General features: G+C 65.8%; 115 protein-coding genes and 1 pseudogene (2 of these 116 cut by a window edge). 49 read left to right on the top strand and 67 right to left on the bottom strand.

Translation table 11 applies throughout. The features are described from left to right. Positions 1 to 875, bottom strand: partial view of an MFS transporter gene (locus J4E04_RS18470; protein WP_490149251.1) — the 5' portion only. The gene continues 415 nt to the left of window position 1, outside the view; only the first 875 of its 1290 coding nucleotides appear in the window; the start codon lies at positions 873 to 875; its stop codon lies off the left edge, out of view. A 201-nt stretch (positions 876 to 1076) separates the two neighbouring features. Here J4E04_RS18470 and J4E04_RS18465 point away from each other — a divergent pair, with 201 nt between their 5' ends. From J4E04_RS18465 to J4E04_RS18435, 7 genes are all read left to right on the top strand, one after another. Continuing rightward, entirely contained in the window at positions 1077 to 1961 is an 885-nt protein-coding gene (locus tag J4E04_RS18465; protein WP_490149250.1) for an aldo/keto reductase, read from the top strand. Between the two features lie 163 nt (positions 1962 to 2124). Further along, positions 2125 to 3546, top strand: coding sequence for an aldehyde dehydrogenase family protein (locus J4E04_RS18460; RefSeq protein ID WP_490149249.1), 1422 nt, complete (start codon positions 2125 to 2127; stop codon positions 3544 to 3546). A gap of 3 nt (positions 3547 to 3549) precedes the next feature. Further along, positions 3550 to 4599, top strand: a complete 1050-nt coding sequence (locus tag J4E04_RS18455) for an NAD(P)-dependent alcohol dehydrogenase (protein WP_490149248.1) — start codon at positions 3550 to 3552, stop codon at positions 4597 to 4599. A gap of 371 nt (positions 4600 to 4970) precedes the next feature. Further along, on the top strand, positions 4971 to 5897 hold the full coding sequence (locus tag J4E04_RS18450) for an NAD(P)-dependent oxidoreductase (protein WP_490149247.1): 927 nt from the start codon (positions 4971 to 4973) through the stop codon (positions 5895 to 5897). Between the two features lie 38 nt (positions 5898 to 5935). Further along, a complete protein-coding gene (locus tag J4E04_RS18445; protein WP_490149246.1) occupies positions 5936 to 6316 on the top strand; it encodes a carboxymuconolactone decarboxylase family protein in 381 nt (126 codons plus the stop codon). Between the two features lie 34 nt (positions 6317 to 6350). Continuing rightward, positions 6351 to 7709 (top strand): MFS transporter, encoded by a 1359-nt coding sequence (locus tag J4E04_RS18440; RefSeq protein WP_490149245.1) that lies wholly within the window; start codon positions 6351 to 6353, stop codon positions 7707 to 7709. A gap of 74 nt (positions 7710 to 7783) precedes the next feature. After that, positions 7784 to 8461, top strand: coding sequence for a 2,3-bisphosphoglycerate-dependent phosphoglycerate mutase (locus J4E04_RS18435; RefSeq protein ID WP_490149244.1), 678 nt, complete (start codon positions 7784 to 7786; stop codon positions 8459 to 8461). Positions 8462 to 8541: 80 nt separating this feature from the next. On the opposite strand, the gene J4E04_RS18430 is transcribed toward J4E04_RS18435, so the two are convergent. The 5 genes from J4E04_RS18430 to J4E04_RS18410 form a co-directional block, all read right to left on the bottom strand. After that, positions 8542 to 9303: an IclR family transcriptional regulator gene (locus J4E04_RS18430; protein WP_490149243.1), complete on the bottom strand. Its 762-nt coding sequence runs from the start codon at positions 9301 to 9303 to the stop codon at positions 8542 to 8544. 55 nt (positions 9304 to 9358) lie between these two features. Next, positions 9359 to 10123: an enoyl-CoA hydratase/isomerase family protein gene (locus J4E04_RS18425; protein ID WP_490149242.1), complete on the bottom strand. Its 765-nt coding sequence runs from the start codon at positions 10121 to 10123 to the stop codon at positions 9359 to 9361. After that, positions 10120 to 11721 (bottom strand): class I adenylate-forming enzyme family protein, encoded by a 1602-nt coding sequence (locus J4E04_RS18420; RefSeq protein ID WP_490149241.1) that lies wholly within the window; start codon positions 11719 to 11721, stop codon positions 10120 to 10122. The genes J4E04_RS18425 and J4E04_RS18420 overlap by 4 nt, the downstream gene beginning before the upstream one ends. Next, entirely contained in the window at positions 11718 to 12887 is a 1170-nt protein-coding gene (locus tag J4E04_RS18415) for an FAS1-like dehydratase domain-containing protein (RefSeq protein WP_490149240.1), read from the bottom strand. The genes J4E04_RS18420 and J4E04_RS18415 overlap by 4 nt, the downstream gene beginning before the upstream one ends. A gap of 76 nt (positions 12888 to 12963) precedes the next feature. Further along, entirely contained in the window at positions 12964 to 14460 is a 1497-nt protein-coding gene (locus J4E04_RS18410; RefSeq protein ID WP_490149239.1) for an aldehyde dehydrogenase family protein, read from the bottom strand. A gap of 236 nt (positions 14461 to 14696) precedes the next feature. Between J4E04_RS18410 and J4E04_RS18405 the strand changes: the two genes are divergently transcribed. The 3 genes from J4E04_RS18405 to J4E04_RS18395 are packed head-to-tail and all read left to right on the top strand — an operon-like array spanning position 14697 to position 18136. Then, positions 14697 to 15884, top strand: a complete 1188-nt coding sequence (locus tag J4E04_RS18405) for a CaiB/BaiF CoA transferase family protein (protein ID WP_490149238.1) — start codon at positions 14697 to 14699, stop codon at positions 15882 to 15884. Then, complete coding sequence (locus tag J4E04_RS18400; RefSeq protein ID WP_490149237.1) at positions 15884 to 16906, top strand: zinc-binding dehydrogenase; 1023 nt, start codon at positions 15884 to 15886, stop codon at positions 16904 to 16906. The genes J4E04_RS18405 and J4E04_RS18400 overlap by 1 nt, the downstream gene beginning before the upstream one ends. A gap of 57 nt (positions 16907 to 16963) precedes the next feature. Next, positions 16964 to 18136, top strand: coding sequence for an iron-containing alcohol dehydrogenase family protein (locus tag J4E04_RS18395; protein ID WP_490149236.1), 1173 nt, complete (start codon positions 16964 to 16966; stop codon positions 18134 to 18136). A gap of 8 nt (positions 18137 to 18144) precedes the next feature. Here J4E04_RS18395 and J4E04_RS18390 read toward each other — a convergent pair whose 3' ends face one another. Continuing rightward, positions 18145 to 18876: an SDR family oxidoreductase gene (locus J4E04_RS18390; RefSeq protein ID WP_490149235.1), complete on the bottom strand. Its 732-nt coding sequence runs from the start codon at positions 18874 to 18876 to the stop codon at positions 18145 to 18147. Between the two features lie 140 nt (positions 18877 to 19016). On the opposite strand from J4E04_RS18390, the gene J4E04_RS18385 reads away from it, so the two are divergent. After that, positions 19017 to 19415 carry a (R)-mandelonitrile lyase gene (locus tag J4E04_RS18385; protein ID WP_490149234.1) on the top strand — a complete coding sequence of 133 codons (399 nt, stop codon included), beginning with the start codon at positions 19017 to 19019 and terminating at the stop codon, positions 19413 to 19415. Between the two features lie 109 nt (positions 19416 to 19524). Further along, the gene (locus J4E04_RS18380) at positions 19525 to 20331 is read left to right on the top strand and encodes an acyl-CoA thioesterase domain-containing protein (protein ID WP_490149233.1); all 807 of its coding nucleotides are present in this window, start codon (positions 19525 to 19527) and stop codon (positions 20329 to 20331) included. Between the two features lie 223 nt (positions 20332 to 20554). Here J4E04_RS18380 and J4E04_RS18375 read toward each other — a convergent pair whose 3' ends face one another. Then, a complete protein-coding gene (locus J4E04_RS18375; RefSeq protein ID WP_490149232.1) occupies positions 20555 to 21442 on the bottom strand; it encodes a helix-turn-helix transcriptional regulator in 888 nt (295 codons plus the stop codon). Between the two features lie 283 nt (positions 21443 to 21725). On the opposite strand from J4E04_RS18375, the gene J4E04_RS18370 reads away from it, so the two are divergent. Together J4E04_RS18370 and J4E04_RS18365 are read left to right on the top strand one after the other, a co-directional pair. Continuing rightward, complete coding sequence (locus J4E04_RS18370) at positions 21726 to 22244, top strand: flavodoxin (RefSeq protein ID WP_490149231.1); 519 nt, start codon at positions 21726 to 21728, stop codon at positions 22242 to 22244. Between the two features lie 272 nt (positions 22245 to 22516). Further along, positions 22517 to 22681, top strand: coding sequence for a hypothetical protein (locus tag J4E04_RS18365; protein WP_490149230.1), 165 nt, complete (start codon positions 22517 to 22519; stop codon positions 22679 to 22681). A gap of 1095 nt (positions 22682 to 23776) precedes the next feature. On the opposite strand, the gene fdxA is transcribed toward J4E04_RS18365, so the two are convergent. The 3 genes from fdxA to J4E04_RS18350 are packed head-to-tail and all read right to left on the bottom strand — an operon-like array spanning position 23777 to position 25538. Further along, positions 23777 to 24091: a ferredoxin gene (fdxA, locus tag J4E04_RS18360; RefSeq protein WP_222696188.1), complete on the bottom strand. Its 315-nt coding sequence runs from the start codon at positions 24089 to 24091 to the stop codon at positions 23777 to 23779. A gap of 5 nt (positions 24092 to 24096) precedes the next feature. Next, positions 24097 to 25107, bottom strand: a complete 1011-nt coding sequence (locus tag J4E04_RS18355; protein ID WP_490149229.1) for an arsenic resistance protein — start codon at positions 25105 to 25107, stop codon at positions 24097 to 24099. After that, positions 25104 to 25538: a MerR family transcriptional regulator gene (locus J4E04_RS18350; protein WP_222682401.1), complete on the bottom strand. Its 435-nt coding sequence runs from the start codon at positions 25536 to 25538 to the stop codon at positions 25104 to 25106. Before J4E04_RS18350 ends, J4E04_RS18355 begins: the two co-directional genes overlap by 4 nt. Before the next feature lie 234 nt (positions 25539 to 25772). Here J4E04_RS18350 and J4E04_RS18345 point away from each other — a divergent pair, with 234 nt between their 5' ends. Further along, positions 25773 to 26426: a sulfite exporter TauE/SafE family protein gene (locus tag J4E04_RS18345; RefSeq protein ID WP_222682402.1), complete on the top strand. Its 654-nt coding sequence runs from the start codon at positions 25773 to 25775 to the stop codon at positions 26424 to 26426. 32 nt (positions 26427 to 26458) lie between these two features. Here the strand turns inward: J4E04_RS18345 and J4E04_RS18340 are convergent, their stop codons facing one another. After that, entirely contained in the window at positions 26459 to 27190 is a 732-nt protein-coding gene (locus tag J4E04_RS18340; protein ID WP_308115892.1) for a GAF and ANTAR domain-containing protein, read from the bottom strand. A gap of 462 nt (positions 27191 to 27652) precedes the next feature. Here J4E04_RS18340 and J4E04_RS18335 point away from each other — a divergent pair, with 462 nt between their 5' ends. From J4E04_RS18335 to J4E04_RS18325, 3 genes are all read left to right on the top strand, one after another. Further along, positions 27653 to 28333 (top strand): hypothetical protein, encoded by a 681-nt coding sequence (locus J4E04_RS18335; RefSeq protein ID WP_222696187.1) that lies wholly within the window; start codon positions 27653 to 27655, stop codon positions 28331 to 28333. Between the two features lie 69 nt (positions 28334 to 28402). Beyond that, the gene (locus J4E04_RS18330; RefSeq protein ID WP_222682404.1) at positions 28403 to 28927 is read left to right on the top strand and encodes a hypothetical protein; all 525 of its coding nucleotides are present in this window, start codon (positions 28403 to 28405) and stop codon (positions 28925 to 28927) included. Between the two features lie 937 nt (positions 28928 to 29864). Next, positions 29865 to 30536 (top strand): hypothetical protein, encoded by a 672-nt coding sequence (locus J4E04_RS18325; RefSeq protein WP_222682405.1) that lies wholly within the window; start codon positions 29865 to 29867, stop codon positions 30534 to 30536. Positions 30537 to 30868: 332 nt separating this feature from the next. Here the strand turns inward: J4E04_RS18325 and J4E04_RS18320 are convergent, their stop codons facing one another. Beyond that, complete coding sequence (locus tag J4E04_RS18320; RefSeq protein WP_222682406.1) at positions 30869 to 31648, bottom strand: alpha/beta fold hydrolase; 780 nt, start codon at positions 31646 to 31648, stop codon at positions 30869 to 30871. Between the two features lie 754 nt (positions 31649 to 32402). Further along, positions 32403 to 33371, bottom strand: coding sequence for an ABC transporter substrate-binding protein (locus J4E04_RS18315; protein WP_222696184.1), 969 nt, complete (start codon positions 33369 to 33371; stop codon positions 32403 to 32405). A gap of 304 nt (positions 33372 to 33675) precedes the next feature. On the opposite strand from J4E04_RS18315, the gene J4E04_RS18310 reads away from it, so the two are divergent. Beyond that, the gene (locus tag J4E04_RS18310; RefSeq protein WP_222696183.1) at positions 33676 to 34311 is read left to right on the top strand and encodes a uracil-DNA glycosylase; all 636 of its coding nucleotides are present in this window, start codon (positions 33676 to 33678) and stop codon (positions 34309 to 34311) included. A 31-nt stretch (positions 34312 to 34342) separates the two neighbouring features. On the opposite strand, the gene J4E04_RS18305 is transcribed toward J4E04_RS18310, so the two are convergent. From J4E04_RS18305 to J4E04_RS18290, 4 genes are all read right to left on the bottom strand, one after another. After that, positions 34343 to 34582 (bottom strand): hypothetical protein, encoded by a 240-nt coding sequence (locus J4E04_RS18305; protein WP_222682409.1) that lies wholly within the window; start codon positions 34580 to 34582, stop codon positions 34343 to 34345. Between the two features lie 166 nt (positions 34583 to 34748). Beyond that, positions 34749 to 35921 carry a TDT family transporter gene (locus tag J4E04_RS18300; RefSeq protein WP_222696182.1) on the bottom strand — a complete coding sequence of 391 codons (1173 nt, stop codon included), beginning with the start codon at positions 35919 to 35921 and terminating at the stop codon, positions 34749 to 34751. Positions 35922 to 35990: 69 nt separating this feature from the next. Then, positions 35991 to 36896 (bottom strand): LysR family transcriptional regulator, encoded by a 906-nt coding sequence (locus J4E04_RS18295; protein ID WP_308115891.1) that lies wholly within the window; start codon positions 36894 to 36896, stop codon positions 35991 to 35993. A gap of 154 nt (positions 36897 to 37050) precedes the next feature. Beyond that, positions 37051 to 37497 (bottom strand): hypothetical protein, encoded by a 447-nt coding sequence (locus tag J4E04_RS18290; protein WP_222696181.1) that lies wholly within the window; start codon positions 37495 to 37497, stop codon positions 37051 to 37053. Positions 37498 to 37584: 87 nt separating this feature from the next. Here J4E04_RS18290 and J4E04_RS18285 point away from each other — a divergent pair, with 87 nt between their 5' ends. Further along, positions 37585 to 38013: a hypothetical protein gene (locus tag J4E04_RS18285; protein WP_490149228.1), complete on the top strand. Its 429-nt coding sequence runs from the start codon at positions 37585 to 37587 to the stop codon at positions 38011 to 38013. 84 nt (positions 38014 to 38097) lie between these two features. Continuing rightward, entirely contained in the window at positions 38098 to 38733 is a 636-nt protein-coding gene (locus tag J4E04_RS18280; RefSeq protein ID WP_222696179.1) for a DUF305 domain-containing protein, read from the top strand. A 101-nt stretch (positions 38734 to 38834) separates the two neighbouring features. Here J4E04_RS18280 and J4E04_RS18275 read toward each other — a convergent pair whose 3' ends face one another. From J4E04_RS18275 to J4E04_RS18260, 4 genes are all read right to left on the bottom strand, one after another. Then, positions 38835 to 40859 (bottom strand): heavy metal translocating P-type ATPase, encoded by a 2025-nt coding sequence (locus tag J4E04_RS18275; RefSeq protein ID WP_490150573.1) that lies wholly within the window; start codon positions 40857 to 40859, stop codon positions 38835 to 38837. A 205-nt stretch (positions 40860 to 41064) separates the two neighbouring features. Next, on the bottom strand, positions 41065 to 41442 hold the full coding sequence (locus tag J4E04_RS18270) for a helicase-related protein (protein WP_308126285.1): 378 nt from the start codon (positions 41440 to 41442) through the stop codon (positions 41065 to 41067). Positions 41443 to 41704: 262 nt separating this feature from the next. Beyond that, positions 41705 to 41938, bottom strand: coding sequence for a restriction endonuclease (locus J4E04_RS18265; RefSeq protein WP_261767241.1), 234 nt, complete (start codon positions 41936 to 41938; stop codon positions 41705 to 41707). Positions 41939 to 42908: 970 nt separating this feature from the next. After that, entirely contained in the window at positions 42909 to 43280 is a 372-nt protein-coding gene (locus J4E04_RS18260; RefSeq protein WP_490149227.1) for an EAL domain-containing protein, read from the bottom strand. Between the two features lie 280 nt (positions 43281 to 43560). Between J4E04_RS18260 and J4E04_RS18255 the strand changes: the two genes are divergently transcribed. Continuing rightward, on the top strand, positions 43561 to 43770 hold the full coding sequence (locus J4E04_RS18255; protein WP_490149226.1) for a hypothetical protein: 210 nt from the start codon (positions 43561 to 43563) through the stop codon (positions 43768 to 43770). A 148-nt stretch (positions 43771 to 43918) separates the two neighbouring features. Then, positions 43919 to 44578, top strand: coding sequence for a TetR/AcrR family transcriptional regulator (locus J4E04_RS18250; protein ID WP_222696176.1), 660 nt, complete (start codon positions 43919 to 43921; stop codon positions 44576 to 44578). 35 nt (positions 44579 to 44613) lie between these two features. Here J4E04_RS18250 and J4E04_RS18245 read toward each other — a convergent pair whose 3' ends face one another. From J4E04_RS18245 to J4E04_RS18215, 7 genes are all read right to left on the bottom strand, one after another. Further along, positions 44614 to 46185 carry an FAD-dependent monooxygenase gene (locus tag J4E04_RS18245; RefSeq protein ID WP_222696175.1) on the bottom strand — a complete coding sequence of 524 codons (1572 nt, stop codon included), beginning with the start codon at positions 46183 to 46185 and terminating at the stop codon, positions 44614 to 44616. Then, the gene (locus J4E04_RS18240) at positions 46182 to 47081 is read right to left on the bottom strand and encodes an alpha/beta fold hydrolase (RefSeq protein WP_222696174.1); all 900 of its coding nucleotides are present in this window, start codon (positions 47079 to 47081) and stop codon (positions 46182 to 46184) included. Before J4E04_RS18240 ends, J4E04_RS18245 begins: the two co-directional genes overlap by 4 nt. Then, on the bottom strand, positions 47078 to 47965 hold the full coding sequence (locus J4E04_RS18235; RefSeq protein ID WP_490149225.1) for an alpha/beta fold hydrolase: 888 nt from the start codon (positions 47963 to 47965) through the stop codon (positions 47078 to 47080). The genes J4E04_RS18240 and J4E04_RS18235 overlap by 4 nt, the downstream gene beginning before the upstream one ends. Before the next feature lie 164 nt (positions 47966 to 48129). Further along, on the bottom strand, positions 48130 to 48564 hold the full coding sequence (locus tag J4E04_RS18230) for a nuclear transport factor 2 family protein (RefSeq protein WP_222696172.1): 435 nt from the start codon (positions 48562 to 48564) through the stop codon (positions 48130 to 48132). Next, on the bottom strand, positions 48561 to 49241 hold the full coding sequence (locus tag J4E04_RS18225; RefSeq protein ID WP_222696171.1) for a helix-turn-helix domain-containing protein: 681 nt from the start codon (positions 49239 to 49241) through the stop codon (positions 48561 to 48563). Before J4E04_RS18225 ends, J4E04_RS18230 begins: the two co-directional genes overlap by 4 nt. A gap of 24 nt (positions 49242 to 49265) precedes the next feature. After that, complete coding sequence (locus tag J4E04_RS18220; protein ID WP_222696170.1) at positions 49266 to 50228, bottom strand: fumarylacetoacetate hydrolase family protein; 963 nt, start codon at positions 50226 to 50228, stop codon at positions 49266 to 49268. Positions 50229 to 50273: 45 nt separating this feature from the next. Beyond that, positions 50274 to 50708: a DUF6640 family protein gene (locus J4E04_RS18215; protein ID WP_222696169.1), complete on the bottom strand. Its 435-nt coding sequence runs from the start codon at positions 50706 to 50708 to the stop codon at positions 50274 to 50276. Positions 50709 to 51013: 305 nt separating this feature from the next. On the opposite strand from J4E04_RS18215, the gene J4E04_RS18210 reads away from it, so the two are divergent. From J4E04_RS18210 to J4E04_RS18190, 5 genes are all read left to right on the top strand, one after another. After that, a complete protein-coding gene (locus J4E04_RS18210) occupies positions 51014 to 51700 on the top strand; it encodes a DUF3089 domain-containing protein (RefSeq protein WP_490149224.1) in 687 nt (228 codons plus the stop codon). 1202 nt (positions 51701 to 52902) lie between these two features. Further along, the gene (locus J4E04_RS18205) at positions 52903 to 54315 is read left to right on the top strand and encodes a cytochrome P450 (protein ID WP_490149223.1); all 1413 of its coding nucleotides are present in this window, start codon (positions 52903 to 52905) and stop codon (positions 54313 to 54315) included. Positions 54316 to 54767: 452 nt separating this feature from the next. Continuing rightward, positions 54768 to 54995, top strand: a complete 228-nt coding sequence (locus tag J4E04_RS18200) for a transposase (RefSeq protein ID WP_490149222.1) — start codon at positions 54768 to 54770, stop codon at positions 54993 to 54995. Further along, on the top strand, positions 54887 to 55597 hold the full coding sequence (locus J4E04_RS18195) for an IS3 family transposase (protein WP_490149221.1): 711 nt from the start codon (positions 54887 to 54889) through the stop codon (positions 55595 to 55597). The genes J4E04_RS18200 and J4E04_RS18195 overlap by 109 nt, the downstream gene beginning before the upstream one ends. Positions 55598 to 55609: 12 nt before the next feature. Continuing rightward, entirely contained in the window at positions 55610 to 55789 is a 180-nt protein-coding gene (locus J4E04_RS18190) for an IS3 family transposase (protein ID WP_490149220.1), read from the top strand. 580 nt (positions 55790 to 56369) lie between these two features. On the opposite strand, the gene J4E04_RS18185 is transcribed toward J4E04_RS18190, so the two are convergent. The 5 genes from J4E04_RS18185 to J4E04_RS18165 all read right to left on the bottom strand — a co-directional run bounded on the left by J4E04_RS18185 (position 56370) and on the right by J4E04_RS18165 (position 60021). Then, a complete protein-coding gene (locus J4E04_RS18185; protein WP_490149219.1) occupies positions 56370 to 57044 on the bottom strand; it encodes a GNAT family N-acetyltransferase in 675 nt (224 codons plus the stop codon). A 45-nt stretch (positions 57045 to 57089) separates the two neighbouring features. Continuing rightward, complete coding sequence (locus J4E04_RS18180) at positions 57090 to 57635, bottom strand: GNAT family N-acetyltransferase (protein ID WP_490149218.1); 546 nt, start codon at positions 57633 to 57635, stop codon at positions 57090 to 57092. Between the two features lie 162 nt (positions 57636 to 57797). After that, a complete protein-coding gene (locus tag J4E04_RS18175; protein WP_490149217.1) occupies positions 57798 to 58343 on the bottom strand; it encodes a hypothetical protein in 546 nt (181 codons plus the stop codon). Beyond that, entirely contained in the window at positions 58340 to 59101 is a 762-nt protein-coding gene (locus tag J4E04_RS18170) for an NUDIX domain-containing protein (protein WP_490149216.1), read from the bottom strand. The genes J4E04_RS18175 and J4E04_RS18170 overlap by 4 nt, the downstream gene beginning before the upstream one ends. Before the next feature lie 5 nt (positions 59102 to 59106). Then, entirely contained in the window at positions 59107 to 60021 is a 915-nt protein-coding gene (locus tag J4E04_RS18165) for an alpha/beta fold hydrolase (protein ID WP_490149215.1), read from the bottom strand. Between the two features lie 44 nt (positions 60022 to 60065). Between J4E04_RS18165 and J4E04_RS18160 the strand changes: the two genes are divergently transcribed. After that, positions 60066 to 60818, top strand: a complete 753-nt coding sequence (locus tag J4E04_RS18160; protein ID WP_490149214.1) for a DeoR/GlpR family DNA-binding transcription regulator — start codon at positions 60066 to 60068, stop codon at positions 60816 to 60818. A gap of 406 nt (positions 60819 to 61224) precedes the next feature. Here the strand turns inward: J4E04_RS18160 and J4E04_RS18155 are convergent, their stop codons facing one another. Together J4E04_RS18155 and J4E04_RS18150 are read right to left on the bottom strand one after the other, a co-directional pair. Next, positions 61225 to 61731 carry a GNAT family N-acetyltransferase gene (locus tag J4E04_RS18155; RefSeq protein ID WP_490149213.1) on the bottom strand — a complete coding sequence of 169 codons (507 nt, stop codon included), beginning with the start codon at positions 61729 to 61731 and terminating at the stop codon, positions 61225 to 61227. 1062 nt (positions 61732 to 62793) lie between these two features. Then, on the bottom strand, positions 62794 to 63039 hold the full coding sequence (locus J4E04_RS18150; RefSeq protein ID WP_490150603.1) for a hypothetical protein: 246 nt from the start codon (positions 63037 to 63039) through the stop codon (positions 62794 to 62796). On the opposite strand from J4E04_RS18150, the gene J4E04_RS18145 reads away from it, so the two are divergent. Next, a complete protein-coding gene (locus J4E04_RS18145; RefSeq protein WP_490149212.1) occupies positions 62954 to 63751 on the top strand; it encodes a DUF2510 domain-containing protein in 798 nt (265 codons plus the stop codon). The two genes, J4E04_RS18150 and J4E04_RS18145, sit on opposite strands and share 86 nt — an antisense overlap. Positions 63752 to 64534: 783 nt before the next feature. On the opposite strand, the pseudogene J4E04_RS18140 reads toward J4E04_RS18145, so the two are convergent. Continuing rightward, positions 64535 to 65107, bottom strand: a pseudogene (locus tag J4E04_RS18140) (hypothetical protein); the annotation flags it as partial. 69 nt (positions 65108 to 65176) lie between these two features. On the opposite strand from J4E04_RS18140, the gene J4E04_RS18135 reads away from it, so the two are divergent. After that, entirely contained in the window at positions 65177 to 65614 is a 438-nt protein-coding gene (locus J4E04_RS18135) for a GNAT family N-acetyltransferase (RefSeq protein ID WP_490149211.1), read from the top strand. A 327-nt stretch (positions 65615 to 65941) separates the two neighbouring features. On the opposite strand, the gene mftG is transcribed toward J4E04_RS18135, so the two are convergent. The 6 genes from mftG to mftA are packed head-to-tail and all read right to left on the bottom strand — an operon-like array spanning position 65942 to position 71070. Further along, positions 65942 to 67357: a mycofactocin dehydrogenase MftG gene (gene mftG / locus J4E04_RS18130; protein WP_222628162.1), complete on the bottom strand. Its 1416-nt coding sequence runs from the start codon at positions 67355 to 67357 to the stop codon at positions 65942 to 65944. Further along, the gene (gene mftE, locus J4E04_RS18125) at positions 67354 to 68013 is read right to left on the bottom strand and encodes a mycofactocin biosynthesis peptidyl-dipeptidase MftE (RefSeq protein WP_490149210.1); all 660 of its coding nucleotides are present in this window, start codon (positions 68011 to 68013) and stop codon (positions 67354 to 67356) included. Before mftE ends, mftG begins: the two co-directional genes overlap by 4 nt. A 59-nt stretch (positions 68014 to 68072) precedes the next feature. Beyond that, entirely contained in the window at positions 68073 to 69329 is a 1257-nt protein-coding gene (gene mftD, locus J4E04_RS18120) for a pre-mycofactocin synthase MftD (RefSeq protein ID WP_490149209.1), read from the bottom strand. Positions 69330 to 69333: 4 nt separating this feature from the next. Continuing rightward, positions 69334 to 70641 (bottom strand): mycofactocin radical SAM maturase, encoded by a 1308-nt coding sequence (gene mftC / locus J4E04_RS18115; RefSeq protein WP_490149208.1) that lies wholly within the window; start codon positions 70639 to 70641, stop codon positions 69334 to 69336. Beyond that, a complete protein-coding gene (gene mftB, locus J4E04_RS18110) occupies positions 70638 to 70952 on the bottom strand; it encodes a mycofactocin biosynthesis chaperone MftB (RefSeq protein WP_490149207.1) in 315 nt (104 codons plus the stop codon). Before mftB ends, mftC begins: the two co-directional genes overlap by 4 nt. 7 nt (positions 70953 to 70959) lie before the next feature. Then, positions 70960 to 71070 carry a mycofactocin precursor MftA gene (mftA, locus tag J4E04_RS18105; RefSeq protein WP_155957132.1) on the bottom strand — a complete coding sequence of 37 codons (111 nt, stop codon included), beginning with the start codon at positions 71068 to 71070 and terminating at the stop codon, positions 70960 to 70962. Positions 71071 to 71272: 202 nt separating this feature from the next. On the opposite strand from mftA, the gene mftM reads away from it, so the two are divergent. Continuing rightward, positions 71273 to 72121 (top strand): mycofactocin oligosaccharide methyltransferase MftM, encoded by an 849-nt coding sequence (gene mftM / locus J4E04_RS18100; protein ID WP_490149206.1) that lies wholly within the window; start codon positions 71273 to 71275, stop codon positions 72119 to 72121. On the opposite strand, the gene J4E04_RS18095 is transcribed toward mftM, so the two are convergent. From J4E04_RS18095 to J4E04_RS18060, 8 genes are all read right to left on the bottom strand, one after another. Further along, positions 72118 to 72750: a MadR family response regulator transcription factor gene (locus J4E04_RS18095; protein ID WP_027507086.1), complete on the bottom strand. Its 633-nt coding sequence runs from the start codon at positions 72748 to 72750 to the stop codon at positions 72118 to 72120. The genes mftM and J4E04_RS18095 overlap by 4 nt on opposite strands. Next, positions 72750 to 74042 carry a MadS family sensor histidine kinase gene (locus tag J4E04_RS18090; RefSeq protein ID WP_490149205.1) on the bottom strand — a complete coding sequence of 431 codons (1293 nt, stop codon included), beginning with the start codon at positions 74040 to 74042 and terminating at the stop codon, positions 72750 to 72752. Before J4E04_RS18090 ends, J4E04_RS18095 begins: the two co-directional genes overlap by 1 nt. Further along, positions 74039 to 75277 carry an iron-containing alcohol dehydrogenase gene (locus tag J4E04_RS18085; RefSeq protein ID WP_490149204.1) on the bottom strand — a complete coding sequence of 413 codons (1239 nt, stop codon included), beginning with the start codon at positions 75275 to 75277 and terminating at the stop codon, positions 74039 to 74041. Before J4E04_RS18085 ends, J4E04_RS18090 begins: the two co-directional genes overlap by 4 nt. Positions 75278 to 75333: 56 nt before the next feature. Next, entirely contained in the window at positions 75334 to 76839 is a 1506-nt protein-coding gene (gene madC, locus J4E04_RS18080; RefSeq protein ID WP_490149203.1) for a MadC family VWA domain-containing protein, read from the bottom strand. 1 nt (position 76840) lies between these two features. Continuing rightward, positions 76841 to 77908, bottom strand: coding sequence for a MadB family AAA-type ATPase (locus J4E04_RS18075; protein ID WP_490149202.1), 1068 nt, complete (start codon positions 77906 to 77908; stop codon positions 76841 to 76843). Between the two features lie 31 nt (positions 77909 to 77939). Further along, complete coding sequence (mdo, locus tag J4E04_RS18070) at positions 77940 to 79211, bottom strand: NDMA-dependent methanol dehydrogenase (RefSeq protein ID WP_027507091.1); 1272 nt, start codon at positions 79209 to 79211, stop codon at positions 77940 to 77942. Between the two features lie 1223 nt (positions 79212 to 80434). Then, complete coding sequence (locus tag J4E04_RS18065; protein WP_490149201.1) at positions 80435 to 81433, bottom strand: sugar phosphate isomerase/epimerase family protein; 999 nt, start codon at positions 81431 to 81433, stop codon at positions 80435 to 80437. 31 nt (positions 81434 to 81464) lie between these two features. Then, positions 81465 to 82640 (bottom strand): Gfo/Idh/MocA family protein, encoded by a 1176-nt coding sequence (locus J4E04_RS18060; RefSeq protein ID WP_490149200.1) that lies wholly within the window; start codon positions 82638 to 82640, stop codon positions 81465 to 81467. Positions 82641 to 82820: 180 nt separating this feature from the next. Here J4E04_RS18060 and J4E04_RS18055 point away from each other — a divergent pair, with 180 nt between their 5' ends. From J4E04_RS18055 to J4E04_RS18040, 4 genes are all read left to right on the top strand, one after another. Then, positions 82821 to 83801, top strand: coding sequence for a LacI family DNA-binding transcriptional regulator (locus J4E04_RS18055; protein WP_490150572.1), 981 nt, complete (start codon positions 82821 to 82823; stop codon positions 83799 to 83801). Positions 83802 to 83931: 130 nt separating this feature from the next. Further along, entirely contained in the window at positions 83932 to 84891 is a 960-nt protein-coding gene (locus J4E04_RS18050; RefSeq protein ID WP_490150571.1) for a substrate-binding domain-containing protein, read from the top strand. Positions 84892 to 84960: 69 nt separating this feature from the next. Beyond that, positions 84961 to 85236 (top strand): GntR family transcriptional regulator, encoded by a 276-nt coding sequence (locus J4E04_RS18045; RefSeq protein ID WP_328813465.1) that lies wholly within the window; start codon positions 84961 to 84963, stop codon positions 85234 to 85236. A gap of 61 nt (positions 85237 to 85297) precedes the next feature. Next, positions 85298 to 86164, top strand: a complete 867-nt coding sequence (locus J4E04_RS18040) for a sugar phosphate isomerase/epimerase family protein (protein ID WP_490149199.1) — start codon at positions 85298 to 85300, stop codon at positions 86162 to 86164. Positions 86165 to 86401: 237 nt separating this feature from the next. Here J4E04_RS18040 and J4E04_RS18035 read toward each other — a convergent pair whose 3' ends face one another. Beyond that, entirely contained in the window at positions 86402 to 86761 is a 360-nt protein-coding gene (locus J4E04_RS18035; RefSeq protein WP_490149198.1) for an MmcQ/YjbR family DNA-binding protein, read from the bottom strand. Between the two features lie 319 nt (positions 86762 to 87080). Between J4E04_RS18035 and J4E04_RS18030 the strand changes: the two genes are divergently transcribed. From J4E04_RS18030 to J4E04_RS18010, 5 genes are all read left to right on the top strand, one after another. Further along, on the top strand, positions 87081 to 88055 hold the full coding sequence (locus J4E04_RS18030) for an alpha/beta hydrolase (RefSeq protein WP_490149197.1): 975 nt from the start codon (positions 87081 to 87083) through the stop codon (positions 88053 to 88055). A 53-nt stretch (positions 88056 to 88108) separates the two neighbouring features. Beyond that, positions 88109 to 89014 carry an NADP-dependent oxidoreductase gene (locus tag J4E04_RS18025; protein WP_490149196.1) on the top strand — a complete coding sequence of 302 codons (906 nt, stop codon included), beginning with the start codon at positions 88109 to 88111 and terminating at the stop codon, positions 89012 to 89014. Positions 89015 to 89056: 42 nt separating this feature from the next. Then, positions 89057 to 89548, top strand: a complete 492-nt coding sequence (locus tag J4E04_RS18020; protein ID WP_490149195.1) for a MarR family winged helix-turn-helix transcriptional regulator — start codon at positions 89057 to 89059, stop codon at positions 89546 to 89548. Beyond that, positions 89545 to 90462, top strand: a complete 918-nt coding sequence (locus J4E04_RS18015) for an SDR family oxidoreductase (RefSeq protein ID WP_490149194.1) — start codon at positions 89545 to 89547, stop codon at positions 90460 to 90462. The genes J4E04_RS18020 and J4E04_RS18015 overlap by 4 nt, the downstream gene beginning before the upstream one ends. A 228-nt stretch (positions 90463 to 90690) precedes the next feature. Further along, the gene (locus tag J4E04_RS18010) at positions 90691 to 91188 is read left to right on the top strand and encodes a GNAT family N-acetyltransferase (protein ID WP_490150570.1); all 498 of its coding nucleotides are present in this window, start codon (positions 90691 to 90693) and stop codon (positions 91186 to 91188) included. Positions 91189 to 91558: 370 nt separating this feature from the next. Here the strand turns inward: J4E04_RS18010 and J4E04_RS18005 are convergent, their stop codons facing one another. The 9 genes from J4E04_RS18005 to J4E04_RS17965 all read right to left on the bottom strand — a co-directional run bounded on the left by J4E04_RS18005 (position 91559) and on the right by J4E04_RS17965 (position 102067). After that, complete coding sequence (locus J4E04_RS18005) at positions 91559 to 92641, bottom strand: hypothetical protein (protein ID WP_490149193.1); 1083 nt, start codon at positions 92639 to 92641, stop codon at positions 91559 to 91561. 186 nt (positions 92642 to 92827) lie between these two features. Next, a complete protein-coding gene (locus tag J4E04_RS18000; RefSeq protein ID WP_490149192.1) occupies positions 92828 to 93598 on the bottom strand; it encodes an EAL domain-containing protein in 771 nt (256 codons plus the stop codon). Between the two features lie 761 nt (positions 93599 to 94359). Further along, positions 94360 to 95148: an alpha/beta fold hydrolase gene (locus J4E04_RS17995; RefSeq protein WP_490149191.1), complete on the bottom strand. Its 789-nt coding sequence runs from the start codon at positions 95146 to 95148 to the stop codon at positions 94360 to 94362. A gap of 301 nt (positions 95149 to 95449) precedes the next feature. Then, a complete protein-coding gene (locus tag J4E04_RS17990; RefSeq protein ID WP_490149190.1) occupies positions 95450 to 97282 on the bottom strand; it encodes a siderophore-interacting protein in 1833 nt (610 codons plus the stop codon). A gap of 42 nt (positions 97283 to 97324) precedes the next feature. Next, positions 97325 to 98338, bottom strand: coding sequence for an ABC transporter substrate-binding protein (locus J4E04_RS17985; protein ID WP_490149189.1), 1014 nt, complete (start codon positions 98336 to 98338; stop codon positions 97325 to 97327). 32 nt (positions 98339 to 98370) lie between these two features. Beyond that, on the bottom strand, positions 98371 to 99168 hold the full coding sequence (locus J4E04_RS17980) for an iron ABC transporter ATP-binding protein (RefSeq protein ID WP_490149188.1): 798 nt from the start codon (positions 99166 to 99168) through the stop codon (positions 98371 to 98373). Continuing rightward, complete coding sequence (locus J4E04_RS17975; protein WP_490149187.1) at positions 99165 to 100142, bottom strand: iron chelate uptake ABC transporter family permease subunit; 978 nt, start codon at positions 100140 to 100142, stop codon at positions 99165 to 99167. Before J4E04_RS17975 ends, J4E04_RS17980 begins: the two co-directional genes overlap by 4 nt. Positions 100143 to 100152: 10 nt before the next feature. After that, complete coding sequence (locus J4E04_RS17970) at positions 100153 to 101118, bottom strand: ABC transporter permease (protein WP_285189226.1); 966 nt, start codon at positions 101116 to 101118, stop codon at positions 100153 to 100155. Beyond that, positions 101108 to 102067, bottom strand: a complete 960-nt coding sequence (locus tag J4E04_RS17965) for a siderophore ABC transporter substrate-binding protein (protein ID WP_490149186.1) — start codon at positions 102065 to 102067, stop codon at positions 101108 to 101110. Before J4E04_RS17965 ends, J4E04_RS17970 begins: the two co-directional genes overlap by 11 nt. 416 nt (positions 102068 to 102483) lie before the next feature. On the opposite strand from J4E04_RS17965, the gene J4E04_RS17960 reads away from it, so the two are divergent. Continuing rightward, positions 102484 to 103371 carry a sugar phosphate isomerase/epimerase family protein gene (locus tag J4E04_RS17960; RefSeq protein WP_490149185.1) on the top strand — a complete coding sequence of 296 codons (888 nt, stop codon included), beginning with the start codon at positions 102484 to 102486 and terminating at the stop codon, positions 103369 to 103371. Between the two features lie 170 nt (positions 103372 to 103541). Here J4E04_RS17960 and J4E04_RS17955 read toward each other — a convergent pair whose 3' ends face one another. From J4E04_RS17955 to J4E04_RS17930, 6 genes are all read right to left on the bottom strand, one after another. Then, entirely contained in the window at positions 103542 to 103901 is a 360-nt protein-coding gene (locus J4E04_RS17955; RefSeq protein WP_222628125.1) for a hypothetical protein, read from the bottom strand. Between the two features lie 241 nt (positions 103902 to 104142). After that, the gene (locus J4E04_RS17950; protein WP_056449311.1) at positions 104143 to 104655 is read right to left on the bottom strand and encodes a DinB family protein; all 513 of its coding nucleotides are present in this window, start codon (positions 104653 to 104655) and stop codon (positions 104143 to 104145) included. Between the two features lie 97 nt (positions 104656 to 104752). Continuing rightward, entirely contained in the window at positions 104753 to 105157 is a 405-nt protein-coding gene (locus J4E04_RS17945; RefSeq protein WP_490149184.1) for an ATP-binding protein, read from the bottom strand. Positions 105158 to 105246: 89 nt separating this feature from the next. Then, complete coding sequence (locus J4E04_RS17940; protein ID WP_222628122.1) at positions 105247 to 105630, bottom strand: STAS domain-containing protein; 384 nt, start codon at positions 105628 to 105630, stop codon at positions 105247 to 105249. Further along, on the bottom strand, positions 105627 to 106202 hold the full coding sequence (locus J4E04_RS17935) for an ANTAR domain-containing protein (protein ID WP_490149183.1): 576 nt from the start codon (positions 106200 to 106202) through the stop codon (positions 105627 to 105629). Before J4E04_RS17935 ends, J4E04_RS17940 begins: the two co-directional genes overlap by 4 nt. Continuing rightward, positions 106199 to 106483, bottom strand: a complete 285-nt coding sequence (locus J4E04_RS17930) for a hypothetical protein (protein ID WP_490149182.1) — start codon at positions 106481 to 106483, stop codon at positions 106199 to 106201. The genes J4E04_RS17935 and J4E04_RS17930 overlap by 4 nt, the downstream gene beginning before the upstream one ends. A gap of 349 nt (positions 106484 to 106832) precedes the next feature. Here J4E04_RS17930 and J4E04_RS17925 point away from each other — a divergent pair, with 349 nt between their 5' ends. From J4E04_RS17925 to J4E04_RS17895, 7 genes are all read left to right on the top strand, one after another. Continuing rightward, the gene (locus J4E04_RS17925) at positions 106833 to 107633 is read left to right on the top strand and encodes an enoyl-CoA hydratase-related protein (protein ID WP_056449321.1); all 801 of its coding nucleotides are present in this window, start codon (positions 106833 to 106835) and stop codon (positions 107631 to 107633) included. A 287-nt stretch (positions 107634 to 107920) separates the two neighbouring features. Further along, a complete protein-coding gene (locus tag J4E04_RS17920) occupies positions 107921 to 109192 on the top strand; it encodes a molybdopterin-dependent oxidoreductase (protein ID WP_490150569.1) in 1272 nt (423 codons plus the stop codon). Further along, positions 109189 to 109701, top strand: a complete 513-nt coding sequence (locus J4E04_RS17915; protein ID WP_490149181.1) for a hypothetical protein — start codon at positions 109189 to 109191, stop codon at positions 109699 to 109701. The genes J4E04_RS17920 and J4E04_RS17915 overlap by 4 nt, the downstream gene beginning before the upstream one ends. A gap of 164 nt (positions 109702 to 109865) precedes the next feature. Continuing rightward, entirely contained in the window at positions 109866 to 110558 is a 693-nt protein-coding gene (locus J4E04_RS17910; RefSeq protein WP_222628112.1) for a hypothetical protein, read from the top strand. Between the two features lie 189 nt (positions 110559 to 110747). Beyond that, positions 110748 to 111449, top strand: coding sequence for a methyltransferase domain-containing protein (locus J4E04_RS17905; RefSeq protein ID WP_490149180.1), 702 nt, complete (start codon positions 110748 to 110750; stop codon positions 111447 to 111449). Beyond that, complete coding sequence (locus tag J4E04_RS17900) at positions 111446 to 112825, top strand: hypothetical protein (protein ID WP_374197692.1); 1380 nt, start codon at positions 111446 to 111448, stop codon at positions 112823 to 112825. Before J4E04_RS17905 ends, J4E04_RS17900 begins: the two co-directional genes overlap by 4 nt. A 43-nt stretch (positions 112826 to 112868) precedes the next feature. Continuing rightward, positions 112869 to 113890: the 5' portion of an NAD-dependent epimerase/dehydratase family protein gene (locus J4E04_RS17895; protein WP_490149179.1), read on the top strand. It continues 40 nt past the right edge of the window; 1022 of the gene's 1062 nt are visible here — the first part of the coding sequence; the start codon lies at positions 112869 to 112871; the stop codon falls past the right edge of the window.

The raw sequence follows: 113890 nt of genomic DNA, 5'->3' as shown, positions 1-113890 counted from the left end.
CCTGCTCGCTGAGCCGACACAGGTTGCCAACGCCCCGTGCAGATCCCGCCGAGTGGCGACAGGATGACGACGGACGCGAACACCACAGCGATCATCAGGGCGCTGGTGGTACCGAGGTAGTCCGCGGACAGTCCGGGGGCGAAGGCTTGATAGAAGCTACTGAAGGACCACGTCGCGACCAGTGCAGCGCCGGCGGCGAGAACCGCGCGTCCTGCCCCGGCTGGAACATGCACCCTGGGGACGAGTGACCGAAGTGCACCCGGTCGAGCGGACACGGGCTCCGGACACAAGATCATCAACGCGGTACAGATCGACAGCGCCACAGCGATGATCGTGAAGCCGAGTTGACGCGGCGCCGGCCCGTACTCGATGAGCGCTCCGGAGGCCAGGGCCCCGACGGGTATCGCGAACGGCGGAGCGCTGCTGGTGATCACCGCGGGAAGCCAGGGCCGCCGCCGAGTCGGGGCGAGGTCGATCACCATGGCGCCGACGGCGCTCGAGGCGACTCCACACGCCAGACCCTGGAGAGCGCGCCCCGCGAGCAGGAGGGGAAGGGTGTGGACCTGGGTGAGAATCACGCAGCCTGCGATCGAGGAGAGCATGGCCACGATGGCCATCGGGCGTCGTCCTAGATGGTTCGAGAGCCGGCCGAGGATCAACAGGGACGCCGCGGTCACGCACAGATAGGTCACGGTCGTCAGTGCGAGGTCGCCGTCGGTGAGCCCGTCCTCGACGCGCAGCGTGTTGTACAGCGGTACCGGAGTGCCGGACGAGAGAAAGATGAGCATCAGAGACGCCGAGGCGACCGCGAATGCGGTCGACCGCGGGAGGGTGGTCCTTCCCGTACGAGTCGTCGTGCGGTCACTGCTGATCAACTGTCACTCCCTGTTGCGCTCGACGAACCCGATTCGTCTCTGCAGTCAACGCCGGCTCGGGGGTACGGGGAAGGACCTGTCGATCCAGGTACCGGCAGTGCCTCCCGGGCGTCGACTGTCTGTCTGTCCGGTCGGGGTACTGCGGGTGCCTGGATCACCAGTGACTCCCGCGGGCGTGCGGGCGTGCTTAGGCTCGAGGTCATGACCAACAACACATTCACTTTGAACAACGGAGTCGAGATACCCGTACTGGGATACGGCGTCTTCCAGACTCCTCCGGACGAGACTGCAACGGCGGTGTCCGCCGCGTTGAAGGTGGGGTACCGCCACATCGACACTGCCGCGGCGTACGCGAACGAGAAGGGCGTCGGGCAGGCGATTGCGGAGTCCGATCTGAGCCGTTCCGAGATCTTCCTCGAGACCAAGATCTGGATCAGTGACTACGGATACGACTCCACCCTGCACGCGTTCGATAAGAGCGCGGGCAAGCTCGGAGTCGATCAGATCGACTTGCTGATCCTGCACCAGGCGCTGCCGACCGCATTCGACCGCACCCTGGAGGCCTACCGCGCATTGGAGACGCTGTTGGCCGATGGCAAGGTCCGCGCCATCGGAGTCAGTAACTTCATGCCCGAGCACCTTGCTCGCTTGGCCGACGCGTCGTCTGTCGTCCCTGCCGTCAATCAGATCGAAGTTCACCCGTACTTCCGCCAGCCCGCACTGCTCGCAGACGATGCCGCGCGCGGCATCCTGTCGCAGGCGTGGTCGCCCATCGGCGGCATCACCCACTACCGCGACGGATCGCACGGTTCGACCCTCGAGGACGCGTCGATCGTTCGTATCGCCGAGGCGCACGGCAAGTCCGCCGCTCAAGTAATGCTGCGCTGGCACATCCAGGAGGGGCGTCAGGTCATTCCGAAGTCGGTGACGCCGTCGCGGATCGCCGAGAACTTCGACGTCTTCGACTTCGAGCTCACAGCCGACGAAATCGCTGCGATCGATGCGCTCGACACCGGTGTCCGTGGTGGGCCGGAGCCCGAGGACGTGACCCTCGAGAAGTTCGGACGCGACATCCCGGAGGCCTGACCCGCCCCTGCTTTTCTCAACCGTGACCGGCGGGGCACGTCGATTCTTGACGTGCGACGCCGGTCACAGCTATTCTCGGCGGTGTTCTAAATAACGCACGTCTGTACGCATATCAGAACAAGTGGCGCAGTCGGAGCACCGACCGCCGTTCAGTGATCGAGGAGTGTGTGTGGTGATCGAGCGCGATCAGATCTACATCGACGGCGCCTGGGTGCCGTCGACGGGGACCGATGTCCTCACAGTCATCAATCCCGTGACCGAGGAGCCGGTGGCAACCATTCCCGCGGGTACAGCGGAGGACGTCGACAAGGCGGTCAGGGCCGCCGCCGCGGCCTTCCCCGCCTGGTCGCAGAGCACGGTCGACGAACGCATCGCCGTGCTGCAGAAGCTTGCAAAGCTGGCCGGAGAACGCGCCGACGAGATCACGGCTGCGATCGTCAGCGAGATCGGGCAGCCCGCATCCATCGCTGCGGTATCGCAGGCGGCCGGAGCAGTTCAGGACCTCGAGAGTATCGCCGAGAATCTGCCGACCATCGTCTGGAACGAAGAGGTCGGCGACACCACGGTCACCCGGGACGCTGCCGGTGTGGTCGCCGCGATCACGCCCTGGAACGGTCCGATGCGCATGATCTGCATGAAGGCCGGCGCCGCCATCGCGGCCGGATGCACCGTGGTGCTGAAGGGCACCGAAGTTGCGCCGCTGAGCTCCTTCATCTTCGCGGAGATGGTCGCCGAGGCAGGACTCCCGAACGGCGTCTTCAACCTCGTCTCAGGTGACGGACCGGTCGTCGGTGAAGCCCTGGTGACGCATCCGCTCGTCGACATGATCTCGCTGACCGGATCGGTCCGCGCGGGAACCCGCGTGATGGAGTTGGCGTCGCGCTCGGTCAAGAAGGTCGCGCTGGAACTCGGTGGCAAGTCCGCCAACGTCATCCTCGAGGACGCCGATCTGGCGGCGGCCGTCAGCGACGGCATCGACGATGCGTTCCGTAACTCCGGTCAGGTGTGCGGCGGTCTTTCGCGCATGCTGGTCCCGCGGTCACGGCTCGCCGAAGCCGAAGAGCTCGCCGTCAAGAAGGCCGAGAGCTTCGTTCTGGGAGATCCATATGACCCGGCCACCACGCTCGGCCCGGTGGCGAACGTCAATCAGCGGGACCGTATTCGCGGATACATCGAGTCAGGACTGTCCGAAGGCGTTCGCATGCTGACCGGCGGCCCCGAGGCACCCGAGGGCCTCGATACAGGCTTCTTCGTTCGACCGACCGTCTTCTCCGGTGACAACCACTCCCGCATCGCGCGCGAGGAGATTTTCGGACCGGTCATCGTCATCGTTCCGTTCGACGACGAGGACGACGCCTTCCGCATCGCCAACGACACCGATTACGGATTGGCCGGTGCCATCTGGGCGGGTGACTACGATCGCGCGAAGAGCCTGGCGAAGAGATTGCGCGCCGGGCGTATTCGTATCAACGGTTCGGCAATCAACCCGCACGCCCCCCACGGTGGGTTCAAACTGTCGGGTATCGGGCGGGAGTTCGGCCGTTACGGCATCGAGGAGTACCTCGAGTACAAGTCGGTCGGCTGAGCGATGTTCACAGTCAACGCACGCTCGACGTCGGCTCCAGGGGCACCGTTCGAAGCGGTCGTGATCGAACGCCGAGATCCCGGGCCCCGAGACGTGGTGATCGACATCGCGTTCTCGGGGATCTGTCACACCGATGTGAGTCGGGCCCGAAGCGAATTCGGGACCACGAACTATCCGCTGGTGCCGGGACACGAGATCGCCGGAGTCGTGTCCGCGATCGGGTCCGACGTCACCACGTTCGCAGTGGGCGACCGCGTAGGTGTGGGCTGCATCGTCGACTCATGCCGCGAATGCGACTACTGCCGTGCGGGTATGGAGCCCTACTGCCGCAAAGATCACGTCCGGACGTACAACTCGATAGGACGAGACGGCAAGATCACCCTCGGCGGGTACAGCGAGAAGATCGTCGTCGACGAGGGCTATGTCGTGCGGATCCCCGACAGCATCCCGCTGGACAAGGCGGCTCCGTTGCTCTGCGCCGGTATCACCATGTATTCACCGCTGCGACACTGGAAAGCGGGACCCGACACACGGGTCGCGATCATCGGGTTCGGGGGACTGGGACACGTGGGAGTCTCGATCTCCGCAGCACTCGGGGCGCACACCACTGTCCTGGACCTCACGACAGACAAGCGCGACGACGCGATCCGCCGCGGTGCCGACGACTTCCGACTCTCGACCGACGCTTCGATCTTCACCGAGCTCGCCGGCACGTTCGATCTGATCATCTCTACCGTGCCCGCGAATCTGGATCTCGACGCGTTCTTACCCCTGCTCGCGCTGGACGGCACCTTCGTTCAGCTCGGGGTGCCGAAGAAGCCCATCAGCCTGGATGTGTTTTCCCTGTTCTACAACCGCCGTTCGCTCGCGGGCACGCTCGTCGGCGGTATCGCGGAGACGCAGGAGATGCTGGACTTCTGCGCGAAGCACTCCATCATGGCGGAAATAGAGACCGTGGGCGCCGACGAGATCGACGGTGCCTACGACCGCGTGCACGCAGGAGACGTCAGATATCGCATGGTGCTCGACGTCAGCACGTTGGCATCCCCTTAGACGCTCGCTGACGCAGCCCCTCGACGGCCACGTCATCGCACAGCCACGACGCGCCCCGCACCTTCGGTGTGGGGCGCGTCGCGTCGTTCCGCGGCGAAGACCGCCGATACCACGGGAAGCAGCTTCTCGACCATGCAGTCGCACAGCGTGTTCGGAGCCGGTGCGGGATTCGGGAGACCGGCCTTCGTTCGAGCTGACGAACCCCGGTGTTCGTCGTGACGTGTCGGACCCGACACCTTGACGGGTGATCGCAGCCACATTAGTGTCAGTGATGTTCCCGATGAGGAACAGACGTTCTTATATACGCACTCCCCGAACAGTTCGATGCATCGCATCCGAGGCTGCTTCGGTGGACGAAAGGGATGCAGCGCATGAAGGTAGGTTTCATCGGCCTCGGAGGTATGGGGTCCGGAATGGCGCACAATCTGCTGCGAGCGGGTCACGACCTGACCGTGTTCGACCTCGACGCTGCACGCGGAGCCGAGTACGTCGACGCGGGTGCCACGTGGGCCGAGTCCATCGCCGACCTCGGTCGTGCAGTCGACGTCGTGTTCACGTCTCTTCCCGGCCCGGTGCAGATGAAGGAAGTGGGTCTCGGTGAGAACGGTTTGCTGAGCAGTCTCCGTCGCGGCGCCGTCTGGTACGACCTGACCACCAACTCGCCGAGCGTCGTCCGCGAGGTCGACGTCGCCTGCCGTGAGGCCGACATCGAACTGTTCGACGCGCCCGTCAGCGGCGGGCCCAAAGGCGCGAAGTCGGGCAAGCTCGCCATATACATCGGCGGCGACAAGGCCGCGTTCGAGCAGCACGGCAGCATCCTGGACACCATCGGGGACAAAGTCCTCTACGTCGGAGAGATCGGTGCCGGCAACGTTGCCAAGCTCGTCCACAACTGCGCCAGCATCAGTATCCGAGCAGCCATCGCTGAGGTCATGACGATGGGAGTCGCAGCCGGTGTCGAGCCGGACGCACTCTGGCACGCCATGCGCCAGGGAGCAATCGGTCGTGCGCGCACATTCGACCGCATCGGTGACCGCTACCTGCAGGGCGCCTACGAGCCCGCATCGTTCGCACTGGCTCTCGCGGACAAGGATCTTCGTCTCTCCCTCGAGCTCGCCGCCGAGAACGGCGTCCCGATGCGGCTCGCCGAAGCCGCGCAGGCGGACTTCAAGGAAGCCCTCGATCGCGGATGGGGTGCCCGTGACTCGCAGTCGCCGATGGCGCTCCAGAACGAGCGCGCAGGCGTGACCATCAAGCTGTCCGCCGACGAGGTCCAGGGCGTTCTCGACCGCGGCTGAGACATTCCCCTTTCCCACTCTTTCTCCAGGAGATCACCGTGAACACCACCAGAGAAACCGGCCGTCAGATCTTGGGCGAGCTGATGGGACCCGATTACGTCGAGAAGAAGGACAACAAGCGCAACTCCTTCAACGACGTCATTCAGGACTACTCGGAAGAGGTGTGCTTCGGGCGCACCTGGTCACGCGACGGGATCAGCCGCAAGCAGCGCAGCATCCTCAACATCGCGATGCTGACGGCGCTGAACCGGCCCGCCCAGCTCGCGCACCACATCGAGGGCGCGATGACCAACGGCTGCACGGTCGACGAGCTCAAAGAGATTCTGCTCCAGACAGCCGTGTACTGCGGCCTCCCCGCGGCCGGAGAGGCTTTCCGGGTCGCCGAGGAAGTTCTCCGCGCCGGCGGGCACCTCGACTGACCCGCCACTCACCTCGCACCAAGGAGCCTTTCAGATGACAAGTACACCGGACACAGTCGCGGAGCCCCCCGTGCCTGCATCCCCGGGGACGGACACGCCGCCGCCGAAGATGAAGAAGGTCGCGGCAGCGAGCTTCGTCGGCACCGTGATCGAGTTCTACGATTTCGGTATCTACGGCACAGCCGCGGCCCTGGTGTTCCCGACCCTGTTCTTCCCCGCGCTCGGCACCGCTGCGGGTGTCGTGGCCTCGTTCGCGACGCTCGGCGTCGCCTTCGTCGCCCGCCCGTTCGGCAGCGTCCTTTTCGGCCACTTCGGTGACAGGATCGGCCGCAAGAAGACACTGATCGCGACCATGCTGCTGATGGGCATCTCGACCGTTCTCGTCGGGCTCATGCCGACCGCCGAGACCATCGGCGTCGCAGCCCCGATCATCATCGTGTTCCTGCGTATCCTGCAGGGCCTCGCCGCAGGTGGTGAGTGGGGCGGCGCGGTGCTGTTCGTGTCCGAGCACTCGCCGAAGGCGAAACGCGGTTTCTGGTCGTCCTTCCCCTCGTTCGGTGGCGGCATTGCCATCATTTTGTCCAATGCGACATTCCTGCTCACCGCACTGACGATGAGCAACGAGACCTTCGTCGACTGGGGATGGCGCGTGCCGTTCCTCGCGAGCTTCCTGCTGATCGGTGTCGGCCTCTGGATCAGGTTGTCGATCGACGAGACACCGGTGTTCGCGAAACAGGCCAAGATCGCCGGTGTTCAACGCACCCCGTTCTTCGACGCGTTCAAGAACCAGCCCGTGCAGATCCTGCTGGCGACCGGCGCCACCGCGATGACGTTGTCCCTCACCTACGTCGGTGGCCCCTACCTGGTCAGCTACGGCAGCGGAACACTCGAACTGGAACGCCCATTCGTGTTGACCATCGCCGTCCTCGGCGGCGTCGCGATATCTGTCGCAGTCCTCCTCGGTGCCGTGCTCTCGGATCGAATAGGGCGCCGGCGCATGATTCTGATTGCCGCCGTCCTTGCTGTCGTGTGGACGCTGACTCTCTTCCCGCTTCTCGACACACGCTCACATCTGGCGTTTGCTCTCGGTGTGCCGGTGACCATGTTCATCTCCGGCCTCGCGACAGGACCGCTGGGAGCTTTCCTGTCCGAGCAGTTCGCCACCCGTTACCGCTATACCGCAACGGGTTTGAGCTACAGCCTGGCCGGCATGCTCGGCGGCGCGATCCCACCACTGATCGCTACGCCCATCATCACGACCTGGGGCAGTTTTGCCTTCGGGTGCGTCATGGCCGGAATCGCAGTGGTCTCCATCATCTGCATCCTGGTGATCGGCGAAACCAAGCAGTACGACCTCGACTCGGACGAAGTGTCGGGTAGTTCCGCTCGCTGACAGTGACGTGACCGCCGCCGCGCCCCGATCGGGCGGGGCGGCGGTTCACTGCGTTCCGGAAGGAGGAGGTCGGAGTGGCGAAGACATTGGAGCTGATCCTCTTGCGGCACGGCGAGAGCACGTGGAACGCCGACGATCGATTTGCCGGATGGGTCGATGTACCCCTGACCGAGAAAGGTCGGGCAGAGGCTGTCAGCGCAGGGCGCACGATCGCGCGAGCCGCGGGACTTCCGGACGTCGTGCACACATCGCTGCTCCGGCGTGCCATCACCACTGCGGATCTCGTTCTGGACACCGCCGACCGGCACTGGATTCCGGTGCACCGGAGTTGGCGGCTCAACGAGCGGCACTACGGGGCTCTGCAGGGCAGTAGTCGCGGCGACATCCGTCGCCGATACGGCGCCGAGCAGTTCCGGCGGTGGCGGCGCTCGTTCGACGACGCGCCACCGCCGATCCCACCGCACGCACCGTACGGTCAGGGTTGCGACGAGCGCTACCGTTCACTCGGTGTCGAGGTGCCGAGCACGGAATCGCTGAGCGACGTGCTGGACAGGTTGCTGCCGTACTGGGAATCGTCGGTGGTACCCGACTTGCGTTCAGGAAGAACGGTTCTCATCGTCGCCCACGGTAATGTGTTGCGCACGTTGCTGATACACCTGACCGGTACCCCGCGCGCGCAGGCGGCCACAGTGCAGATCAACACCGGAGAGCCGATACGGCTGACACTCGACACCAGTGTGCGTACGTTCTGATTCCGGCGCACCGACCGGCCGCGGGACCGTGCGACACCGTGGACGCGTCCAGCGCGCGACGCTGAGTGTTCGCGCTGTGGTCAGCGGGACGTCGTGGAGCGATGCTGCCAGGTCTGCACGTGCTCGAGCAGGAGTGCGCGTAGCTCGTCGGCCCGCGGCTCCATCTTCGTGGTGGGCCCGACGAGGGTGACTTCGGCCGCGGCCTTGCCGCTCGGACCGCGCACCACGGTGGCGAGGGCGTACCGAGTGCCGTTGTGCAGGGTGTTCTGTGCGATCCCGGTGCGCTTGATCTCGTCGTACTGCGTGAGAAACTCGTCGACGAGAGCGCCCTCGTCGCGGCCCTGGCGTCGGAGATACGCGTCGCGCTGTTCCGGAGGCAGGTCGGCGAGTAGGGCTTTCCCGCCGGCTGTCTCGAGAAGGCGACGGCGAATGTTCGACCGCGCTGCGAAACCTGCGAGCAGGTCGGCTCCGACCTCGGAGACGTAGATGAGGTCGTCGCCGGCCTGCACACCGAGGAACACCGTGACGCCGGCGGCCTCGTGCAACGCCTGCAGGTCGGCGTCGGTGACGGACCCGGCGCGGAGATGTCCGCTGGCCAGGGTCAGACCGTGCAACGCCGGTCCGATGTAGAACCGCGTGTTGTCCTGGTAGAGCCAACCGGCGGCGACGAGCCCTCGGATGAAACCGTAGACCGAGCTCTTCGGTGCGTCGATGGCACGGGAGAGCTCGGCGAACGTCATGCCGGGGTTGTAGACGACTTCCTCGAGGATCCGCGTGACGCGGTCGATGGTCCGATGATTCTGAGGTTCCCGGTCCAGGCCAGCGATAGGTTCCTCGGTCACAGCCACCATTTAACCTCATCCTCCCTGTCGTACTGCGGTCCCGGCATGACCCTGCTCACGATCCGAGGAAATTCGGTGGCCGTTTGCCGATGGAGGCGGCGACACCCTCGGCGAAATCAGCCGATGTCAACAAGACGGTCTGAGCAGCGGCTTCTTCGTCGAGAGCGGCGACGACCCGGGAGCTGAGATCACGTCGAAGCGTGGACCTGATCGCCATGAGGGACAAGGGAGCCGACGCGGCGATGTCGGTGGCCCAGGCGACCGCCGCCGCGCGGGGATCGTCATCGGTGATGCGGTCCACCAGCCCCAGTTCGAGCGCCTCGGTCGCATCGACGTTCCGGCCGGAATAGAGAAGGTCGAGCGCATTCTGTTGACCCACGGCCGCAGGAAGGGTCACCGTCAGTCCGAACCCGTGGTGAAACCCCAGTCGTGCGAAGTTCGCGGTGAGCCGGGCGCGAGGCCCGGCCACACGGAAGTCCGCGGCCATCGCCAGTCCCAGTCCGCCACCCACCGCTGCGCCCTGGATCGCGGCGATCACGGGTTTGCGTGTGGTGAACAACTGCTGCGCCGCACGGTAGACGCGGCGCAGCATGTGCTCGTCCACCCCGCGCAGATCCGCGCCAGCGCAGAAACTCTTGCCTTCGGCGCACAGAACGACGACGCGAACGACGGGGTCCGCGTCCAGACCGACCAGCGTTGCGGCCAGCTCCCGCAGACTGTCCTCGTCGAAGAAGTTGTGGGGACCGCGTCGGATTTCCACGACGCCGACGTTGCCGACGATCTCGACTCCGATCGTCACCCGGGTGTGCATCTCGGTCATCGGACCTCCACCGTCCGGCGCGCGTCGGCGATGACGGCGTTCCTGTTTACCTTGCCGGCGTGATTGACCGGTAGGTCGTCGGTGAGCACGATCCACCTGGTGGGTATCGCGAACGAGGCGATCGCCCCGCGTAGACGAGCGTCGAACTGGTGTGGGTCGACGTCGGAGGTGAGTACGACGGCAGCGACGACTTCTTCGCCGAGGTCGGAGTGGGGGACACCGAAGACGACGGCGTCCTTGACCTCGGGCAGGCGGACGAGGGCAGCCTCGACGGACGCGGGAGCGATGTTCTCGCCGCCCCGGATGATCATGTCCTTGGAGCGCCCCGTGATCCACAGGTAGCCCTGGTCGTCGAGGTGTCCGAGGTCTCCGGTGTGCAACCAGCCCTGCTCGTCGATCGGGGATTCGACGTCGCCGAGGTATCCGAGCATCTGAGTGGGGCTGCGGAGGAGGATCTCGCCGTCGGGGAGCTCCGGTCGCGGTGCGATCGTGATCTCCACGCAAGGCAGGGCGCGTCCGGTGGTACCCGGGTGCTTGACGGTGTCCTTGCCGGATGCCGCGACTCCCTGGCCGCCGTTCTCGGTCAGCCCGTAGCCGGTCGCGACGCGCGGTTCGACACCGGGAAGACCGGTGCGCAGCCGTTCGAGGAACTCGGCGCCCACCGGCGCGCCGCCGACCGTGACGGCCCGCAGGGTCGTCAGATCGCGAGTCTGAACATCGGGGTGTTCGAGAACGCGGGTGACCATGGTGGGTACCGCGCTCCAGCGCCGAATTCTCCATTCCTCCACGAGCCGGATCGCTTCGGCGGGGTCGAAACGTCCGGCCGGCATCACGAGCGTGTCGCCGACACAGATGGCCCGCAGCAGCGTCTGCACGCCGCCGACGTGGAACATCGGTCCGGTGTGCAGCGCGGCTTCACCGGCCGTCTCGTCGACCAGATGGGGCAGTCGCCGGGTGATGTCGAGCAGCATCTGCAAGCCCGACAGCAACGAACGGTGTGACAGCACTACACCTTTGGGTTTGCCCGAAGTTCCCGAGGTGAAGATGACGACGGCGGGGTCTTCCTCGGCGGTGCCGGGGTCGACGAAGCGGGTCGTGTCCTTGTCGGACACGTCGGCGAGAGGGGTCCATGTCGCGACCCGGTAACGCTTCGGGACTCGTGACGCCAAGCGGTCGTCCGCGAGGACGAGGGCAGGGTCCACCAGATCGAGAGACGCGACGAGTTCCTCCTCGCTCCACCACGCGTTGGCGAGGACGGCGACGCCGCCTACGGCCACGGTCGCCCAGAAATTGACGATCCATTCGGGGCTGTTGAAGCCCAGCAGGACGACCCGGTCTCCGGAACCGATTCCTGCGGAAGCGAATTCGTGAGCGCGAATGTCGACGGACTTCTGGAAATCGTCGAACGTCACCACACGCTCGCCCTGCACGATGTGGGCACGATCGCCCCAGCGGGAGGCGAACGCGAGGAGCGACCCCAGGCGGTGCGGACGCTCGGTGTACATGCGGTACGTGTGACCGGCGATGGTCACCGGGTCGATCGCCGAACCCCAGGCCGGTGACGCCACGGCGCTCGACGTCGTCGTCGGGCTCGTCATTCGCCGACCGCCTCGCGGTGCGGCAGTCGGATGACGGCCGAGCCGGGCATGACGGACTGGCCGCGCTGGTTGGTGGCCCAGGTCTCGACCTTCACGACGTGGTCGCCGTCCTCGTCGATCAGTTTCTCGGTCACCTTGCCACCGAGTACGACGACATCGGAGAGGTAGACGTGCGAGCGGTACTGATCGTGCAGCGACTTGAGGAACCCGTCGTCGCCCATCCAATTGGTGAGGTGGTGAATCTGCCAGGAGGTGCGCTGGATGCCCACGTCGTAGGCCATCTGGGCGCCCTGAAGACTCGCGGCGTAGTCGTTGTAGTGCACGGAGTACACGGGCTCGAGCGCGTTGGTGTTCGGGTCCCGGAAGGCCCACTTGGGGTGCTTCTTGTAGCGGCGCAACGCGACGCCGTGCGCGGCGAGGCGTGGGATGGGTGCGGCGCCGGACGCCACGAAGGCGATCTCGTCCGTCAGACCGATCGGGCCCTTGGTGATGATTCCGAGGTCGTCGCCCACCGCGACGTCGTCCCAGTACCGGGTCTCGGCGCCACGGGGCGACTCCGCCAGCACGTCGGAGTCGATCCTCTCGAGCTCTTCGTCGGTCCACGGGTGCGGCAACTCGATCTTGCGTGACTCACGCTTGGCCTGCATCTCAGTACGCTCGAAGCGCATCCGCGAGCAGATGAAGGTGGCGACGAGTTCGCCGTTCTGGTTGCGGTACTCCTGGCGCAGGTAGTCCTTGATGCGGCGGCCGGCGAACTTGCTGGCGTCGATGGGTCCGTCGAACCCGTCGAACACGACGGTGGCGGTGATCTTGTCCCCGACTCGGATGGGGAGGTCGAAAGACATGTCGGTCTCGGCGTGGAAGCCGCCCAGTCCGGGCCACCCGACCTGGACGGATCCGAGGCACGCGAAGATGAAGCTCGGGGGAGCGATGATCTCGCCGTACCGGGTGCCGGCGGCGTACTCCTCGTCGGTCCAGAGCGGGTTGTCGTCACCGATGCCCTCCGCGAAGCGCAGGATCGCCAGACGTGTTGCGTACTCGTTGTTCACCGAGCCCGCGGTGCGGAGCTGGGTCCCGATCAGTGCGCGCATCTTGTCGAGCATCTCGTCGGTGAACTTGCCTTCGGCAAGGCTCTTGCCGATGTCGGGTTCTGTTGTCTGCGTCATGTCATCCGTCCGTATTTAAGAAACGTTGTACGTAATTAGGAACATATCGGGGTCGGCGGGAGAGGTCAATGACGAATCACGCCAAGGTCGACACCACGGACTTCGTCTCGAGGTAGCTCTCGAGACCGTCGGCCCCGTTCTCGCGACCCCATCCCGACTGTCGGTAGCCACCGGCCGGCATGTAGGCGCCACCGGCGCGGTGGATGTTGATGCCCACCCGGCCGGCGCGCAGACGGCGGGCGATCGAGTGGCCGACGGCGCCGTCGGCGGTCCAGACGCTCGAGGCGAGTCCGTACGAGCTGTCGTTCGCCAACGCCACGGCCTCGTCGACGTCGGAGAACTTCATGACGCCGAGTACCGGCCCGAAGATCTCTTCGCGCATGACGTTCATCGATTGGTCGACATCGACGAGAACGGTGGGTTCGAAGAAGTAGCCTGCGTCGCCGACGCGCTTGCCGCCGGAAACGAGTGTGGCGCCGTCGTGGACTCCGGATTCCACGTAGGTCGACACCCGGTCGAGTTGCTTGCGAGAGATCAGCGGTCCGAGATCGACACCCGGCTGCGTGCCGTATCCGATGCGCAGCTTGCGGCCCTCGGCCGCGACGCCGTCCACGACCTGGTCGTAGACCGACTCGTGAACGAAGAGGCGGGTGCCTGCGGCGCACACCTGGCCCGTGTTCCAGAAGACCGCGCCGGCCACACCGGGGATCGCGGCGGCCAGGTCGGCGTCGGGCATCACGATGACCGGAGACTTGCCGCCGAGTTCGAGTTGGAGCTTCTTCATGTTCCCGGTGGACGCGTGGACGATGGTTCGGCCGACGTCGGTGGAGCCGGTGAACGCCACGACATCGACGTCGGGGTGCGCTGTCAGCACAGCGCCCACTGTGGGTCCGGGGCCGGTGATCACGTTGACGACGCCGTCGGGAACGCCGGCTTCGGTGAGTATCTGGCCGAGCCACAGTGCAGTCAGCGGGGTCTCGTCGGCCGGCTTGAGGATGCACGTACACCCGGCTGCGAGCGCCGGGGCCAGCTTCTTCGACGCGGAGATGATAGGCGCGTTCCAGGGCACGATCATCGCGACGACGCCGACGGGTTCCCGCAAGGTGTAGCCCTGGATGCGCTTGTCACCGGGGCCGAGATCGATGGTGTGACCGTGGATCTTGTCGGCCCACCCGCCGTAGTACTGGTACTGGGCGGCTGCCTCGATCACCATCGCCCGTGCCTGCGGCACGGGGATGCCCATGTTCCGACTCTCCAATGCGGCGAGGGCATCAGCGCTCTCACGCATCAATTGCCCGGCCTTCCACAGAATGGCTCCGCGTTGCTGGGGGGCCAGGCGCATCCACCGCTGTTCGTCGAATGCCCGGCGAGCCGCGGCGACCGCGAGATCGGCTTCCTTCTCACCGGCGAGCGATACGGCGGCGATCACTTCACCAGTGCCCGGGTCGTAGGTGGGAAACGTATCTCCCGAAGCAGGTTCGATCCAGGCACCGTCGATCAGCATCGGCACGGTGGAATTCTCGCCGAGGCTTTCCGGGTACGACCAGGCATCGGGGCGGGGGAACGACATCATTTCTCCTCTGGATCGGGCCTTCGAGCCCGGAACTGTTCTTATATAGAAACTACAGTGCTTAAATATGAATACTCCGAACGTAACGATGTGCCTTCGAGTGTGTCAAGGCTCACGTCGCGGGCGTGGCTCCAGGCTCGCGGGGACTGTCGGGTGCAGTGATTGACAGCACGCCCACCGGGTCCTAGTGTTCCATATTACAAACTGTTGTTCGTAAATACGGAATTGGAGGTCTGCTGGTGCCGGCACTCAGTGGCGTGAAGGTCATCTGCGTAGGGCAGTTCTACTTCGCCCCGTACTGCTCGATGCTCCTTGCCCGGCTGGGCGCGGACGTCATCAAGATCGAATCGCCCGAGGGCGATCCCTACCGCCGGTTGCCGAGTGCCGACCGGGACGGCTCCTCCGTTCAGTTCACGATGCTCAACTCGGGAAAACGGGCGATGAAGGTCGATCTGAAGCATCCCAAGGGTCAAGACGTCGTTCGGAAGTTGGTGGAGCAAGCCGACGTGCTGATCCAGAACCTCTCGCCCGGTGCGATGGACCGATTCGGCCTCGGTTACGACGCCCTCAACGCGATCAACCCGAGGCTGATCATGGCCTCGGGAACCGGCTTCGGGTCGTTTGGCCCCTACGCCGGCGAACCCGCGATGGACCTCACCATCCAGGCTCGCACCGCCATCATGAGCACGACGGGATTCATGGAGGGCGCCCCGGTACGCACCGGTCCGTCGGTCGTCGACTTCATGGCCGGGACCCACATGTTCAGCGGAGTCCTCGCGGCCTTGTATCAACGCGAGCACACCGGACGCGGACAACACGTCGAGGTCGCACTGCAAGACGCGATCATACCGGCGCTGTCGTCGAACATCGCGGGGCACATCAACAGCAACGGCACCATGCCCGAACGCACCGGCAATCGCCACGGCGGGCTGGCAGTAGTGCCGTACAACGCCTACAGGACCACCGACGGCTGGGTCACTGTTCTGTGCCCCACGCAGTCTCACTGGGAGCGGCTGTGCGGGGTGATGGACGACCCCGACGCCAAGGACGATCGCTACAGCACCATGTCGGGTCGCACCGCGCACTCCGACGAGGTGGACGTGCTCGTCGAGCGATGGACCTCTGCGCACACCAAGCAGGAGGTCGCGCACCTGTTGTCGAGGACTGGTATCCCGACCGCACCGGTGCTCAGCCTCGCCGAGCTGATGGACGACCCGCACGTCGCCGAACGCGGAGTACTCAGGTGGATGGACGACGACTCCGGCAAGTGGCTCACCCTGGGCAGCCCGCTGTTCCTGTCAGATTCGCCGATGGTCGAACCCGACAGGGCTCACGGATTGGGAGCCGACACCGATGCCATCCTCATCGAAGAACTGGGAATGACCGAGAACGAAGTAGCCGCACTCCGACTCGAAGGCGCAATCTGATGCAGGGTCTGGTGTTCGACGGCGGTAGGCGTATCTCGTTGCGGAAGTTCTTCGACCCCGAACCGGGACCGGGTGAAGTGTTGCTCCGCGTGACGGCCTCCGGAATGTGCGGTTCGGATCTGCACTACTACCGAGCCGAGCCCACCGACGCCGACGCGCCCGTGTGCATCGGCGGTCACGAACCCGCCGGGGTCATCGCCGAACTCGGTGCTGGAGTGGATCCGAGCCGGTACACGATCGGCCAGAGGGTCATGGTGCATCACTACGCCGGCTGCGGTACCTGCGCCGCCTGTCGTTCGGGTTGGACTCAGATGTGCACCACCGGGCCCGCCCTGGTGTACGGGAAGTCCGCTAATGGCGCTCATGCTCCGTACATGAGCGTGTCGGCACAGTCGGTGATGCCGTTGCACGACGAACTCTCGGACATCGCCGCGGCCGCCATCGGGTGCGGAACAGGCACTGCGTGGGGCGCTCTCGACAGAGTCGGCGAGGTCGGCGGAGTCGACGTCGTGGTGTTCGGCCAAGGCCCGGTGGGACTGTCCGCCACCATGCTGGCCACCGCGCGCGGTGCGCGGGTGATCGCGGTCGACCTCGCGGACAGCCGGCTCGCACAGGCCCGAGCTTTCGGTGCCGCCCACACGATCAACTCGGCAACGGTGGACCCGGTCGCGACGATCAAAGACCTCACCCGAGGGGGTGCGACCGTCGCGATCGAGACCTCCGGAGCGACTGCGGCAGCGACAGCGGCACTCGATTCGCTCGCCCCGTGGGGTCGGCTCGGTGTCGTCGGACTCGGCGGCCGCGTCGAGGTCGACGTCAGAAAGTTCCTCTCACGGCAGATCACCATCGCCACCTCGTGGTCGCTGTCGAGCGTCCAACAGATGCACTGCGCCGATTTCGTCGCCCGGAACCGCCTCCCGATCGACGACCTCTTCAGCCATCGCTGGAGTCTCGACGACGCGGTCGAAGCCTACGAGGAATTCGACAAGCAGACCTCGGGCAAAGGCGTATTCGTCTTCTGATCGATCGACACCCGGCCACGCACGCCCTCCCACCAACCTCCAGAAAGAGCGACAACGATGACTGCCTCCACCGACCTCGAACTGCGTCATTCGTCGCCGGCATTCCGAACGTTCGCCGGTGACCGCGCGATGTCCGCACTCTCCCGCGAACTCGACCGAGTCGGCGCGAGCCGAGCCGTCGTGATCACCGTCCAACCTCTCCTCGATCACCCCGAGGCCATGCAGCGTCTGTACGACGCCCTCGGCCCCAGGATGGTCGGCCTCTTCGACGGCGTGGTCGAGCACAGCCCGCTTCCTGCCGTCGAGGATGCCCGGCGTTACCTCGAGGAGATGGAAGCCGACGCGATCATCGCTGTCGGCGGTGGGTCGTCGGTCGTCACCGCGCGCGCATCGTCCATTCTCCTGGCGGAGAAGAAGGACATCCGCGAACTGTGCACCCAGCGCGGCGCCGACGGAAAACTCATCAGCCCGAAGCTGTCCGCACCGAAGCTCCCGCAGTGGGTCGTTCCCAGCACGCCCACCAGTGCCTACGCCAAAGCCGGTGCGGCTGTTCGTGTTCCGGAGACAGGGGAGCGGCTCGCGCTGTTCGACCCCAAGGCTCGAGCCCAAGGAATCATCCTCGACCCGGTCATGGCGCGCACGGCGCCGACGCGACTCGCCTGGTCCGCGTCTCTGAACGTGCTGTCCATGGCCGTCGAGGGACTGCAGTCGAGCACGGTCGACCCGCTCGCGGATGCGCTGCTCCTCGGGGCGCTGCGCGCCGTGAACGAGTGGCTGCCCAAGCTGGCCTCCGACCCGGAGGGCGCGCAACCACGGCTGAACCTCATGCTGGCGTCACTGATGAGTGGGCAAGGCAGTGATTACACGGGCGGCGGACTAGCACAGGCGCTCTCGCACGCGATCGGACCGCGTTCGTCGGCGTCCAACGGCGTCGTCGAGGCCCTCATGCTCCCGCACGTGACGCGGTGGAATGCACCGATCTCCGCCGAGCGGATCAAGGGCATGGGGGTGGGCCTGGGTATCGCCGACCCGAGCGTCGACGGCGTCATCTCCGAACTGGAATCGATGCTCGGTCGATTCGAGGTCCCGACTCGACTGCGCGACATCGGAGTCGAGAAAGAGGCCATCGACGAGGTGGCCGACCACGCCATGGACGACTGGTCGATCACAACCGGTCCACGAGCAGTGGACCGTCAGCAACTCGTGGAGTTGCTGACGGCCGCGTGGTGATCAGGAGGTCAGAGCTGGGTGGACGGGCGCAGGAGGATCTCGTTGAGGGCGAGGTGGCGGGGGCGACCGACAGCGAAGGCGATGACCTCGGCGACATCGTCGGCAGTCACCTCGGCCGCGCTGTACAGATCGTTGACCGCCGCGTTGGTCGCCTCGTGAGTGATGTGAGTGGGGAGCTCGGTGGCAACGACACCCGGCTCGATCAGCGTGACACGCACGGTGGGAAGCAACTCCTGACGCAGCGCCTCCGACCACCCGTTCACGCCCCACTTGGTGGCCGCGTAGACGCCGTTCCCGGATCGAGCGGTACGTCCTGCCACCGACGAGATGTTGATGATGTCCGCGTGGCCACTGGAGGTCAGCTGTTCCAGGAAGACCTCGGTGGTGGTGATGGCTCCCAGGAGGTTCACCTCGATCATCTGTCGATAGTCGGCGCGCTGGTCGGACGAGAACGGCCCGAGCAGCATCACGCCGGCATTGTTCACCAGGATGTCGGTGCCGCCGAACTCGTGACGCACACGTTCGGCCGCAGCCACGAGTGCCTCGCGATCGGTGACGTCGGCTTCGATGGCGAGTGCGCCGTCACCCAGGCTGGCCGCAAGCGCGTCGATGCGATCGCGTCGACGGGCGAGCAGAACGACCTTGCAGCCCGCAGCATGGAGGTGACGGGCGGTCGCTTCGCCGATTCCGGAGGACGCGCCGGTGATGACGGCGACGAGAGATGTCGATTCGGTAGTCATACGTTCCAGTCAATCGTGGATCTCACCCGTGTGGGAGTACATACCGGTCCAGGTAACGGCAGTGCCTCCCAACCACATCCGCAGCGTCGTACCGTCGGGAGTTCCGTCTCGACCACGAAAACAGCTCGAAGGGCCCGCCCATGATCGTCGACCCCCAGACCCCCACCACCAAGAATCCGCCCGATCGTTTCGCCGGCGACGTGTGGCTCGACCCGATCGCGTTCCCCCGTGACTCGGGGCAACGGATGACGGTGGCGAAGGTGCGTTTCGCCCCCGGCGCCCGAACTGCATGGCACTCGCACGCGCTGGGCCAGACGCTGCACGTCACGCAGGGAACCGCCTGGGTGGGTAGCAGAGGTGGCACGAAGATCGAGGCACACCAGGGCCAGACGCTCTATTGCGCTCCGGGAGAGGAGCACTGGCACGGCGCCTCACGGGATTCCTTCATGGAGCACCTCGCCATGCTCGACAACGCCGACGACGCGTCCACCACGACGACCTGGCTCGAGCACGTCACCGACGAGGACTATCTGGCATGACGCTCTATCACATCGACCGCCTCGGTGCGACGCGCGTCTTCTGCGATGTCCTCTCCGCGGCGCCAGTGCCCGGCCCGGGTCTGGTGGGACAGGGTCCACGGGTGCGTCCATGACGGGAAGCGCAGCATTCTTCTCGGTCGACCGGACCGGGGACGTCCTGACGCCGTTGTCGACCGCCGCCGGTAACTGGGGGCCCGACAGAATGCGGGGTCTGGCCGTCAGTGGCGCCCTCGCTCGCGCGGCGGAACGCGCCGTTCCCGCCGCGGGATTGCGTCCGGTGCGGTGGACGCTCGAACTGTGCCGTGTCGCATCGATGGATCCGTGTCACGTCGACGTGAATGTGCTGCGGTCGGGCCGACGTATCAGCCTCGTCGAGGCCGCTCTGATCCAGAGTGGCCAGACGGTCGCCACTGCACGGGCCCTGTTCCTCCGGCCGGACCCCGAGGTGGTCACGGCAGAGGTCTGGTCCCCATCGGTGCGGTGGCGCCCGCCACCGGCCGGTCTCCAGCCGGGTACCGACGAACCGCGCCTGCATTACGACGCCGCCGGTGGCTGGATGGCCACACCCGCCACGGACCACAACAGCGTCCGAAAGGTCATGTGGATCAGGGACGTTCAGATCGTGGAGGGGGAGACCCCCACACCGTTCCAATTCGCCGCCAGCGCGGCGGACGTGGCCAGTGTGGTCGGTAATTGGGGCAGCGCGGGCATGCAGTTCATCAACGCTGATGTCACCCTCGCACTCGGACGTCTCCCAGTGGGACTCGAGATGGGTCTGGCTGCGGTGGATCGCGTCGAATCCGACGGCGTCAGTATCTCGACAGTCACAGTCTTCGACCGGAGCGGCACCGTGGGAACAGCGGTGGTGTCCGCGCTCGCCAATCTCCGTGCCACCGTCGACCCTCGGCTGCGATGACGACGCCGAGCGCCGCCGACGGCCCACCCTCCGAACCGCGGAAGCAACAGAAAGGACCAGAACTATGCGACTGATGAGGCTCTGTGGAACTGCCGTGCAGACAGCTGTCGCGGCGATGATCTTCACCGTCGCGCTGTGCGGACTTCTCGTCGGCGCCACCCTGTCGGCGATCGTCGGGCTTGCTCAGTCCCTCTGGGATTGAGTGGCCGGCGGTGTCAGCCGATCACGAGCCGGCGCTCTGCTCCGTCTGCAGCTGGTCCTGGGAGGCCGCCCACGACGCGAGGAGCTTGAGCGCGTCGGCGGTAGGGGTGCCGGGCGGGGCGGTGTAGATGTTGAGCTTCAAGCCGGGATCCGAGGACAGTTCCATGCCCTCGAAATCCAGGTCCAACTCCCCGACGACAGGGTGGCGCAGACGTTTTCGGCCACTACGGTGAAATCTCACATCCTGTGATGCCCACCGCTGACGGAACAAGTCGCTGCGGGTCGACAATTCGCCCACGAGAGCGATGAGGTCCTTGTCATGGGGGTTGGCGCCCGCTTCCAGGCGAAGCATCGCCGCGGAGTCGCGGGCGATCTGGTCGTAGTCGACGAAGAAGTGCTCCGCGGCCGGGTCCAGATACACGAAACGAGTGGTGTTCGCCGGGCGCCGCGGGTCGGCCAGAATCGGTGTATAGAGCGCACGCGCCAGTTGGTTCATGGCGACGATGTCGTGACGGCCGTTGCGGATCCATGCCGGGGCGTCGGTGATGGCGTCGAGCATGGTCTGCGTTGCAGGGCGCACCGTGGTCGCGGCGGCGCGTGTGCGTCGGGACCCGGCCGGTTCCATCTGACGGGCCAGCGCGAACAGGTGATCGCGTTCGGCGTCGTCGAGCTTCAGGGCACCGGCGAGAGACGCGAGGACGCTGTCCGAGGCGCCGGACAGGCTGCCGCGTTCCATGCGGATGTAGTAGTCGACAGACACGCCCGCGAGAAGGGCGACCTCTTCTCGTCGCAAGCCCGAGACACGGCGGTTTCCGCCGTACGCGGGTAGTCCTGCCTGTTCAGGGGTGATACGGGCGCGGCGTGTGCGGAGAAACTCCCGAATCTCCGTGCGCAGGTCGACGGTGCTCATGTGCTCACGGTAGGCGGTGGACAGCAAGAGGGGGAGGCACTGTCAGTACCTGGAACACCACGTCCTCCCCGGCCACTCTCGCGGCGGGTTCACTGGCAGTATGCAACCAGTATCACGGCTCAGGTCCGGTCGTTCGCCGATGGTGTCCCGGCGGTCGGTCATCGGCGGTGCAGTCGCACTAGGGGCCGCCGCAGTGTCGGCTGCATGCAGCGTCGACCCGACTTCCGGCACGTCTGCCACGGCGCCTGCGGCGGCTGACACCGTCCTGCCGAACACGGCCCCAGTGTTGCTCGCGTATTTCTCGCGTGCCGGCGAGAACTATTACTACGGCGACCGCACTGTCCTCGAGGTCGGCAACACCGAAACGCTCGTGAACATGATCGCGGCCAGGATCCGGTGCGACGTACACCGCATCGAGCCGGCAGACCCGTACCCGTTCGAGTACGACGAGACGGTGGAACGGAATCGGCGTGAGCAGCGCGACGGTGTACTTCCCACACTCGTCGACCCGGTTGCGCCCGTCGGTGACCACCAGGTGGTTCTTCTCGCGAGTCCGGTGTGGAACAGCAGCGCCCCGATGGTCATGCACTCGTTCGTCAGGTCGTTGGATCTCGCCGGCCGCACCATTCACCCGATCACCACACATGCGGTAAGCGGACTGTCAGGAGTGCCGGACGTGTACCGGGAACTCTGCCCCGACTCGACGATCGGTGAGGGCTTCACCGCTCAGGGGGAAGAAGTTGCGGATGCCGGACCAGCAGTCGATGAATGGTTGCGGCGAGTCGGCTCGAGCTGGGCCTGATGGCTTCTGGCTTCGATTCATGAGATAGCCGCCGATTACGAATTCTCCAGTGATCTCGCCATCGAAGGGGTCATCCTGTAGTCCATGTACGAGCGAGTCGACCTCACACCGGAGTGTGCGGATGCGGCGCTGGTCGCCTCATTCTGAAAGACAGCACTCGGGTACGTCGACGAACCACCACCCCCTCCGTTCGCAACGCGAGACGAGTGGTTGGCATCGTTCAAAGACGAGGCGGCCGCGCGGGGTGGCGCCTCCTTTCAACAGCCATCTTTTTGGCCCCACGCCTGTCGATCATCGAGGTGCCGGAACCGAAGACCGCCAAGAATCGACTCCACTTCGATCTGCGGGCATCGACCTGCGGCGGGCTCGACGAACGGTGGAAAGGTGTCAACACCACCGAGGTCACGAGGCTGCTGGAGCAGGTGCGTCGGTGGTGATGCGAGTCGAGGGGCACCACGTTGTCTTGGGTGACCGCGAGGGCAACGAGTTCTGTGTCGCGTGAGTTCTGTGGAGGGGACGATGCCAGCCGACTCGCCAAGATAGTCTGTGGGGCAACATGATCCCAACATCGTGGTGCTGCGTTCGAGACTTCTCGGTGTCACGAGAGTGTCACAAGTCGGGACGGACGGAGGTGGACCGAGGCGGACGGCAGTGGATAAAGGAGCAGTTCAGACCGGGTTTTGTGGGTCCAGGTGAATCCACTTGATCGGGTCATCGAAGCCTTGTAAGCGAGCGGTCTTCGGTTCAATCCCGAAAGGAGGCTCTCGATATTCCTCTGACCAGCAAGAATGCTCCGAAACAGCCTGATCTGACCTCTCGTTTCACGACTATCCCCGGTACATCCATGCAGGTCCGCCACGGTCCAGGGGCGTCCGGACACCTGCGTATTCTCCTGAAACTCGGCTCGATGTCACGAGTTGTCACAACTCATCCGTAACTCGTCCGATGGACTCGGGTGGACGTCAGTGGCTGTGGGTGGACTTCAGCGCCGAAGAGTCCACGACGGTCGGTGGACACCCAGGGACTCCTATGGACGGATTCCACTCGCTTCACGCTGTGGCTGCGGCTGGCGTGGACGTGTGCGGACCAGGGTGGACCAACCGCCTCTTGCTCACGGGTGAAGCAGTAGTCGGCACTAACAGCGCTGATCGCAGAGGGACGGGTTCCGTAACGCAATTCGTGGAATTGGCATTTTCAAGCATTGTTCGAATGGTCCGTACCATTACTCCGCAGCGATCGCGGCAGCGTCTCCGAGGTGGAGCGGTGGCGCCCTCGAGGGTCACGGACGGACCGGCGTCACCGGTGCGATGCACGCGACGGTGTCGCCTCGGTATGGGCGGTGACCGTGCCATGCTCCTGGTGCGTCACCCGCTGGCCTCCGCGGCGCAACCGTGTCGGCACGGGGCATGAAGTCGCCGCGGTGTACAAGAACCACCTGGTGTCCGTCAGCGTCCGGGTGGTCGTCCTCGCCGGTCTCGTGGACGCGCGTTACTGGTCTTCCGGCGAAACGCGACAGCGAGGAGGCGGCGAGATCAGCCCGCACCGTGACGCGCCACGTGTGAATGGTCTTTGTCGACGGGGCCGGTCTTCGCGGCGCCTCCGGGGGAGCCGAGGTCGTCGAAGAAGTCGGCGTTGACGGTGACGTAGTGCGCCCACTCGGCGGGGAGGTCGTCTTCGTAGAAGATGGCCTCGACGGGGCAGACCGGTTCGCACGCAACGCAATCGACGCACTCGTCCGGGTGGATGTAGAGCATCCGTCGGCCTTCGTAGATGCAGTCGACGGGGCATTCCTCGATGCACGCCTTGTCCATGACGTCGATGCACGGTTCGGCTATCACGTAGGTCACGGTTCCTATGGCCCCGTCGCGGCGGTGCTGTTGTCCGGTACCGCGTCCGGAACGAGGTGTGGTACGTAGCGGACGTAGAGCACCATCCCGATCAGTTCCACCAGGGTTTGCGTCACGACCACCACGGCGGCCAGGCTCAACGCCGGTGGCAGCGCCAGTGCGAGGGGGAGTACGACCAGTGAGTTGCGGGTAGCGCCGGAGAACACCAACGCCCGCGTCGCCGGCACGTCCTGCCCGAACACCTTCCCGGCGCCGACACCGATGAACGCCATCGCGATCAGGAACATCACGAAGATGGCGGCGGCCGCGGCGAGTTGATCGATGCGGCTGCGGACGGCGTCGATCTGGGAGGCCACGACGACCGCGAGCGTCACCATCATCACCGGCACCATCGCTGCCGCCGTCACCTGCATCAGCCGCTTGCCCGCATGTCCGCGGCGCGCCCACCACTGCGTCGCCGCTGCCAGAGCCAACGGGAGCCCGATGAGCAGGACGAATGCTTCGGCGAAGGGTGCGATGTCGATGATCGAGACCGTGTCGGACCCGACGAACAACCACAGCCACAGCGGCAGCAGCGCGATCTGCAGCAGCATCAGCAGCGGTGCCCCGGCCAGCAGGCGTTCCGATGCGGCGCCGGCGAGGCCGCTGAAGACGATGACGTAGTCGATGCACGGGGCGAGGAGCACCAGCACCACACCGACCAGGACCGCCTCGTTCCCGGCGATGGTGCGCGTGAGAGCGAACACCACGATCGGGACGGCCACGAAGTTCAGGACGATGACTGCGGTGGTGAACCGGGCATCGCGCAGGGAGCGGCCGATCGCGGCGAACGGCACGGCGAGGAACGTGGCGTAGAGCAGTACGATAAGCACCGGGTTGATGGCGTGCTCGAACGCCGGCGCCGAGGCGGGAGCAGCGAGGCCCACTGCGGCACCGGCGGCGAGAGCGAGGAGATACAGGCCGATCTGGTGGGTGTCCCACCACTGCACCACCGAGGTCCGCCGCGATCCGGTCATGACGCGTGTGCGGGTGTGGGCATCGTCGACGCCAACCAGCTGCACTGCGGGTCGCACGGCGTCGCCGCGTCGGGAGTGTCGTCCAATCGGTCCAGCGCCCCGGTCAGCGCGTCTCGCAGCACGCTCAGCTGCGCGATCGACTCCTCCGCTCGGGCGATGTGCTCACGCAGTGCCGGCCGCAGCCCGGACTTCACCGCGGCGCACGAGTCGTTCTCCCACACGCGCAGCATCGTCTTGATCTGCGGCAAAGTCAGATTCAGGCTCTTCGCGGCGGTGATGAACGCCAACCGTTGCTGCGCGCGCTCGTCGTAGATTCGGTACCCGTTCGAGGCCCGGCCTGCCGGGAGCAGGCCCTCGCTCTCGTAGAAGCGCAGTGTCGTCGCCGGCACTCCCGTCGCCGAGGACAGTTGCGAGATCAGCAGAGCGGGCATGACCGAAGACTAAAGGTTCGAGTCGGCTCGAAGGCAAATGGACGAGTGAGCACATTGTCGGTGCCGCGGGATCACGGGCGCGTGTGCGGGGTGGTCCTTGGCTGTGCCTGTGCCCACCGATGCCGACGATGTCGTGACCGGATCGACGGTCGCGCTGCGTTCCTCGGCTGACAGGATGAGGCGCTCTCTGGCTGTGGCGTTCGCGGCGGGGGCTGCGATCGGCCTGCTGGGGGAATGATCGGGCTCGGTGTCGCCGAGTTCCGCCTCCCTCTGTTGATCGGTGTGTTCGGATTCGTCGCGTTACAGGCGGTGGTACTGAACAAGGCGATGAGCCTGATAGTCGTCGCGACGGCCCTCCCGGCCCTCCCGGCGCGCGTGGCGTCCGTTCCGCTCGACCTGCTGACTCCCCACTGGTCGGTGGTGCTCAATCTCCTCGGCGGCAGCGTCGCCGGAGCCCGGGTGGGTGCGACGTGGGCGACGAAGATGCGCTCGGCGACCCTCTACAAGGTCCTGTCCGCATTGCTGGTGCTCATCGCGTTCGTGTTGTTACTCAGCCACCTCGGGCAGGTGCAGCACGCCGACCTGGCCGCCGCCGCTCGTGTGGTCGCCGGGCTGCTGGCCGGGTTCGTCATCGGTGTCGTCGCCGCACTGATAGGGGTGGCCGGCGGCGAACTGCTCATCCCGACGATCGTGCTGCTCTACGGACTCGACTTCAAGGTCGCCGGCAGCTTGTCGTTACCGACGATGGTGGTGGCGTTCGCCCGGTACTCCCGCGATCGCAGCTTCGATGTCCCGTGCGAGAGCGGTGGTTTCGTTCTGGTGATGGCGGCCGGGTCGCTCACCGGAACCATTGCCGGGGTCTCCTGCTCGGTGTCGTCCCCGAGCTGATCCTGGTCCCGCTGCCGGTTGGTCAGCCGTCGTCACTCGGGTTCACGTCGCGCGATCTTCGTCGCCAGATCCGTCACCGGTGTGTGCCAGTCCTGGGACAGTCGCACGAGCATCGCGAACGCAGCGTCGGCGCGCAGGTCATAGCGCTCCATGATGATGCCTTTGGCCTGTCCGATGACATCGCGGGTCGCGAGCGCGGACTCGAAATTGTGCTCCTGCTCGGCGGCGACGAGAGCGAGAGCGGCATGCGTGGCGAGCAGGACGCCGACGTCGTCGTCGGCGTCGTCGAAGCCGTGAACAGCGTCGGAGTACAGGTTCAGCGCCCCGAGGTGATCGTGATGGGTGTACAACCGGAACGTCAGCATCGAGCGCACTCCTGCCTCTGAGGCCGCGGGAGCGAACTGTGGCCACCGATCCTCACGGGCCATATCGGGGACGGACACACTGTGGTGTTTCCACACCGTGTCGAAGCACGGCCCTTGCCCGGTCGCCTCCTGCAGGGCGTCGACACGGCGAGGGAGTTCGTCGGTGGCACCGCGGGATTCGATTCTGTGATTGCGGACGACGAGGGTGATGCCGGCGTGATCAGCGCCCGGTATCAGCCGGACCGCCTCCGCCGTGATCGAGAGCAGGGTGCCCTCGACGCTGCCGTGTTCTTGTTGGATCACCCTGGCCATCTCGGCCATGGCGGCGCCCAAAGACACTGTCTCGGAATCACTGTCGGCGCGCGCCGGGTCGAGCGGCGGGTCGGAAGTAGCGGTCACGAACGTACCTTCTTCCAGATCCTCGGTCGTGAGAACGTACGCCGAGGTCGAGCTCACCATGTCACACGGGTGTTGGGCGCCCGCGACGGAGTACACCGCTGCTGTCGAACGGCAGTCCTCGATAGTTCGTCGTCGCCCGGTGTAGGGCGACGCGGCGTACAGTTACCGTCAGTTCGGTACAACCCTTGCCGTTCGGACCGATCATCCGAACCAGTCGTCTCGCCGCTGCGGCGCGAAGACGACCTCGAGGAGTGTGCGCGAAACGTGTATCAGCACTTGCCCGACCGTCCCGATATCGTCGCGGCGGTCGGTCACGGGTCGCCCGCCCCACCTGTCTTGCAGCTGACTCCGCACCTGCGGGCGAGAGCGGGCGCTCGGATCCAGATTCTCGAACAACATTGTGCGTCAACGTCGCCGCGTGCCCCGTCGTGCACACCGGGTTGTGCCGGTCTGCGAGTCCCGGTGACCGGTGACGCCGACGACCGTCAGCCGAGGGAACATCCACTGTCCGGCCTGGAGTCGTTCTCGCAGTGGGTGGAGGTGTGCGTCGACCTGTCGTCCGCGGACGGCGCAGCTGTCGTCGCATCCACCGAGCGCCACGATGACAGGCACCGGATCCTCTATGCCACCGACCCGACCGCCGAGCGCGTGGCGGACCTGCTCTTCGTCCTCGGCTACGGACCCCACACGACGGCGACGCCCGCGCATCCGGTGCAGACCGTGACGACCACCGATCCCGACGACCGCCTCACCTGGCCGCTGTTGATCGACGAACTCGTCGCGGTGGGCGTTCACTGGCTACAGGTCCATGCGATCGGGGCACCCGGGTCGGCGTTGGGAACCCTGCAGCTCTACCGGCGGCGTCGACCGCCCGCGCGGTCGCTCGATGCGGACACCACGGTCAGCGCGCTGGCGCGAGCGCTCGGTAGCGAACCGGTCGCCGACCGGGTCCTCGGTGCATCATCGGAGCCGGTTGCGGGCTCCGACGTCGTCAGCGTCGCGATCGGCGTTCTCGCTGCCCGGCACGGTCTTTCGGTGCCGGCGGCGTCGGCGCTGCTCCGAGCGGGCGCCTATGCGCGCGAACATTCGTCGCTGGACGAGGCGCAACGCGTTGTCGAGTCTCTCGGCGACCATGAATCGTGACAGCAGGGAACATCGCGCCGTGGTGAACGGCACGTCGGGTATCACCACACGTGAGAGCGAAGCCCGTCGATGACCGACCGTTTGAATCCGACACCGCGCTCGTGCGACTTCCTCGACCTCGTCGGCCCCGCCACCGAGACCCCCGCACCCGACGCGACCGCACCCCATGTCACCGACGAGCGAAGGTTCCTGGTGTGGATGGTCGACGACCGGGACACAGTCATCCTGCGCACCGCGAGCTCGCTGACCAATGCCGTCGACGTGGCTCGCGCGTACTGCGCAGCGTGGGGTGCGCAGGTGCGTCACATCGAGGATCCGCGGGGCGAGGTCGTGCCACGTGCAACGTGGGAGACGCTGTGTTCGGTCACTTCGCCCCTGCCCTACGTCTACACCGTCGAGCTCCTTTCTCCCCGCTCCACCGGGCGTGAGGAACTGGTGACAGCGCTCTGGACCAGTACTCATCTCGACGAGGCGCTGCGCTGGCGGCAGCTGCTGCCGCCCGACCTCCGCAGTCGCGCCCTCGTGGTCAGCAATAACCCCGACGGGCACTTCCCGCGTTCGGCACCCTCACCTGCAGGAACCTCTTCCAGATGACGTCGACGGACGGTATGGCCAGCAATTCGGAAGACGCCGTTGCCGCAGCACCCCCGAGTCCGACCACCGACGGCCCGGAACACGCAGCCCATCGGGCCACCGGAAACGCCGGCGTGCCCGATGCCGCCGCGATTGCGACGGGAACGTGCGCACGCTGCGCGACCACGACGCCTCAGCTGACGCCCGCCACGAGAGTGCCGGGCATGTCCGCTGCCGCATCGGCGCTGTGGGTGCGCCCACGCGGGAAGGGACTGTGCCCACCATGTGCGTGGATGTACCGGTCCGCCGACACCCGTCGTACCCCGCACCTCGTCACTCGCCTCCCCGACAGTGTCACCGCGATCGACCCCACCGACCTGTTCCACACATGGGGCCTCCTCAGGCGCAGAAGCGGATCGATCCCCGCTAGCTTTGCTCGGGGTGCCCCGGTGCCCCCCCCCGGGCTCAATCAATACACTGCGCTGACGCGGGCACTTCGTTGATGAACGGATATGAATCAGATTGCCCGACAGCGGTTCTCGTAGACCGGCCGTCAGTCGCGGGCCGACCCGTGCGTGCGGTCGAGTCGACTCGGGCAGCTCGTCCGCGATCACGTTCTGCCTCCGCGAGCTGGTCTCGGGTGGTGTCGAATAGTTCGCCCGACGACGCCTCGGACTTCCGGACGCTCTCCTTCTCGAGGACGAGCAAGACGTCGAGAAGGTAGCTGCCCAGTGCCATGATGGCGCCGAAGGTCGCCTGCGATGCCTCGCCTTCGCCTGGGATCGTGTTCCCGGTGACCTCACCGTGGTCCCCGAGAGCATCCGTCGTCCCGACGACCGGGGACCCGAGCGCTCCCGCGGTTTGCCGGATGATGTCGTGGGTACCGTCGTTGTGTTCGTATGCTGCCGTGGCCGATGCAGGGAGGACCCCAGTGTCGGGTGACGACGACGCACATCCGATGCGTGATGCGCGCGGGGCGTTCGACGGTGTCACCGCGATCGAGTGGGTCGACGTGTGCGTCGATCTGGCCGCTGCCGACGGGGCCGCGCTCGTCGTCGCTGCGGAGGACCACCCCGATACCCACCAGGTGGTGCACGCCACCGACGGTATCGCTGTGCAGGCCGCCGACCTCGGTTACATCCTCGGATGTGGCCCCCACATAGAGGCCATGTCGACAAGTAATGCGTGCGCTGTGGACGTCGACGACGCTGCCGACCGGGGCCGCTGGCCGCTACTGGTGGACGAACTGGCCGTCAGCGGGATCGGATGGGTGCAAGCGCACCCGCTCGGCGACCATCGTGCCCCGTTGGGCACGCTGCAGCTCTACCGCCGGACGAGGTCACCGCACAGGCTCTCGGGGGACGACCGCGCTACCCACACCATGATCGCCCAACTCGCTCGCATGCTCGGCACGGGCATCGTCGCCGCCGGCGTGGCCGCCGACATGCTCATCCGACGTCACCAGGACAGCGAGGCGGTGAACATCGCTATCGGGATTTTGGCCGCCCGGCACGGCTGCACCGTTGCGGTGGCCTCGGCGATGCTGCGAGCGGGCGCCTACTCCCGCGGGCACGGCTCCGCGGGCGAAGCGCATCGCGTCATCGACTCGATCAACTCTGTCGACCCCTGAGGACCCGGCCGATCCCGTCATGGGCGCGTCGTCGCCATAGATGGCGACACGGATTTCCGCGAGTCGGCTCATGGGCAAATCCGACTTCTGCGTCCGGTGCGGAGGGGACACGCCGGGTGATCGTCGGGGTGGCTGAGCAACCTCCGGCGCTGCCCGCACGCCGCCTCGCAGCTGATGTGCAGGTCTACGCGAATCCCCCGGTAGGCACGCCGCGAACCTCGCGACAGTCGTTCCTTCGCGGCGAGTTCCCCGGGGGCCCGGGCGAGTTCACCGGCAAATTGTCGACCCGCAATTCACATGAACTGGTCCGACTCGTTCGAAGATCATCCTCTTTAGGTGCGGTCGAGAATCAGTCGAGTGGCTTCTTTCGGTGCGTCCCATTGCGGAAAGTGACCGCATCGCTCGAACCAGTGCAGAACGGCATCGGGGAACAGTTCCGATGCGCGCGCCGCTTGCTTCGGCACTGTCACCAGATCTCGTCGTCCCCAACCGATTGTGACCCGCCCGGGCACTGTGCCGGACGAGGCGCCTTCCTGCTTCGGCCCGTGGATGAGGGCGTTTAGAGCGGCCTGGGTCGACGGGGAGTCGGCGAGCCCGCGTACGTCGGGCAACACGGTGTCGCGCGAGAGTGCCCATGGCCGCGCGGACAATTGAGCGAGCAGCAGGGTCCTTCCCGCAGGGTTGCCGAGAAGTGCAGGTAGGAAACGCCGCAATATGTTGACAAGGGCTATGGACGGCCGGAGTGTGGCGCCGAAGACAGCGCGTTCGCGGTCGCTCCAGAAACCGCCGGGGTCGAGTGCCACGGTGTCGCCGCCGACTCCTCGCCGCGCGAGTTCGAGGACGATTCGACCGCCCATAGATTGACCGGCGGTGGAAATGCCACCCAGATCGTGTTCGCGAATGAAGTCCGCGACGGAGTCGGCGAGAGCAGCGATCGATACTTCGCCCGTCAACGGCGGCGTGTCGCCGAACCCCGGTAGGTCGACCGCGATGACGTCACGGTGTTCCGCCAGTTCGTCGATGATCGGGGACCAGGATCGCCATCCGACGCCCAAGCCGTGCACCAGCAGCAGCGGGCTGCCATGTCCGAATCTGACATAGTTCAGCGTCATACAGTCGACGGTACGCGAATGCCCGGTCGATGAACGGGCTTCGGAAGACCGATGACAACCGCTCACCGAGTGTCCCAATTCGACCTCTCGCCGGGTACCGACCGTTCGGGGCCACGTCACCGAGTTCGCGGCCGAGGCACCCTGGTACCACGGGGATAGCGCCACGGTCGGATGGTGGACGGGTGGGACGAGGTACGCGTTCGCTGACGATCGCGAAATGTCCGAGAGGCGACAGCGCGTCCTCGGGTTCCGGCTCGTCCCGCGGTGAGAACGCACCCCCGGCACCATGCACGTGCCGATGATCGGCGAATTACAGGCACTGGCGAATGCTGTCCGGTTGTGCGTCAGCGATCACGCGGCGACGGTCGACTTCGCCGGGAGCAACAGCCGATGCGTCGGGTGAGGCATGCCCGCGCCGGCACGGGTCGCGCGGAAAGAGATTCGGGTCGGGTTTTCCCTCAGTGGCCCGTTCTCATCGGGCCGGTCTTGTGCGGACACGGTCTCGGCGACGGCGGTTCGCATCCATAGATCGATGAGAGAACGGATCGATTGGGACCGAGTCACCCCGCGCCGACCCCACCATGCGCGGGCACGTCGACGATGGTGTTCTGCGTACGGATACCCCTGGGGAGCGGTGCAGTGGCGCATCCTGGTCATGCAGCCGGGCGACCTAACCGCATCTTGCGCGGTGGACGCCGCAGGGCACCGCATGCCCCCGCCACCGGGCCACTTCCAGCACCGATGAGTGGTCGGACTAGAACTGCTGGACGATGTTCTGCACCGCCCATGTGAGGCTGGATGGGGACGGGAATGCAATCGACTGCGCGTCGGTCGGAGCGAGCGGCACGTAGTCGCCTCGTTGCACCGCGGCGAGGGCCGAGATGCCGGGTAGTGCCCGGAACTCGTCGAGAGCGGCGGGCTGACCCGTGGCGATGACGAGATCCGCATCGTTGTTCGACAGGTCCTCGTAGGTGATCTGCGCCCGTCCCGGAATGGAGCTGGTCGGCAGCGCCGTCGCGTGATCGGTGGGCCGCATCCCGAGGGCGTCGAGGAACTGTGCACCGGCGTCGTCGGTCGAGTTCACGACGTACACACCACCCTCGGTGGGGCCGACGAAGAACGTGAACGTGCGGCCCGCGAAAGCGGGGTTCGCTTCGGCGGCAGCGGAGATCGTCGATTCGGTCTCCTCGATGACGCGCTCGCCGTCGGCGGTGCGACCGAGCGCGCCTGCGATGGTCCGTGTGGCCTGCTGCCATGTCTCGGCGGATGGGGTGCTCGCGTAGTGCACGACGGGGGCGATCGCCGACAACTGGTCGTAGCGGGTGTCGAGCCCGAACGCTTTGGTGCCGACGATCAGGTCGGGTTCGTAGGACAGCACGTCCTCTATCGTCAGGTCGGCGTTGGCGCCCTGGAGGAATGCGGGTGCGTCCTTCCCCGCCATCGCTGCCTCGGTCCAGGGTTGAAATCCCGACTCGGCCGTCGCGCGGGCGGTCGCGACCGGTGTCACGCCCAGTGACAGCAGGATGTCCGCGTCGGTCCACGACAACGCGACGACGCGTGTCGGTTCGCTCTCGACGGCGGCGGATCCGAGCGCCCCGTCAGTGGTGGTAGGGAACGATGCAGCGGCGCCTGCGGTCCCCGTCGGCGACGCCCCGGTGGGCTCGTTCGACGAGCAACCTGCGAGCGCTACGGCGACGATCAGGCCAACGAGGAGTCTTCGCATACCGGACTATTTTAGGGTCCGGTCGTTCGCCACGGGGGTGCTACCTCGACCACCTGCTCCAGTCGAACGGTCACTACGACTGCCGCACAACCGGGCCTGTGGAATCGAAGCCGATGAGAAGACGGGTACAGCAGGCACCATACGGCCTGTCGTGGTTATCTGACAGGTGTGTTCAGGCAGCGGAGTCGTCGAACGCTCAGCAGTGGTCGTCGAGGCGAGCCACCGAGAGCTGGCGTCTACGGCTCACGGTGCGTTTCCCCATGGCCAGCAGTGCGTGTGGCGTGGTCAGCAGTGAGTGCGGCGTATGACAGATGATGACGTGTGGTCCGGAAAGCACGCGCGAGCGCACGATGCCCCGGTCCGGTCACTCAATGCGTCGGTGTTGCGATGGAGGATCGACACTGCACGGTCCATTCCACTGTTCGATCCCGACGACGGCGGTGACGCGGCTCGCTGTCTGGTGCTGCTGGAGTCTCCGGGGCCGAACACGATGCGTCCGGGCGGGACCAACATGTGTTCGTTCGACAATCCAGATCGAACGAACCCCGTGCTGAAATCGGTGTTCGCCGACGCGGGTATCGACCGGGTGCAGTGCGTCAAGTGGAATATTGTGCCGTGGGCAGTGCTCGACGACGCCGGTTATCCGGTATCGCCGACGGCATCCGTTCTCGGTGAGGCGGGCCCATATGTCGGCGAGCTTATGGCCTTGCTGCCGAAACTGGAGGTGGTTTTCGTTCTCGGTGCGAAGGCTCTCGATGGCTACATGCGCGTCATCACCGCATCTGCTCCCACCCGCCTCCTCCCGGTGATAGCGGCACCGCACCCCTCGGCTCGCAACGCACACGCGCCGGCGGCTGCTCGCCAGCGGTTGATCAACGCAGCATTGTCGGTCGCAACGCACCTGGAGAAGGCACCTGAACCCCGGACTGTGCTGAGGTAGGGCGGATCGTGCCGCTGCTGCCTCCGACCGGTCAGTCCTGGTAGGGCTGGCGTTCGCCGGTGTCGGTGTCGATGTCGATCACCTCGTCCGGGCTGTCGGGGTGGTACTGGATGATGTGTGGTTCGGCGGCACCCCGGCGTGCACCGTCTCGATATGAGAACCAACATCCCGCGAACAGCACCACTGTCATGATCGCTGCGACGACGGTCCAGCCCTCGAACCCGCCGGCGAGGGCAGTGAAAAAGGCCCCCGCAGCAGCTGTTCCCGCCATCAGCAACAGCTAGGCCAGATAATTTTCGGTGACTCGTGCCCAGACGCGTCCGCGGCGGCCCCGTCTCGGGGTATCGGAAGTCGGTGTGTCTGCATTCGGTGTGCTCATCGATCGACGCTGTTCGTTCGGTATCAGCGTTTCGAGTGGGTACTACCCGGCGGTCGGTTCAGCTGGGTTGAAAAAGTTTTCCTTGCACGCTGCCGCGGAGAGTGTGGGCGGCGACTGTGCCCCAGGCTGCGAGCAAGGCCGCATACAGTCCGATTGCAAGGGCCTCGATCGCGGCCGACCCCAGAGCGCCGCCGAGGGCAGTGGCACCGGTGACGCAGGTGCCGATGGGGAAGGTGAACGACCACCAGGTCAGTGAGAATGTCAGTCCCTTCTGGGCGGCATGGATGGTGAGGGCGGTTGCGAGGATGAACATCAAGACGCCGAAGCCGCCCATCGTCAGTCCGTACAGAATGCCGAACACGTGCAGACCGGTTGCGACGGAGGCCGTCTCGCCGGTGAACACCAAGGGTGCATCGTTGCCGAGAAGGTTCGCAGCGGTGATCGATTGACCGATCATGCCGAGGGTGATCCACACCGTCGGTGCTGCCTGGACCGGCGGGATTCCGCCGTGGACGAGCCGTCCGTAGATGAGCGTCATGGTCAGCATTCCGATGATCAGTGACAGCCCGAACATCGCGTAGCAACCGGACAGCATGGCCAGGCGCCACTGCCCATCCGCGGTATGAGGGAGCAGCAGCGCACCGGTGGAGGCGGACACCATCGGCGGTACGACGGGCATCAACCACGCCGGGAGTGCGACGGCGGTCTGGTGATCGTGGGCGGTGATCATCAGGTAGGGCACGAGAATGCTGGTGATCAGCCCGAGGGCTGTGCCAGCGGTCCACAGGACGGCAAAAATCACGGTTGCGGGCCCCGCTCCGATGACGTCTTTGCCCAGCAGCATCGTCCCGGCACCGACGGTCAGCAGCGCCATGGGGGGTGCGCCGTAGAACTGCACCATCACCGGATGCGCGGCGTGCTCACGCGCATACTGCCGGTGTCGGATCCAGTGCACTGCGAAGGCACCGGAGAGTGTGATCAAGGCGACCGACGCTGCGATCCACACGATCGTTGCGAACACGTGCAGCCCGGGGATGTGGGCGGGCAGGGTGGCGGCGGCGTTGGCGACGATACCGGTGCCCATGACCGAGGCGAACCAGTTGGGCGTGATGTGTTCGAAGATCTGGCCCGGGTGGTCGAGGTCGGAGAGCACCGGCCACTTGCGCGGCCGCTCGGTATCGTCGCCGCGCCGACACGTGATGGAGGAGCGGTGCAGAGCTGCCGTGGTCATGACTTCCAGCGTCGTCGCACACAGTCGTCACCGGTAGACACCGACTACCTGGCCGGTCCCAACCTCAGGTTATGACTGCGGGGATGTGAGGGCGACGACGAGCAGGTCGCTCGACGGTCCTCGCAGTTCACGGCCCGCGGGCCACACGGCACGCAGGAACCGGCGCAGGTCGAGCCCCTCTGTGTGAACGCGGGCCAGTGTTCCGGCGGCGATCTCGGCGGATACCGCGAGGGAGCTGAGTACGGCCGGTGCGAGGCCGCCGATGACGGCAGCTTTGATGGCAGTGGTGGAGGACACCTCGAGCAGTGGCGCGGCGAGTGGGCCTGCAGTCCGGAGCGCACGTTCGAGCGCGAGACGTGTGCCGGACCCGGGTTCGCGGGTGACCAGCGGTGTCGCGGCCAGTTCGCTCGCCGTGATCGTTCGTCGAACCCATTGATGATCGGGGGCGACGACGACGACGAGTTCGTCGCGGGCAACGTCCTTCGAGTGGAGTCCGCTGGGCAGATCGGGGCTTTCGACGAATCCGATGTCGGCGCGGCCGTCGAGCACCGATGCGGCTACGTCGACAGAGTTTCCGGAGGTGAGAGTCGGTGTGATGGAAGTGTCGTGGGAGCGCAGTGTGATGAGCCATCGCGGTATGAGGTATTCGGCGATCGTGAGGCTTGCGGCGATACGAATGTGGCTGTGGCGGTCGGTGCGCAGCATTGCGATGCTCGTGTCGAGCTCGGCGGCTTCGGCGATGACGCGCTCGGCCCAGCCGGCGACCAGTTCGCCGGTTGCGGTGAGGGTGGCACCTCGCTGCCCGCGATGCAGGAGTGCTACCCCGACGCGGCTTTCGAGTGCTTTCAGGCGTGCGCTCGCCGCTGGCTGCGACATGCCATGCGCAGCCCCCGCGCGTCCGATGCTTCCCAGCTCGGCGACGGACAGCAATAATTCGTAGCTGATCAGGTCGGTCACATGGGTCGGCAGGGGCACGGTGCCAGCGTAGAGACTGCGATCGTAGTGGGCACGGGCCACAGGCGCGTTTGCCGGGAAAGTCCCCATTCGATGCTCAATGCTCGCGGGAAGTGGAACGGGGTCGCGGCACTGGATCCCGTGGTTCGTTCACCCTCGCTGACGCCACCTGCTTTTATCCAATTCTCGTCACCCAGGATTTGCCTTGGTTCGTGCGAGTTGTTTCGAACCTCACCGGTGCTCTCGCAGCGTGAGCTGGGACAAGGCAGGGGATGAGTCGGACGTAGGCGACCATTCCGATCAACTCCACCAGTGTCTGCGTCACCACGACCACGGAAGCAAGAGACAGTGCTGGTGGCAGCGCGAGCGCCAGCGGCAGTATGACCCACGAACTTCGGGTGGCGCCGGAGAAGATCAAGGCCCGAGCGTCCGGGACGTCCTGGCGGGTCACTCTGGCCGTCGCCCATCCGACAACCGCCATGATGACCAGGAACGCTACAAAGATCGGCACCGCGGCAATCAGCTGGGAGCCTTCGGAGCGCACTGCGTCGATCTGCGACGCCACGACGACGGCAAGAGTGGCCATCATGACCGGCACCAGCGCCGCGCCCAAGACATCCATGATCTGTGTGCCGAGTCGGCGGCGCGTCAGGATCTGCCTTCGGCCTCGGTGATACCCGTAGGGGGTATTGCTTGGTACGGTGGCAACGTGTCTGACGGTGCTCGGCGACGATCGTCGGCCTCGTCTGCGCTCTCGGTGCTTCGGACGGTGCTGATCGCGCTCGGCGTGGTGCTGATGCACACGACCCTGCCCGTCCCCACCGCCGCGGCCCATGACGCGATGCCCGCACCAGGGCAGCCGAACAGCGTGGTCGCCCATCACTCTGCTGACACACACACCGTCGACGCCGAGACGGCGGCGGCGCACGTGCCGTGCCCGAGCGGTCACCACATGGTGCATCCGTGCATCGGGACGGTCACGTCTTTCCCTGCGATGTCGGTGCCGACCGTGACCGCCGAGTCCATGCCCACACTGGACACCGCGTCCGACCGTGTTGTCGCGATCGTGGCTCGGGCAGGTCGTGCGCCCCCGTGGGCGGTGTACTCACTGGACAAGTCGGTATTTCTTCGGGTGTGACGGGGAGTCCGGGGCCACGGTGCTCCGGCGGATCGCAGGCAGATCCACCTCGTCTTCCGTTCGACACACCTCAGGAGTACTTCCATGCGCATCAACAGAAGAACAACCACCGTCCTCGCCGCCGCGGCGGTCGGCATCGCCCTCCTCGCAGGGTGTAGCGACGACGAATCGGGCACGTCGATGGAGGGCCACTCGATGGGCTCGTCCACCTCGATGGAGTCCTCGTCGGCGCAGTCCGCGGATCCCGCAGCGAACTTCACCGACGCCGATGTCATGTTCGCGTCGATGATGTATCCCCATCACGCTCAGGCCGTCGAGATGGCCACCATGGTCGACGGGCGCACGACGAACCCGGACATCGTCGCCCTGGCAGGGGAGATCGCCGCCGCCCAGAAACCCGAGATGGAGCAATTGACGTCATGGTTGGTGCAGTGGGGTCAGCCGGCGCCGTCGTCGGACGCCAGCTCGATGGAGGGTATGGACCACGGATCGGGCAGCGGAATGATGACTCCACAGGACATGGACTCGCTGATGGCCGCGTCGGGTGTTGACTTCGACCGCCAGTGGCTGACGATGATGATTGCCCACCACCAGGGCGCGGTCGCGATGGCAGAGAAGGAGATCGCCGACGGCTCCAACACGGACGCGGTCGCGATGGCCCGCACCATCGTCGAGACGCAGAACGCCGAGATCTCCCGCATGCAGCAGCTCCTGGGCTGACCGAGAACCCGGCCGGTACCGCAGTTTCGGGTCCTGCTCGACGAACGACGCAGCCCCGCACCGATGTCGGTGCGGGGCTGCGTCGCATCGGGGGCCGCAGGTCATTCCCGCGGGGTACCAGTGCCGGGCCGGAGGTCGAGTCGACGGAGCAGCTGGGCGTTGGCGGCGACAATGATCGTCGACAGGGACATCAGAATCGCTCCCACGGACATCGGCAGCACGAACCCGATGGGTGCGAGCACACCGGCCGCCAAGGGCACGGAGAGCAGGTTGTATCCGGCTGCCCACCACAGGTTCTGCTTCATCTTCCGGTACGCAGCGCGGGAAAGATCGACCACCGACAGCACCGAGCGGGGGTCGTCACTGGCGAGGATCACCCCCGCGGACGCGATCGCCACATCCGTGCCTGCACCGATGGCGATGCCGACGTCGGCGCGGGCGAGGGCGGGGGCGTCGTTGACACCGTCACCGACCATCGCGACCTTCCTGCCCTCGTCCTGCAGGTCCGCCACCCGCTGCGCTTTGTCCTCCGGGCGCACCCCGGCGAAGTAGCGGTCGATACCCAGCTCACCGGCGACCGAGGCGGCGACCGCGTCGGCGTCGCCGGTGATCATGACCACCTGCACCCCACGGGCGTGCAGATCGGCCACCGCGGCGCGGGACTCGGGGCGGATCTCGTCGGCCAGTTTCAGCGCTCCGATCACGGCGCCGTCGGCGACGACATGCAGGATGATCGCCCCGTCCCGCCGCCACCGATCGGCCACACCGAGCTCGGACCGGCGCTCCTGCTCGAGCATCGCCGGACCACCCACCCGCACGGCGGCGCCGTCGACGACCGCGGACACCCCGACCGCAGGTGAGGACCGGAAGTCCTGCGCAGACGGGATATCGAGCCGGCGGCCCTCAGCACCGGCGACGATCGCGCGTGCCAACGGGTGCTCGGAATCCGCTTCCGCAGCTGCCGCCAGCGCCAGAACCTCCTCGACGGTGCGCCCGTCCACGGCCTCGACGCCGGTGACGGCGGGTTCCCCGCGGGTGAGAGTGCCGGTCTTGTCGAACAGCACGGTGTCGACGGTGCGCATCGACTCCAACGCGAGGCGGTCCTTGATCAGGACGCCGCCGCGTGCGGCGCGTTCGGTCGCGATGGACACCACCAACGGAATCGCCAGGCCCAGCGCGTGGGGGCAGGCGATGACCAGGACGGTGATCGTGCGGACGACCGCGTCGTCGGGGGAGCCGAGGAGGGTCCAGGCGGCGGCGGTGAGGACGGCGGCGCCGAGGGCGAACCAGAACAGCCACGCCGCGGCGATGTCTGCGATGCGCTGTGCTCGCGACGTCGAGTTCTGCGCGTCGCTGACCAGTCGGCGGATCCCGGCCAGGGTGGTGTCCTCGCCGATAGCGGACACACGCACGCGCAGGCCCGAGTCGGTGGCGACGGTGCCGGCGACGACGGTGTCCCCGTCGCTGCGGCGCACGGTGCGGGACTCGCCGGTGATCATCGACTCGTCCATGCTCGCGGACCCGGAGACGACGACACCGTCGGCAGGAACCCGGCCGCCGGGGCGCACGACCACCACGTCATCGACCTGCAGTTGCGCCGGATCCACGACGGTCACCTCACCATCGGCGTCGACCCGCTCCGCGGTGTCGGGGAGCAGCGCGGCCAGCGAGTCCAGGGCCGACGTCGTCTGCGCGAGCGATCGCATCTCGATCCAGTGCCCCAGCAGCATGATCACGATCAGCAGTGCCAGTTCCCACCAGAAGTCGAGCTGATGATCGAGCAGACCGACACTCGCACCGAGAGACGAGACGAACGCGACGGTGATCGCCAACGCGATCAGCAGCATCATTCCCGGTGTGCGGCCGCGGATCTCGCTGACGGCACCGGTGAGGAACGGGGAGCCGCCCCACACGAACATGACCGTGCCCAGCACGGGGGACACCCACCCGATCCAGGAGCTGTGCGGAAGTGAATACCCGAGGATCATCGCGAACATGTCCGACGCTGCGATCACCGGAACCGCCAGGACGACCATCACCCAGAACAACCTGCGGAACTGGCCTGCATGATCGCCGTGGCCGCCGTGGCCGCCGTGGCCGCCGTGGCCGCCGTGGCCGCCGGCCATGTCGTGATGGTCGTGATCGTGCGAACTGTCCGTCCGGACGGTGGCCGGTGATGACTCGATCATGTCAATTCCTCGATTTCGAAGGTGTTGCTGTGCAATGCCCTGTACCGGTCGGAGATTCGGACGTGCCGTAGTCCATCGCATCGCTGCGGTCGGCTACCCGCTGTGTCCTGCTCCGCATCGATACCCCCAGGGGGTATATAATTCAGACCATACGCCACTCGGTCGGCTGTGGGAAGGTGTGCCGTCTCACTCGGTCTCGGTTCCTGCACGCATCGGATCGTGCAGCTGACGCGATTCCGCACCCTTCTACGGCAGTATCGATGAACACCGGGATCACGATGGTGCCGACGGTTTTGTTCTCGGCCAACCGGATTGCCCGCCCGACCGCCTGAACGATGCCGACCTCCGAGCCTCGTGGGTCGATGAAGGCGACACCGTCGAGGGTGGGGACGTCGACGCCCTCGGCGAGACATCTGGCGTTGGCTAGCACGCCGCGTTCGTCGTCGTCGAGTTGGCGGAGGCGCTGAAGCTTCACGTGGCGTTCACCGGACGACATATCACCGGAGGCGAACCCGGCCACAATGTTCCGGACGGTCGTTCTTCTGCAGGCATCCAGTCGAGAACGTCGGGCATCTCGGCGGCGAATCTCTGTGCTCGCAGCACCCGCGAATGGAAGCGATGACCCGGCGGAGGTCATATTTGCGCATGGCTTTGGCCAGCCCGATCCGGCTGTGGTGTAACCGGTCCGTGGTAGCGATGAGGAGGCGATAGTCGAACCACTTCCTCGACGACTCGGAGAGGACCTTGTCGACGTCGCGCTTCGTGACGGCGTGATCGGGGCTCTACGCCTTAACCTGAACCGCCCAGGCCTTCCCGACACTGTCCTCGACCACGAGGTCGATGCCGGCGTCGCTGCCCCACCTGTGCTCCCAGTCGTCCCACAGCCAAACCTCCCGAACCGTGAGTCGGTAGTACGGGTCGTTCTCGAGGTACCACTTGCAGATGCGCTCGAACTGCCTGCCGCGGATGTGATTGTTTTCGGAGAGGCTGTCGTAAAGGGTAGCGAATGTGCCCATTCCGAGAACTTCAGCTGGCCGTACCGACTGGTTTGTCGCCCTCGCGTAACTACTCGAATGACTCCTCGGGACCGTTAGGGCGCAGATCCCGCGCCACACCACCCAGGAGTTGCGCGGATCAAACTAGTTGAGAGAGCTGGCGCGAGTACTTCCGACGAGCGTCCTCTGCGGCTCCGGCAGACCTCCGGTCGAGCTTGGCGGGTTGTCCTCGGAGGTGAGGTCGTTCCCACGCATTGCACTCGGCCGGTGTGGGCCTTCGTTCAGCCGCGTTTGCTAGTGACGCGATCGTGAAGCCGAGTCGCGACTCATTGACGCGTGACCGCAACTGTCATGCGGCTGGACCCGCGTCTGCTGCTTTGTCGATCAACGAGATACGATGTTCACCAGGGTAATACGGACTAGTCGAGTTCGACGTAGGGGATTCTCGGTGTCACGAGAGTGTCACAAGTCTGGACTGACGGAGGTGGACCGGGGCGGACGCTGATGGACGAACACGCAGCTCAGACCGGGTTTCGTGAGTCCAGGTGAATTCACCTGATCGGGCCGTCGAAGCCTTGTAAGCGAGCGGTCTTCGGTTCAATCCCGAAAGGAGGCTCTCGATATACCTCTGACCAGCACAAATGCTCCTAAATAGCCTGATCTGACCTCTCGTTTCACGACTTCCCCCGGTACGTCCGCGCAGGTCCGCCACGGTCCAGGGGCGTTCGGTCACCTGCGAAATGCTCCGAAAAAGGGCTCGCTGTCACGAGTTGTCACAACTCATCCGTAACTCCTTCGGTGGACTCGGGTGGACTCGGGTGGACTCGGGTGGACGTGGATGGATTTCAGCGCAGGAATGTCCACTACCGGAGGTGGACTTCCAAGGACTTCTGTGGATGGAAACCACTCGCTTCACGTCGGTCGCCGGAGATTCGCGGCGTCAGATCGTGGTGGCGGATTGCGCGGTGTCGAGGTGGGGAATCCCGAGCAGTTACCACTGGGCGAGGGGCACTTCGAGGTGGCGCAGCATGTCGAGCTGCTCCGGCCGTTCGACACCTTCTGCGATGACCACGGCGTCCAGGCTTTCGGCCATCTGCACCAGGGAGCGGACGATGGTGGCCATCCTGGGGAGTCGATCGAGTGCGTCGACGAGTACCGGTCCGAGTTTGACAATGTCGACGTCGAGCGCCGCGAGCATCGACAGGCTGGTGTCGGTGCTGCCGAAGTCGTCGAGGGTGATCCGCACGCCGAGGGCTTGCATCCTCGCGATACCGCGGCGGGCGTCGTCGTGATGCGGTGCGATGGCGTTCTCGGCGATTTCGAGGTCCAGTTGGTGGGGTCGGAGCAGGCCGGTGTCGAACACGGAGCTCAGCGCGCTTCGAGGTGCGCAGTGTCGAGTTCGACAGGGAGAGCGTTGACGTGGATGGTTCCAGGGTGCGGAGAGTCACCGGCGTTGGGTGAGATGCGCCGACAGAACATCTCTCGACGCTTCGGAGGGATCGACGACGGCGGCGGCGACGCGGACGTGATCATCGACTTCACGGGGCATCGGCGGCCCTGCAATCCGCACTCCACCGGCTCGACATCGGCGGCCGGTTCGTCCTGGCCGGATCGGTGACCCCTGGCCCGTCGACCCCGAAGTCGTGGTCCGGAACTGGTGGGCCATCACCGGAGTGCACAACTACGAACCCCGTCACCTCTCGCAGGCCGTGGCATTCCTCGACGCGGCGGACGGAAGGTACCCGTGGGCCGAGGTGATCGACACTCCCGTGCCGCTGGCAGATCTTGCACGAGTGCTGGTGCCGACGCGCCCCGGCATCCTGCGATCATCGGTGACTACACACGTGCGCTGACGTCGTGAGAAGGACCGGCACTACCTTCGGGCGGTGTCCGAGTCGATGTCATCGCGCTTCTCCGCCGTAGCCGCGGCGGAGGTCGAGACCCGGACGGTGAACGAGGTGCAACGTCGGACACGCTCTGCGGCTCGGCGATAATGGGGTCATGTCCCTGTCAGGTCGGTCTCCAGGTCGGCCACCCGTCGAGCTGGACCGGATCTTGTCGGCCGCGGTCGCACTTGTCGACGATGACGGGGTCGACGCGTTGACCATGAGGGGTCTTGCGAAGCGGTTGGGGTCCGGAACGGCGACGTTGTACCGGCATTTCGACAGTCGCGACGATCTGGTGGCGCAGGTGGTCGACTCTGTGATGGGCGAGGCCGTCACGTTGAGCGAGTCGGCCGAGGGTGACAGCTGGCAGGTGGCGCTGTCGGTGAGCGCGCGGGAGATGTTCGCGGTGTTGCGTCGTCATCCGAATATCGCGCCGCTGATGCTCGAACGCATACCGGCAGGGCCGAACGCCGTACGCCTGCGTGAACGCTGTCTCGCCCGGTTGCTGCATGCAGGTTTCGAACCGCCGCAGGCTGTGCGGGCATGGTCGAGTCTGGCTCGATTCGTGTTGGGCTTCGGTGTGCAGTCGTCGCGTCCCGGGGGTGTCGATCAGCGTCCCGATGTGTGGTCGACACTCGATCCCGAGGACTTTCCGGCATCGTCGGCCGTCGACGCTGAGGAAACGGTGAGCTTGGACGACGAGTTCGCCTTCGGTCTTGAATTGTTCGTCAGTGGGCTCGACACGCACGCGCGAACCTGGGGCATCGGGAACTAGCGTCTCGGGAGACTTCTGCGTGAGACAGACATCGATCACGTTGTGGTGCGGAGCATTCCGGCGACGGTACGCACCGAGGCAGGCAGCGTGGTCGGTCGATCGACGCGGACGATGCCGGCGATGTATCCATCGGGCCGGATGAAGAGGGTGGTGGGTCCGTCGAGGCCGTAGGTTCTGCGGAAATTTCCGCGGGTGTCGGAAGCCTGATGGTCGGCGATCTGCCCTGGCGCGTCGATGGCGACGGTGTGGAGTGCGGCGCCTCGCCCGGGCCAGTCGAGAGCAGGGGACGTGCCCGTGGCGACGAGTCCGTAAGTGATGGCGGTGAAGTGTGTTCCGCGGAAGAAATCGAAGAGTCGTGCCGGGGTGCCGGCGACGTCGAGCACGGCATCGGGTGCTCGGTCGCCCACGGATAGTGTGGAGGTGCGATCGGAGTCGGCGGGTGCGAGCGGACCGCCGTGATAACTCACAGCCAGTTGATACTCGTCCTTGCCTCGTTTCAGGCTGGCCGGACTTGCCGAAGCGATACCGGCGTACTTCTGCGCCGAGATGCCGAGAACGGTGGCGGCGATCGGTTGCCGTTCGTCCTGATAGGTGTCCAATAGCGCGTCGTCGGCGCCGTCGAGGACTTGTGCGAGCTTCCACGCGAGGTTGTAGCTGTCCTGGACTCCGGTGTTGAGGCCTTGGGCGCCGGCGGGCGGGTGCACGTGGGCGGCGTCGCCGACAAGGAAGGCTCGGCCCTGTCGGTACGACTGCGCGATGCGGATGTTGGGTCGGAAGACGCTGCGCCACGCGATCCGGGTCAGGGTGATGTTCTTCTTGGTGCGCGTTCGAATGCGCGCGGTGATGTCCGCGGCGGTGGTGGGAGCTTCCTCGTCCGGGTCGAGTGTGATCATCCATTGCATGAGATCGGTGTCGGGTAGTGGGCAGGCTCCGACGAATGCGCCGCCGAGAGGCCAGATGTGCCAACGGTTGCGGGTGAGATCGCCGTCGACTTCGGCGTCGACGATGAGCATGCGGTCGGTCTCGTCGGTGGTGCCCTCGAACTCGATGCCGAGGGAGCGGCGGACGATGCTGGATCCGCCGTCCGCACCGACGACGTAGCGCGCGGAGACGGTCTCCTCGCCGTGCGGCGTCACCAGGAAGACAGTCACTTTGGTGTCGTTCTGGGTGAGTGTGAGCACGTCGTGGTCGTAGTCGATGCGCCCGCCGAGGGCGGCGAGCCGATCGTGCAGCACCTGGTCGGTGCGGAACTGTGGGATCAGCCAGGTGCTCGGGTAGGGCACGGCGTCGGTGGGTGTGTTGGTCTTGATCGTCGCCCACGGCACCGTGATCGGGCCGGCGTGGATGCCCATTCGGGGGTAGGTCGATCCGCCGGCGTGGATCCCGGCGAGCAGGCCCATGTCCTCGAAGATTTCCTGTGTTCGGGGTTGTATACCTTTGGCCCTCGATCCGGGGAATCCGCCGGGGGCCTTGTCGACGACTCGGACGGTGAGTCCGCGGCGGATGAGCTCGATGGCCATGGTGGTTCCGGCGGGGCCGCCGCCGACGATCAGGACGTCGAGAGTCGTGGCGGAGTGCTCGGTGTCGCACGGTGTGGTGTCGTTCATCGGGTGGTCCTCTCATGGTCGATGGTGAGGAATGCGGAGATGATGTCGGCGGTGGTCTCCGGGCGTTCGTACGGGGCCATGTGGCCGCACATGTCGAGAGCCTCGACGGCGATGGGGCGCAGCAGATCCCGCGCGGTATCGAGCCCGGCGATCGGGGTGACGGTGTCGAGGGTTCCCCACGCCAGCAGTGTCGGGATGTCGAGGTCTCCGGTGCGTCGGAAGAGGTCGTGCCTGCCGGAGAGTGGATAGTTCTGCAGTGTGGAGAAGAACGAGTACATCGATCCCTCGTAGTGGTAGCAATCCGCGATCATGCGGGTGAGGGGTTCGACGAGCATTTTGTCGGCGACGTTGTGTTCGAGGTGACCGAGAAGTAGCCACCGTCCGAGCAGCTGGGCCACGGTTCTGGCGGCCGGGTCGAGTTGCAGTATTTTTTGCTGGAACGCGGTGTCGGTGGACAACCCTGCCGGTCCGAGCAGCGTGAGGGTGCGTACCGCGTCCGGTCGGTGGAGGGAGAATGCCATCGCGATGAGGGCGCCCATCGAGGTGCTGACCAGGTGGACGGGCTCGTCGATCTGCAGATGGGTGAGCAGGTCCCGGAGTTGCCGGACGAACATCGCCTCGTCGTACCGTCCCTCGACTCGGTCGGAGTAGCCGCGTCCGTAGGCGCTGAATGTGAGTGTGCGCAGTCCGCTCGCGTGCAGGTGCGGTAGGACGTGATCCCAGTAGAAGAGGGGGATGGTCAGCCCCGGCACGCAGACGACGAGATCGCCGGCCGGGGGTCCGGTCAGTTCGTAGTGGGTGTGTCCGTCCGGCAGTCGCGCGAAGTCTCCTCGTAGCGTGGCTCGTGCGGCGGCGTCGAGGCGGAGGTGCTCGTCGCGCGTGACGAAGAACTTCACCGGATCGACTCCTCGACGTCGATGTCGGTGTCGTTGCCCTGCTCGTCCGACCGGTCGAGGAACGTGGTGACCGCACGCAGCACCCACTCGGGATCCTCTTCCGGCAGGAGGTGCCCGCTCGTGGGGTTGATCCGTTCGCGGGCACCGGGAATGTCGACCGCGAATCGTTGTGGCATCGACGCGCTCGACAGGACGAGTGTGGGTGCGGTGATGGTGGCGAGTTCGTCGGTGCGGTCGGTCTGGTCGGTGTTGACGAAGTCCACGAATGCGGATTTGTTTCCCGGCCGCGACCACAAGCGGTGCACCCGGTCGATCATCGCGTCGTCGACGATGGTGGACAGTGGGCCCACTGCTTGTCGGAGATTCTTCTCGACCATGGTCCGTGGCAGCCACCGCCGCAGGAGTGGACGAATCCAGGGTTTGCGTGCGAGCTGCATGCCTCGGGGGAGCTCCTTGGAGGGGTACCCGGTGGCGTTGACCAGAATGAGCGCACGAACGAGGTCGGGTCGGTCCAGCGCTAGGTTCCACGCAACGTTTCCGCCGAGGGAGTTTCCGAGGACGACTGCCTGCTTGATCTCCAGGCCGTCCAGAAAGGCGGCGATCGTGCGCGCATAGGTGGTGATGCGGTAGTCCCGGTCCGGGCGTGGTCCGGTCATCCCGAAACCCGGGAGGTCGACCCGCACGACGTCGTAACGCCGAGCGAGCATGCGGGCGAGACGGTCGAAGTGTTCGAGTGACGACGTGGTTCCGTGCAGGAGCACGATCGTCGGCCCGGTACCGGATCGTCGGTACCGCAAACGGATTCCATCGGCGGTGTGGTGCAGGTCAACGCTGCTGCCTGTTTCGTAGCTCATAATGGATACAGCGTATCCGTTATGAGGCACTGCGCAAGCGGCTCCTTCAGTTTTGTGCGCCAGGATGATTTTGGATACGATGTGCTCGTAATCTGACCAACCGTATGCCGGCGATCGATCTGGATCGGTGGGCGGTATGTGTTCCGGACGCTGAGGGCTTACCCGCCCTTGTCGCTCCGCGATGTCATGCGTTCTCAGCGATCGACGTTGACTGCATCGAGGAAGATCGGCGTAACTCTACGATGATGAAATAGCCACTGTCCGTTGCCGTCTCGGCGATAGGTGTCGGCGTAGTCGGCGATCATGACGGGGTCGAGGGGGAGGGGTGCTACGCCGGCGTGGGCATGGAGGGTGAGGACGCAGTTCCCTGTCACTGTCTCCGCCGTGAAGGTGGGGTCGAGGCGTAGGCCGGTGAAAAGGTGGCGGGAGGTTCGCGGTCCGCTGTTTCTGCGGTCGTCGTAGAACCGCTTGATCTGTTTCTGGCCGGTGATGGCCCATCCGGACAGGTCGTAGGTGCCGTCGGCGGTGAACAGTTCGTGCACCGTGTGTCCGCCCTCGTGGTCGATGCGGTACGCGAATTCGGCGACGAGCGCGTCGATCTCGGATCGGATGGTGGCGAGCGTGGTCATGGCTTCTCCGTGGGGTGGGTCGTCGGTGGTGACGAATCGGGGTCTGTAAGCAAGGTGGGGAGCCTGTCGATGGCGAGCTCGGCCATCATCGTCACCAGCGCGAGCGTGGCGTCGAGATCGCCTGCTTCGCTGTCGAGTTGGTGAGAGACGAAGATTCCGTCGAGGAGGATGAGGGCGATGCGGCCCACGGCAGTGGCTGCTGCGGGTCGTTGGGCGGCCGGTATCGCGTCGAGGGACGGTTCGATGGCCGCGACGACGACATCGCGTGCGCGCCGGCGCACCGATTCCACGGTGGCTCTCACTGTGGGGTTCTGGTCCTGTTCCAGGGCAAGGAGTAGGAACAGGCGCAGGAACACCGGGTCCCCGACGAGGATGCGGGCGGCGGCGTCGAGTCGTTGTGCAGCAGTGGCGTCACCCTGGTGCGGCAGCGTTTCGATCGAGGTGATCATCGTGTCGGCGACGGTGTGCATGACGGCGTCGAGGAGTCCTTCCTTGTTGCCGAACGCGTGGTAGATCGATCCGCTGTTGACGCCCGCCCTGCGAGCGATCTCCGAGATACCTGTTCCGGCGTAACCGCGGGTGGAGAACAGAGACGTCGCGGCGTCGATCATCGCCTGACGGGAGCGGGCTCCGCGTGCGCGGCGTCCGTCGGGAGAGTGCACGTCGTTGTCGGTCATGGTGGTGCTCCCGTGGGGTGATCGTCAGGTCGAGATCCTGCGGATGGGGTTGTCCAGGCGGCCGAGGCCGCTGATCTCGACGCTGACTGTATGGCCGTGGCGTGTGAGGTCGATGGAGCGGATGGTGGGGAACCGGTCGGGTAGCGCGGGGCGTGCAGCGGTGCCGAAGTGGACGATGTCTCCTGACGTGAGGGTCATGGTCTGGGACAGGTGTGCGATGACGTCGTGGATGCCGAAGGTGAGGTTGGCGGTGGAGTCTTCGAGGACGAGGTCGTCGTCGAGGTATCCGCGGACGATAAGGCCGTTCGGTTCGGTGATCTCGTCCGCGGTGACGATCCAGGGTCCGATGGGCGCGAAGGTGTCGGTCCCCTTCGATCGGGCGTGGTAGGTGAGGTAGAGGGAACGGTCGTCGTCGCCGCGCATCGTTCGCCAGGGCTCGTCGACGGTCATGCCCTCGGGCATCACCAATTCGACGCTGTCGTCGGACTTGAGTCCGGGCGAGGTGATGTCGTTGATGATGGTGTAGCCGAAGACGCCCGCCGCAGCGTCCTCGGGGGTCGCGCGGCGCAGCGTGGTGCCGATGATGGCAGCGAGTTCGGGTTCGGGGTGCACGAGACCCCATGCGGGGTCGACCTCGATGTGCGTGCCGTGCCCGATCATCGCGCTCGGTGGTGTCAGGAAGTACATGGGAGCTGTCATCTTTCGGGCCGCGAGGGAGTTGAAGACATCGTTGTTCAGTGCGACACCGACGATCTTGGACGGGTCCGTCACCGGCGGGAGCCACTCGATGTCGGCCGGGTCGACCCTGGTGGTGTGGTGACCGTCGGCGATCACCGATGCCAGTGCCCGTCGCTCGCTTGCGGTATAGCTGATGATCGACCGCATCGTCGGAGCGATGTCACCATTCCCGAGAGATGCAATTCCCCCATCTGTTGTCTCGGCCAGAACGCACCGCGTCCCGTCGATGTTTCCTGTTGCCAACTTCATGGTGCGGATCTCCTGGTGTGCTGGGTAGGTGCGATGAGCGGGGATCTAGAGCGTGAGAGCGAGAGCGCCGGCGAGGAGGAGGAAGCCCACACCTCCGGCGAACAGCAACACGTTCTGATCGAAGGTGCGTGTTCGGCCGGCGATGTCGAGGGTCAGCGGTCGGTAGCCGTTGCTGTCGGCGAGCTCGCCGCCGTAGAGCGGCATGGTCGCCGCGGTGACGAAGAAGCCGACCAGGACAACACCGGCGATCGCTCCTGCGATGGCGAACCGGGCCGGTAGGGACGCCACCGGTGCCCAGAGAACGACCAGCGCCAGCAGTCCGGCACCGATGTGGGTGGCGACTTGCCACACCACATGAAAGCGCGCATGCGGCACCCACACGGGATTGGTGGCGTGGGTCCTGTTCAGATCGGCCGCGGCCGCGACCAGCGCGAACGACAGGATGCTGATGGTGAACAGGACCTGGACGAGTACGATCACGGTTACCCCCGATAGTTATATGATCGATCAAGTAGATATATAGTCGGTATGTCCCGTCCGCGCAACTGGTCTCCTCGGCAGTGGTGCCGTGATGCCCAGAACTACCTGTTAACTTTTGCGGCGGTGACAGTGACACCCGTCACCGCCACGGAGCGCAGGGGAGACACGGTTGTGAGACAACGGGCGAAGGTCGCACCTGTCTACCGTCAAACCCCTCTTCTCATGCTCCCTCTCGCACTGCTGGGTGCCGCCGGACCGTCGATCGATCTGGCATACGCCGATGTGCGTGCGGCCTGGACGACTACATGGCCACCGAGAACAACGGTCGAGGCGTCCTTCTCATCGGCCATTCCCAGGGCACGTTCATGTTGCGGAAGCTGATGCGCGAGACCTTCGACCGAGACGCGACACTGCGCAGACAACTCGTCGGCGCCTTCCTGATGGGCGGGAACGTCGAAACCGCCCGCGGCAGTACCACCGGCGGGGACTTCCAGAACATTCCGCTGTGTACAGAACGCGGGCAATTCGGTTGCATCGTGGCGTATTCCACCAACACGCTCGTGCCGCCGCTCTCGACCTTCGGCAATGCCGACGTCGATCTGTGGCCCCAGCATTGGGGACTGCCGAGTGGACCCGGTTTCCAGGTGGCGTGTACCGATCCAGCGAAACTCAGCGAAGACGATCGTCCGGTCGGCGTCACTGTGCCCAGCGCACCGTTCGCGTTCGGCATCATCTCGATTCTGCTGAACTACACCACAGCTCCCGAAGCGCTACCGACGTCCGAGTCGACGTGGACCACCAGTCGCGGCCGTGTCGTCGGATCCTGCATCGATGCGGGTGGATACAACCAGTATCATTTGCAGTTCGTGGTGCCTCAGCCGATCAACGAGGTTCCTCTGCTCGATTCGCACCTGATCGACATGAAGGCCGGCCTCGACCGACTGGTCAGCATCGCCGATCAGCAGACGGCTGCCTGGCAATCCGCCGGCTGACCGCCGAAACACTTCGCACGGGCGATGGACGCTTGGTGTCCGCCTCGATTATGGCAGTGGCCGCCGGTTGGTCTCAGAACCGCAGCGCGGTCGAGCGTATCGGTTAGAGCGCAGACGCTTTGAGGCTCTCAGAGAGACTGCGGCGTCACCGGGCAGTGCACCGTACTTCCTCCAGTTTCGGTGTAGTGGTCTCGGTTGACCGGATTTGTCGATCCATGACTTTCTATCGCGTTCCCGACCATCGGCCGGGCAATGCCGGCTCGACATCTTTGTCTGGTGTGACGCGGGGACCTGTGTCGCTGTGGCAGGCGGCGGTGGTGTCCGGACTGGTATGAGTTCCCTCCGCCGTGGGTGCCTAATGACGATCGGGGTACGAACCGTGAAAGGCCGCGGGATCACTCGTCGGCAGAGTAGTCGGACGTGCGGGACCAGGCGGCGTTGGTTCTCGCCGAGCCGCTGTCCTGGTTGGGGATCGCGGTCGACCGGTCGTGACAATCGATGGTCCGAGTTGTCAGGTCGGCCCGTGGACATCGGAGTGGCAAGTGGTGGGAACTCCGCCGCACGTCGATCAGTCGCCTCTTCGTTCGCCTGGCGGGATATGCTGCCCAGCAATGGGATACCAAACCCCTGGGTACCACGCCGCGGGTTCTCAGTGTCACGAGAGTGTCACAAGTCGGGACGGACGGAGGTGGACCAAGGCGGACGGGGATGGACGAATGCGCAGCTCAGAGCGGTTTTCGCGAGTCCAGGTGCATCCACCTGATCGGGTCGTCGAAGCCTTGTAAGCGAGCGGTCTTCGGTTCAATCCCGAAAGGAGGCTCTCAATATGCCTCTGACCAGCAGGAATGCGCCAAAGTAGCCTGATCTGACCTCTCGTTTCACGACTTTCCCCGGTACGTCCGTGCAGGTCCGCCACGGTCCAGGGGCGTCCGGGCACCTGCGAAAACTAGTGGATTTCGGCTCGATGTCACGAGTTGTCACAACTCGTTCGATGGACTCGGGTGGACGTCAGTGGCTGTGGGCGAACTTTTGCGCCGAAGAGTCCACGACGGTCGGTGGACCTCCGGAGACTTCTGTGGACGGACACCACTCGCTTCACCTCCCGTCACGGGTGGCGTGGACGTGTGCGAACGTCGTTGAACGGTGCGCTGCTCGCTTCGGGACTGTCACACGTCTACCGACTTATCGCAGGGGGAGCAGCAATGAACGACAACAGCATGAGGCCTGTACGAGCGTCCGATCGCGTGCTGCCGCATCCACCGCGGCGGTTGCCGGTGGTCGGCGACATTCTGGACCTACACGTCACCGAGTCCAGCCAATGGGCGATGCGGGATGCGCAGAAGTACGGGTCCATGTACGAACGCAACGTCTTCGGGACCCGCGTGACGTACGTGTCTGGACCCGTCGAGGTCGCGGCGGTGAACGACGAGACGACATGGGCCAAGTTCCTCGGTGTACCCATGGGCAACCTCCGACAAGTGGCCGGCGACGGGCTGTTCACCGCGTACAACTCCGAACCGTCCTGGGCGACCGCCCATGCGATTCTGGCACCAGCGTTCTCCCAGTCGTCGATGCGCCGATACCACGACACGATGGTGGGCAAGACGGAGCAACTGCTGTCCTCGTGGACCACCCGAGGTCCGAAAGCGTGGATCGACGTACCGGCGGATATGAACAAGCTCGCTCTCGGAGTGATCGGCGAGGTGGCCTTCGGCTACGACTTCGGATCGTTCGACGACGCAGCACCGCACGAGTTGGTGGTGCGGATCTCCCGTGCACTGAAGTACATCAACCGGGCCGCCTACTCCCATCCCGCTCTCGAGGCGACGATCTACAGGCGTGACCGCAACCAGCACCGAGACGACATCGACGTGGCACAGCGACTCGTGGATGACATTGTCGCGACGCGGCGCGAGCGAGATGCCCCGGGAAGCGGTGACCTTCTCGATCTGATGCTGAGCACCGCGGACCCGGCGACGGGGGAGCGGTTGTCCGATCAGAACATTCGCAATCAGATACTCACGTTCATGGTTGCGGGCCAGGAGACGTCAGCCGGTGTGATGGCGTTCGCTCTGCACTTCTTGTCGACTCATCCGGATGTGGTCGAGCGGATCCGGGCCGAGCTCTCGGCGGTGTGCCCCGATGGTGATCTCCAGTTCGATCACGTGGGCAAGCTGCGGTACATGCGGCGCGTGGTCGACGAGACGTTGCGCCTGTGGCCTGTGGCGCCCGGTTACTACCGGAAGGCTCGGCGAGACACGATGGTGGGGGAGCACCCCTTCGAGAAGGGGGAGTGGGTGTTCGTAGTCTTACTGCAGCTGCATCGCGATGCGGCGTGGGGTGCTGATCCGGAACGGTTCGATCCAGATCGGTTCGAGCGCAGTAGCGTTCCCGCCAATCTCGCTGATCTGTACAAGCCGTTCGGGACCGGACTGCGCGGCTGCATAGGCCGACAGTTTGCGTACCACGAGGTGCTCGTTGCGCTCGCTCTCATAGTGGGGCGAGTCGACCTCATCGGGAAATCGAACTACTCGCTCGAGGTCGACGAGACTGTGACTTTGAAGCCGCGGAACCTGTTCGTGCAGACCCCTGAACGGCCCGATTGGGTCTCGTGACCTCAACGGCGAAGCCATGTCGGCAGGCAGGCGCAGCCCTTCTGACTTCGTAAGCGAGCGGTCTTCGGTTCAATCCCGAAAGGAGGCTCTCGATATGTCCCTGACCAGCACGAATGCTCCGAAATAGCCTGATCTGACCGCTCGTTCACGACTTCCCCCGTTACGTCCGTGCAGGTCCGCCACGGTCCAGGGGCGTCCGGTCACCTGCGAAAATTGCCGAAATGCGGCTCGATGTCACGAGTTGTCACAACTCATTCAAAACTCGTTCGGTGGACTCGGGTGGACGTCGGTGGCTGTGGGTGGACTTCTTCGCAGGAATGTCCACGACGGTCGGTGGACCTCTGAGGACTTCGGTGGACGTATTCCACTCGCTTCACGTCCGGGTGGAGCTCGACCCGGTTTTCCGGACACCTGATCTGTAGCGTTGCTGCTGGAGGAGAGGAGTCCGAGCTATGCCCGCTGCACACCCGGAGGAGTTCCGTCGGCTCGCGGTCGATCTGACACGTCAGTCGGGGGCGAGTGTGATGCGCGTCGCGTCCGACCTCGGCATCAGTGAGTCGTGCCTGCGTAGGTGGATGAAACACGACGACGTCGATGCCGGCCGCGTCGACGGCCTGTCGACGAGCGAGCGCGCCGAGCTGGCTCAGTTGCGTCGAGACAAGAAGCGCCTCGAGACCTAGGTCGAAATACTCGAGCGTGTAAGTGCGTATTTCGCGCGGGAGAACATCCTCCCAAAATAGGTTTCCGGCTGGTCCACGAATTGGCCGCGGACGGCTTTCCCGTCGCGGTGACCTGCCGGACCCTCGAGGTGTCGAGGTCGGGATTCTACGAGTGGCGACATCGACCACCGTCCGAGCGTGATATATCGGATGTACTGTTGGCGAACAGCATCCGCGATATCCACCAAGGCTCACGCGGGTGCTACGGCGCGCCGCGGGTCCACGCCGAACTCTGCCTCGGCGGTGGCATCTCGGTTGGACGCAAACGTGTCGCACGGGTGATGCGGCTGGTCGGCGTTGCCGGTATCGGTGCCCGCCACAAGCGTCGCCACCGACCCGCACCAGCGGTGCACGATGATCTCGTGGCCCGCCGGTTCATCGCCGAGCGGCCCGATCAGATCTGGTGCATGTGGCGCCGGCACCCTGAAACCGGAACTATCATGCACTCGGATCGTGGATCTCAGCTCACCAGTTGGGTTTTCGGCCAGCGACTACGTTCGGCAGGCCTACTCGGGTCGATGGGTCGTGTCGCCTCGAGCGTCGACGACACGATGATGGAGTAGTTCTGGTCGATAATGCAACGGGAGTTGCTCGACACTCGATCGTGGGACAACAAGGACCAGCTGGCGTCTGCGATCTTCGAATGGATCAAAGCCTGGTACAACCCGCACCGCCGGCACTCCGGGATCGGCGACTCCTCCCCGGAGGATTACGAACACGCCTACCATCAACGGGTCACCTCAGACGTGGCCTGAACACCCAACCCGAACTGTCCGGGAAACCGGGTCAGGCTCCTTGCCGTAATTCAACTCTGTCAGCTAATGGTTGGTCCTTGTGACCCGATGATGCGCGCTCCGCGTTGCGACCGAGCCGAGAACACTTTCGACAAGACCCGTCGCACACTCCTTGTAGTTGATCCGATCGACGAATTCGCTTTGTCCCGAACAGTTTTCGGAAGCGACCGTGCGAGTGGCCCTGTCGGCCGTGCTGCGCGAACGTCTCGATGGGTCGGCGCCTTGTGATCGCGCATCCACGCACGTCGGCGCATGCGCTCGCGGCGCATGTGTTGTTCTCTGTCCTGTGCGAGCAGCCACAGGTGGTGTTCGGGTGCCGGTGTGTTCATGAGTGTCTCCAGGTGGCGTCATAGTCTGTGGTCGGTAGGTGGGTAGAAGGTGGTGGAGATGCGACGATCGGCGAGGTCGAGGGGTAGCTCGATCACCCGGTGGCCGAGGCCGACCGCTCGGCCGTCGTAGCGAGCAGTCTGTGGACGGTCGCAGCATCGCCCAAGGCCGGAATCGGAACCCGTGCTGAAGTCGTGCAGGTCGGGCGCGCGTCTCAGGGTGTCGGACGCCGCAGGTGCAGGATGGGGAACGCTCTGTCGTCAGCGTCGAGTGGTGACCGTCCGACGACCTCGAAGGCTCGGCGCCGGTAGAAAGCGACCGCGTTCGGGTTCTGTTCGTTCACATCGACTTCCGAGACACCCTGGCTCACTGCGTGGTCGAGCAGCGCGGATCCCACTCCGACGCCGTGGTGATGCGGGTCGACGAACAGCATCTCGAGACGGTGTCCGGACGTGCCGCTGAAACCGACGACGGTGCTGCCGCGCTCCGCGACGACGAGTCGAACCGACGGCAGAAAGTCCGTGATGAGGCGCCGTTCGTAATCGTCGATATCGGGGGCGGTCAGGAAATGGTGTGTCGCCTCCACCGCCGCCCGCCAGATGTACACCATCCGGTCGGTGTCGCGCGCCTCCCCGTCACGGAGAATGGTGTCAGACAAGGCAGCGGAACGGGCGTCGCCGAGCAGAACTGCCGGCGCAACAGGCACCGGTATCCCGTCTTCGACCACCGGCATGTCGCTGTCCGTCGTGAGGGGACGGGCGGGCATGCCGATCCGAAGGGAGTCGTGGCGAGGAGCATCGCCGTCATCGCCGGAACGGTTCGGTCCCGCGATCAAGATGGGCACAATGGGCATGAACAAACTATAACGTGGATAAACATGGATAATCAAGCATGATTGTGGTCGATGCCTTCGTGGTTTCAGAGGTGGCCTGCTTCAGGCTGTCAGCACCGCACGTAACTCGCCCTCGGCCAGACGCCTGTTCGCGTAGACGAGTCGCATCGCGGCCGGGTGTGCACTTCGAGCGGCGGCTACACGCGCGACGAGGACCAGTCCGACCTTCTCCGCCACTCGTGACGAGGCGGCGTCGGAGTCGCGCACGGTCGCGACGACAGGTAGATCGGGGCGGAGGATCGGGGCGGCCGCCACTGCAGCGCAACTCATTTCCGTCGCGAGACCCATGCCCCGGGCAGTCGGTAGGAACCTGTACCCCAGATTCCAGAACACACGCTGCCGAAGAGAACAACCGCCGAACCCGACGATGCTCCTATCGCTGTGCGGTCGGACGACCCAGGTGCCGAGACCGTCCCGATTCCACTGATCGATCCACTCTCGGAGCATGGCGTGCGTGTCGGCGAGGCAGGTGTGACGCAGTGCCGGGTCGTGCGCCCAGTCGCGCGGGTCACGGTGCATCGCGAAGAGTTCGGTCTCGTCCGCCGTGTCGGGTACAGCGAGGGAGAGCCGGGCTGTCTCGCGCACCATCACCAGGTGCCTGCTGACAGCGATGCTTCCGAAAACGGCCTTTTGCGAACAGGTCCTCTGCACATCGACCGAGTCGTCGTCAGGACCGAGCCGGGCGTGAGGCGGGCGAGCGCACATGCGGAGGGCCGCGCACGCGCTCGAATCGCGGCCCTCACCCGGGAGCTACCTTTGTCCACCCGGGACCACGGAAACGTGTCCTCGGCAGACCGCGCTCTGGGGATTGACGAACCACCACCCCGCACCGGTCTGCAGGGTGAGAGTGAACTCGACGGCGCCGACGCCGGTGAACGTGCGGTTGACGGGGACGTCGGGCTTCTGTGTCCAGGCAGTCTCGTCGCTGACGCTGGTGCCGGCGGCTCCGGTGGTCAGGTTGCGCCAGTCGACGACGACGCGGTTCCCGTACCAGTTCGGACCGAGGAACGGAAAGAGGCCGGGCGGAGGGGCGGGAAGGTCGTTGCCGCCGCTGAGCAGCAGCGCCGGTTCCAGCGCAGTGCCACCCGGAGGTGTGGATTCTCCGGACGCCGCGTGAACCCCCCACGTGAACGGCGGTGCCCACAGCAACGGGTTGGCGCTCGAGCACGACATGTCCGTCCACGGCGGCGCGGACGGCGCCGCGCCCGCGACGCCGGTCCCGCTGATCAGGAGAGTCGAGAGCAGGCCGGCAGCAGTCAGTGCCGCGGCCTCGACACGGTTGTTTCGACGAGTCACGTCATGGTCCTTTCTTCGTATCCACCGGACTGCGCCGAGGAGTTGGTCGTTGTCGGTTCTTCCGGTGATCGATGTGGTGCGGATGTCGCAACGCCGGTGTTCAGTGCGGCCCATTGGAGGAGCAGAATCGTCTTCGCGTCCACGATGCGGCCGTCGGCGATCATGTCGAGCGCCTCGGTGAACGCCACCTCCACCACGGCGATGTCCTCACCCTCGGCGACGACACCTCCGCCGGTCCCGGTGATCTGGCTCGGGCTGTAGGGCGCCGCGAAGAAATGCACCCGTTCCGTCACCGATCCGGGGCTCATGAACACGTCGAACACGTGCTGAATCGGCCCGAGATGCACGCCGAGTTCCTCGAAGGTCTCACGCCTGATCGCGGTTTCGGCATCGTCGTCGTCGAGCAGTCCTGCGGCTGCCTCGAGCAGCATGCCGTCGACGTGCCCGTTGACGTAGGCCGGGAACCGGAACTGCCTGGTGAGCATGACGACCGCGCGGTCTGTGTCGTACAGGAGGATGGTCGCACCGTTGCCGCGGTCGTAAGTCTCGCGCTGCAGTGTGACCCAGTCGCCGTCGCTGCGACGGTAGTCGAACGTCGTGCGCCGCAACACGTGCCATCCTTGTGAACGCAGTTCGACGTCGCGCACCACGACATCGGCATTGCGGGTCAGGTCGCGTCCGGCCCTGTCGAGGCCTGTTCGACCTCGATGGTCGGGAACGTCGACACCGGGCACTTCGCCGTGCGACCGAGTCGGCATCGTCGTCACCGCGCTCGACTCGGGTGCTCGCCCGCGCCGCCGAGCGCGCTCCAGAGCACCATGTCGGCATGGGTCCACAGCAGAGCGCCCCCGGCGCCGTCGACGATCGTGCGCGTCGCGGACGGGATGCGCGCAGTCAGCTGTGCGCCGGCGTCGGTCGTGTGGTGGCGGTCGCGCTCGCCCATCATCACGGTGACCTCGCACTCGATACGGTCGAAGGCCAACGACCAGGGTGACATCGCGAGACACGTGTCGACTGCGTAGCCGTGACCGTTGTCGGCGAATCCTTCGCGAAGGGCGCAGCGGTAGCGCTCCAGGAAGTTGCGGTCGGTGTACACGCGTCTGTCCTCGTCGTCTGCCGACTCGACGACCATGTCCTCCATGCCGCGCGGGCCCAGGGCAGCGAACATTCTCCGCGCTTCGTTCAGGTCATGACCGACGGTGTCGACCAGTGATCGCAGCGGTGCCGGTAACGCCGACAACGTCGGTTCGACGGCGATCTCGTCGATGGGTGAGACGAGAACGAGTCGCTCGGCCAGTCCGATCTCGGCACACGCCAACCCGAACGGCGCACCTTGCGAGTTGGCGACGATGGGCAACGGCGCACCCCAGCGCTCGACGAGCTCCGCGCAGTCCGCCGCTGTCGACGACAGCGAGCGACCGGCATCAGGTGTGGAGCCGCCCATACCCGGCCGGTCCAGCGTGATCAGCGTGACGCCCAGCCGATCGAGAACGTCCTCACCGAACGACATCGACCTCCCCATCGCCGCGCCGGCGAGGAACAACACGGGCCGACCGTTGTCGGCGCCGTGTGTCGCCCACGCGAGCGACCGGCCGTCGGTCAGCTGGATGGTGTGTCGACGAGGCCCGTCGGTGTCGGATCGGTCCGGTCTTTCGGCCGGTACGAACTCAGTGAGCATGAACGCACTGTAATATGGACTATCAAGGAAAAACAAGGAGAATTATGCTGACTGCTCAACGACGCGACCTGCTTCTGCAACAGCTGCACGACAACGGGCGCATCGTCGCCCGCGAGAGCGCCGCGCAACTGGGCGTCACCGAGGACATGATTCGACGCGACCTTCGAGAGCTGGCCGCCGTGGGACTGGTGCAGCGCGTCTACGGCGGGGCGCTCCCGGCATCGCCGGCGGTTGCCGACGTGGCCGCGCGGACCGCAGTCGCACCCGAGGGAAAACGTCGGGTCGCGGCGGCGGCCGCAGCCCTGCTCACCACAGGGTCGGTGGCAGTCATCGACGGAGGCACGACAGCACTCGCGCTGGTGGCAGCACTGCCTCCGGATCTACGCGCGACGGTAATCACCCACAGTCCGGCGGTGGCCGTCGCTCTGGACGAGCACCATTCGATCACGGTGGAACTGATCGGTGGGCGGCTCTACCGTCATTCGATGGTCGCGTGCGGATCCGTCGCGCTCGAGAGTGTCAGGGGCCTTCGTGCCGACATGTTCTTCATGGGCGTGACGGGCGTCCACGCGGAGACCGGACTGACCACCGGAGACCGCGAGGAGGCCGCGATGAAGCGTGCGTTCGCAGCCTGTGCGGGAGAGACCTACGTTCTGGCCAGCTCCGAGAAGATCGGTGCCGCTTCGCAGTTCGAGGTGTTGGCTCTCGACGAGGTCAGTGCGGTGATCACCAACGCGGGCGCCGGGCCCGTCCTCGACGCGCTCACCGACGCCGACGTGCAGATCGTCCGAGCATGATCTGAGATCGCGTATACCTCGGGCCGCCTGCGTGCATCGTCGACGTCAGTTCTCGACTGTCACACCGTGTCCGCTGCTGCGCGGGAGGTAGTACTCATCGACGAACCTCACCGGCTCGGCGGAGTCGACGACGTGGAGGTTGCCGAAACACCCGGGTCCTCGATGCGCGACGGGCACGGCGACAAAGCCGTGCGGAAGGCCCGGGCCGCGCTCGCGATGCATCCTTCGGATACTGCCCTCCGAGACGAGTCGCCAGGGCCGTGGTCGCGATGTCCACCGAGAATTCCATCGCCGATTCAGGGCTCGTCATACCACCCGCCCGGCCACACGAGGTCGGCCACCAGCTGCGACGAGGTACGTCGCCCATGCCCGATGCGGTGAGGAGAGGCTGGCCTGAACTCACACGTCAATCACGAGGTGCTGGTCGAACTCGGCGCTCCCAGATCAAGAGCTCGCCGTCGTCGGGGCTCATAGTTCGGCCTGCCTTTCGAAAATTTGCTGCGCGCAGCACTTTAGCGGAGCTGTCGTCCGAGGCCAACGTATGCGCGATGACAAGGTCGACCTCGCCTGATTCTGTTGCTATGTCCACGAGGGCTTCTGTCGCAGACGTCGCGTATCCGCGTCGTCGAAATTCCGGTGCTATTTCGTATCCTATTTCGACCTGACCATTTTGTGGGGGACCCGCGAAGCCGCCGGAACCAACCAGGGTGTCGCCGTTCACAAAGAAGTACATCCACCATTTCCCCTGCTCTGGGTGGGTTTCGAGGATTTCAATCGTATTAGCTATCGACTCGGGAAATTCTGGCCACCCGCTCGGTACAGGTGAGCCCAACAGAGTGGAAAAAACTCGTGAGTCATGCATGTAGGCCCGCAAGAGGTCAGTGGTCGCTGGGGTGAGATGAATCTTTGCCATGGTGGCCCTTCGGTCGGTAACAGCTCGGCGTAGTCGGCAAGGTGTGTCTCAACTACCGCGTTGTCGTTTCGAGTCGTGACTCGACTTCGACGGTACAAAGTGGTGTGTGGCATATGGATGCGTCTGCAGCCTGTTCCCGGGGGCAGTACACCTGGAGGGCGGTGCCCGACAGGTATCCGGCTTGGGAGTAACCCGTCGGTCGGGGCGTCGTCAGGGTGACTCGAGCCGTCGACCGGACGTGCCGCTGAAACCGACCGCGGTACCGCCCATCGTCGCCACAGTGAGGTCGACCGCCTGAAGAAAGTCAGTGGCGAACCGCTCGGCGTAGCTGTCGATGTCGGCAGGAACGAGAAAATGGTGCGTTGCTCCCACCGCCCCTCACCACACCTCGGGAAGCCGACGCACGTCACTCTGGCGGGTGAGACGTAGTGCTACCGCAGGCACCGGTGGCCTCCGAGGTTTATCGTTCCGCACCTGAACACAGCACCTCATCGGGAAGGGTGCCGCTGACGCCGCGACGGTGACTGGCGCTTGGGGGCGTTGAGAACGCCTGACCTCGGCCGAAGCCCACTGCAGAACTTGCACGATTGCTCGGCCACGCTGCTCCCGGCGGGGTGCCGAGCCGTTGTGGGCCGGTGTCGGTATCGGCTCTGGTTTCACAGACACGACAATAGTATGGCCAAACATGGATAAACAAGTGATATCGTGTGCTGGCTGCTCGATGCGTAGTGACGCCGTGCTCCACCAGCTGCGGGCGGCCGGCGCGAGATCGCACGACTTGGTTGCACGCGGCGTTCACCACGCCGCCGTCAGTGTCTCGTAGCGCGTTCGCCTGTGCTTCGAGCTCTCGTGCGTCCGGTCGTACGGAAGCAATGGTCGTCTTCTGCGACGACTCCCCAGGAAAGCTGGATTCGATTGCTGCTCGGTGGTGACGGCTGCAATTGACCGGCGGGCAGATCGTCCGTCTCGAATCGGCAGCCTGACCACATCAGCGTCCTGCACCCGGCGTGTGGGTGCAAGACGATCTGTCTCCATCGAGCGAGCACGGAAAACCGGAACTTCTTAGTTGCCTGTGCGTGAATCGTCGTCTTGTCTGAGCCACCAGCATGTCGCCGCGTACAACGCTCCGAGCCACACGGCGGCCACCGCCAGCATGCCGCTGAGGTTGTTGCTGCCGGAGAACATCGCGACGGCGATGGCGACGATCAGCACGGCATAGCTGATGGCCACGACCATCACTCGGTATCTCGACCGGCCCACTGCGGCGCGGCGGTCGGCGAGGGAGGCGCTGAGGACGGAACTGCTCATGATCAAGGCATACTCCTCCGTCCGAACCGGGAAGCGTTCGACGCGCTCACAAGGGGCTGCACCACGCGCAGTTCAGATCAACGGCTCCACCACCCCGTGCCGTGATGTACTGAGCAGCACCACACCGATCGGTCTGTATTTACGCACAGTGTCTTTCGATGCGGGGTGGTACCCCGACCCTGCAGGCGAAGCGCAGCACCGGTGGTGGAACAGTGCACAGTGGACCTCCGCCACTCAAAGCCACGACGATCGGCCGCCCACCGCTGCGTCGTCGCGCAAGCCCCGAAGTCGCGCGACTGCGGACGGAAGCTGCGACTTCGCGTTCCGAACTGGGTCAGCTGTCCGCTCGCATCGGCTCTGCCCGTGCGGAACTGGTGGAAACACTGGCGCAGCAGGAGCAACAAGCAGTCGGCCTGTACGCCTACCACCACCCCGCCCAGACCAGTTGGGTGATGCGTCGGTGCCGTTCAGGGTCGATCTCCACGCGTTGTTCTTCGCCCACGATGCAGTGTCCGTGGAGGCCGAGATGCACCGGCTTTTCGCCGACCGCCGCGTCAACCACGTCAATCAACGCCGCGAGTTCTTCTACGCGCACCCCACCGAAGTGCTTTCGGCGCTGCAGATGATGGACGGCGAGTTGATCAGCTATGCCGAGGAACCGGATGCTGAGGAGTATCTGATCAGCATCGGCAGGCAGTCAACCTCCTTCTGAACTCACCCTGGACCGGGAGAGTCATCCCGCGGGCGTCACCGATTCCTGACGCGGTCAAGGTGACACGCTGTCGGGTCAGAACCGGCGTTCGCCGTGTGAAGGGCCGAGTGGCTGATGGGGCTCTGGCGCACCGGCGCCTGTGGCCGAAACCGCCCTTGCCGCCTTGCCCGTCTTAGCTTTCGCCACCGGTAACGAGATAGACTGTCCAGCAGAGTGATACAGACTTTTCGAGTTCGACGTAGAGAATTCTCGGTGTCACGAGAGTGTCACAAGTCGGGTCGGACGGAGGTGGACCGAGGCGGACGTCAGCGGACAAAGGAGCAGTTCAGGACGGGTTTCGTGAGTCCAGGTGAATCCACGTGATCGGGTCGTCGAAGCCTTGTAAGCGAGCGGTCTTCGGTTCAATCCCGAAAGGAGGCTCTCGATATGCCTCTGAACAGCAGGAATGCTCTGAAACGCCTCGTTTGACCTCTCGTTTCACGACTTGAGCGATACGTCCATGCAGGTCCGCCACAGTCCAGGGGCGTCCGGTCACCTGCGAAAACTCCCGCAATGCGGCTCGATGTCACGAGTTGTCACAACTCATCCGTAACTCGTTCGATGGACTCGGGTGGACGTCAGTGGCCGTGGGGGGACTTCGGCGACGAAGAGGCCATCACAGAACGTGGACTTCCGGGGACGTTTGTGGCCGGATTCCACTCGCTTCGCGTCCGGTCGCCGGCGGCGTGGACGTGTGCGGACGTCGGTGCACGGTGCACCGCTCGCTTCGCGAATCCCGCCGGGTCACTCCGTCTGCGTGTTCTCGTGTCGCTGGCGCTGTCTGGTTCCGTACGCGGCTTCCTTGACTGCGTCGTCGTCCTCGAGGCCGGATCCGAGGGCGCCGCCGATGGTGGCGATCGAGGCGAGGAGCCAGCTGAGTTCGAGGTAGTCGGCGACGGTCGCGCTGTGCCCGAGGGTGGAGGACAGGACGTGCGCTCGGAGAGGGAGCCAAGCGGTGAAGAGCAGCAGACCGAACAGGGCGATGTGGAGGACGGCGACGCCGATGGTGAGGGTGATGACGGTCGCAGTGTTGTAGAGCTTCGAGCGTTCGCGTTCCTCGTCGGATTCGGGCCGTTCCCACAGTTCGTGGTCGATGACGAGCCAGAGGATGAGCGCCACCGTCGACAGGATCGTCGCCGCACAGAGGCGCCATCCGCCCATGGTGTCGGCGAACGACCAGATGGTGCTGGTGGACAACGCGAATGCGCCGGTGGCGAAGGCGCCGACGAGCACCTTGGACAGGCCGGTGACCAGCCGCCAGGGCCGGTTGGCTCGCACCATTCCCGAGAGCAGCCGGAGCCTGCGTAGTCCCTTCGGTACGAGATCGAACTTCCCTCGCCGCCCGTGTTGTCCGACCCTCACGCGGAGGTGAGGACGTCGTACCTGGTGGGCGAGCTGGCTGACATGCTCCATCGTGAGCGGAGCACGGACTGGTTGCGAGCTGCGAGCCTCGACTTCGATGCGTACGTGGCCGAGCGGGTAGGAGTGCGCGATCGATGGGGTGTCCCTTCCCGGGTGTGGTGGTACACATCGGGTGAGTACTACCTCGGCTCTCTCGTGCTGCGTCACCGTCTGATCGACGACGAGGGTGGCGGTCACATCGGCTATCACGTCGTGTATCCGTGGCAGCGGCGTGGGCACGCGACACGCATGCTGCGAGCCGCACTGGGTAGATGCTCTCGGGTGGGTATCACACGCACATTGCTGACCGTGGCTCCCGACAATGTCGCCTCGCTGAGGGTCGTCGATCGCAACGGGGGTGTACCCGACGGGGTGAATTATGAAGGCGAGGCGCGGTTCTGGATCGACACATCGGATCAATGACGTACCTCGGTTTCCCTGAAGCCCGGAAGCCCTGAATTCTCGGCGACGAACGTGCTCACCCCGGATGCCTTCCGCGTGCGAGGCGCACACGGTGCCCGCTCTGCTCGAGCGCGATGCTCGCGTTCCCCTTGACGACCGGTGATGCGACGGTGTGGTCGCTGACAGCTGTACCCCGGCAGGCGGACCGTCGCGCGTCAGACCACGGCTGCGACGATCGCTGTGACGATCGGGCAGGCACTGGTGGCGGAGAGCGCCGACACAATTATCCTGGGTGAGAACGGATTTCGGACGCCGTATATCTCTGGGCCTCCGAGGTGACACCGCGCGTCACACTTGTCGTTCGCGATGCGATCCTGTGGTCGAGGGCTGACCGATCGCGAGATGCGCGGCGTGCAGTGCCGCCATCACCACCGTTTCGTGCGGGCCGACCGAGGGGATGCTCGGGAACATCGACGAGTCCATCACGTGGAGGCCGTCGATTCCGTGCACGGCGCAGTGGTCGTCGACCACGGAGAGCGGATCGGTGCCCATGCGGGCACTGCAGCACATGTGCGCCGACGTTCCGAGCCTGTCCACCAAGCGCTCCGCGCGAGCACTCTCGACCACGCCGAACGACGACGCGAGCGTTCGAGCCAGAGCGACGCCGGCCTGCAGTCCGGCTCTGTCTCGTGGTGAAGTGAGGTAGCGGTATTCGATTCGCGGCGCGGCGAATGGGTCGGCCGACACCGGCGAGATGCGTCCGCGCGAGTCGGGTCGCATGACAGCAACACCCAGCACCGGATTCATCGGCGGCAGCCCGGATATCAACTGGTCGAAAGATGCTGTGTAAGGGCGGATCTCCACATCGCCGACGTGCAGGACGACGTCGAGAGCGCGGGTTCGCCCGCCGGACGGAGGTCGAAGCGGAACGTACGGCACCGTCACCTCCGGGTGATCACGAAACCCCACTCCCACGCCGGGCAGCGCATGGTGCACGTCCACGCCCACGTTCCGGAGCACTGCGGGGTCGCCGATGCCTGAATGCATCAGAAGCAGTGGTGTTCTCACCGCACCCGCGGTCAGGATGATCGTGTCCGCCCGGAGGACGAAGTGCCCGTCGTCGTCGGTGCCCGTGACGCCGACCGCGCGTGTCCCCTCGAGAAGTACCCGCGCGACACGGGTGCGCGGTCGCACGTCGACGAGATGGCGTACTGGCGCCAGATACGCGTGTGCCGTGGTGACGCGGTAGCCGTCCCGAACATTCGAGGGCACGGCCATCCACGCATCGGTGCCTTTCTCGGCTCGGCTGACACACGAGAACCCGGCTGACGAGCATGCCCGGGCGAAGGCTCGGCCGATCTCCGAGTCGATACTCGCAGTGGGCACCATGTGCCGCTCGACGTCGTCGTAACGGCGCCGGACCATGGGCCAGGACCATGTCGTCCGCGGCCAGGCGTCGAAGTCGGCAGAGGGGGCGCGGACAAAGTACGCACCGTTGACGGCGCCGCTTCCCCCGAGGACTCTGCCTCTGGCCATGAATCCTGTCCGACCGGCGGAGAGCTCGACCTCGAACGTGTCCACCCGCTCCGATTCGGGCCCGATAGGCAGCTGCGTCGCAGAGCGCAGATCCTCGGCGTCGATGTCGGACTTCCCGGCTTCGAGAAGTGCGACGGTGGCCCCCGCCGCAGCGATTGTCGCTGCGACAACGCATCCCGCACTACCGCCCCCGACGACGACGACGTCGAACGAGTCACCGGTGGTCACAGTCGGCCGTGCGTGTCGGGAGCCCACGATCGAACGGCTGCGGCGAGGGAGTCCCGCATCGATGCCACGAGCGAAGCGCCCTCGGCGGCGCTCGCACCCCGAGGGTCGCCCAGAACACCGTTGCTGGTGATCGCGCTCATCCCCAGGGTGCGTAGGCGCGGAAGCAACGAGGCGATCGGGGCGGTGATTCCCACCTCCACAGCAGACTCGTCGACCAGGTTCGGTGCGAGATGCATCATGAGGGACGTTTCCGTACGACCGGCGTGGGCATCGCCGCCGGCGACCGCGCAGGGAAACCATGCGACATCTCGGCCCTCGTATCGCAGGAGACCGACCGCGGAGACGAGGGACGACAGGTTGCCACCGTGGCCATTGACGAACACCACTCGATCGGCCCATCGGCAGATGGATCGGCCGTACTCGACGAGGACAGCGGTCAGTGCTTCAGCTCCGAGAGAGACCGTGCCGGCGAAGCCCTCATGTTCGCCGCTGGCCCCATAGGCGAGGGCAGGGGCGAGGACGGCGTCATCGAGAGACCCCGCGACTGCTGCGGCGACGCGGGTGTCGGTGTCCAAGGGGAGATGCGGGCCGTGTTGCTCCAGCGACCCCACCGGCACCGCCACCAACCGAGCCCCGACCGTCTCGCGCGAGCGCATCGTTCCCAGGTTCAAGGACTGAGCGGGCCTCGACGACGACACGCTGAACCGCCCTACCGTCAGGACGACCGACGTGCGGAGGTCAGCACGGTGGTGGCAGCATCGGACACTGTCGGCGCGGGCACGCTCTCACCCAGCCGGCGAGTGAAGCCGTCCGGAACGACGATGTCCTGCGGGGTCAGGTCGTGGATCGAACTCTTGCCCATGCCGAGCAGCGCGCTGTCGGTACCCATGCGCAGCACATCCAGAACGTTCTCCACACCGGCCTGTCCGTTCGCGGCGAGACCCCACAGGTAGGCACGGCCGATCATCACCGCGCGGGCACCGAGGGCGACGGCCTTGACGACATCGCTGCCGCGGCGGATCCCGCCGTCGAGCAGTACCTCGATCTCGTCGCCGACGGCCTCGGCGACGGCGGGCAGCATGCGGATGGTGGCGGGTGTGCCGTCGAGGTTGTTGCCACCGTGGTTGGAGACGGAGATCGCCGAGAAGCCGGCGTCGACGGCGCGGCGGGCGTCGTCGACGCGAGAGATGCCCTTGAGCATGAACGGGCCGTCCCACTGCGCACGGAGCCAGGCGATGTCGTCCCAGGACGGTGGTGGAGTCTGCTGCCACATGCCGTACGCGCCGAAGAACGTGGGTAGCTGGGGTGCGCCGGCGGGCAGGATGTTCGGCGTCGTCAGGTCGGGCACCGTGCCGGTTCGTGCGAACTTGTACAGCCAGGCGGGCCGGAGAATGCCCTCTGGTGCGAACTTGACCATGGCCGCGAAATTCATCTTCTCCGGAATGGCGGGGCTGCCCCAGTCGCGGCCGTAGGAGAACGACCAGTCCAGCGTGAGGATCATCCCCACCGCCCCGGCAGCTTTCGCCCGTTCCATGCGGGCGACCATCTCCTCGCGGGTGCCGAGCCAGTAGACCTGGAAGAGTGTCTGCGGGTTGGCCGCCGCCACGTCCTCGACCGACTTCGATGCGAACGAGGACAGGCCGATGGCGGTGCCACGTGCCGCCGCCGCACGAGCCACGGCAACCTCACCGTCGGGGTCTACCGCCTGAACTCCCGTCGGCGAGATGATGACGGGCATGGAGATGTGCTGCCCCATCACCGTTGTCGACTGATCACGCTCGTGACAATGTCCGGCGACACTGGGTGCGAATCCGAGTTCGCCGAAGGCCGCGAGATTGTCGTCGTAGGTTGTGCCACGTTCGGAGCCGGCGATCAGTGCGGAGTACACCGATGCCGGGAGTCGCTTCTTCGCTCGTCTCTGAGCTTCGGCGACAGTCTCCATCCAGGCGGGTCGTGACCAGGGGGTGCGCATGGTGTCAGTCCTTCTCTCGAGGCATCCCCGCAAGGGGGCTCTCGTCACACAGTTTCGGGGCCGGCCGGCCTCCGTCCTTCCCGAGGGCCGGCCGGCCTCCGGCCTCCACGAGGGCGGGTGCGCCGTCGCGGCGGGTGAGCAGCGTCAAGGGGATCGACGCTTTCGGGGTAGAACGCTTGCCGGTGCGGGAGTGGTCGACACTCGACTTCGGCACGGTGCCGCGGTCGGCGGCGAGGGCAGATTCGCCGTAACCCTGCACGCATTCGGGGTCGGGGCCGTCCATGGGAAGGCCGGTGAAGAACTTCGCGGCCATGCATCCGCCGCGGCAGGCATCGAAGTGCGCACACTTCGTGCACGCGCCGGACGTCTGCGGTGAGCGCAGTTCCTGGAACAGTTCCGAGGTCTGCCAGACGGCCTGGAAGCCGCCCATGGTGGGGGTGGCGTCGCGGACGATATTGCCGGCGAGGAACTGTTCGTGAATGGCGAAGGGGCAGGCATAGACGTCGCCGATCGGGTCGATCAGGCACACCACTCGTCCTGCGCCGCACAGATTCAGACCCGGGAGGGCGTCGCCGAAGGCGGAGAGGTGGAAGAACGAGTCGCCGGTGAGAACACCCTCGCCGTTGGCGACGAGCCAATCGTAGAGCTCGCGCTGCTGTCCCGCGGTGGGATGCAGGTCGTCCCACACGTCCGCGCCGCGACCGGACGGACGCAGGCGGGTGATGCGCAGGGTGGCGTCGTAGGCGTCGGCGAGGGCCTTGAACTCGTCGAGCTGAGAGACATTGTGCCGGGTGACGACGACGGAGATCTTCGCATCGCGGAACCCGGCGTCCTTCAAGTTTTTCAGGGCGCGGACGGCCATGTCGAACGAGCCTGGTCCGCGGACGGCGTCGTTGACCTCGGCGGTGGCGCCGTCGATGGAGATCTGTACGTCGACGTAGTCGGATGCGGCGAGCCTCGCGGCGACCTTCTTGTCGATCTTGACGCCGTTGGTGGAGAACTTCACGCCCACCTGGTGGGCGGTGGCGTAGTCGACGAGCTCCCAGAAGTCGGACCGCACCGTCGGTTCGCCGCCGCCGATGTTGACGTAGAACACCTGCATCTTCTGCAGTTCGTCGATGATCGACTTGCACTGGTCGGTCGACAGCTCCCGCGGGTCGCGCCGTCCGGAGGAGGACAGGCAGTGCACGCAGGAGAGGTTGCAGGCGTAGGTGAGCTCCCAGGTCAGGCAGATCGGGGCGTCGAGGCCGAGTTCGAACTGGTCGACCAGGCGGCCGACCGGTTGCTCGGGGCGGGCGAGGGTGGAGGTCATGCCGGGCCTTCCTTCACGGGAGTGGGAACGATCATCGTCGAGTCCGCGAGAGCGGCGAGTGCCTGCGCGTAGCGCGGCATCGCCGATTCCTCGATTCCCATGGCCGACATCGCGGATCGTGCATCCGGATGCGACGACAGCGAGGTGACCAGTGACACGATGACGGCGTTCTTGAGGAACGAGAGCTTGCGGGTCCCGAAGTGATACAGCAACGCTCCGAACGGTTCCGGGCGCAACGCGACCTGAGGATTGAGCTGCCACGCCAGGGCCAGGTCCACCGTTCGGGGCGATGCAGCGAGCAAATCGGTCACGGCCGACTCAGTAGACGCCGCACATACCGTCGATGGAGACTTCCTCCACCAACGACTCCTGGACCAACGGTTCCTGCTGCGACGTGTCTGTCGTCTCGGTGGGATCGCTGTGAGTCATGACGTACCTCCGGTCTCGGGTGTCTCGAACGCGCATTCTCGTGTGAGGTGCGTGAATTCACTGTAGGACCGAGAGAGGTTCAGGTGTCCGATGTTCCTCTGTGACAGGCCTGTTGGCGCCCGAGGACTGCCCGATCGGGCAGGTGCTGAACCGGCCGTCACGTTGCGGCGTTCGGCCCTAGGATCGACGCTGTCCCCGACAGATGTGGGAGAGGCCTGTGACCGCGACACTCCAACCATTCGATTCCCTCGCACCGTGTGCGCCCGGTGTGTGGAGGCACGGCAACGTGACCGTCACCCGCTCCGACGATCGGATCGCCGGTGGCATCCATATCGGGCGGAGCGGAGGCGTGCTGGAGGTGCGACACTCCCTGACCGCGGATCGCCTCAGCGATGCGCTGGTCGGCGAGGTCACCGACCGAGTCTCGGCCTCCGGCTCGAGCAGATCGGAGTTCGAAGCGATCATGGTCGGCCTCGTGCGGTCCACCGTCCCCGGCGCGGTCGCGGCGTGGGCCACTTTTTATCGTAATTCGTTGACAGAGTTGATATCCGGTACATCGGACTTTGCACCGATTCATGCCTGCGCTGACGACCTGGTCGACGGCGACAGCGTGCTCGACCTCGGTTCGTGCTTCGGATTCTTTCCCCTGCGGCTCGCTTCTCGTGGCGTGGACGTGATCGCCACGGATCTTCACGGGGGAACCGTGCGTCTGCTCGACGCCATGACGACTGCACTGGGCCTCGACGTCGCCACCCTGGTGTGCGATGCCGCCTCCGTGCCTGTGCCCGACGGTCACGTCGACACCGTGACGGCGTTGCACCTTCTCGAACACGTCGACGTGAGATCGGGTGACGCGATCGTGCAGGAGGCGCTGCGCGTCGCACGCCGGCGAGTGGTGATCGCGGTGCCGTTCGAAGAGGAAGCCGAACGCTGTCACGGCCATGTCCGTACCTTCGATCTCGCCGCACTGGCATCCGCGGTCTCGCGCAGTGGCGCGCCCTTCGACGTGTTCGAGCACCACGGTGGCTGGGCCGTGCTCGACGCACGCTAGATCAAGCCGCCCTTGCTCGCAGCGTAGACGGCCTCTGCACGGCGACTGACGCCCAATTTGCGCATGATGTTGCTGACGTGGAACTTGACTGTGGTGGCCGATATGAACAATTCGGTGCCGATCCTGGTGTTGGACATGCCGTTCGCGAGCAGACGCAAGACTTCGAGTTCGCGCTCGGTCAGTCTCCCGTCGGGTTCGCCTCCCCGGTTCAGCGACCGCACCACGGCGGATGCACTGCGGGCGTCGAACGCGGACTCGCCGCGAGACACTGCACGGATGGCTCGCACGAGTTCCGTGGTGTCGACATCCTTGACCACGTAGCCGCGTGCTCCCGCATGAACGGCTTCGACGACGAGTCGCTCGTCGAGGAACGTGGTCAGCACGAGCAGGCCCATGGACGGATGCGACTTCGACAATTTCTTGCACAGGGTCAGACCCTCGTAATCCGAACTGGCAGAAAGCTTGAGATCCATCAGAACCACGTCAGGGGTGAGGTGAGCCGCCGTCGTGGTGGCTTCGTCGAGCGATGCCGCCTCGCCGACGATTCTCAGGTCGGGCTCGCGTTCGAGGACGGAACGCAGACCCTGGCGCAGGATCGCGTGGTCGTCGACGAGAAGGATGGAGGTCATCATGCTCCGATCGGAATCGTTGCGGCGATGCGTATTCCGCCCAGGCGCGACCGTCTGACGTCGAAGGTGCCGTCGAACTCTCTCACGCGCGCAGCCATGTTCACGAGACCGCGGTGTGAGCCGTCGAGGTCGTTGGTCTCCGCGAGTCGCATCACGACGCGGAGATCGTGGGGATCGCCGTCGCCGTCGTCATCGACTGTCAGCAGTACCGAGTGGTCGCGATACGTGAGGCGGAGTGCGGCGCGGGAGGCGTTCGAATGCACCGCCGAATTGAACAACGCTTCACCGGCGATACGAAGGACCGCATGCTCGAGGTCGCTCGACAATTCGACAGCGTTACCGACGGTGTTGAACTTGACCTGCAATTCGTCCGGCATGTGAACGACCGCGAGCTGATCGAGCATCTCCGGGAGTGTCGAGCGATCCGAGTCACCCGCGTGGTTCAGCGCGTAGATCGCAGAGCGCAATTGTTCGACTGCGCGCCTGGTCAGGTCTTTCGCCAGATCGAGGCGATCTCGGCGTTCCGCGTCGGGGATTGCGCTGCGACACACCTCGATCTGCATACCGGCGGACAGCACTGCCTGGGTGACACTGTCGTGTAGTTCACGGGCGATGCGGTGCCGCTCCTCGTCCACTACCTGGTGGCGCTGAGCCGCGCCGAGCTGTCTCTGCGTGGTCTCCAGTTCAGCGTTACGCACCGCGAGGTCCGCCGCGGTGCGGCGGGCGTTCTGGAACAGGGCCGAGTTCTGCAGCGCCACCGCAGTTTGCGAGGCGAGGATGCTCAGGACGGCCCCGTCGGTGGCATCGAGAGTCCGGTGCTCACCGGTCCACGCAGCGAACGCTCCCACAGCGCCGCCCACCGAATCGATGGGAACGAACGCGTAGTGGGGTTCGATGACCATGCCACCCTGCACCCGCGCTCGGCGGATGTCGTCGAGGCACTCCACCACGTCGTCGGGCAGAGGAGGGCCCTCGACGTCGCCCACGAGAAACGGTGTCGCATCGGGGCCCAGGACCAGTCGGCGAGGGCCGGCGTCCGGAAGTGCGCCGTCCGTGAGGGCGAAGACGACCCAGCGGGCGCTGAGGTGTGCGCGAGCGGCCTCGGCCACTGCACAGATCAAGGTCTCGGGCCCCTCGACCGTGCGGACAAGCGCACGAGACACCAGATCGAGGGCGTGGAAAATCCGTTCGGCCCGTTCGGCGGCTCCCCGGTATTGCGGGTAGTACGTGCTCTTCGACGATCGCAGACCGGTGAGGCGGGACAGGTCCGTCACCGGTTCGCGCTGAGTCACAGTGCTGTCCGGAACAGTGCTGCGATGTCGCTCTGAGTGGCCTGCCGCGGATTGGTGGCCATGCAGGCGTCGCGGAGCGAGAACTCCGCGAGGCGCTCGACATCGGCGTCGGTGACGCCGATGCTCCCGAGTGTGCGGGGAACTCCGACGGCCCGCGCCAGGGTCTCGACCCGATCCGCGACCGCGAACGCTGCCTCCGCGGCCGATCCGCGGGCCTCGGGGAGCCCGAGACTCGCGGCGACGGGCACGTACGGCCGACCGTCGGCGCCCGCGTTGAAGCGGATGACATGAGGCAGAAGTATCCCGTTGATGACGCCGTGGGGGAGGTCGAGAAGACCACCCACCTGATGACTCATCGCGTGCGCGGCTCCGAGGATGGCATTGGTGAACGCGAGTCCACCCTCCAGGCTGGCCTGGGCCATCACGGTGCGCGCGGGAAGTCCGTCGGGGTCTGCGATCGTGTGGGCGAGAGTCTCGATGACGAGAGTGACAGCCCGGAGGGCATGGTGGTCCGTGAGGGGATTGTGGGCGAGCGAGACGAACGCCTCGATCCCGTGCGTCAGGGCATCCAGGCCGGTGGCCGCACTGAGCCATTCCGGCATGGTGGTGAGCAGTCGCGGGTCGATGATCGTGATGTCCGGGACCAGTGCACGGCCGAGAATGGTGATCTTGGTGCCACGATCGGTGTCCGTCACGATGCAGAATTGGGAGACGTCGGCTCCGGTGCCGGCGGTGCTGGGGACCATCACGACAGGCGGGATAGGTGATTCGACCGTGTCGACGCCCTCGTAGTCGAGGATGCGACCGCCGTTCGACGCCAGGATGGCCACGCCCTTCGCCGCGTCCATGACGCTGCCGCCACCGATCGCCACGAGGACGTCGCACCCGCGGTCGCGATAGACGACGTGGCCGGCCGCGATCTCGTGGTCTTTCGGGTTCGGGGTCGGGTCCGCCCACACCACCGGCGACATGCCGCGCTCCCGTAATTCGTTCTCGATGGTCGCGACCCACCCTGCCTCGAGCAGTCCCACGTCGGTCACCAGGAACGGGCGCACTCCTCCCAGCCTCGCGACCGCATGCGCGACCTCGCCGGTGGAACCCACCCCGAAGACGATCTCGGGGGCATGGAACTTGACGACCCGGCCGACGGCATTGACGTCACCCAGCGGAACGTCCAGCCCGGGAACAGTCGGGTCCGTCGAATGCGCCGAGGACGGTGCAGAGAATCCGGACATGTGATCCAGCTTACGGCGCAACGGACTGTCGATACCTGCCCGACCGGGCAGGACCGTCACCGTAGAGCGTTGCCGAGTTCTGGCGCTCGGTCGATGAGTTGCCGGGCATCGCGGGCCACCACGACGCCGTCGCACACGTCCGCGTACTCGCGCATGGAGCACGACGCCTGGTCCCAGTATCGCTCCGATTCCGGGGTGATCCACGCCAGTCGGTGAACCCGGCGTGCGATCTCCTGGAGTTTGTCCACTCCCGCCGGGAGACCGTTGCATCGGCCGTCGCCGACGACGATGACGGACGTCCGTGAGGTGATGAACGAGCCGTGGTGGGTGAGTACCTCGTCGAGCACGCGTCCGTAGTCGCTGCTGGCTTCGAGGTCCAGTTCCGGACTGGACAGCACCGTGGCGAGAGCGTCGTCGCCTGTGCTTCGAGCCAACTCGTCCGTGACGTCGACTGGTCGGTCGACGAAGGCCAGCACCGTGCACCTGTTGACTCGGTGGCGCATGCTCTGTGCGAGTCGCAGGGTGAATGCGGTGATGGGCCGTACCGACAAGGAGACGTCGGCGAGTACGAGCAGCCGAACCTGTTCCGGAACAGGGGTGCGCACGATCAGGTGGAACGGCACCCCGTCGGTCCGCATCCCGGCGCGCACGGTCCTGCGCATGTCGAGTCGACCGCGACCGTGTTCACGAGGTCGAGGTCTGCGCGCCCCCCTCATCCGGCGGAGTATCTCCCTGCACGCCCCGTCCACGTCGACGCGAGACAGGGCGTTCGGATCGGCCTCCGTCGCGGGTGTCGTACCCCCCGCGCCGTGCGCCAGCGCATCGACGAAGGCTTCGATGGCTTCCGCGAGTCGATCGAGCTGCGTCCGAGTCATCTCTCCCGCGTCGACTGCGTTGCCGTAGACCGCCGCGGGGTCGTAGGCGTCCAGCCAGCCCAGAATCCCGTTCGGGTCGTCCCACCGAAGAGTTCCCCGCGACACGACCGCGTCATCGGACGACAACTCACCGACCGTCGCGCTGTCGGCACGGTCCACGTCCACGGTGAACGTAACTCCGCGGCGACCCGACGCGGAATCAGCGTCCACGGACACCTGAGAGTCGCTGCTCGTGAGGCTCAGGTCGTCGTCGTCCTTGTGCGGATTGAATCCCTGCTCGGCATCGGGCGTGTCGAAGTGTTCGCCCACGTCCGCGGCGCGCTCGTTGAAGTCCGCGTAGCGGGCGGTGGTGTGCTCCTCGCCGGAGACCTCCAGGTCCGTGGGCATACCGCCGGCCACCACCGCCGCGCTCGCTGTGCGTCCCGGCTCGTCGATCGGGAGAACGGGATCGAACAGCGCCGAGAAGGCCAGGTCGAAGCCCTCCTGCTCGTGTGGGTACTTCGCGCACGTGGCGCGCAGTGCCGAGCGCAGAAGCGCTGTGTCGGAAGCTCCGATCAGGCCCAGAACACGCCTCACCTCGATCACCTCCGCGGGCGACGCCGCGACGCCGAATCGGCGGAGGAGCCGGCCGAACACGGCCGACAGAACGTCGAGTACCCGTGCCGGAGTGGCGGACGCGGTCGTCATGTCACGCCTTCTTCCCGACTCCACCACGGTCGCGTCCACCGTGCCCGCGGAAAGCAGCGGTGGTGCTGTTGGGTGGTCGACTGGCGATGCTGGGCGGTGGACCCGAACGGTCGGCAGTGTCGTGCGGTGCAGAGGGCTCTCGTTGTCGCCGAACGAGTTCGACGTCGCTCACGTATTTCAGCAGTGCGGAGGACAGCAACTCCCTCGTGCGCTCGGTGTCGTGCTCTTTCAGTAACATCGCGGCCCGGGCTGCGTCGATGACCTCGGAGACCGACGGGCTCTTGCGCAGGGGGAGTTCCCGCATCGACCGAGCAAGGTCGACGACGTCAGCGACCACGGACTCCTCCACCTCCGGTGCACGTGAGGAGACGATCTCGCGCTCGACTTCCGCGCTCGGGAAATCGACCGCGAAGTGCAGGCAGCGCCGCTTGAGTGCGGCCGACAGTTCGCGAGTGTCGTTGGACGTCAGGATCACCCATGGATCGGTCCGCGCCCGGAACGTACCGACTTCGGGAATTGTGATCTGCTTCTCCGCCAACACCTCGAGGAGCAGCGCTTCCATCGCTTCCTCGGTGCGATCGACCTCGTCGATGAGCAGCACCACCGGCTGTTCCGAGAGGATCGCGTCGAGGAGGGGTCGGACAGCGAGGAAGCCCTCGGAGTAGAGACCGAAATCCGTGTCGGACAGCAGAGCGGACGCTGCGGCGAGATCCGGTGCGTCTGCGAGTTCGGCCCCCATGCGGTCCCGCAACATCTGGACGTGCAGCAGCTGCTTCGCATAGTCCCACTCGTACAGCGCGCGATTGTCGTCCAGACCCTCGTAGCACTGCAGGCGGACCAGCCGACGCCCTCCCGCGAGGGCGAGCGCCTTGGCCAGTTCCGTCTTACCGACGCCGGCCGGACCTTCGAGCAACAACGGGCGATCCAGCGCGATGGCGAGGTGCACCACCACCGACAGGTCGTCGGTCGCGATGTACCCGGTCTCCCGGAGCGATGCGCGCACGTCCGCGGGCGTCGCCAGATCCGAAGTGGTCTCCTGTTGTCGAACGAAGGGTCCGGCCGTGGTCATAGTCGTGGTCCTTTCCGTGATTTCTCGTGTGTCAGTACGACTCGTTGATGGAGTGACCGACGACCGGAATCATCGACTCGACAGTGACCTCGCGGGGATTGCCCGGCGTGCACCAGTCGTCCTGGATGTGCTCGGAAATGGCGAGGACGGTCTTCTCGTCTCCGGTGATGACGTCCCCGCGGCCGGTGTACTTGCCCGTGTTCATCCGGTTCTTGTCGTACAGGCGGGTGTTCACCTCTCCGAAGTTGTCCGGGATGCCGACGTCCTTCGACAGTCGAATGGCCGCCTCCACAGCAGCATCCGCGGCCTGCACGGTGGTGAGGTTGCGGGTGTCGACTCCCAGGGCGCCGGCCAGCTGCGCGTACCTCTCGTACCTGCTCGGCAGGTTGTACTCCCAGACCCGCGGAAGCGCGATGGCGTTGTTGAGTCCGTGGTGGCTGTCGAAGAAGGCGCTCACGGCATGCGAGATGGAGTGCACGATGCCGAGGCCGCCGGAGTTGAAGGCCTGCCCGGCGATGTACTGCGCGTTCATCATTCCTTCGCGGGCCTTCAAGTTCCGAGGCTCGTACACCGCTTCGCGGAGGTTCTTCGCGACCAGTTCGACGGAATACAACGCATTGCCCAGCGACGGCGCGAAGTCCAGCCGGGAGACGAAGGGCTCGCTTCCGTGGGCGAGGACGTCGAAGCCGCAGTACGCGGTGAAGTGCTGCGGGCAGGTGTAGTAGAGCAGCGGGTCGTCGATCGCGACGGTGACGATGGAGGCCTCGTCGAACGCCACCCACTTGTGGGGCTTGTCCATGTCCGACGTGTCGGTGATGACGTAGGCCCACGAGGTCTCCGAGCCCGTACCCGCCGTCGTGGAGACGGCGATGTGCGGTGGGTTCTCCTTGTTGGTCGACTTCGAGAAGCCCTCGAACTCGTTGATGTTGCGTCCATCGTGCGCGATGACGACACGTGCACCCTTGGCTGCATCGTGACTCGAGCCGCCACCGACGGAGATGATGCTGTCGCACTTCTCCTTCTGGTAGAGCGCGGCGGCGTCCATGACGTTGTAGTCCTTGGGGTTGGACTCCACCTTGTCGAACAACACGACCTCGACGCCCTGGTATTCGATCTTCCCGATCAGTTCCTCGATGATGCCCGAACCCCGGAGGCCTGTCGTGACAAGTAGTGATCGCTTGAAGCCCAGATTCTTCGCCTCGACGCCGATGATGTCGTGTGCGCCGACCCCGAGAAGTGCGCGAGGGAAGGGGTGGAACTCCTTGATCGGGAAGTCCCAGATCTGATTGAGCTCGATGGCCATGGTCGTCTCCTGTGGTCGGCAACGGTTCGACAGTCGATGTGACTGCCATCACCATCCCTGGGGAGATCGACGGGCGGCGGACTTCCCGCTCGAACTGACCTGTTGCGCACCGAGACTGTCCTTTCGGAGAGGTCTCGATGCTGGCCGAAACGAGTGCGCACGAGCAATGAAGGCCCTCGCGACGCTTGGCGTGCGCGCTGATGTGCGCTGTGTCAGCAGAACCATGGTGTGGGAGGCACACGCGCGCCCATGGGCCGGGGAAGTCACTCCACGGGCATCACTGGTTCCTGACGCGGTCACGGTGACACGCTGTCGTGTCACACCCGGCGTTTGCCGTATGTAGAGCCGAGTAGCTGAAGGGACTCTGGCTCACCGGCGCCAGTGGCCGAAACCGCCTCTGCCGCCTTACCCGTCTCAGTCGATTCCCGTGGACGAGATAGGCTGCCCAGCATAGTGATACAGATCCAGTGAGAGCGAAGCGAAGGTTTGTCGGTGTCACGAGAGTGTCACAAGTCGGGACGGACGGAGGTGGACCGGGGCGGACGGTTATGGACAAAGGAGTAGTTCACGACGGGTTTCGTGAGTCCAGGTGAATCCACCTGATCGTGTCGTCGAAGCCTTGTGAGCGAAAGGTCGTCAGTTCAATCCTGACAGGAGGCTCCAGCTTAAGTCGCCGTGACCTGGGTTTCGCGGCGGCCGCTCGCTTCGCGTAGATGGGCGGTACGCCCCCGATGTCACTCGTTGTCGCAATGTGCTTGACATCGCTCACAGAGGTTGCCACCACACCAACGCGGCGGCGCACTCGATGCTTCTGTCAGAAAACGACCGGCGCGACGGTCGTGGTCGTGAGCCTGCCCGCCTACGGTGTGGAACGACTTCTGCGCTCCCATTTCGGCTTTTCTCGATCATTGATCGGAGAGTCAGCAACCAACATAGTGAGTGGAATGCCGCGCTCGGCCGTGCAAAGTCGCAGGTTCCTGCGCCTGACTGGCGACATCGACAGCAGTCACGGCTCTGACCGGCCCGGTCGACGAGTGCGCCGACATCGGAACTCGACGGATGCCGACGCATCCTGTTCGACGGGTACCTTCCTGACTCGTCGCCCGGTCCGACCCAGAGCTCGACCGCGCGACCTACCGTGACGAACCCGCCTCGGCTGACTCACGCTGTGAGTCCGGCCGTCCACCGAGCGGATCTATGCTGGGTCGCGCAACGTGCGGATCTCAGACGCCTGCCCTCCGGGCCGCTTCTTTGAGGGTCTCTGTCGCGATCTCCAGACCTTCGAGGGCTCCGTAGGCGGTGTCCTCGTGCTCGATGTTGACGGCCATGTCCGGGTCGATCTGGTACAGGGCTTCGAGGAAGCGTGCCCAGAAAGCGGTGTCGTGCCCGTTGCCGACGGCGACGAAGTCCCAGGCCGAGTCTGTGGGCCACTTGTTGACCACGTGCTTGCCGCCGAGGCCCACTGGGTTCTGGTCTGCGGGGATGCGAGTGAAGCGATCGTCGAGTACGCCGTAGATCTCGCAGTTCGGGTTGATGCGCGTGTCCTTCGCAGCGGCGTGGAACACCAACGGCCCCAGCCATTCGACAGCTTTGACCGGGTCGATGCCCTGCCAGAACAGGTGTGAGGGATCCATCTCCGCGCCCACGTGGGTGGCGCCGACCTTGTCGACGAGTCGCTTCATGGTCGGCGGGTTGAAGACGAGGTTCTGGGGGTGCATCTCGATGGCGACCTTGACACCGTGCTCGCGGGCGAGGGCATCGATCTCCTTCCAGAATGGCACTGCGACCTCGTCCCACTGGTAGTCCTGCGAGTCGAGATAGCCGGAGTCCCACGTGTTGACGTGCCACGCGGGCCAGGCGCCGCCGGCATGCGCGGCGGGAAGGCCGGACATGGTGACCACGCGATCGATGCCGAGCAGCCCGGCGACGCGGATGGACTTGCGGAGATCGTCGGCGTCCTCCGGTCCCACCTCGGGATCGGGGTGCAGCGGATTTCCGTTGCAGTTCAGTCCCTGGATCGAGACGCCCGTTCCCTCGAACGTCGCGAGATAGTCAGCTGGACTGACGGTTCCGGCGAGGAGGTCGTCGACGGGGATGTGGACCGGCGGGAGAAACCCGCCGGAGTTGATCTCGATGCCCTCGAGCCCGAGGGAGGCGATGGTCGCCAGCGCCTCCGGGAGTGGCTTGTCGTGCAGGATCGCGTTGTAGACGCCGAGCTTCATGGCTGGTCCTCTGTATGTGGTGGTCGAGTGGTCAGATCTTGACGGCGGTGCCGTTGTTCGCTGCGGATTCGGCGATCGCGGCGACGAGCTGCATACCGCGCAACCCGTGGGTGAAGTCGGGGAGAGGCGGCAGGCCGTCGATCCCCGCGACCTGGTCGAGGAAGGCGCGTGCCTGGTAGGCGAAGAACTCGGCCTTGCCGTGGCCGACGCCGCCGGCGTCCATTGGGAGTCCGCCCCGGATGTAGGGGTGCTGGGGTCCGACGATCACCTGGCGACGGCCGTTGACGGCGTCGTCGATGTCGGTGGTCGAGATGTGGAATTCGGCAGCGCGCTCGAGCGCCCAGGAGGCCGATCCCTTCGTGCCGAAGACATCGAAGGACAGTCCGTCCGGGTTCGCATGGGAGACACGCGAGGCGGAGAACGTGCCGACGAATCCGCCCGCGAACGCCGCGGTGAAGGTGGCGACGTCCTCGTTCTCGACGGGGGCCATGTCGCCGGTGGTCTCGGCCTTGGTGTGTCCGTAGGTGACGCCGACGGGAACGGGCCGCTCGCCGATCACGGTGGCGAACTGGGCGCCGCGCACCTCGGTGATGGGCCCGGCGATGTACTCGGCGAGGTCGATGAGGTGGCTGCCCACGTCGGCGAGCGCACCGGTGCCGGGGCCGCCGCGGTAGCGCCAGGTCATGGGACCGGTGGGGTCGAGGGAGTAGTCGGCGCGGTACCGGCCGTCGAAGTGGACGATGTCGCCGAGGCGGCCGGCTGCGAGCTCGTCGGCGATGGCTTGGACGGCAGGGGAGCGGCGGTAGGTGTATCCCACGGTGGCGATACCGGACGACATCGACGCGGCGGCGACCATTGCCTCCGCATCGGTGATCGACCCGGCGAGTGGCTTCTCGCAGAGAACGTTCTTGCCGGAGGCGAGCAGACCTTCGACGATCTCGCGGTGCAGGTGGTTCGCGACGACGACACTGACCACGTCGATGTCGTCGGCGACGGCGATCGACTGCCAGTCGTACTCGGCGCGCTCGTACCCGTAACGCTTCGCAGTGTCGTCGGCTACTGCGGCATTCGTGTCGGCGACGGCGACGAGGCGGACGTCGGGCCGGTCGGTGCCGAAGAGGGTGGATGCCATGCGGTATCCGGCAGCATGGGCGCGGCCGGCCATACCGCCGCCGATGACGGCGACGCCGATCGAGTCGTGGGTCATGAGAACTGCTCTCTGAGATTCGTGGTGGAGGACTGACTCGGTCTATTGAACCGGTCTAGTAGGTCTACTATGAGAGTCGCATCACGCCCCTGTCAAGGGTGCTGCCCGCCGACCGATGAGGGGATCCGCGTGTCCGACAGCTCGGTGTCCCGCGGCGGAGGCCGTTCCCGCACCACGACCATGCAGGACGTCGCCGATCGAGCAGGGGTGTCGAAAGCGCTCGTGAGCATGATCTTTCGTGGCGTTCAGGGGCCCAGCGCGGCGACGCGTGAGCGGGTCATGGAGGTCGCGGCGGAGCTCGACTACCGGCCGAACCGCAGTGCGGCACTGCTCGCCCTGCGTCGCACGCACCTACTCGGCGTGATGACGAATATTCGCAACACCTTTCACGCGGAGATGGTCGAGCACCTCGTCGAGCACGCGTCGGAACGCGGATACGAGGTGGTCCTCGGCGCACTCACTCCGACGCACGGGGAAGAGGCGGTGATGAACACCCTGCTCGACTTCCGTTGCGAGGCAGTCGTACTTCTCGGTCCCGAGGTGGAGTCCGAGCTGTTGAGTCTGTGGAACGCCCGCGTGCCCATCGTGTCGGTGGGTCGGCGCCTGGCACGGCCCGACGTGGACGTGGTCCGCGCCGGTGATCTCCGCGGGATGAGCTCGGTCGTCGACCATCTCGTGGGGCTCGGCCATCAGCGCATCACTCATCTGACGGGCGGGTCGAACCCGATCGCGGTGGACCGGCGATCCGGCTACGTGCGAGCGATGCACCGCCACGGCCTCGACGCCCACGTGGACATCATCGAGGGTGACTTCACCGAGGCTTCGGGCGTGGCTGCTGCCGCGGCCGTCATGCGGCGAGCCATGCGCCCCACGGCCGTCGTCGCGTCGAACGACCGCAGTGCAGTGGGTCTACTCGATGCGCTGCAACGGTCAGGGATCACTGTGCCCGAACAGATGTCGGTCACCGGATACGACGACAGCGTGCTGGCCCAGCTCGCGCACGTGGATCTCACATCGGTGAGCCAGGAGGCACGCGAGCAGGCCGTCAGTGCCGTCGACGCCGCGGTGGATCGACTCGACAACGGGCGGACCGAACCACGGTCCGTCGTGCTGCGACCACGTCTGGTCGTACGTTCGACGTCGGGTCCCGTCCCGTCCTGACCTGACCCGCCTCTTGACAGTGCCCTGTGTGCCACGTCATAGTTCTGCTACTAGACCGGTCAAATAGATCCGTCTACCTCCTGGGAAAGTAGGACTCCTCGTGATCTCCACACGTCGCGCTGCGGTCGCCATGGCACTCGCTGCCGCCACCACACTCACCGCGTGCAGCAGCTCCGGTGGCGCTCCCGACCAGGCCGACGGAGGTGCGAACGCCGGCGTTGCCGACACTCCGCGTGCCACGATCGCCATGATCACTCACGCCCCTCCCGGTGACACGTTCTGGGATCTGATCCGGCGCGGCGCGGAAGCGGCGGCCGCCAAAGACAACATCGACCTGCAGTACAACGGCGAGGTCGAGGCGCCGAATCAGGCGAACCTCGTGCAGAATGCGCTGGACTCCGGCGTCGACGCCATGGCGGTCACGTTGGCCAAACCCGATGCGATGCAACCGAACGTCGAAGCCGCCGTCGCTGCCGGCGTTCCCGTCGTCGCCTTCAATTCCGGTTACGACAACTGGAAGGACATGGGGGTTCAGGGGTACTTCGGTCAGGACGAGCGCACGTCGGGGATCGCCGCCGGTGAGCGCTTGAAGGCAGACGGTGCGACCAGCGCCGTTTGCGTGATTCAGGAGCAGGGAGCGGTGTCGCTCGAAGCGCGGTGCGCCGGTGTCGCGGAGGGCTTCGGCGGGAAGATCGAGAATCTCAACGTCAACGGCCAGGATCTGCCGTCCGTGCAGGCCACCATCCAGGCGAAGCTGCAGCAGGATCCGACCATCGACGCAGTCCTGACACTGGGCGCGCCCATCGCGCTCGCCGCCGTCGAGTCACGCAGCGCCGCAGGCAGTGACGCCGAGATCGCGACGTTCGACACCAACGGTGCGCTCGTCGACGCCGTGAAGTCCGGGGACGTTGCTTGGGCCATCGACCAGCAGCCCTACCTGCAGGGATACCTGGCGGTCGACTCGCTCTGGCTCTACCTGAACAACAAGAACAGCCTCGGCGGCGGGCAGGCAGTGCTGACGGGACCGTCCTTCATCGACGCCACCAACATCGACGCCATCGCCGACCTCGCCGCCGGCGGCACTCGCTAGGACTCGGGACGTCCGCGCCGACACCTGCATCGATCCCGGCGCGGACGACACCGTACGAGCGACACAGCCATGCCGCATCACCGCATCGAACTCGACACCTCGAGCCCTGTTCCGATCTATCACCAGATGGTGCAACAGGTTCGGCAGTTGATCGACTCCGGAGCACTCGGCGACGGCGACACGTTGGAGAGTGCACGCTCCTTGTCGCGGAGATTGCGAGTCTCCCGCGACACCGTCATCCACGCTCAGCGCGTGCTCGTCCGAGACGGTTACGCACAGCGAGTCGAATCCGGGGGCCTCATCGCCAGAACCCCTCCGCCCGCCACCCGGTCGCTGGCCTCGTGACTACTGCTGTGCACCAACGAGATCAGGTAGACGCTCACTCCCGATCAGTACAGGACACTTCATGAAGATCGCACTCGATCCGACGCCGTTCCATCACTCGCATTCGCTGCTCGAGCTGCCCGCCGTGGTCGCCGATCTGGGGTACGAGTGGTTGCAGCTGACGCCGCACGTGGACATGATCCCGTTCTTCAACCATCCCAAGGCCGATGACGGGTTGGTCGCGAAGTTCCGCAAGGCGTGCTCGGACGCCGGCGTCGGGATCGCCTCGGTGTTGCCGGTGCTGCGGTGGTCCGGTCCCGACGAGGACGCCCGCGAGGCGGCCGTCCGCTACTGGAAGCGGGCCATCCAGATCACCGTCGACCTCGGGGTGTCGACGATGAACACCGAGTTCTCCGGTCGACCGGAGAAGCCGGAGGAGTCCGAGCGGGCGTTCTACCGGTCGATGGAGGAACTGGTCCCCATCGTCGAGCGCGAGGGGCTCGACGTCCTGATCGATCCGCATCCGGACGATTTCGTCGAGGACGGGCTCGCCGCGATCCGCACCATCCGCGGGATCAACTCCCCGAACATCGGCATGGTGATCGTGGCGTGCCACCAGTTCCACATGGGTGGTGACCTGCCGGCGATCATGGCCGCCGCCGGGGACATGGTGCGTCTTGTGCACGTGGCGGACACGATGGATCATCACCGCTCGCACGGGTTGCGGTACATCACCAATCCGCCCGGCAACGCGGTGCGGGTGCACCAGCATCTGAAGATCGGCGACGGGGACGTCGACTGGGACCAGTTCTTCGGCGGCCTGGGCTCACTCGGGTTCTACGACAACGACACCGTCATGGTGTCGAGTGTGTTCGCCGAGAACGAGAACGCCCACGACGTCTCCCGCTACCAGCTCGAGACGATGACCCGGTACGTCGAGAAGTACTGACAGTGGTTCGGACGTGAGACCGGTCTGCTCGGCGACAGGCCTGCGATGGTGGTCTTCTCGCATCCGGGTGGGCCCCACAGCACCATGGACGCGAGTCGTCGTATCGCGACCATGCGGCCGATCGGACCATCGTCTGCAAGTACGTGGCTCTGCCCGACGACCTCGGTCAGCGAACGTGGACGCAGCCGGTCCGCCCGCGGCCGGGACACCTCGTCCGCCGCGAACAGGGGCGGTGTATCAGTCATGCAGACCCGACCGGTGGCCGGCTGCAAGCTCGTGAGAGCCGTACACCAGATCCTCGACGAGCCGCTTCGTCACGCCCCGGCCTGGACCGACCGATGTCCAGTGCCGCTTGTCGAGATAGCGCCCGGCCGTGATCGAGTCGTGGTCATGTCGCAGTGCGACAGCGTGATGCGGGTCCACCTTCACGGTGATGATCTGCAGATCCGGGTCGTCGTCGGTCACGATGAGGAACACCTTGTCACCCACCTTCCAGACATCCAGATGCGGAGTGAACGGATGTCCGCGGCTGACATCATCGAGTGTCGCCGCAGTGTCGCGGGCAACCTGATGCACCTGCGCACCTGACAGTGTCACCGGTACGCCGGATCCGTACGGAGCAGACCGCGTACTTCCGTCGGTGAGTGGCGGCGCATCATGTCCTGTCTCCCTTCGGACGGTGTGGATCGTCGTGCGTCACGACGTACGCGCGATACTCCTCGACACGTGTTCGCCCGAGGCCCGTCACGTCGTCTGGAGGGCTGGCACGACGCGTTCGGGGCGTCCGAGGGCTCGATACCCGACGTTACTTGGCTAGCCACACACATGTGTGTAGAGTACGTGGCTAGCCAAGTAAATCGTTGACGAGCCACGGGCAACCGATGGTCGTCATCACCATCGACGAAATGAGCCTGCCATGCGTGTGACCAAAGACATGATCGATCCGTCGTTGCGCCTGCCGGGCCGGATCGTCGACCGACTCATGGGAGGCACGCAGACCGTCACCAGTCTGCGCAAGGGCGACCCCACCGCGTTGAAGCTGCTGAAGTACCTGCCTGCCAGGGGGATTCGCCGCTACGAGGTCACCGTGACTCGTCCGGACGGAACCGATCTGCGGCTGATCGTGATGGCTCCGCTCACGCCGGTCCCCGATGCTCCGGCGCTGCTCTGGATCCACGGCGGCGGCTACGCGTTCGGTTCGCCCGACGGTGAGGCCGTCTCGGTGCGTCCCATGATCGACGCCACCGGCGCCGTGGTGGTCAGCCCGGACTACCGGCGCAGCTCACAGGCTCCGTATCCGGCCGCGCTCGACGACTGCTACACCGCGCTGGTGTGGTTGCGCGAGAACGCCGTACGACTCGGTGCCGGCGACGACCGCATCGTCGTCGGCGGTGTCAGCGCGGGTGGCGGCCTCACCGCTGCGCTGTCCCTCCTTGCTCGCGACCGCGGCGAGGTGAACATCGCATTCCAGTGCCCGATCTACCCCATGATCGACGACCGACCGACCCCCTCGTCGACCGACAACACTGCCCCGGTGTGGAACAGCGTGACCAATCGCAACGCGTGGCGTCTCTACCTCGGCGATCTCTCGGGGGACGACGTGCCGGCGTACGCGGCGCCCGGACGTGCGACCGACCTCTCGGGTCTCCCGCCGACGATCACGTTCGTCGGGAGTATCGAGGCCTTCCACGACGAGACGAGCGCATACGTCGACGCGCTGAACGCGGCGGGGGTTCCCACCGAGTTCCGTGTGGTCCCCGGTGCATGGCACGGGTTCGACGCGGCGGCACCGTGGACCCGCCCGGCGAAGGAGGCCAAGGCGTGGTTCCTGGATCGGTTCGTCGAGTACACGGCCCGTCACCGCGCACCGCAACCCGATCCCGCCGTCTGACAACAGAGCACGACCGATCCAAAATTTCAGCAAAAAAAGAATCAGGAGACATCATGAAAGCCATTCGTTTCGACCAGTTCGGTTCGACGTCGGAACTGCACCTCGTCGACGTCGACCCACCGCAGCCCGGGCCCGGCCAGGTCCGCGTCCGTGTCCGCGCCGCGGGGGTCAACGCGCTGGACGGGAAGATTCGTTCGGGTGCGATGAACGCGGTCTTCCCCACCCCGCTACCGGCCGTTCCCGGCGCCGAGGTGGCGGGTGTCGTCGACGCCGTCGGCGACGAGACCCACGGCCTCTCGGTGGGCGACGAGGTATTCGGCTGGTCCGACACCGGAAGCTACGCCGAGTACGCCCTCGCCACCACCGTCGCGATCAAACCGGGCGCCCTGGGCTGGGATGATGCCGTTGCACTACCTGTGGCGGGCGCTACCGCACAGCGAGTGCTCGATCAGCTCGCCGTCGTCGACGGCGACACCGTGCTGCTGCACGGCGCGGCCGGCGCTGTGGGAACCATCGCCGTACAGCTCGCCGTCGCCCGCGGTGCGCGCGTCATCGCCACCGCGGGACCGGGGAATCACGACTACCTGTCCTCCCTCGGCGCGACACCCACCACGTACGGGGAAGGGCTCGTCGACCGAGTCCGCGCACTCGCTCCCGAGGGTGTCGATGCGATCTTCGACCTCGCTGGGAAAGGCGCGCTCGAGGACTCGATCAGCCTGCGCGGAGGAACGGACCGCATCGTCACCATTGGGGACTTCCGTGCCCACCAACTGGGGGTCGCCTTCTCCGCCACTCCTGCGGAACGGTCGACCGGCCTGCTCGACGACTTGGCGCGCGCCGTGGCCGCCGGAACACTGACCACGACCGTCACGACGTTTCCTCTTGCACAGGCATCCGCTGCCCAGGACCTGAGCGACTCCGGTCATGTGCGCGGCAAGATCGTCCTGTCCGTCGACTGACGCGTCGACGACCCCGCTCGACAGCACCGACAGAATGGTGACATGCCCGAGCCCACATCACCGTTCCCCGCATCCTTCTACGGCGGACAGGTGAGTTACACGATCTTCGAACTCGCTCGCGCCCACCGCGGCTACGCCTCGACTCTGCTGCGCGGCCTCGAGCTCCACCCGGGCCAGGAATTGATACTCATGCACCTGCATCACCGCGACGGGCAGACGCAGTCCGAACTCGTCGCCAGTGTGGGCGTCGACCACTCCACGATGTCGAAAGCATTGCGGCGCATGCAGGACACCGGCCTCATCGTTCGAGAACCGGCCGAACACGACCGGCGAGTCTCGGTCGCACACCTGACACCCAAGGGTGAGGCGATGCGTGAACCCATCGCCGCCATGTGGCGCGAGCTCGAATCCGTCACCACACGCGACCTCACCACCCAGCAGGCTGCGTCACTCCTGACCGCGGCCCACGCCATCATCGATTCCATCCGTGGCCGGACGACACCGGACGGCCCGGACGAAAGAGGCACACCATGACCACCACACCCCCCACCGCACCTGTCCTCGTCGTCGGCGCGACCGGAAACCTCGGCGGACAGGTCGTCGATGCGCTGCTCGACATCGGCAAACCCGTTCGCGCATTGGTCCGACCCACCACCGATGCCGGCACGCTCGAAAGTCTCGGCGTGGAGATCGCCCGCGGCGACATGCTCGACGTCGACTCCCTGGTGACGGCGATGACCGGCGCCGACGCCGTCATCACCACTGCAGCCGGCTACACCCGAGGCGGTAAGAACGCTGACGACATCGACACGATCGGCAACGCCAATCTGGCCGAGGCCGCGCACCGCAGCGGCATCCGAAAGTTCGTCCTGACCAGCATTCTCACCAGCGACCGCACTCCCGACGTGCCGCACTTCTGGCACAAGAAGTTGGCGGAGGACCGTCTGGAAAGTCTGGGGGTGCCGTTCGTCGCGCTGCGCCCTGGTGCATTCCTCGATCAGATCGCCACCATGGGTGGTGACCCGATCAGCAAGGGCCGCTTTCTGTGGGTCGGCAACGCAAACACTCCACTGACATTCGTGTTGATCGCGGACCTCGCCCGCTACCTTGCGGCAGCAGTCGACGCGGACACCGAGGTCGGCGAACGCATCGACGTCGGATGGGACCGGCCCGTCGGTGCCCGAGAAGCCGCGCGCCTCCTGAGTGACGCCATCGGACAGGACATCTCGGTACGAGCGATCCCGGCACCGCTGGTCCGCGCGGCCGGCACGGTCACCAGCCGCTTCGTCCCGATCATCAAGGACATGGCCGCGATGTTCAGCTGGTTCGACACCGGCAACTACGTCGCCGACATCACCCGCCAGACCGAACTGTTCGGACCCGCCCCTACCGCCGAGGACGCCACCCTGCGACTCGGTCACAGGCTTACGTCGAGCTCGGGGCGCTGAGCGGCCACACTCGATGCACGTCGAGATCCGGTTCGAGATCTGTCCGTTCACCGGGTGGTTCTCCACGGCAGCCGGAGAAACGAGTGGTGAACGGCAGGAAATTTCAGGGGTGAGCGGCCGTGTGCGCGTGTGGAATCCGGCGGCGAACGTGACACTCCCGTTCGACCCGGGCTGGGGAGGTTTCATGGATCGTGACCACAGTGTTCATTCTGCGCACGTTCGAGATGCCTGAACCCTTGTGAGACAGCAGTTCACACGAGGTATTACCAGCCTGACAGCTATCGTGGGCGGAGCACGGACTGGTTGCGGGCGGCGAGCCTCGACTTCGATACGCACGTGGCCGAGCGGGTAGGAGTGCGCGATCGATGGGGTGTCCCTTCCCAGGTGTGGTGGTACACATCGGGTGAGTTCTACCTCGGCTCGCTCGTGCTGCGACACCGTCTGACCGACGACGAGGGTGGCGGCCACATCGGCTGTCACGTCGTGTATCCGTGGCAGCGGCGTGGGCACGCCACACGCATGCTGCGAGCCGCACTGGGTCGATGCTCCCGAATGGGCATCACCCGCGCATTGCTGACCGTGGCTCCCGACAATGCTGCCTCGCTGAAGGTCGTAGAACGCAACGGCGGTGTACCCGACGGGGTGAACCATGAAGGCGAGGCGCGGTTCTGGATCGACACCTGGGTGTCCCTGAAGCCCTGTAGCCCTGAAGCCCCGGGACCCTGAGATTCGCGAGTCGCCGCGACCGATGATGGCGAGAAGGGGCCAGTACTTGGAGATCGGGCCTTTCCGCGGTTGGCCGGGGTTTCGGCGCGCCGGTGGTGCCATACGCCATCCGCGTGAACTCGGCCCAGTCGTGAGTGTGGATCACCACGTCGTTGTCGTGAGCCTTGTAGATACCCCCGTCCGATTGTTGCGGTGGCTTGGTTGTAGGTGGACGTGGGTGGTCAAGGGCGCAGGATTATCCACGACGGTCGGTGGACCTCCGGAGACTTCTATGGACGGACACCGCTCGTTTCACGTCGACGTCGGAGGCGTGGAGCGTGCTGACTGCCGCCCCGCACAGTGCACCGCTCGCTTCGGAATTCTCACCTCTTCACTCTTCCTGCATGTTGTCGTGTCGTTGGCGCTGTCTGGTTCCGTAGGCGGCTTCCTTGACTGCGTCGTCGTCTTCGAGGCCGGATCCGAGGGCGCCGCCGATGGTGGCGATGGAGGCGAGGAGCCAGCTGAGTTCGAGGTAGTCGGCGGTGGTCGCGCTGTGCCCGAGTGTCGAGGACAGGACGTGCGCTCGGAGGGAGAGCCAGGCGGTGAAGAGCAGCAGACCGAACAGGGCGATGTGGAGGACGGCGACGCCGATGGTGAGGGTGATGACGGTCGCGGTGTTGTAGAGCCTCGAGCGTTCGCGTTCGTCGTCGGATTCTGGCCGTTCCCACAGTTCGTGGTCGATGACGAGCCAGAGGATGAGCGCCACCGTCGACAGGATCGTCGCCGCACAGAGGCGCCATCCGCCCATGGTGTCGGCGAACGACCAGATGGTGCTGGTGGACAATGCGAATGCGCCGGTGGCGAAGGCGCCGACGAGCACTTTGGACAGGCCGGTGACCAGCCGCCAGGGCCGGTTGGCTCGCACCATTCCCGAGAGCAGCCGGAGCCTGCGTAGTCCCTTCGGTGCGAGGTACCGGGTGCCGGTTTCGTGCTGTTCGGCGGGGAATCGTTTCGCGCCGCTCGTCGGTGCGAGTTCGGGTTCGCCGAGGATGCGTGCAAGGGCGAGTTCGACGACGGTGGTGACGCGTCGAGTGAGGTCGATGCCGCCGACGGCGGCGATGGAGATCAGTGCGAACTTGTGATCGGCGCTGACCTCGCCGAGGACGGGGACGGTGTTGTCGCGGCGGGGGAGGTCGGTGAGGTAGACGACGATGTCCTCGTGGTCGGAGTCGATGTCGACGGTGTCGATCACGTCGTCGAGTGAGGCGTGTTCGTCGGAGACGAGGGGTTGTCGGCGCACGGTGGTGGTCCATCGGCGGGGCGGTGATCCTCGTTCGGTGAGGCGTCGGGGTAGGTGGTCCGAGAGGTGCTCGGCGAGGTCTGCGGGTTTGCCGGGGTCGGCGATGAGCAGTACCGATACACCGTCTCCCGCTGGGCGGGTGGGTCCTTTTCGGTGTGGGTCGTGGTCGGTCATCGCCCGGTGCTACCCGGTCGAGACAAGTCGAAACGTCCGAAAGACGAGCAGACCGTCAGCTGTCCGACCTTCGCCAGGGAGCTGACCGACGACGTGTGCGATCACCCGCGGGCGACCCGACTGCAGTGACGCCGATCGTCAGCTGACCCCAGGGTCGCAGAGGCTTCGGTGCGGCGAGAACATTCACTACAGGGGGGTGGTTCCGTGGGCGGCGGGGGCGGGACGCCCGAGGTGATACCCCTGCAGGAGATGGGCGCCGAGACGGCGGACGGTGCGCAGTTCGGCATCGGTCTCTACGCCCTCGAACACCACGGTCATGCCGAATTGCTCGGCAAGGGTCACGGTGCCGGCAGCGATGGCTGCACGCAAAGGATCGGTGTCGATGTCGTGGGTGACGAACGCGTCGATCTTGATCATCTCGGGTCGGACGGTGATCACCTGCCGGAGCCCGGACTGCCCGGCGCCGACGTCGTCGAGGGCGATGACCACACCGGCGCCGCGTAGGTCGTTGACCCGTGTGAGGACGGTGTCGATCTCGTGGATGTGGGTGCGTTCGGAGACCTCGAGGATGATGCGACGATGTCGGGCGGCGTGGCGCAGCGGCTCGGCGAGCAGAGGGTCGTCGGTGAGCGCGGCGGGGGAGAGGTTCACCGCGAGGAACATTCCCGGCGGGAACGATGCCGCTTCGTTCAGAGCGGAGAGCAGCGCGGCGCCTTCGAGTGCCCCGGACAGTCCGCTCTGCGCTGCGGTGTCGAACCACTCCGCGGGGCATGCGGTTGCGGTGGGGAACCGCGAGAGCGCTTCGTAGCCGACGACGTTCAGGTCTGCGGCGTCGACGATGGGTTGGAACACCATGGTGGGTCCGCCGCGACGTACAAGGTCGCAGATGTCATCAGCGGTGACCGGCCGCTGCTGGGCGCGGCCGGAGCGGCTTCCGTCCCCGTCGAAATCAGTCACCGGGAACGCTTGCTCGCACACGGCGCCGCACCGGCGGGCGGAACGAGCTCACGTGGACTGCAGCCGGCGGCGCATCGTGTCGGGTCTGAGAGATGAGGACGTGGTACCCCCCACTCGCAGAACGGATGCACCACCCCTGAAAGGGTGACAAGCACAAACTCTGCTGGCCATGCCCGCCGTAGGCATGACGTCCCGTCACGCCGAAAGCGGCACGCCGGAACCGGCTACGCACCGGGACGGTGGGGACACGCGTGGTGATTGCCGAGGACGGCTCGGGAACTGACACCCTCCGAGTAGCACCGACGATGCGGCCCTGCTCACGATGCCCATTCCCGGGCAGCGTCGCGGCGACCTCGCCGCCGAGGACCGGGGCGATATATTCGGCCGGCCCCGATTCGTTCAGCATGTCAGCAGTGAAGCAGGCACCCGCGCCAGGCAATGCGTCGGGTCACGACCACTCCTGAGCCTCATGCCCGATTGCACGAAGATCGTCGACTCGCTCAGTTCGGGGAAATGCCGGAGGCGTGCTCGTGCGCCACCTGTGAAGTCGCCGGACGAGAGGAATGGCGGCCCTCCGGCCCTGCCCGCACGCCGCCTCCGATCTGATGTGCGGGCAGGGCCGGATCCCCCGGTAGGACGCGCCGCGACCCTCCCGCGACACCGGGACAGTCGTCACCACGCAGCGAGTTCGCCGGGGGCCGGTCGAGGTCGCCGGCGAATGGTGACCCGCGATCGACATGCACTGGTCGGACCTTTGAGAATCATCCTCTCTCGGTGCGGTCGAGAATCAATCGAGTGGCTTCTCGAGGTGCGTCCCACTGCGGAAAGTGACCGCACCGCTCGAACCAGTGCAGAACGGCATCGGGGAACAGTTCCGATGCGCGTGTGGCTTGCCTCGGCACTGTCACCAGATCTCGTCGTCCCCAACCGATCGTGACCCGCCCGGGCACTGTGCCGGACGGTGCGCCTTCCTGCTTCGGCCCGTGGATGAGGGCGTTCAGAGCGGCCCCGGTCGACGGGGAGTCGGCGAGCCCGCGCACGTCGGGCAACACGGTGTCGCGCGAGAGTGCCCATGGCCGCGCGGACAATTGAGCGAGCAGCAGGGTCCTTCCCGCAGGGTTGCCGAGAAGTGTAGGTAGGAAACGCCGCAACATGTTGACAAGGGCTATGGACGGCCGGAGTGTGGCGCCGAAGACAGCACGTTCGCGGTCGCTCCAGAAACCGCCGGGGTCGAGTGCCACGGTGTCGCCGCCGACTCCTCGCCGCGCGAGTTCGAGGACGATTCGACCGCCCATCGACTGACCGGCGGTGGAAATGCCACCTAGATCGTGTTCGCGAATGAAGTCCGCGACGGAGTCGGCGAGAGCAGCGATCGATACTTCGCCCGTCAATGGCGGCGTGTCGCCGAACCCCGGTAGGTCGACCGCGATGACGTCACGGTGTTCCGCCAGTTCGTCGATGATCGGGGACCAGGATCGCCATCCGACGCCCAAGCCGTGCACCAGCAGCAGCGGGCTGCCATGTCCGAATCTGACATAGTTCAGCGTCATACAGTCGACGGTACGCGAATGCCCGGTCGACGAACGGGCTTCGGAAGACCGATGGCATCCGCTCACCCAGCGTTCGAGTCGGCCACTCTTCGCCGGGTACGACTGTTCGGGACCACGTCACCGGCGTGGCGATTCGCCTTCGCTGATGATTTCGAGATGTCCCGGAGGCGACAGCGCGTCATCGCGTTGCGGCTCGTCCCGCGGTGAGAGCGCAGGTACCTGTCCGGGTCGTCGAGGCCGCGTGCGCGAAACAGTCGGTCGGCTTCCTGTGAGGCGGTTCAGACGAGAGTCGTCCGGCCCATCACGTCGCCGTCCCCGACCGGCCCCGAAATTCGACCACCGTGGACCCCCACCCGAGGCTTCCGACACGTGCGTCGGCACCGAGGGACTCGGCAATCAGCTCGCGCACTTCGGCTTCGGTGCGTCGCCCGGATCCGTACAGGCACAGTCGGACCAAGTCGTCTTCGGTGTCGTGATCGTCGGTGGTCGCCGGGTCGAGCACGTCGGTGACGAGGACGACCCTGCGCGCGGAGGTCGCCAGCATCGACAGCAGCAGGAGGGCGTCAGCGTCCGGGTGAGCGTCGATCAGGTCGACGGCGATCGCGAGGTCCACCGGGGACGCCGACGGGGTGACGTCCCTGGAGTCGATGCACCGCACCGCACCGCGCCGCTCGTCGGCCACGTCCGCCACGTTTCGGCCGTTGCGGTCGGGATGACCGACGAGCGTGATCTCGAGGTCGGGACGTTCCCGAACCAGGGTGTCGGCGTAGACGCCTGCCCCGTCGCCGTGGATCGCGACCGTCCGAACGCCGGTCAGATCGACGGCGTCCGGTAGTGCGGGAGCGCGGTAGACCGCAGAGAACGCCGCCTCCTCGTGGAACTCGCCCGCAAAACCGGGCTCGGCCATCTGGTCGGCGAAACGGTGTGTCGGAGGCTGTGTTCCGGTCCGGATCGTCTCGGTGAGGCCGAGGAGCGACAGTTCGAGACGGGTGTGGATCCTGTCGTTGTGCAGCTGCTGATTGAGGAACGCGTCCGGGTCGGCGAGCAGGGATCCCGTCTCGGTGAGGGCGCAACGCTGACCGTCGGTGGTGAGAAGGTCGAGCAGCGCGAGGTGCCGCACCAGCTTCGCCGTGGCACCGGGGTGAGTGCTGCATTCCGCGGCGATCGCGTCGACGGTGTCGGCGCCGCCGTCGACGGCAGCGAACACCCCGAGCGTCACCGCGGTCCTGATGACCAGGGGGGTCGCCAGGTCCGCCATCTCGTGCAGGCGCGCCGCGGCGTCCCTCGCCTGGCCGCTCTCGGCCGGAGACGCGTCCGTTCGTTCCTCGCGTCTACGCCAGTACCCGGCGATCTCGACGAACTTCTTGTCGATCTGCTTGTCCTGCTTGGCCCATCGACGCAGAGGCTTGATGGTCTGTGCTTCGCCGGCGACCCACAGGTACGGCTGTCCCGGTCGCCACGGCGCCGTTCGGACCGCGTCAACGAGCCGGGATGCGCCGCCGGCCTCGGACCGGTACAGCCAGGTGATGTCGACGTCGGCAGCCGAGGCGAGTTCCTGCCGGTGCGAGGGTTCGGCCACTTCGACGACCACTGTCGCCGGCAGTTCGGCGGGCAGCATCTCGAGGCAGTGCGCGATGGCGGGCACGGCAGTCTCGTCCCCCGCGAGGAGCATCCAGTCCACCTCGCGCGGCATGGTCGCGGAGTGTTTCGGTCCGGCGATCAGCACCGTGTCGCCGGGCTGCACGGTTCGGGACCACGTCGCGGCGAGTCCGCCCTCGTGGGCTGCGAAGTCCAGCACCATCTCTCGCTCGGCCTCGTCGAACCGGCGCACGGTGTACGTCCGGGCGTACGGGAACGATCCTGCGGGCCAGTCGACGGTGCCGTCGTCCTGATTCGTGGGAACGGGGAACGGCAGGGTTCCGGTGACCGGATCGGCCGGAAGTATCTTGACGTCGTCGTCGAATCCTGTGGTCCGCACCGGGGGCAGTTCGACACCGTCGCGCACGTGCCGGTCCATCGACGGCCCGCCCACCACGACTCGTCGCATCCCGGGGGTCACGTCCTCCACCCGCAGAACATCGAGTTCTCGCAAGCAGATCGGAAAGACCTGTACGTCGCGCACTGTGCCCGCCATGGGAATCCCTACTTTCTGATCCGTTCTCACCGAATAGCACTGCTACGCGGCGAACGTCTGCTGGATCTGGTCCAGCGTGGCCATGACCCCGTCGTAGTCGGGTCGGTAGCTCGTCGCCGGGAGTTCGTGGACAGTGCTCGCGGCGAAGGCCGGCAACACCACGTAGGCCGGATCCTGCTTCAGCTGCTCAAGGGTGCGCCCGGCAACCGGGACGACGAACATCACCGGGGCGGTGGCGACGGAACCGAGCAATTCGGGGCTGACGATGAACGAGTCCCCGGAACCGTACAACTCCGGATTCCCGGCCTTGGTGAGAATGTCGTCGGCTTCGAAACCGACTTCCGACAACAACGTCGGCAATGCCGCGGTCTGCGGAATGAAGGAGGGTTCATTGGTGCTCAGCGACAGGAAATAGGCGACGGGAGACCCGGGAACGGTGATGGAATCCCTGACATCGGCGACCTTGTCCTCGTACGCCTGCAGGAGAGAGTCGACCTTGTCGCTCTCCCCGGCGGCGTCGGCGACTGCCGCGAGTTCGCCTTGCCAGGTGGTGACCGTGGACGGGATCAGCACGGTGGGTGCGATCGCGGCGAGCTGATCGTAGGCATCATTGGCCAGGATGGCGGAGTAGCCCTGCCCGCCACCGATGATGAGATCAGGTTCGGCCTGCGCAATGGCTTCGATGTTCAGCGATTCCCCCGCCGGCAGTTCCACTGTGCCCCGGGCCTCAGCCTTGTCGGCCCACTGTGGAGGGAAGCCGCCGTCGAGGTTGGTCACACCGAGCAGTCGGGTGTCGGTGATGGCGACGGGCGCGTCGAGTGTGTAGAGGTATCCGGCGAATCCGGCGGAGAGGACCGCGATGCGCTGGGGGTCGGCGGGCACGGTCACCTCTCCTCTGTCGGTGGCGATCACGCGGGTCTCGCTCGGTGTCGGCTCGACAGTTGCAGCGGTGTCGTCGGCGTTCGAACTGCACGCGGACGCGCCGAGGACGACGAGCGCCATCGACGCAGCGGCGACGAGGCGGACGCCTCGCCGGCGAAGGGGGGAGTGCACCATGGCGAATCCTTTCGAGAGCACTGTCGTGCGTGTCATGGTTGTGTCGAGGCCGCGATACGCACCTCGTTCCGAGGGCGGGCGTACACGGCGGTCCGCGCGCCGTCGATGTCGTGAACGCGCACCCGGGTATCGAACACGTCGCTCAGGATGTCGTCGTGCATGATCGCGCCGGCGGGCCCGCTGACGACGATCCGGCCGTCCCGCATCGCGACGATGTCGTCCGACCATGCCGCCGCGAAGTTGATGTCGTGGACCACGAGCACGATCGTGTGCCCCAATTCGTCGGCCGCGCGTCGGAGATGGCCCATCATCGCCACCGAGTGCTTCATGTCCAGATTGTTCAGCGGCTCGTCGAGCAGGACGTACGGAGTGTCCTGCGCGAGAACCATGGCGACGAACGCCCGCTGGCGTTGACCACCCGACACCTGGTCGAGGTGGCGCCCAGCGAGGGTGTCGAGGTGCAGGAAGTCGAGCGCACGGTCGACGTGTTCGTGGTCGTGTGCGCGGAGTCGGCCGCCGCAGTGCGGGAACCGGCCGAACGAGACGAGCTCGCGGATGGTGAGCCGCGCGGTCAGGTGGTTGTCCTGGCGCAGCACCGAGACGATGCGGGCCAAGTCTCTCGTGGCCGTGTGCTGCACCACGGCGTCTCCGATGGTCACGGTTCCGGTGGTCGGCTCGAGCAGTCTGCCCATGATCGAGAGCAGGGTCGACTTGCCCGCTCCGTTGGGCCCGACGACCGAGGTGATGCCACCCTCTGCGATGGTGCCGCTGACCGGTCCGAGCACCGTCTCGCTCTGGTAGGTCTTGGAGACGTCCGAGAACGTGATCACAGTCTGCCTTTCCGGAGGACGACGACGAGGAAGAGCAGTCCACCCGCGAATTCGATGACGACCGTGAGGAAACCGGCCGCGTAGAACACGTGCTGCATGACGAACTGTCCGACGACGAGCGTGAGCATGCCGAGCACGAACGCCATCGGCAGCACGTACTGGTGTTTGTAGCTGCCGGTCACCTGATAGGCCATCGTCGCGACGATGAAGCCGAAGAAGGTCATCGGCCCTGCCAGCGCGGTGGAGAACGACACCAGCAGCGCCACCAGAACGAGCACGAGCGTCAGTTCACGCTTGTGGTCGACGCCGATGGTCGTCGCGGAGTCACGGCCGAGCAACAGCGCATCGAGCCGGAAGCGTCTGCGCCACAACACCACTCCCACCGCGACGCACACCGTGAACGCGAGGGGAAGCATGCCCGGATCCACCCCGCTGAGGCGACCGAACAGGCGAACGGACAGGAGGTCGTACTCGGTGGGGGAGAGCAGACGCTGCAGGAACGTCGAGAGGCTGTCGAAGGCCAGCCCCAGGACGACGCCGACGAGCAGCATCGTGAAGAGACTGCCGAGGCGACCGGAGAAGAGCCAGCGATAGAGGATCGTGGCGAACAGGACCATGGTGAGGGTCTGTGCGATCACTTTCGGGGTGCCGTCGGTCCGCGCGATGACGGAGCCGCCGAAGACGAACACCATGACGGTCTGCATCAGCACGTACAGCGAGTCGAAACCGACGATGGACGGAGTGAGCAATCGGTTGTCTGTGACGGTGTGGAAGACGACGGTGCCGAGCCCGTGGGCGAAGGCCGCGACGGCCATGGCGCCCAGCATCGTGGCGCGGCGTTCCACCGCGAACTCGAAGGAACCCCGGACGAACAGGAGAAGGAAGCAGGCGATCGCCCCCGCCAGCACCGCGGAGGCCACGAGAAGTCGTCGGCGCGGACGTGGTCCCGAGTCGGTGCGTACCAGCGTCGGCATCGAGGGTGATTCACGCAAGAACATGACGTCGCTGCCTCACCACGAGAAGGACGAAGACCGCGGCGCCGAGCGCGCCGAGAATCACCGAGGCCGGAATCTCCATGGGCGCGACCACCGTGCGCCCGATCAGGTCGCACGCCAGCAGCAGTCCGACGCCCAGCACCGCCACCCACGGGAGGTTCCTCCGTACGTCGTCTCCCAGGACCATGGACACGATGTTCGGCACGATGAGGCCCAGGAACGGGATGAAGCCGACCACCACGCTGGTGACACCGGTGCACACCGCCACCATCGCGACGCCGAGCACGACGGTCGCGTCGTAGTTCAGTCCGACCGTGGTGGCGAGGTCCTTCCCGAGGCCGGCGACGGTGAAGCGGTGCGCGAGCAGGTAGACGAGCACGGCGATGACGACGACGGCCCACAAGGGTTCGTAGAAACCGCGCACGATGCCGCTGAATCCGCCGGACCGCCACGCGGACATGGACTGCAGCAGGTCGAATGTGCCGGCGAGGAAGGTGGTGATCGCGCCGACGACGGCGCCCAGCATGATGCCGACCAGGGGGACCACCAGTTGTTGTTCCAACGAGATTCGACGCAGGACGCCCACGAACAACATGGTGCCGACGAAGGCGAACGCGGTGGCGATCAGCATCTTCGGCATCGGCCCGAGATTCGGCGCCAGCAACAGGGCCGCGAGAATGCCCAGCCCCGCCCACTGGCTCGTGCCGGCGGTGGTGGGCTCGACGAACTTGTTCTGAGTGATCATCTGCATGACCACGCCGGACACCGCCATCGCGACGCCGGCGAAGATCAATGAGAGGGTCCGCGGGACGCGAGAGATGAGGAACATCTCCCGCGCCACCGGGTCGGTGAGCAGTGTGCCGAGCGAGATGTCGAACTCGCCGACGAGCAGCGACGCCGCGACCAGGGCGGCGGTGACCACCGCCGAGCCCAGAAGTGCTGTCCTACGATGCATTCGAGAAGGCATCCGCGAGCTGCTCGTACGTCTCGGCGTACGCCTGGATGCTCTCGCGCGTGTAGAAGTAGGGATCGAGGTAGACGATCTGGTCCTCGGACGCGAACGTGGTGCGGGCGAACGCTTCCTGCGCATCGATCACCGACTTCGCCGGAGCTGCACCGGGTTCGCCGGCCGCGGCGTCGCGGTCCAGAACGATCATCCACTCCGGGTTCGCCGCGGCGACGGCCTCCGGCGCGAGGCCGGAGTCGCCGTGCACGTCGCCGGCCTCACCGGCGAAGACGTCGCGCAGGTTCAGCGGTTCGATGATCCGACCGATCCGTCCGGCACCGTTGTCGATCTTGCCGCCCGAGACGACGGACAGGAACACCGACTGGCCGGTGGTCCGCTCCGCCGCGTTCTCCTCCGCGGCGTCGAGAGCCGCGATGATCTCGGCCGCCTGCTCCTCGCGGTCGAAAACGACGCCGAGAGAGGCGGTCTGGCGCTTCAGTGACTCGACGTAACCACCCTCGGCATCGTCGGACGGCGCGATGTCCAGCGTCGGGGCGATACGACCGAGTTCGTCGGTGTACTCCGAGAAGCGGTAACCGCCGATGATGAGATCGGGTTCCGCCTCGTTCACGATCTCCAGATTCGGCTCCCTGTGCGTCCCCACGTCGAGGATGGCGTCGTCATCGATCCAGTCCTCGAACCCTCCGTACGGCATGATCGGCTTGGGCAGCGCCACCGGTTCGACGCCGAACGCGCGCAGGGTCTCCAGCGACGTGTTGTCGAGGGCGACGACACGCTGCGGGTTCTGGGGGACCTCGACAGGTCCGGTGGCGGTGTCGATCGAGACGGTGGTGGCGGAGTCCGCGGACGTGGTGTCGTCGGTGCTGCAACTCGCGAGCGCGCTCACCGTGATCACGGTGGCGAGGAGGGCGAGGATCGGGGTTTTCGGGGTCTTCACGAGGCTCCAGAGGGTGTGATGTCTTGACCGGACCTTTACTCGCTGGAGCGTAGCTACTTAGGTAAGGCTATGCAAAATATCTGACCGCGCGGCGACGACGGCCACTGCTTCCAACTCCGTGATCGCGCTGACGACGATCACTGCGTGGCTCCAGCCGTTTTTAACATTGCCGCAGAAGTTCGGTCGTACCCACTCGGCGTGACTCGATCATCGGGCGACGACCGGGACCGGGGCGGCGCCGGCTCACCTCGGCGAGGGGTTTTTGATGGGTACACCTGCTTGATCCGACGGTATCGGAATCGGCACACTGCAGAGGAACCACTCGCCCCCGGTGCCACCTCCTGCATCCGGGCCACGTCGCACCAGTCCTCATCGCGGTGGCCGCGAGGTACCCCGACGCAGACAGGATCCTGACCATGACCCGAGGAGCGGACCGACGCATCGCACCGATGGCGCCGGAACTGATCGCAGCGTGTTGGACGTCGGCGGGCGATGTCCGCCCCGACGCGCCACACCCTGTGAGTCCGATTCCGATCGCGGACCGGATCACGGCGGTCTCCGATGCCGGGTTCGCCGGCATGGGGATCGTCGCCGCGGACCTCGCGGCCATTCGCGACGACATCGGACTACCGGCCCTGCGGAGCATGCTCGACAATTCGCCGTTGAGGTATGTCGAGATCGAACTGCTGGAACGGTGGTGGATCCCCAGAGGAGAGAACGGAAGCACCCACGACACTCGCGACCTGCTGCTGGAGGCCGCTGAGATCCTCCAGCCGACGCACATCAAGATCGGCTCGGAGAATGCGCCGCCTCGTGACCTCGAACCACTTGTCGACGCGTTACGCGTGTTGACCCGCGAGGCCGTGGAGCGCGGCACCCGCATCGCCATCGAACCGATGCCGTTCTCGATCATCTCCACCATCCCGGACGGGGCCGACCTCGCCCGCGCCACAGGAGATCCCGCGTGCGGCGTGATCGTCGATGCCTGGCACGTCTTCCGTGCCGGCACCACCCTCGACGAACTGCGATCTTCCCTGACCGGCGACGTCGTGTTCGGTGTGGAACTCGATGATGCCGACGAGCACGTCGTCGGGTCATTGTTCGACGACACGATGGACAACCGTCGACTGTGCGGTGAGGGAGTGTTCGACCTGAACGGACTGATCAGTGTTCTGCGCGAGGTCGGATACGACGGAACCTGGGGTGTCGAGATCTTGTCCCACGACTTCCGGCGCATGCCACTCGATCTCGCCCTCACCCGAGCGCACGAGAGCGCAGTCGCACTGGTGCGTCCCCTGCCATGACGTCCGGTCGGCGAGGACGATCCACTGTCAGATGATCGTGGGGAGTGCACCGCCGTCGGCGCGAACGGCTGAGCCGTTGATGGCCGAGGAGCGAGGACCTGCCAGGAACGTCGTCGCCGAAACATCGGCCCAGCAGGACCGACCGCCGTACGACTGTTCGCGCCACCACGTCAGGCAGACCCGCGAAGCTTCCCCCGTACGACGATTACTCCGACCAGGATCACCAGTGCCGCGACGACGAGCGCCGACGGTCCGCCCCGAGGTAGCGAGGTCAGAACCGGTGTGGCTGCGAACAGCGCGAGACCGAGCGGGGGCAGTGTCATCAGCCCCACCCCCGTCCCGTACCAGAGGCCTTGTCGCTTGTCCCAGTCCGGTCTGGCCTGCACGGCTTCCTCGAAGCGGACGATCGCGATTCCGAGTGGCGTAGCGACGAGGAGCCACACCAGCGGCGACGTCGGTAGTCCCGGTCGACCGAGAAGTGCATCCGTGACCAGAGTGGCACCGAGATAGGCCGGCAGGAACATACTCACCGCCAGAACGACTCCGAGCGTGACATCTGATGGCTCGTCACTTGATGGCGACCCGACAGACGAGGTCGGGTCGGGACTCATGACTCGAGCGTATCGACACCGAGGAGATCGAGGGCGGTGTGCCGCCACCGCGCCGTGCACTGTTGTCAGGACCCAGCGCGGACACATCAGAGTTCTGCGCGAGTGGACCGTTCACCGCGATCCGATCGCCGAGCGTGGTCTGTCGCGCGACGATCAGCGGTCATTCCCCGGTGTCCCCGTCGATGCACTGGCGGAGGAGATCTGCGTGTCCGTTGTGTCGGGCGTACTCCTCGATCAGGTGCAGGTGAATCCAGCGCAGCGAGACCTGCAGGCCATCGACCGTGCCGATCGACAACGCTTCCAGGTCGGTGTTCGCGGCGAGGGCCCGACTCTCCTGGACGGCCCTGTCGTAGGCGGCGAACACCTCCGCGACAGGTGTCGAGTCGAGGCTGTCGAAGTCTCCGTCGGGCTCGGCGTCCGAGTAGTACAGAGGTGGGCGTTCACGGCCGGCGAGCCGTCTGGCGTACCAACTACGTTCGACTTCTGTCAGGTGTCTCACCAAGCCGAGAAGGGACAGAGTGGACGGCGGTATCGACCGCACTGTCAACTGCGTGTCGGTGAGACCGTGGCACTTCCACAGCAGAGTTGCTCGGTGGTAGTCCAACCACGATTCGAGCATGGTCACTTCGTCCGCGACGAACGGCGGTTCCACGCGGTTCACAGGGTCGGTCATGGTCGAACTGTATGTTCGGACACCGACAAGTGGGTTCGACCGACTGGACGCCGCGGATCCAGGTGAGCTGCGCGGGTGGGTCATCCAGAGCGTTCAGTCAGTGGAAAGCGGACTCCGGGTGCTGACGCGCCGTCGAGGACCATGTCGCGCGGACGGTGGTCCCCGTGCCCGAACGATCCACTGTCGACGATGTGCTCAGTGCCGTGATGAGCGGCAGGCCGTTACCCCGAAGAGCGTTGTGCACAGGCAGTTTCCACCGCCCGAGATCAGCGACGGTGACGTCCAGCGCGCCGAGGTCGACCGAGTAGGTGGCGCTGATCTGCATCGTGCCGACACCGTCCGTGTCGAGGTACGCGTGGTCGACGACATTGGCCATCGCTTCGTACACCGCCAGCACCACATCGGCTCTGCGGGCGTCGTCGAACGGCAGGATACGGAGCCATGCGGACAACGCTCTGCGTGCGGCGCCGATGCACAGGGCGTCAGCGGGGACAGCTGACATGACGAGGCCCGGGTTCCGGACGCTCGGACCGAGAGTGCTGTCTGCGACACCGTCATGGGTCGCGTTCAGCACGCCCGCCGTGCGACCGTTCAGGACGACACTGCGGCCAGTGCCGCGTCGAGGTCTGGGTGGAGCGAGAGCATCTCGTCCATTCCGACGAGCGTGAGTGGACGGGTGGTCGCAGGCCCGTTCGACACGACAGCGAGCGCGACGAGTGCGCCGAGTCGGCGGTGCGTGTCGATGAGGGCCGTCATGCCGGTGGAAGAGAGAAAATCGACGTCGGTCAGGTCGACGATCACCGCAGAGGGCACGTTGTCAGACAGTGCTCGGTCGAGACCTGCCGTCAGCATGGGCGTGGACTCGAGGTCCAGATCGCCGCGGACCGACACGATGAGTACAGACCCGTTGCGGGCGGCGGTGACCTGGACGGATCGTCGGTCGACGTCCTGCTCGCGTGCGCGATCAAGGGTCACAGCGGTACCGCCACGACCGAGGTGACCGTGCGTTCCGCAAGCACCGACACACGCACGTTCTCTCGTTGCGATTGCTCGACCAGAGCGGCGAAGGCCGCGTCCGCGGTGATACCCCGAACTGCCATGACGATGCCCTTCGCCTGTTCGATGCAAGCCCGGGTCTCCATCGCTCTGCGGAGATTGCCTGACTCTTCCCGAGCGTCCGCGGTGTACCGCGATTCCCACACCGCGACCTCCACGGCGGTCACGAGCACCGTGACCAGCACCTCGTCGATGTCGCTGAAGCCGTGATCGCCGAAGCTGTAGATGTTCAGCGATCCAGCATGTTCGGAATCGACGTCCAGGGGTGCCGACAGGAAGCTGCGCACACCGGCCTCGGAGGCTGCAGCGGCGAAGAGCGGCCATCGCGCCGCAGCATCCTCGACGTGCACGCACACGATGCGCCCGGTCCGGGCGGCTTCGAGGCAAGGCCCCTCGTTCACGCGGTACTGGTCGGCATCGATGTCGCTGACTCGGGAATCCGACCGCGCCGCGGTCTCAGGGTTCGCCGCGTCGTGATGCAGGAGGGTCACCCCGGCCTGTCCGCTCCGGGGATCGCGGCGACCGCCTGTTCGCACAAGCCCTGGAGGAGGATCTCGAACCGACTGTGCGACAGCAGGAGTCCAGGAAAAGCGTCCAATGCGTCGAAGGTGTCCGCGGCGAAGTACTGCATCGTGATCGCCGTGCGGACACCACTGGCCGTGCGGGACGACAACGCTCCCGCGATCTCGTCGTCGAAGGCGTTCGCGGCGGCCAGTGCTGCCGCCGTGCTGTGATCGTCCGGGGGCAGGCCGGGCGTGACCGAATCCGTCATGCGGAGTCCTCTGTGGTGCAGTCATGACACCTGTCGACGTGCGCGGAGGACGCTGCGCGGTGATGACTTCACCGGATGCGCCCAACCGTACGCCGCGTGTCGACCCCACACACGGTATGTCGCAACGCGCGACCACTGGACGTCCGGTCGATGCGCGTCCGACGCAGACCGACTAGTGACGTGTGGGTGCGCGGGAGGTGGCACGGCGCAGGAATGCGCGGTCATGACCACGGGACAGTGCGGCCGGTTTGTGAGACCGCCAGACAATGGTTCGGCCGCGCTCTCGGTGGAAGGCCCGAATCTAAAATTCAGGCATGGAGCACCCAGAAGTTCGCCGAAACGGCCTGTCATGACTGCCACAGTGGAGCAGAAAGGCTCTGTCTCCGTCGAGATCGACGGTGCGGTCGCATGGGCCGTGATCAGCAATCCGACCCGTCGCAACGCCTTGAGCGCAGCGATGATGCGCGATCTGCACGCGCGACTGCAAGAGCTGGACAAACGCCCCGACATTCGCGCCATCGTGCTGCGCGGGGAAGGTTCGGAGGCATTCGTCTCCGGAGCCGACATCTCGGAGTTCGAATCGCAGCACGGTTCCACCGATGCCAAGCAGGCCGCCGACGACGCCATTGCCGCGTTGTTCTTCGGACTCGCCGCCATGCACACGCCGACCATCGCGATGGTGCACGGCTTCTGTATGGGCGCCGGCGTCGCCGTCGCGCTCACCGCGGACATCCGCATCGCCGATGAGGCGTGCGCGTTCGCGATTCCCGCCGCACGTCTGGGAATTGCATACCCGGTTCCGCCGACGCGCGTGCTGCAACGCATGGTCGGCTCCGGTCACGCCGCCGAGATGCTGTACACCGGCGGTCGCGTCACGGCAGAGACCGCTCTCTCCATCGGTCTCGTGAATCGGGTGGTTCCGAAAGACCAGTTGCACGAGGCCGTGCGCACACTCGCGACGACCATCGCGGCCAATTCACCCATGTCGGTGCGGGCTGCGAAGGTGGCCCTCGCGAGCGACCTCTACCCGGAGATGCTCTCCGAGGCCGAGGCTTTCGTGGCCATGTGCGCCGGCTCGGACGATGCCGTGGAAGGTGGGCGCGCCTTCATGGAGAAGCGGCGACCCAAGTTCACAGGCGTCGTGTCCTGACGCAGTCCTGCAACCACGTTCGGGTTGCGGGAATCATGTGGGCCGGTCGTACCGACTGAACGCATCGGGTCGAGGCGGTGCTCGAGGTGCGCTCGGTGTTCGCGTTCGCGCTGGCTGCCGGGGAGTCGACCACCGGTTCACTGGAGTTGTACCGCACGGCGCCGGGGGAGCTGACCGTCGTGCTGGGCTCGAACACGCCGCTGTGGGGGAGTTTCGCGCACGGAGGTGCACACGGCCATCGGGATGCTCGCTGCCCAGTTCGCTCGCGCGGCGATCGTCGACGTGCCATGGTGGTGAGCATCAGTCGTCGGGGTAGTCGAAGGGTCGTGCCGTTGCCTCCTCTGCCCCAGTTCCAGAGTGCGATCCGCGGTCCGTGGTTGACGTCGGTGTTCGGTGCTGTCCTTCTCGTGTCGCTGCCGGTGATCACCGTGACCGGTCTGCTGTCCTACATCGCATACGGGCCGCAGTTCGGGCAGGCCCGCCCGGGTGACGTGGGGTGGCTGAGATTGCCCCAGTTCGACTGGCCGACCGATCCGTCATGGATCTACCGGTTGAACCAGGGCCTGCACGTCACGCTCGGCATCGTCATCATTCCGTTGGTGCTCGCGAAGCTGTGGTCGGTGATGCCGAAGCTGGTGCAGTGGCCGCCGGTCCGATCCCCGGCGCAGGCGCTCGAGCGGCTCAGCCTGTTGATGCTGGTCGGTGGTGTGCTGTTCGAGATCGTCACCGGTGTGCTCAACATCCAGTACGACTACGTCTTCGGCTTCGACTTCTACACGGCCCACTACTTCGGGGCATGGGTGTTCATTGCCGGATTCCTCGCGCACGTGGCCGTCAAGGTTCCGGTCATGTGGAGGACGTTGCGACAGACGTCGCTGTCCGAGGTGCTCCGGGAGCGCAATCGAGCGGCCGGGGTGGAACCGGAGCACGAGCAGAAGGCACCGGACGGCATCTCTCGGCGCGGGGCCCTTGCACTCGTGGCCGGCGGGAGCGGACTGCTGGCGGCACTCACCATCGGGCAGACCATCGACGGGCCTCTGCGATCCACCGCTCTGCTGGTGCCCCGCGGCCGCTCCTACGGCGACGGGCCGAACGACTTCCAGATCAATCGCACGGCGGTCGCAGCGGGAATCGATCCGGCGTCCACCGGGGATTCGTGGCGTGTGGAGTTGTCGGGAACGACGAGCGTGGTTCTCGACCGAGCAGCACTCGAGGCGATGGATCAGCACACCGCGGTATTGCCGATCGCGTGCGTCGAGGGGTGGTCGACGACGCAGGAGTGGACCGGGGTGCGCCTGCGGGACCTCGCCGGCCTCGCCGGCGTGACCGACGGCACCGCCACAGTGGCCTCGCTGGAACAGGGAGGTGCGTTCGCGCAGGCGACGCTGGCGCAGAACCAGGTGTGGCATCCGGATTCGCTTCTCGCGTTGACCGTCAACGGTGCGGCGCTGTCGCTCGACCACGGCTATCCCGCGCGGGTGATCGTTCCGGGCCTTCCCGGTGTCCACAACACCAAGTGGGTGTCGCGTATCGACTTCGCAGGCGGGGCCGATCGATGAGGCGGCTGTACGGGGCAGGCGCCGCTCATGCGGCCGTCATGGTCGTGTCCTTCGTCCTCGCGGGTGCCGCCGTCCTGACTCTCGGGGTGGACGCACTGTGGAACCCGGACAGGTGGTGGCAGTCGATCGCCGTGTGGTTCATCGGCGCGGCGATCCTGCACGACCTCGTTCTGTACCCGCTGTACTCGCTGGCGGATCGGGCGACGCGTCCGACTCGCAACTGGACGGTTCGACAGGTTCCGGTGCGGCAGCACATACGGGTGCCGGCGCTCGGCGCCGCGCTGACGCTGCTGGTGTTCTTCCCGGGCGTTCTGAACACCGACGACACTGCCATCGTGGCGGCCACGGGCCTCAACCGTGACCCGTATCTCGAGCGGTGGCTGTGGGTCGTGGCGGCCATGGTCGCAATCAGCGTCGCGGTGTTCCTGGTGCGGGTGCTCGCGGCGGTGAGGCGGCCGTCACCTGCGACGCCACGCGGCCACGATCGGACGGATACACAGGGCGCCTAGGGGAGGTGCGAAAAGACCTCCGCTAGAACGTTTCACGTCCGCTCCGGTGACGTTCCACCGTCGCTGCCACGCACGTGGACGCGGGAACGATTGCGGTCGAACACCATCCATGGGCCGCGTCGCGGCGAATGTGGAGTGACCATTACCGACGACAAGGAGCTGCAATGTTCACCATTCGTAAGTCCGTGGCCGCTACCGCGATCGGCGTGATGTCCCTCGTCCCGCTGGCCGCCTGCTCGTCCAGTGACGACGGCGGATCGGCAGCGGCAACGACGTCCAGTTCGTCCTCCGCTGCCGCATCGACGTCCACTCAGCCCGAACCCGCCGCGCAGGTCGATGCTCTGACCGGCGTGGACACCGCCGTCGCGCTCGATACCGGCTTCACGGACGCTCTGACCACGCTCGGGTTGACCCCGGGAACTGTGGGCACGGCGACCCTGGCGGACGGATCACTTCGATTCCCGATCACCGGCGGCAACGTCAAGTACTGGACGCCGGGCACGGTCGATCCGTACGTGCAGGGCTCCATCGACCACGAAGGCAGCGGATTGTCCCTGACCGCCGGCGGCACCACGGTGGAGCTGACCAACTTCGTCATCGATCCGGGCACCTCACTGCTCATGGGTGATGTGACCGTCAACGGAGAGAGCGCCGCCACCGACGCCGTGCTGTTCGATCTCGACGGCCGCACCCTCGAGCCGCTGGCCACCGGCCCGAACAACACCGCGATTCTGCAGGGCACGACCGTGCATATCTCCGAGACCGCCGCCGGCCTGCTGAACGAGACGTTCAAGACCGACGCCGTCACCCCGGGACTGCTCGTGGGAGTCGCCACGATCACCGTCAACACGCAGTAACGAGGCACAGCCTCTTACCCGGCCCACATCGACACCGATGTGGGCCGGATCGTGTCGACGAGTCGGGCGATGGCCCCTGAACGTGGAAAACGACTGAACGCGACGTTTGTCGCCGACGTCCACCGGGAATGGACAAGCATCCACATCGAGGAAGTGCCGGACCAGTCGGGGTCTGTAGAAGGGACAAGCGTGACAGCGACTTCGGCGGGCGAGGCCCCTGACAATTTCGATGTTCTGTTCGACACTGCCTCCACCGGTACCGCGTGGTGGGTGCGGCACCGGGACGGCCGACGGAACTTGTTGCCGGTCGGGCGTTGGCTCGGCGGCGAGCACGCAGACGCCGATGACCGCGCAGTGGACGAGACGTTGCTCGCCCTCTGCCGGGGGCGCACGATCGATCTCGCGTGCGGGCCGGGCCGGTTGGTCGAGGAACTGCGGCGACGGGGAGTATCGGCGATGGGTGTGGACACGTCCCCGGCAGCTGTCGCGCTGGTCCGCGAACGTGGTGCCAAAGCCGAGCTGGCCGACATCTTCGACATCGTTCCACACGAAGGGCATTGGGACACAGTGCTTCTCGTCGACGGGAACATCGGCATCGGTGGTGATCCCGGCCGTGTCATCGGTCGTGCGTACGACATCGCGTGCGAGAGCGGGACGGTGCACGTCGAAGTGGCAACGCCCGGAACGGGATTCGTCGCCGAATGTCTGCGTATCGAGAACGACGAGACTGCGGGGCCCTGGTACGACTGGGCGCGAATCGATGCGGACACGCTGGCGCCACTCGCCGCGGCACGAGGGCTGGTACCGGTCGGTGTGACCGCGATCGCCGGTCGGCACTTCGCTCACTTCGTCAAACCCCCGTACGGTTCGGCCCCCGAGACTTCCGAGTGAGCGGCCCGACCGCGACCGATCGGCGGCGCGGGTGGGTTCCTCGAGTTCCGGAACTGATCGGCGCACTACTTGCGGCTGCATTGGTCGTCGCGGCAGTGGTCGTGGCGCGGCGGGAGAATGCCGTCGTCACTCCGCTGATCGGCGGCATGGGTTTCGACTTCGACGATTTCGCGTCGCTCGCGCCTCTGTTCGGGCGGTGGGGCGCTCATGTGGGGCCGGGGACTCCGGTCGCGGTGATCGTCGGCGTCCTGGTGGTGATCCTCGGCCCGTCCGTGGCGGCACGCATGTCGTGGCGTCCGCTGCTCCTTGTCACCTGGGCGACGACCCTTGTCTGGACCGTCGGTCTGGCTGCGGTCGACGGCTGGCAGAAAGGGTTCGTCGACAAGTTGACGTCCCGCGACGAGTATCTGTCCGAAGTAGGTGGTATCGACGACATCGGTGCCACACTGCGCGGCTTCTCCGACCGGATCATCGACGGCCAGGCGGACTCGTGGGCCACGCACGTCTCCGGGCATCCCCCCGGCGCCATCCTGACGTTCGTGTGGTTGGACCGCATCGGACTCGGGGGAGGCGCGGCCGCCGCATGGTTGTGTGTGATCGTCGGGTCATCGGCCGCCGTCGCCACCGCTGTCGCCGTGGCAGCGCTCGTCGGCCGCGACACCGCCCGACGGTTGATCCCGTTCGCCGTGATCGCCCCCAGCGCGATCTGGATCGGTGTCTCCGCGGACGGATTCTTCACCGGTGTGTCCGCCTGGGGCATCGCCCTCCTGACCGTCGCAGCAGCCGGTCGACGAGCGCGACACGACGTCGCGGCCGTCGCGGCGGGTCTCCTGCTCGGGTTCTCGGTCTACCTCAACTACGGCCTCGCCCTGATGGGACTGCCGGCCCTGGCGGTCCTGATCGCCTCTCGCCGCGTGCGGCCACTGGTACCGGCGATCGGCGGCGCCCTCGTCGTCGCCGGCCTCTTCACCGCGTCGGGCTTCTGGTGGTTCGACGGGTACGTCGCGGTCCAGGAACGGTATTGGCAGGGCATCGCGTCAGCGCGCCCGTTCCAGTACTGGAGTTGGGGCAACATCGCGGCTCTGGTGTGTGCGGTGGGACTCGCGGTGCCCGCTGCGCTGTCCCGCGTGGTGTCACTGCCGCGTGTGCGACGTGCCGAGCCTGTGACTCTGCTCGTGGTGGCCGCTCTGCTGGCGGTGGCTTTCGCGGACCTGAGCAGGCTGAGCAAGGCGGAGACGGAACGCATCTGGCTGCCGTTCCAAGTGTGGATGACGGTTGCCACTGTCGCGATCGGGGACCGCTCGGTGCGCTTCTGGCTGGCAGCGCAAGTCGTGCTGGCACTCGCGATCAACCATCTGACGTACACGAACTGGTGAGCGACCCGTCCCCCCCCTCGATCGACACGACAAGGAGAAAACGATGCACGTGTTACTCACCGGCGCGGCCGGTTTCATCGGTGAACACATTCACGAAGCACTACTGGCGGCCGACCACGACGTGACGGCTGTCGACGCGTTCCTACCCTCGGCGCACGGCTCGACGCCACTGCACGCGCCGAACGTCACGACGGTCGACGTCCGCGACCCCGGCGCTCTGGACGATGTCATGGCGGGGGTCGATGTGGTGTGTCACCAGGCCGCCGTCGTCGGAGCCGGCGTCAGCACTGCGGACGCACCCGCATACGCCAGCCACAACGACCTGGGTACTGCCGAAGTACTTGCTGCGATGGCCCGAGCCGAGTGTCGGAAGCTGGTTCTCGCGTCATCGATGGTCGTCTACGGCGAAGGTCGCTACCGCTGCCCCGTGCACGGTGTCGTCCGTCCGCGCCCCCGGAACCCGTCGGATCTGCGGAACGGGGTCTTCGATGCGAAGTGCCCGGAGGGTGACGAGCCGGTGACGTGGGAGACGGTGGACGAGGACGCTCCGCTCGAGCCCCGAAGTCTCTATGCAGCAAGCAAACTCGCGCAGGAGAACTATGCACTCGCCTGGTCGCTGGCGACGGGCGGATCGGTCACGGCGCTGCGCTACCACAACGTCTACGGTGACCGAATGCCGCGTGACACACCGTATTCCGGTGTCGCCGCGATGTTCCGCTCATCGCTCGAGGGCGGTGAATCACCGACTGTGTACGAGGACGGTGGGCAGATGCGAGATTTCGTCGATGTCCGGGACGTCGCCGCCGCCAACCTTGCCGCCGTCGAGCACGACGGAGCGGGGTTCGTGGCCTGCAACGTCTGTTCGGGACACCCGATCTCGATCGGTGAGGTGGCCCGCATTCTGTGTCGTGCACACGGCGGCGGCATCGAGCCGAAGGTGACGGGTCAGTTCCGTCCCGGCGACGTGCGGCACATCGTTGCCGGTGCCGATCGGGCCGACGAGATTCTCGGATTCCGAGCTGCCGTCGGTCCGGACGAGGGCCTGACGCGGTTCGCGTCGGCACC

This window comes from Rhodococcus sp. NFXS4 (assembly GCF_058139645.1).
Note: the sequence above shows the minus strand (reverse complement) of the source record. Positions and strands in the feature narration are given on the sequence as shown.

Bases quoted from the DNA above. Each gene is read 5' to 3' on its own strand.
- J4E04_RS18060 (WP_490149200.1), bottom strand. From the start codon at position 82,640: ATGACCCACGACTCGATCGGCGTCGCCGTCATCGGCGGCGGTATGGCC.
- J4E04_RS18345 (WP_222682402.1), top strand. From the start codon at position 25,773: ATGATCGGGCTCGGTGTCGCCGAGTTCCGCCTCCCTCTGTTGATCGGT.
- J4E04_RS18045 (WP_328813465.1), top strand. From the start codon at position 84,961: ATGCCGCATCACCGCATCGAACTCGACACCTCGAGCCCTGTTCCGATC.
- J4E04_RS18065 (WP_490149201.1), bottom strand. From the start codon at position 81,433: ATGAAGCTCGGCGTCTACAACGCGATCCTGCACGACAAGCCACTCCCG.
- J4E04_RS18425 (WP_490149242.1), bottom strand. From the start codon at position 10,123: ATGACCGAGATGCACACCCGGGTGACGATCGGAGTCGAGATCGTCGGC.
- J4E04_RS17995 (WP_490149191.1), bottom strand. From the start codon at position 95,148: ATGACGCTGAACTATGTCAGATTCGGACATGGCAGCCCGCTGCTGCTG.
- J4E04_RS18050 (WP_490150571.1), top strand. From the start codon at position 83,932: ATGGCACTCGCTGCCGCCACCACACTCACCGCGTGCAGCAGCTCCGGT.
- J4E04_RS18390 (WP_490149235.1), bottom strand. From the start codon at position 18,876: ATGACTACCGAATCGACATCTCTCGTCGCCGTCATCACCGGCGCGTCC.
- J4E04_RS18025 (WP_490149196.1), top strand. From the start codon at position 88,109: ATGAAAGCCATTCGTTTCGACCAGTTCGGTTCGACGTCGGAACTGCAC.
- J4E04_RS18350 (WP_222682401.1), bottom strand. From the start codon at position 25,538: ATGCCCGCTCTGCTGATCTCGCAACTGTCCTCGGCGACGGGAGTGCCG.
- J4E04_RS18415 (WP_490149240.1), bottom strand. From the start codon at position 12,887: ATGACGCAGACAACAGAACCCGACATCGGCAAGAGCCTTGCCGAAGGC.
- J4E04_RS18200 (WP_490149222.1), top strand. From the start codon at position 54,768: ATGCCCGCTGCACACCCGGAGGAGTTCCGTCGGCTCGCGGTCGATCTG.
- J4E04_RS18055 (WP_490150572.1), top strand. From the start codon at position 82,821: ATGCAGGACGTCGCCGATCGAGCAGGGGTGTCGAAAGCGCTCGTGAGC.
- J4E04_RS18095 (WP_027507086.1), bottom strand. From the start codon at position 72,750: ATGACCTCCATCCTTCTCGTCGACGACCACGCGATCCTGCGCCAGGGT.
- J4E04_RS18245 (WP_222696175.1), bottom strand. From the start codon at position 46,185: ATGAACGACACCACACCGTGCGACACCGAGCACTCCGCCACGACTCTC.
- J4E04_RS18355 (WP_490149229.1), bottom strand. From the start codon at position 25,107: ATGACCGGATCGCGGCGGACCTCGGTGGTGCAGTGGTGGGACACCCAC.
- J4E04_RS18020 (WP_490149195.1), top strand. From the start codon at position 89,057: ATGCCCGAGCCCACATCACCGTTCCCCGCATCCTTCTACGGCGGACAG.
- J4E04_RS18160 (WP_490149214.1), top strand. From the start codon at position 60,066: ATGCTGACTGCTCAACGACGCGACCTGCTTCTGCAACAGCTGCACGAC.
- J4E04_RS18320 (WP_222682406.1), bottom strand. From the start codon at position 31,648: ATGACGCTGAACTATGTCAGATTCGGACATGGCAGCCCGCTGCTGCTG.
- J4E04_RS18310 (WP_222696183.1), top strand. From the start codon at position 33,676: ATGACAGATGATGACGTGTGGTCCGGAAAGCACGCGCGAGCGCACGAT.
- J4E04_RS18075 (WP_490149202.1), bottom strand. From the start codon at position 77,908: ATGACCACGGCCGGACCCTTCGTTCGACAACAGGAGACCACTTCGGAT.
- J4E04_RS18165 (WP_490149215.1), bottom strand. From the start codon at position 60,021: ATGCTCACTGAGTTCGTACCGGCCGAAAGACCGGACCGATCCGACACC.
- J4E04_RS18420 (WP_490149241.1), bottom strand. From the start codon at position 11,721: ATGACGAGCCCGACGACGACGTCGAGCGCCGTGGCGTCACCGGCCTGG.
- J4E04_RS18040 (WP_490149199.1), top strand. From the start codon at position 85,298: ATGAAGATCGCACTCGATCCGACGCCGTTCCATCACTCGCATTCGCTG.
- J4E04_RS18230 (WP_222696172.1), bottom strand. From the start codon at position 48,564: ATGACCACGCTCGCCACCATCCGATCCGAGATCGACGCGCTCGTCGCC.
- mftE (WP_490149210.1), bottom strand. From the start codon at position 68,013: ATGCGCTCGCGCGAGACGGTCGGGGCTCGGTTGGTGGCGGTGCCGGTG.
- J4E04_RS18375 (WP_490149232.1), bottom strand. From the start codon at position 21,442: ATGAGCACCGTCGACCTGCGCACGGAGATTCGGGAGTTTCTCCGCACA.
- mftC (WP_490149208.1), bottom strand. From the start codon at position 70,641: ATGACCTCCACCCTCGCCCGCCCCGAGCAACCGGTCGGCCGCCTGGTC.
- mftA (WP_155957132.1), bottom strand. From the start codon at position 71,070: ATGACTCACAGCGATCCCACCGAGACGACAGACACGTCGCAGCAGGAA.
- J4E04_RS18225 (WP_222696171.1), bottom strand. From the start codon at position 49,241: ATGACCGACAACGACGTGCACTCTCCCGACGGACGCCGCGCACGCGGA.
- J4E04_RS18220 (WP_222696170.1), bottom strand. From the start codon at position 50,228: ATGAAGTTGGCAACAGGAAACATCGACGGGACGCGGTGCGTTCTGGCC.
- J4E04_RS18290 (WP_222696181.1), bottom strand. From the start codon at position 37,497: ATGGATGTCTTGGGCGCGGCGCTGGTGCCGGTCATGATGGCCACTCTT.
- J4E04_RS18325 (WP_222682405.1), top strand. From the start codon at position 29,865: ATGCGTGATGCGCGCGGGGCGTTCGACGGTGTCACCGCGATCGAGTGG.
- J4E04_RS18205 (WP_490149223.1), top strand. From the start codon at position 52,903: ATGAACGACAACAGCATGAGGCCTGTACGAGCGTCCGATCGCGTGCTG.
- J4E04_RS18250 (WP_222696176.1), top strand. From the start codon at position 43,919: ATGTCCCTGTCAGGTCGGTCTCCAGGTCGGCCACCCGTCGAGCTGGAC.
- J4E04_RS17925 (WP_056449321.1), top strand. From the start codon at position 106,833: ATGACTGCCACAGTGGAGCAGAAAGGCTCTGTCTCCGTCGAGATCGAC.
- J4E04_RS18315 (WP_222696184.1), bottom strand. From the start codon at position 33,371: ATGCGAAGACTCCTCGTTGGCCTGATCGTCGCCGTAGCGCTCGCAGGT.
- J4E04_RS17990 (WP_490149190.1), bottom strand. From the start codon at position 97,282: ATGGCGGGCACAGTGCGCGACGTACAGGTCTTTCCGATCTGCTTGCGA.
- J4E04_RS18330 (WP_222682404.1), top strand. From the start codon at position 28,403: ATGACCGACCGTTTGAATCCGACACCGCGCTCGTGCGACTTCCTCGAC.
- J4E04_RS18410 (WP_490149239.1), bottom strand. From the start codon at position 14,460: ATGATGTCGTTCCCCCGCCCCGATGCCTGGTCGTACCCGGAAAGCCTC.
- J4E04_RS18275 (WP_490150573.1), bottom strand. From the start codon at position 40,859: ATGGCCGGCGGCCACGGCGGCCACGGCGGCCACGGCGGCCACGGCGGC.
- J4E04_RS17960 (WP_490149185.1), top strand. From the start codon at position 102,484: ATGACCCGAGGAGCGGACCGACGCATCGCACCGATGGCGCCGGAACTG.
- J4E04_RS18450 (WP_490149247.1), top strand. From the start codon at position 4,971: ATGAAGGTAGGTTTCATCGGCCTCGGAGGTATGGGGTCCGGAATGGCG.
- J4E04_RS18150 (WP_490150603.1), bottom strand. From the start codon at position 63,039: ATGAGCAGTTCCGTCCTCAGCGCCTCCCTCGCCGACCGCCGCGCCGCA.
- J4E04_RS18170 (WP_490149216.1), bottom strand. From the start codon at position 59,101: ATGCCGACTCGGTCGCACGGCGAAGTGCCCGGTGTCGACGTTCCCGAC.
- J4E04_RS18465 (WP_490149250.1), top strand. From the start codon at position 1,077: ATGACCAACAACACATTCACTTTGAACAACGGAGTCGAGATACCCGTA.
- J4E04_RS18210 (WP_490149224.1), top strand. From the start codon at position 51,014: ATGGCCACCGAGAACAACGGTCGAGGCGTCCTTCTCATCGGCCATTCC.
- J4E04_RS17975 (WP_490149187.1), bottom strand. From the start codon at position 100,142: ATGCCGACGCTGGTACGCACCGACTCGGGACCACGTCCGCGCCGACGA.
- J4E04_RS18030 (WP_490149197.1), top strand. From the start codon at position 87,081: ATGCGTGTGACCAAAGACATGATCGATCCGTCGTTGCGCCTGCCGGGC.
- J4E04_RS17950 (WP_056449311.1), bottom strand. From the start codon at position 104,655: ATGACCGACCCTGTGAACCGCGTGGAACCGCCGTTCGTCGCGGACGAA.
- J4E04_RS18145 (WP_490149212.1), top strand. From the start codon at position 62,954: ATGGCCACGACCATCACTCGGTATCTCGACCGGCCCACTGCGGCGCGG.
- J4E04_RS18300 (WP_222696182.1), bottom strand. From the start codon at position 35,921: ATGACCACGGCAGCTCTGCACCGCTCCTCCATCACGTGTCGGCGCGGC.
- J4E04_RS17915 (WP_490149181.1), top strand. From the start codon at position 109,189: ATGAGGCGGCTGTACGGGGCAGGCGCCGCTCATGCGGCCGTCATGGTC.
- J4E04_RS18455 (WP_490149248.1), top strand. From the start codon at position 3,550: ATGTTCACAGTCAACGCACGCTCGACGTCGGCTCCAGGGGCACCGTTC.
- J4E04_RS18380 (WP_490149233.1), top strand. From the start codon at position 19,525: ATGACGGGAAGCGCAGCATTCTTCTCGGTCGACCGGACCGGGGACGTC.
- J4E04_RS18280 (WP_222696179.1), top strand. From the start codon at position 38,098: ATGCGCATCAACAGAAGAACAACCACCGTCCTCGCCGCCGCGGCGGTC.
- J4E04_RS18015 (WP_490149194.1), top strand. From the start codon at position 89,545: ATGACCACCACACCCCCCACCGCACCTGTCCTCGTCGTCGGCGCGACC.
- J4E04_RS18395 (WP_490149236.1), top strand. From the start codon at position 16,964: ATGACTGCCTCCACCGACCTCGAACTGCGTCATTCGTCGCCGGCATTC.
- J4E04_RS18385 (WP_490149234.1), top strand. From the start codon at position 19,017: ATGATCGTCGACCCCCAGACCCCCACCACCAAGAATCCGCCCGATCGT.
- J4E04_RS17930 (WP_490149182.1), bottom strand. From the start codon at position 106,483: ATGACGGATTCGGTCACGCCCGGCCTGCCCCCGGACGATCACAGCACG.
- J4E04_RS17945 (WP_490149184.1), bottom strand. From the start codon at position 105,157: ATGTCAGCTGTCCCCGCTGACGCCCTGTGCATCGGCGCCGCACGCAGA.
- mftM (WP_490149206.1), top strand. From the start codon at position 71,273: ATGTGGGAGAGGCCTGTGACCGCGACACTCCAACCATTCGATTCCCTC.
- J4E04_RS18440 (WP_490149245.1), top strand. From the start codon at position 6,351: ATGACAAGTACACCGGACACAGTCGCGGAGCCCCCCGTGCCTGCATCC.
- J4E04_RS17910 (WP_222628112.1), top strand. From the start codon at position 109,866: ATGTTCACCATTCGTAAGTCCGTGGCCGCTACCGCGATCGGCGTGATG.
- J4E04_RS18265 (WP_261767241.1), bottom strand. From the start codon at position 41,938: ATGGGCACATTCGCTACCCTTTACGACAGCCTCTCCGAAAACAATCAC.
- J4E04_RS18085 (WP_490149204.1), bottom strand. From the start codon at position 75,277: ATGTCCGGATTCTCTGCACCGTCCTCGGCGCATTCGACGGACCCGACT.
- J4E04_RS18190 (WP_490149220.1), top strand. From the start codon at position 55,610: ATGCAACGGGAGTTGCTCGACACTCGATCGTGGGACAACAAGGACCAG.
- madC (WP_490149203.1), bottom strand. From the start codon at position 76,839: ATGACGACCGCGTCCGCCACTCCGGCACGGGTACTCGACGTTCTGTCG.
- J4E04_RS18400 (WP_490149237.1), top strand. From the start codon at position 15,884: ATGCAGGGTCTGGTGTTCGACGGCGGTAGGCGTATCTCGTTGCGGAAG.
- J4E04_RS18005 (WP_490149193.1), bottom strand. From the start codon at position 92,641: ATGACCGACCACGACCCACACCGAAAAGGACCCACCCGCCCAGCGGGA.
- J4E04_RS18305 (WP_222682409.1), bottom strand. From the start codon at position 34,582: ATGGCGGGAACAGCTGCTGCGGGGGCCTTTTTCACTGCCCTCGCCGGC.
- J4E04_RS18180 (WP_490149218.1), bottom strand. From the start codon at position 57,635: ATGGTGCGCGAGACAGCCCGGCTCTCCCTCGCTGTACCCGACACGGCG.
- J4E04_RS17970 (WP_285189226.1), bottom strand. From the start codon at position 101,118: ATGCATCGTAGGACAGCACTTCTGGGCTCGGCGGTGGTCACCGCCGCC.
- J4E04_RS18155 (WP_490149213.1), bottom strand. From the start codon at position 61,731: ATGGCAAAGATTCATCTCACCCCAGCGACCACTGACCTCTTGCGGGCC.
- J4E04_RS17985 (WP_490149189.1), bottom strand. From the start codon at position 98,338: ATGGTGCACTCCCCCCTTCGCCGGCGAGGCGTCCGCCTCGTCGCCGCT.
- J4E04_RS17920 (WP_490150569.1), top strand. From the start codon at position 107,921: ATGGTGGTGAGCATCAGTCGTCGGGGTAGTCGAAGGGTCGTGCCGTTG.
- mdo (WP_027507091.1), bottom strand. From the start codon at position 79,211: ATGGCCATCGAGCTCAATCAGATCTGGGACTTCCCGATCAAGGAGTTC.
- mftD (WP_490149209.1), bottom strand. From the start codon at position 69,329: ATGCGCACCCCCTGGTCACGACCCGCCTGGATGGAGACTGTCGCCGAA.